At 38.1% G+C, this 115,343-nt stretch carries 122 protein-coding genes, 1 other RNA gene, 1 pseudogene and 2 riboswitches (1 of these 126 running past the window's edge); of the genes and pseudogenes, 88 read left to right on the forward strand and 36 right to left on the reverse strand.

Annotation, left to right across the window (positions count from 1 at the left end):
• Positions 1-103: 103 nt before the first annotated feature.
• Both nth and MMB69_RS20870 read left to right on the forward strand, forming a co-directional pair.
• Positions 104-775, forward strand: a complete 672-nt coding sequence (gene nth, locus MMB69_RS20865) for an endonuclease III (protein ID WP_195780770.1) — start codon at positions 104-106, stop codon at positions 773-775.
• Positions 762-1,262 (forward strand): YpoC family protein, encoded by a 501-nt coding sequence (locus MMB69_RS20870; protein WP_221785639.1) that lies wholly within the window; start codon positions 762-764, stop codon positions 1,260-1,262. The genes nth and MMB69_RS20870 overlap by 14 nt, the downstream gene beginning before the upstream one ends.
• Positions 1,263-1,297: 35 nt before the next feature.
• Here MMB69_RS20870 and MMB69_RS20875 read toward each other — a convergent pair whose 3' ends face one another.
• Positions 1,298-4,120, reverse strand: coding sequence for a PBP1A family penicillin-binding protein (locus tag MMB69_RS20875; protein ID WP_221785638.1), 2,823 nt, complete (start codon positions 4,118-4,120; stop codon positions 1,298-1,300).
• 63 nt (positions 4,121-4,183) lie between these two features.
• Positions 4,184-4,783, reverse strand: a complete 600-nt coding sequence (gene recU, locus MMB69_RS20880; protein WP_014460963.1) for a Holliday junction resolvase RecU — start codon at positions 4,781-4,783, stop codon at positions 4,184-4,186.
• Positions 4,784-4,856: 73 nt separating this feature from the next.
• On the opposite strand from recU, the gene MMB69_RS20885 reads away from it, so the two are divergent.
• Positions 4,857-5,852: a DUF2515 family protein gene (locus tag MMB69_RS20885; RefSeq protein ID WP_221785637.1), complete on the forward strand. Its 996-nt coding sequence runs from the start codon at positions 4,857-4,859 to the stop codon at positions 5,850-5,852.
• 11 nt (positions 5,853-5,863) lie between these two features.
• Here MMB69_RS20885 and MMB69_RS27340 read toward each other — a convergent pair whose 3' ends face one another.
• Complete coding sequence (locus MMB69_RS27340; protein WP_016763465.1) at positions 5,864-5,965, reverse strand: hypothetical protein; 102 nt, start codon at positions 5,963-5,965, stop codon at positions 5,864-5,866.
• 227 nt (positions 5,966-6,192) lie between these two features.
• Between MMB69_RS27340 and MMB69_RS20890 the strand changes: the two genes are divergently transcribed.
• The 3 genes from MMB69_RS20890 (at position 6,193) to MMB69_RS20900 (ending at position 7,184) form a co-directional block, all read left to right on the forward strand.
• Entirely contained in the window at positions 6,193-6,447 is a 255-nt protein-coding gene (locus MMB69_RS20890) for a hypothetical protein (protein WP_013056112.1), read from the forward strand.
• Positions 6,448-6,492: 45 nt separating this feature from the next.
• Positions 6,493-6,843, forward strand: coding sequence for a YppE family protein (locus MMB69_RS20895; RefSeq protein WP_013056113.1), 351 nt, complete (start codon positions 6,493-6,495; stop codon positions 6,841-6,843).
• 167 nt (positions 6,844-7,010) lie between these two features.
• Positions 7,011-7,184, forward strand: coding sequence for a hypothetical protein (locus MMB69_RS20900; RefSeq protein WP_277448425.1), 174 nt, complete (start codon positions 7,011-7,013; stop codon positions 7,182-7,184).
• Positions 7,185-7,237: 53 nt separating this feature from the next.
• On the opposite strand, the gene MMB69_RS20905 is transcribed toward MMB69_RS20900, so the two are convergent.
• Complete coding sequence (locus MMB69_RS20905) at positions 7,238-7,408, reverse strand: hypothetical protein (RefSeq protein ID WP_013056114.1); 171 nt, start codon at positions 7,406-7,408, stop codon at positions 7,238-7,240.
• 125 nt (positions 7,409-7,533) lie between these two features.
• Complete coding sequence (locus MMB69_RS20910) at positions 7,534-7,728, reverse strand: YppF family protein (RefSeq protein ID WP_013056115.1); 195 nt, start codon at positions 7,726-7,728, stop codon at positions 7,534-7,536.
• Positions 7,729-7,958: 230 nt separating this feature from the next.
• On the opposite strand from MMB69_RS20910, the gene MMB69_RS20915 reads away from it, so the two are divergent.
• Positions 7,959-8,372: a YppG family protein gene (locus MMB69_RS20915; RefSeq protein WP_013056116.1), complete on the forward strand. Its 414-nt coding sequence runs from the start codon at positions 7,959-7,961 to the stop codon at positions 8,370-8,372.
• 31 nt (positions 8,373-8,403) lie between these two features.
• Here the strand turns inward: MMB69_RS20915 and MMB69_RS20920 are convergent, their stop codons facing one another.
• The gene (locus MMB69_RS20920) at positions 8,404-8,550 is read right to left on the reverse strand and encodes a hypothetical protein (RefSeq protein WP_221785636.1); all 147 of its coding nucleotides are present in this window, start codon (positions 8,548-8,550) and stop codon (positions 8,404-8,406) included.
• Positions 8,551-8,695: 145 nt separating this feature from the next.
• A complete protein-coding gene (locus MMB69_RS20925) occupies positions 8,696-9,100 on the reverse strand; it encodes a CotG/ExsB N-terminal domain-containing protein (RefSeq protein WP_277448383.1) in 405 nt (134 codons plus the stop codon).
• Positions 9,101-9,268: 168 nt separating this feature from the next.
• Here MMB69_RS20925 and MMB69_RS20930 point away from each other — a divergent pair, with 168 nt between their 5' ends.
• The 5 genes from MMB69_RS20930 (at position 9,269) to MMB69_RS20950 (ending at position 15,038) form a co-directional block, all read left to right on the forward strand.
• The gene (locus tag MMB69_RS20930) at positions 9,269-10,357 is read left to right on the forward strand and encodes a CotH kinase family protein (protein WP_221785686.1); all 1,089 of its coding nucleotides are present in this window, start codon (positions 9,269-9,271) and stop codon (positions 10,355-10,357) included.
• 142 nt (positions 10,358-10,499) lie between these two features.
• Positions 10,500-11,639, forward strand: a complete 1,140-nt coding sequence (locus tag MMB69_RS20935) for a spore coat protein (protein WP_221785634.1) — start codon at positions 10,500-10,502, stop codon at positions 11,637-11,639.
• A 69-nt stretch (positions 11,640-11,708) separates the two neighbouring features.
• Complete coding sequence (locus MMB69_RS20940; RefSeq protein WP_221785633.1) at positions 11,709-12,371, forward strand: DUF2642 domain-containing protein; 663 nt, start codon at positions 11,709-11,711, stop codon at positions 12,369-12,371.
• Positions 12,372-12,538: 167 nt separating this feature from the next.
• Positions 12,539-12,656, forward strand: a riboswitch (SAM riboswitch).
• 71 nt (positions 12,657-12,727) lie between these two features.
• Positions 12,728-13,873 carry a trans-sulfuration enzyme family protein gene (locus MMB69_RS20945; RefSeq protein WP_034653411.1) on the forward strand — a complete coding sequence of 382 codons (1,146 nt, stop codon included), beginning with the start codon at positions 12,728-12,730 and terminating at the stop codon, positions 13,871-13,873.
• Positions 13,857-15,038 carry a trans-sulfuration enzyme family protein gene (locus tag MMB69_RS20950; protein ID WP_014460952.1) on the forward strand — a complete coding sequence of 394 codons (1,182 nt, stop codon included), beginning with the start codon at positions 13,857-13,859 and terminating at the stop codon, positions 15,036-15,038. Before MMB69_RS20945 ends, MMB69_RS20950 begins: the two co-directional genes overlap by 17 nt.
• A 324-nt stretch (positions 15,039-15,362) precedes the next feature.
• On the opposite strand, the gene MMB69_RS20955 is transcribed toward MMB69_RS20950, so the two are convergent.
• From MMB69_RS20955 to MMB69_RS20970, 4 genes are all read right to left on the reverse strand, one after another.
• A complete protein-coding gene (locus MMB69_RS20955) occupies positions 15,363-15,629 on the reverse strand; it encodes a hypothetical protein (protein ID WP_013082344.1) in 267 nt (88 codons plus the stop codon).
• A gap of 62 nt (positions 15,630-15,691) precedes the next feature.
• On the reverse strand, positions 15,692-16,351 hold the full coding sequence (locus tag MMB69_RS20960) for an SIMPL domain-containing protein (protein ID WP_264409022.1): 660 nt from the start codon (positions 16,349-16,351) through the stop codon (positions 15,692-15,694).
• Between the two features lie 231 nt (positions 16,352-16,582).
• The gene (gene putP / locus MMB69_RS20965; RefSeq protein ID WP_221785631.1) at positions 16,583-18,061 is read right to left on the reverse strand and encodes a sodium/proline symporter PutP; all 1,479 of its coding nucleotides are present in this window, start codon (positions 18,059-18,061) and stop codon (positions 16,583-16,585) included.
• 292 nt (positions 18,062-18,353) lie between these two features.
• Positions 18,354-18,899, reverse strand: a complete 546-nt coding sequence (locus MMB69_RS20970; RefSeq protein ID WP_014460948.1) for a YhcN/YlaJ family sporulation lipoprotein — start codon at positions 18,897-18,899, stop codon at positions 18,354-18,356.
• A 111-nt stretch (positions 18,900-19,010) separates the two neighbouring features.
• On the opposite strand from MMB69_RS20970, the gene MMB69_RS20975 reads away from it, so the two are divergent.
• From MMB69_RS20975 to MMB69_RS20985, 3 genes are all read left to right on the forward strand, one after another.
• A complete protein-coding gene (locus MMB69_RS20975; protein ID WP_013056129.1) occupies positions 19,011-19,178 on the forward strand; it encodes a hypothetical protein in 168 nt (55 codons plus the stop codon).
• A gap of 287 nt (positions 19,179-19,465) precedes the next feature.
• Positions 19,466-19,669, forward strand: a complete 204-nt coding sequence (locus tag MMB69_RS20980) for a cold-shock protein (RefSeq protein WP_013056130.1) — start codon at positions 19,466-19,468, stop codon at positions 19,667-19,669.
• A gap of 104 nt (positions 19,670-19,773) precedes the next feature.
• On the forward strand, positions 19,774-19,950 hold the full coding sequence (locus MMB69_RS20985; protein ID WP_162871410.1) for a hypothetical protein: 177 nt from the start codon (positions 19,774-19,776) through the stop codon (positions 19,948-19,950).
• 257 nt (positions 19,951-20,207) lie between these two features.
• Here MMB69_RS20985 and MMB69_RS20990 read toward each other — a convergent pair whose 3' ends face one another.
• The 3 genes from MMB69_RS20990 to MMB69_RS21000 all read right to left on the reverse strand — a co-directional run bounded on the left by MMB69_RS20990 (position 20,208) and on the right by MMB69_RS21000 (position 22,592).
• On the reverse strand, positions 20,208-20,519 hold the full coding sequence (locus MMB69_RS20990; protein ID WP_057242050.1) for a DUF6509 family protein: 312 nt from the start codon (positions 20,517-20,519) through the stop codon (positions 20,208-20,210).
• A gap of 160 nt (positions 20,520-20,679) precedes the next feature.
• Positions 20,680-22,191 (reverse strand): sensor domain-containing diguanylate cyclase, encoded by a 1,512-nt coding sequence (locus tag MMB69_RS20995; protein ID WP_277448385.1) that lies wholly within the window; start codon positions 22,189-22,191, stop codon positions 20,680-20,682.
• A gap of 149 nt (positions 22,192-22,340) precedes the next feature.
• The gene (locus MMB69_RS21000; protein ID WP_013056134.1) at positions 22,341-22,592 is read right to left on the reverse strand and encodes a hypothetical protein; all 252 of its coding nucleotides are present in this window, start codon (positions 22,590-22,592) and stop codon (positions 22,341-22,343) included.
• Positions 22,593-22,713: 121 nt separating this feature from the next.
• On the opposite strand from MMB69_RS21000, the gene MMB69_RS21005 reads away from it, so the two are divergent.
• The 13 genes from MMB69_RS21005 (at position 22,714) to MMB69_RS21065 (ending at position 35,549) form a co-directional block, all read left to right on the forward strand.
• Positions 22,714-24,984, forward strand: a complete 2,271-nt coding sequence (locus MMB69_RS21005) for a DEAD/DEAH box helicase (protein ID WP_269871674.1) — start codon at positions 22,714-22,716, stop codon at positions 24,982-24,984.
• A gap of 4 nt (positions 24,985-24,988) precedes the next feature.
• Complete coding sequence (locus MMB69_RS21010) at positions 24,989-26,239, forward strand: ribonuclease H-like domain-containing protein (RefSeq protein ID WP_221785628.1); 1,251 nt, start codon at positions 24,989-24,991, stop codon at positions 26,237-26,239.
• A gap of 346 nt (positions 26,240-26,585) precedes the next feature.
• Complete coding sequence (locus MMB69_RS21015; protein WP_162213878.1) at positions 26,586-27,110, forward strand: spore coat protein; 525 nt, start codon at positions 26,586-26,588, stop codon at positions 27,108-27,110.
• Between the two features lie 63 nt (positions 27,111-27,173).
• On the forward strand, positions 27,174-27,725 hold the full coding sequence (locus MMB69_RS21020) for an SLOG family protein (protein WP_028414057.1): 552 nt from the start codon (positions 27,174-27,176) through the stop codon (positions 27,723-27,725).
• A gap of 104 nt (positions 27,726-27,829) precedes the next feature.
• Positions 27,830-28,162, forward strand: coding sequence for a cell division regulator GpsB (gene gpsB / locus MMB69_RS21025; RefSeq protein ID WP_013056140.1), 333 nt, complete (start codon positions 27,830-27,832; stop codon positions 28,160-28,162).
• Positions 28,163-28,225: 63 nt separating this feature from the next.
• Positions 28,226-28,614: RNase P RNA component class B (gene rnpB, locus MMB69_RS21030), an RNA gene on the forward strand.
• 248 nt (positions 28,615-28,862) lie between these two features.
• A complete protein-coding gene (locus tag MMB69_RS21035) occupies positions 28,863-29,207 on the forward strand; it encodes a lmo0954 family membrane protein (RefSeq protein WP_277448386.1) in 345 nt (114 codons plus the stop codon).
• Positions 29,208-29,243: 36 nt separating this feature from the next.
• Complete coding sequence (locus tag MMB69_RS21040) at positions 29,244-29,870, forward strand: PspA/IM30 family protein (protein ID WP_057241820.1); 627 nt, start codon at positions 29,244-29,246, stop codon at positions 29,868-29,870.
• A gap of 133 nt (positions 29,871-30,003) precedes the next feature.
• Positions 30,004-30,732 (forward strand): cell wall-active antibiotics response protein LiaF, encoded by a 729-nt coding sequence (gene liaF / locus MMB69_RS21045; RefSeq protein ID WP_277448387.1) that lies wholly within the window; start codon positions 30,004-30,006, stop codon positions 30,730-30,732.
• Positions 30,729-31,775, forward strand: a complete 1,047-nt coding sequence (locus tag MMB69_RS21050) for a sensor histidine kinase (RefSeq protein WP_269871671.1) — start codon at positions 30,729-30,731, stop codon at positions 31,773-31,775. Before liaF ends, MMB69_RS21050 begins: the two co-directional genes overlap by 4 nt.
• Positions 31,768-32,394 (forward strand): response regulator, encoded by a 627-nt coding sequence (locus MMB69_RS21055; RefSeq protein ID WP_013082360.1) that lies wholly within the window; start codon positions 31,768-31,770, stop codon positions 32,392-32,394. The genes MMB69_RS21050 and MMB69_RS21055 overlap by 8 nt, the downstream gene beginning before the upstream one ends.
• Positions 32,395-32,526: 132 nt before the next feature.
• On the forward strand, positions 32,527-34,194 hold the full coding sequence (locus tag MMB69_RS21060; RefSeq protein ID WP_221785627.1) for a glycoside hydrolase family 13 protein: 1,668 nt from the start codon (positions 32,527-32,529) through the stop codon (positions 34,192-34,194).
• Between the two features lie 209 nt (positions 34,195-34,403).
• Positions 34,404-35,549, forward strand: coding sequence for a THUMP domain-containing class I SAM-dependent RNA methyltransferase (locus MMB69_RS21065; protein ID WP_025749346.1), 1,146 nt, complete (start codon positions 34,404-34,406; stop codon positions 35,547-35,549).
• 41 nt (positions 35,550-35,590) lie between these two features.
• Here MMB69_RS21065 and MMB69_RS21070 read toward each other — a convergent pair whose 3' ends face one another.
• Positions 35,591-35,719 carry a hypothetical protein gene (locus MMB69_RS21070; protein WP_013056148.1) on the reverse strand — a complete coding sequence of 43 codons (129 nt, stop codon included), beginning with the start codon at positions 35,717-35,719 and terminating at the stop codon, positions 35,591-35,593.
• A 173-nt stretch (positions 35,720-35,892) separates the two neighbouring features.
• Between MMB69_RS21070 and MMB69_RS21075 the strand changes: the two genes are divergently transcribed.
• On the forward strand, positions 35,893-36,387 hold the full coding sequence (locus MMB69_RS21075) for a hypothetical protein (RefSeq protein ID WP_098332304.1): 495 nt from the start codon (positions 35,893-35,895) through the stop codon (positions 36,385-36,387).
• A gap of 34 nt (positions 36,388-36,421) precedes the next feature.
• Here the strand turns inward: MMB69_RS21075 and MMB69_RS21080 are convergent, their stop codons facing one another.
• From MMB69_RS21080 to MMB69_RS21095, 4 genes are read right to left on the reverse strand one after another with little or no spacing between them, the layout of a single operon-like run.
• On the reverse strand, positions 36,422-37,234 hold the full coding sequence (locus tag MMB69_RS21080; protein WP_264409030.1) for a carbohydrate ABC transporter permease: 813 nt from the start codon (positions 37,232-37,234) through the stop codon (positions 36,422-36,424).
• A gap of 14 nt (positions 37,235-37,248) precedes the next feature.
• Positions 37,249-38,202: a carbohydrate ABC transporter permease gene (locus MMB69_RS21085; protein ID WP_264409031.1), complete on the reverse strand. Its 954-nt coding sequence runs from the start codon at positions 38,200-38,202 to the stop codon at positions 37,249-37,251.
• Positions 38,186-39,433: an ABC transporter substrate-binding protein gene (locus tag MMB69_RS21090; RefSeq protein ID WP_221785624.1), complete on the reverse strand. Its 1,248-nt coding sequence runs from the start codon at positions 39,431-39,433 to the stop codon at positions 38,186-38,188. Before MMB69_RS21090 ends, MMB69_RS21085 begins: the two co-directional genes overlap by 17 nt.
• A gap of 36 nt (positions 39,434-39,469) precedes the next feature.
• A complete protein-coding gene (locus MMB69_RS21095; RefSeq protein ID WP_221785623.1) occupies positions 39,470-40,561 on the reverse strand; it encodes an ABC transporter ATP-binding protein in 1,092 nt (363 codons plus the stop codon).
• Positions 40,562-40,893: 332 nt separating this feature from the next.
• Here MMB69_RS21095 and MMB69_RS21100 point away from each other — a divergent pair, with 332 nt between their 5' ends.
• From MMB69_RS21100 to MMB69_RS21120, 5 genes are all read left to right on the forward strand, one after another.
• On the forward strand, positions 40,894-41,073 hold the full coding sequence (locus tag MMB69_RS21100; protein WP_013056154.1) for a hypothetical protein: 180 nt from the start codon (positions 40,894-40,896) through the stop codon (positions 41,071-41,073).
• A 223-nt stretch (positions 41,074-41,296) separates the two neighbouring features.
• Positions 41,297-43,234, forward strand: a complete 1,938-nt coding sequence (locus tag MMB69_RS21105) for an ATP-dependent DNA helicase (RefSeq protein ID WP_025749341.1) — start codon at positions 41,297-41,299, stop codon at positions 43,232-43,234.
• Between the two features lie 124 nt (positions 43,235-43,358).
• Entirely contained in the window at positions 43,359-44,876 is a 1,518-nt protein-coding gene (locus MMB69_RS21110) for a carboxypeptidase M32 (protein ID WP_277448388.1), read from the forward strand.
• 97 nt (positions 44,877-44,973) lie between these two features.
• Positions 44,974-45,075, forward strand: a riboswitch (purine riboswitch).
• A gap of 103 nt (positions 45,076-45,178) precedes the next feature.
• Positions 45,179-45,772, forward strand: coding sequence for a xanthine phosphoribosyltransferase (locus MMB69_RS21115; RefSeq protein ID WP_277448389.1), 594 nt, complete (start codon positions 45,179-45,181; stop codon positions 45,770-45,772).
• A gap of 1 nt (position 45,773) precedes the next feature.
• Positions 45,774-47,084 (forward strand): nucleobase:cation symporter-2 family protein, encoded by a 1,311-nt coding sequence (locus MMB69_RS21120; RefSeq protein WP_013082372.1) that lies wholly within the window; start codon positions 45,774-45,776, stop codon positions 47,082-47,084.
• Between the two features lie 107 nt (positions 47,085-47,191).
• Here the strand turns inward: MMB69_RS21120 and MMB69_RS21125 are convergent, their stop codons facing one another.
• Positions 47,192-48,052 carry a LysR family transcriptional regulator gene (locus MMB69_RS21125; protein WP_269871667.1) on the reverse strand — a complete coding sequence of 287 codons (861 nt, stop codon included), beginning with the start codon at positions 48,050-48,052 and terminating at the stop codon, positions 47,192-47,194.
• A 130-nt stretch (positions 48,053-48,182) separates the two neighbouring features.
• Here MMB69_RS21125 and MMB69_RS21130 point away from each other — a divergent pair, with 130 nt between their 5' ends.
• From MMB69_RS21130 to MMB69_RS21175, 10 genes are all read left to right on the forward strand, one after another.
• Complete coding sequence (locus tag MMB69_RS21130) at positions 48,183-49,607, forward strand: NAD-dependent succinate-semialdehyde dehydrogenase (protein ID WP_221785685.1); 1,425 nt, start codon at positions 48,183-48,185, stop codon at positions 49,605-49,607.
• Positions 49,608-49,998: 391 nt separating this feature from the next.
• Positions 49,999-50,541, forward strand: a complete 543-nt coding sequence (locus tag MMB69_RS21135; protein WP_264409033.1) for a GNAT family N-acetyltransferase — start codon at positions 49,999-50,001, stop codon at positions 50,539-50,541.
• A gap of 224 nt (positions 50,542-50,765) precedes the next feature.
• The gene (locus MMB69_RS21140; protein WP_013056163.1) at positions 50,766-51,851 is read left to right on the forward strand and encodes a type III polyketide synthase; all 1,086 of its coding nucleotides are present in this window, start codon (positions 50,766-50,768) and stop codon (positions 51,849-51,851) included.
• Positions 51,852-51,856: 5 nt separating this feature from the next.
• Positions 51,857-52,414: an isoprenylcysteine carboxyl methyltransferase family protein gene (locus MMB69_RS21145; protein WP_221785620.1), complete on the forward strand. Its 558-nt coding sequence runs from the start codon at positions 51,857-51,859 to the stop codon at positions 52,412-52,414.
• 384 nt (positions 52,415-52,798) lie between these two features.
• Positions 52,799-56,416, forward strand: coding sequence for a dynamin family protein (locus MMB69_RS21150; RefSeq protein WP_264409034.1), 3,618 nt, complete (start codon positions 52,799-52,801; stop codon positions 56,414-56,416).
• A 5-nt stretch (positions 56,417-56,421) separates the two neighbouring features.
• Entirely contained in the window at positions 56,422-57,195 is a 774-nt protein-coding gene (locus MMB69_RS21155; RefSeq protein WP_264409035.1) for a nucleotidyltransferase domain-containing protein, read from the forward strand.
• Entirely contained in the window at positions 57,192-57,449 is a 258-nt protein-coding gene (locus MMB69_RS21160) for a DUF2533 family protein (protein WP_050690753.1), read from the forward strand. The genes MMB69_RS21155 and MMB69_RS21160 overlap by 4 nt, the downstream gene beginning before the upstream one ends.
• A 105-nt stretch (positions 57,450-57,554) precedes the next feature.
• A complete protein-coding gene (locus tag MMB69_RS21165) occupies positions 57,555-57,869 on the forward strand; it encodes a hypothetical protein (RefSeq protein ID WP_013056168.1) in 315 nt (104 codons plus the stop codon).
• A gap of 130 nt (positions 57,870-57,999) precedes the next feature.
• Entirely contained in the window at positions 58,000-58,461 is a 462-nt protein-coding gene (locus MMB69_RS21170; RefSeq protein WP_013056169.1) for a divergent PAP2 family protein, read from the forward strand.
• Between the two features lie 61 nt (positions 58,462-58,522).
• A complete protein-coding gene (locus MMB69_RS21175; RefSeq protein ID WP_013082383.1) occupies positions 58,523-58,798 on the forward strand; it encodes a DUF6123 family protein in 276 nt (91 codons plus the stop codon).
• A 6-nt stretch (positions 58,799-58,804) separates the two neighbouring features.
• Here MMB69_RS21175 and MMB69_RS21180 read toward each other — a convergent pair whose 3' ends face one another.
• Positions 58,805-59,203, reverse strand: coding sequence for a reverse transcriptase-like protein (locus MMB69_RS21180; RefSeq protein ID WP_221785684.1), 399 nt, complete (start codon positions 59,201-59,203; stop codon positions 58,805-58,807).
• A 219-nt stretch (positions 59,204-59,422) separates the two neighbouring features.
• Here MMB69_RS21180 and MMB69_RS21185 point away from each other — a divergent pair, with 219 nt between their 5' ends.
• Genes MMB69_RS21185 through MMB69_RS21195 form a run of 3 tightly spaced genes read left to right on the forward strand, consistent with a single transcriptional unit; the run spans position 59,423 to position 60,617 of the window.
• A complete protein-coding gene (locus MMB69_RS21185) occupies positions 59,423-60,076 on the forward strand; it encodes a ribonuclease H family protein (RefSeq protein WP_016763503.1) in 654 nt (217 codons plus the stop codon).
• Positions 60,077-60,105: 29 nt separating this feature from the next.
• Positions 60,106-60,288, forward strand: a complete 183-nt coding sequence (locus tag MMB69_RS21190; protein WP_013056173.1) for a zinc-finger domain-containing protein — start codon at positions 60,106-60,108, stop codon at positions 60,286-60,288.
• 56 nt (positions 60,289-60,344) lie between these two features.
• Positions 60,345-60,617, forward strand: a complete 273-nt coding sequence (locus MMB69_RS21195) for a DUF2564 family protein (RefSeq protein WP_075420590.1) — start codon at positions 60,345-60,347, stop codon at positions 60,615-60,617.
• Positions 60,618-60,675: 58 nt separating this feature from the next.
• On the opposite strand, the gene cspD is transcribed toward MMB69_RS21195, so the two are convergent.
• Positions 60,676-60,879: a cold-shock protein CspD gene (gene cspD, locus MMB69_RS21200; protein ID WP_013056175.1), complete on the reverse strand. Its 204-nt coding sequence runs from the start codon at positions 60,877-60,879 to the stop codon at positions 60,676-60,678.
• A 283-nt stretch (positions 60,880-61,162) separates the two neighbouring features.
• On the opposite strand from cspD, the gene MMB69_RS21205 reads away from it, so the two are divergent.
• From MMB69_RS21205 to MMB69_RS21215, 3 genes are all read left to right on the forward strand, one after another.
• Positions 61,163-61,450: a hypothetical protein gene (locus MMB69_RS21205; RefSeq protein WP_013056176.1), complete on the forward strand. Its 288-nt coding sequence runs from the start codon at positions 61,163-61,165 to the stop codon at positions 61,448-61,450.
• Positions 61,451-61,752: 302 nt separating this feature from the next.
• The gene (gene bcbE, locus MMB69_RS21210; protein ID WP_221785617.1) at positions 61,753-62,994 is read left to right on the forward strand and encodes a bacillibactin exporter BcbE; all 1,242 of its coding nucleotides are present in this window, start codon (positions 61,753-61,755) and stop codon (positions 62,992-62,994) included.
• 167 nt (positions 62,995-63,161) lie between these two features.
• Positions 63,162-67,367 (forward strand): tetratricopeptide repeat protein, encoded by a 4,206-nt coding sequence (locus MMB69_RS21215; protein WP_277448392.1) that lies wholly within the window; start codon positions 63,162-63,164, stop codon positions 67,365-67,367.
• A gap of 30 nt (positions 67,368-67,397) precedes the next feature.
• Here MMB69_RS21215 and MMB69_RS21220 read toward each other — a convergent pair whose 3' ends face one another.
• On the reverse strand, positions 67,398-68,693 hold the full coding sequence (locus MMB69_RS21220; RefSeq protein ID WP_221785615.1) for a purine/pyrimidine permease: 1,296 nt from the start codon (positions 68,691-68,693) through the stop codon (positions 67,398-67,400).
• 252 nt (positions 68,694-68,945) lie between these two features.
• Between MMB69_RS21220 and MMB69_RS21225 the strand changes: the two genes are divergently transcribed.
• From MMB69_RS21225 to MMB69_RS21280, 12 genes are all read left to right on the forward strand, one after another.
• Complete coding sequence (locus MMB69_RS21225; RefSeq protein ID WP_221785614.1) at positions 68,946-69,770, forward strand: M55 family metallopeptidase; 825 nt, start codon at positions 68,946-68,948, stop codon at positions 69,768-69,770.
• 14 nt (positions 69,771-69,784) lie between these two features.
• The gene (locus tag MMB69_RS21230) at positions 69,785-70,714 is read left to right on the forward strand and encodes an ABC transporter permease (RefSeq protein ID WP_013056182.1); all 930 of its coding nucleotides are present in this window, start codon (positions 69,785-69,787) and stop codon (positions 70,712-70,714) included.
• 1 nt (position 70,715) lies between these two features.
• Positions 70,716-71,654 carry an ABC transporter permease gene (locus tag MMB69_RS21235; RefSeq protein WP_277448393.1) on the forward strand — a complete coding sequence of 313 codons (939 nt, stop codon included), beginning with the start codon at positions 70,716-70,718 and terminating at the stop codon, positions 71,652-71,654.
• Between the two features lie 4 nt (positions 71,655-71,658).
• Complete coding sequence (locus MMB69_RS21240) at positions 71,659-72,657, forward strand: ABC transporter ATP-binding protein (RefSeq protein WP_277448394.1); 999 nt, start codon at positions 71,659-71,661, stop codon at positions 72,655-72,657.
• A 23-nt stretch (positions 72,658-72,680) separates the two neighbouring features.
• Positions 72,681-74,324, forward strand: a complete 1,644-nt coding sequence (locus MMB69_RS21245; protein ID WP_277448423.1) for a peptide ABC transporter substrate-binding protein — start codon at positions 72,681-72,683, stop codon at positions 74,322-74,324.
• Positions 74,325-74,412: 88 nt separating this feature from the next.
• A complete protein-coding gene (locus MMB69_RS21250; RefSeq protein WP_277448395.1) occupies positions 74,413-75,357 on the forward strand; it encodes a S66 peptidase family protein in 945 nt (314 codons plus the stop codon).
• Between the two features lie 31 nt (positions 75,358-75,388).
• Entirely contained in the window at positions 75,389-76,294 is a 906-nt protein-coding gene (locus tag MMB69_RS21255) for a C40 family peptidase (RefSeq protein ID WP_277448424.1), read from the forward strand.
• A gap of 12 nt (positions 76,295-76,306) precedes the next feature.
• Positions 76,307-77,314, forward strand: a complete 1,008-nt coding sequence (locus MMB69_RS21260) for an ABC transporter ATP-binding protein (protein WP_277448396.1) — start codon at positions 76,307-76,309, stop codon at positions 77,312-77,314.
• A gap of 14 nt (positions 77,315-77,328) precedes the next feature.
• Entirely contained in the window at positions 77,329-78,090 is a 762-nt protein-coding gene (locus tag MMB69_RS21265) for a serine hydrolase (protein WP_277448397.1), read from the forward strand.
• Positions 78,091-78,431: 341 nt separating this feature from the next.
• Complete coding sequence (locus MMB69_RS21270; RefSeq protein WP_013056190.1) at positions 78,432-78,983, forward strand: hypothetical protein; 552 nt, start codon at positions 78,432-78,434, stop codon at positions 78,981-78,983.
• Between the two features lie 109 nt (positions 78,984-79,092).
• Positions 79,093-79,620 carry a GNAT family N-acetyltransferase gene (locus MMB69_RS21275; protein WP_277448398.1) on the forward strand — a complete coding sequence of 176 codons (528 nt, stop codon included), beginning with the start codon at positions 79,093-79,095 and terminating at the stop codon, positions 79,618-79,620.
• 86 nt (positions 79,621-79,706) lie between these two features.
• A complete protein-coding gene (locus tag MMB69_RS21280) occupies positions 79,707-82,475 on the forward strand; it encodes a bifunctional diguanylate cyclase/phosphodiesterase (RefSeq protein WP_269871661.1) in 2,769 nt (922 codons plus the stop codon).
• A gap of 16 nt (positions 82,476-82,491) precedes the next feature.
• On the opposite strand, the gene MMB69_RS21285 is transcribed toward MMB69_RS21280, so the two are convergent.
• Together MMB69_RS21285 and MMB69_RS21290 are read right to left on the reverse strand one after the other, a co-directional pair.
• Positions 82,492-82,794 carry a transposase gene (locus MMB69_RS21285; RefSeq protein WP_153253493.1) on the reverse strand — a complete coding sequence of 101 codons (303 nt, stop codon included), beginning with the start codon at positions 82,792-82,794 and terminating at the stop codon, positions 82,492-82,494.
• Between the two features lie 103 nt (positions 82,795-82,897).
• Positions 82,898-83,434, reverse strand: a complete 537-nt coding sequence (locus MMB69_RS21290) for a TVP38/TMEM64 family protein (protein WP_277448399.1) — start codon at positions 83,432-83,434, stop codon at positions 82,898-82,900.
• A gap of 494 nt (positions 83,435-83,928) precedes the next feature.
• Between MMB69_RS21290 and MMB69_RS21295 the strand changes: the two genes are divergently transcribed.
• From MMB69_RS21295 to MMB69_RS21305, 3 genes are all read left to right on the forward strand, one after another.
• Positions 83,929-84,246, forward strand: a complete 318-nt coding sequence (locus tag MMB69_RS21295) for a hypothetical protein (protein WP_221785606.1) — start codon at positions 83,929-83,931, stop codon at positions 84,244-84,246.
• 29 nt (positions 84,247-84,275) lie between these two features.
• Positions 84,276-84,458 carry a hypothetical protein gene (locus MMB69_RS21300; RefSeq protein ID WP_221785605.1) on the forward strand — a complete coding sequence of 61 codons (183 nt, stop codon included), beginning with the start codon at positions 84,276-84,278 and terminating at the stop codon, positions 84,456-84,458.
• A 127-nt stretch (positions 84,459-84,585) separates the two neighbouring features.
• Positions 84,586-85,110: a cupin domain-containing protein gene (locus tag MMB69_RS21305; RefSeq protein WP_221785604.1), complete on the forward strand. Its 525-nt coding sequence runs from the start codon at positions 84,586-84,588 to the stop codon at positions 85,108-85,110.
• Positions 85,111-85,143: 33 nt separating this feature from the next.
• On the opposite strand, the gene MMB69_RS21310 is transcribed toward MMB69_RS21305, so the two are convergent.
• From MMB69_RS21310 to desA, 3 genes are all read right to left on the reverse strand, one after another.
• Complete coding sequence (locus MMB69_RS21310; RefSeq protein WP_221785603.1) at positions 85,144-85,746, reverse strand: response regulator transcription factor; 603 nt, start codon at positions 85,744-85,746, stop codon at positions 85,144-85,146.
• Entirely contained in the window at positions 85,743-86,885 is a 1,143-nt protein-coding gene (locus tag MMB69_RS21315; protein WP_221785602.1) for a sensor histidine kinase, read from the reverse strand. Before MMB69_RS21315 ends, MMB69_RS21310 begins: the two co-directional genes overlap by 4 nt.
• A 117-nt stretch (positions 86,886-87,002) precedes the next feature.
• The gene (gene desA / locus MMB69_RS21320) at positions 87,003-88,046 is read right to left on the reverse strand and encodes a Delta(5) desaturase DesA (protein ID WP_014460882.1); all 1,044 of its coding nucleotides are present in this window, start codon (positions 88,044-88,046) and stop codon (positions 87,003-87,005) included.
• Positions 88,047-88,268: 222 nt separating this feature from the next.
• Here desA and MMB69_RS21325 point away from each other — a divergent pair, with 222 nt between their 5' ends.
• From MMB69_RS21325 to MMB69_RS21370, 10 genes are all read left to right on the forward strand, one after another.
• On the forward strand, positions 88,269-88,664 hold the full coding sequence (locus MMB69_RS21325) for a ribosomal maturation YjgA family protein (protein ID WP_221785601.1): 396 nt from the start codon (positions 88,269-88,271) through the stop codon (positions 88,662-88,664).
• A gap of 158 nt (positions 88,665-88,822) precedes the next feature.
• Positions 88,823-89,377 (forward strand): hypothetical protein, encoded by a 555-nt coding sequence (locus MMB69_RS21330; RefSeq protein WP_221785600.1) that lies wholly within the window; start codon positions 88,823-88,825, stop codon positions 89,375-89,377.
• Positions 89,378-89,637: 260 nt separating this feature from the next.
• Positions 89,638-91,140, forward strand: coding sequence for a cardiolipin synthase (gene cls, locus MMB69_RS21335; RefSeq protein WP_221785599.1), 1,503 nt, complete (start codon positions 89,638-89,640; stop codon positions 91,138-91,140).
• 35 nt (positions 91,141-91,175) lie between these two features.
• Positions 91,176-92,030, forward strand: a complete 855-nt coding sequence (locus tag MMB69_RS21340) for a DUF1206 domain-containing protein (RefSeq protein ID WP_221785598.1) — start codon at positions 91,176-91,178, stop codon at positions 92,028-92,030.
• Between the two features lie 84 nt (positions 92,031-92,114).
• On the forward strand, positions 92,115-92,336 hold the full coding sequence (locus tag MMB69_RS21345) for a spore germination protein (RefSeq protein ID WP_045294391.1): 222 nt from the start codon (positions 92,115-92,117) through the stop codon (positions 92,334-92,336).
• 208 nt (positions 92,337-92,544) lie between these two features.
• Complete coding sequence (locus MMB69_RS21350) at positions 92,545-93,999, forward strand: LysM peptidoglycan-binding domain-containing protein (RefSeq protein WP_260506951.1); 1,455 nt, start codon at positions 92,545-92,547, stop codon at positions 93,997-93,999.
• A 289-nt stretch (positions 94,000-94,288) separates the two neighbouring features.
• Positions 94,289-95,491, forward strand: coding sequence for a macrolide family glycosyltransferase (locus MMB69_RS21355; protein WP_277448400.1), 1,203 nt, complete (start codon positions 94,289-94,291; stop codon positions 95,489-95,491).
• A 44-nt stretch (positions 95,492-95,535) separates the two neighbouring features.
• Positions 95,536-96,444 (forward strand): UTP--glucose-1-phosphate uridylyltransferase GalU, encoded by a 909-nt coding sequence (galU, locus tag MMB69_RS21360; protein WP_221785596.1) that lies wholly within the window; start codon positions 95,536-95,538, stop codon positions 96,442-96,444.
• Between the two features lie 103 nt (positions 96,445-96,547).
• Complete coding sequence (locus tag MMB69_RS21365) at positions 96,548-97,759, forward strand: sugar efflux transporter (protein WP_221785595.1); 1,212 nt, start codon at positions 96,548-96,550, stop codon at positions 97,757-97,759.
• Positions 97,760-97,880: 121 nt separating this feature from the next.
• Positions 97,881-98,108, forward strand: coding sequence for a hypothetical protein (locus MMB69_RS21370; protein WP_277448401.1), 228 nt, complete (start codon positions 97,881-97,883; stop codon positions 98,106-98,108).
• Here the strand turns inward: MMB69_RS21370 and MMB69_RS21375 are convergent.
• Positions 98,090-99,313 (reverse strand): MFS transporter, encoded by a 1,224-nt coding sequence (locus tag MMB69_RS21375; RefSeq protein WP_277448402.1) that lies wholly within the window; start codon positions 99,311-99,313, stop codon positions 98,090-98,092. The two genes, MMB69_RS21370 and MMB69_RS21375, sit on opposite strands and share 19 nt — an antisense overlap.
• Before the next feature lie 419 nt (positions 99,314-99,732).
• On the opposite strand from MMB69_RS21375, the gene MMB69_RS21380 reads away from it, so the two are divergent.
• Both MMB69_RS21380 and MMB69_RS21385 read left to right on the forward strand, forming a co-directional pair.
• On the forward strand, positions 99,733-100,104 hold the full coding sequence (locus tag MMB69_RS21380; protein WP_221785592.1) for a thiol-disulfide oxidoreductase DCC family protein: 372 nt from the start codon (positions 99,733-99,735) through the stop codon (positions 100,102-100,104).
• A gap of 148 nt (positions 100,105-100,252) precedes the next feature.
• The gene (locus MMB69_RS21385) at positions 100,253-101,173 is read left to right on the forward strand and encodes an oxidoreductase (protein ID WP_264409044.1); all 921 of its coding nucleotides are present in this window, start codon (positions 100,253-100,255) and stop codon (positions 101,171-101,173) included.
• Here the strand turns inward: MMB69_RS21385 and MMB69_RS21390 are convergent.
• Positions 101,151-101,387, reverse strand: a complete 237-nt coding sequence (locus tag MMB69_RS21390) for a hypothetical protein (protein ID WP_221785590.1) — start codon at positions 101,385-101,387, stop codon at positions 101,151-101,153. The genes MMB69_RS21385 and MMB69_RS21390 overlap by 23 nt on opposite strands.
• A 274-nt stretch (positions 101,388-101,661) precedes the next feature.
• Here MMB69_RS21390 and MMB69_RS21395 point away from each other — a divergent pair, with 274 nt between their 5' ends.
• The 5 genes and pseudogenes from MMB69_RS21395 to MMB69_RS21415 all read left to right on the forward strand — a co-directional run bounded on the left by MMB69_RS21395 (position 101,662) and on the right by MMB69_RS21415 (position 106,884).
• On the forward strand, positions 101,662-102,642 hold the full coding sequence (locus MMB69_RS21395; protein ID WP_221785589.1) for a DUF3231 family protein: 981 nt from the start codon (positions 101,662-101,664) through the stop codon (positions 102,640-102,642).
• Positions 102,643-102,782: 140 nt separating this feature from the next.
• A complete protein-coding gene (locus tag MMB69_RS21400; RefSeq protein ID WP_277448403.1) occupies positions 102,783-104,039 on the forward strand; it encodes an alkaline phosphatase in 1,257 nt (418 codons plus the stop codon).
• Positions 104,040-104,181: 142 nt separating this feature from the next.
• Positions 104,182-104,922 (forward strand): DsbA family oxidoreductase, encoded by a 741-nt coding sequence (locus MMB69_RS21405; RefSeq protein WP_277448404.1) that lies wholly within the window; start codon positions 104,182-104,184, stop codon positions 104,920-104,922.
• Between the two features lie 201 nt (positions 104,923-105,123).
• Positions 105,124-106,083 (forward strand): S8 family peptidase, encoded by a 960-nt coding sequence (locus MMB69_RS21410; protein WP_269871651.1) that lies wholly within the window; start codon positions 105,124-105,126, stop codon positions 106,081-106,083.
• Positions 106,080-106,884 (forward strand): annotated as a pseudogene (locus MMB69_RS21415) (endonuclease I family protein). Before MMB69_RS21410 ends, MMB69_RS21415 begins: the two are co-directional and overlap by 4 nt.
• A 49-nt stretch (positions 106,885-106,933) precedes the next feature.
• Here MMB69_RS21415 and MMB69_RS21420 read toward each other — a convergent pair.
• Positions 106,934-107,395 (reverse strand): MarR family winged helix-turn-helix transcriptional regulator, encoded by a 462-nt coding sequence (locus tag MMB69_RS21420; protein ID WP_045291506.1) that lies wholly within the window; start codon positions 107,393-107,395, stop codon positions 106,934-106,936.
• A 279-nt stretch (positions 107,396-107,674) separates the two neighbouring features.
• Here MMB69_RS21420 and MMB69_RS21425 point away from each other — a divergent pair, with 279 nt between their 5' ends.
• From MMB69_RS21425 to MMB69_RS21440, 4 genes are all read left to right on the forward strand, one after another.
• On the forward strand, positions 107,675-108,313 hold the full coding sequence (locus tag MMB69_RS21425) for a biotin/lipoyl-containing protein (protein ID WP_014460863.1): 639 nt from the start codon (positions 107,675-107,677) through the stop codon (positions 108,311-108,313).
• A gap of 33 nt (positions 108,314-108,346) precedes the next feature.
• A complete protein-coding gene (locus MMB69_RS21430; RefSeq protein ID WP_045291503.1) occupies positions 108,347-109,972 on the forward strand; it encodes a DHA2 family efflux MFS transporter permease subunit in 1,626 nt (541 codons plus the stop codon).
• Positions 109,973-110,035: 63 nt separating this feature from the next.
• Positions 110,036-110,464 carry a MarR family winged helix-turn-helix transcriptional regulator gene (locus MMB69_RS21435; protein WP_277448405.1) on the forward strand — a complete coding sequence of 143 codons (429 nt, stop codon included), beginning with the start codon at positions 110,036-110,038 and terminating at the stop codon, positions 110,462-110,464.
• 45 nt (positions 110,465-110,509) lie between these two features.
• Positions 110,510-110,707: a helix-turn-helix domain-containing protein gene (locus MMB69_RS21440; RefSeq protein WP_013082432.1), complete on the forward strand. Its 198-nt coding sequence runs from the start codon at positions 110,510-110,512 to the stop codon at positions 110,705-110,707.
• Between the two features lie 29 nt (positions 110,708-110,736).
• Here MMB69_RS21440 and ytzI read toward each other — a convergent pair whose 3' ends face one another.
• Positions 110,737-110,871 (reverse strand): YtzI protein, encoded by a 135-nt coding sequence (gene ytzI / locus MMB69_RS21445; RefSeq protein WP_082178527.1) that lies wholly within the window; start codon positions 110,869-110,871, stop codon positions 110,737-110,739.
• Positions 110,872-110,999: 128 nt separating this feature from the next.
• Here ytzI and MMB69_RS21450 point away from each other — a divergent pair, with 128 nt between their 5' ends.
• Positions 111,000-111,167: a YfhD family protein gene (locus tag MMB69_RS21450; RefSeq protein WP_277448407.1), complete on the forward strand. Its 168-nt coding sequence runs from the start codon at positions 111,000-111,002 to the stop codon at positions 111,165-111,167.
• A gap of 165 nt (positions 111,168-111,332) precedes the next feature.
• Here the strand turns inward: MMB69_RS21450 and MMB69_RS21455 are convergent, their stop codons facing one another.
• The 4 genes from MMB69_RS21455 to MMB69_RS21470 form a co-directional block, all read right to left on the reverse strand.
• Positions 111,333-112,340: a FecCD family ABC transporter permease gene (locus MMB69_RS21455; RefSeq protein ID WP_277448408.1), complete on the reverse strand. Its 1,008-nt coding sequence runs from the start codon at positions 112,338-112,340 to the stop codon at positions 111,333-111,335.
• Positions 112,337-113,347, reverse strand: coding sequence for a FecCD family ABC transporter permease (locus MMB69_RS21460; protein ID WP_269871648.1), 1,011 nt, complete (start codon positions 113,345-113,347; stop codon positions 112,337-112,339). Before MMB69_RS21460 ends, MMB69_RS21455 begins: the two co-directional genes overlap by 4 nt.
• A gap of 81 nt (positions 113,348-113,428) precedes the next feature.
• On the reverse strand, positions 113,429-114,352 hold the full coding sequence (locus tag MMB69_RS21465) for an iron-hydroxamate ABC transporter substrate-binding protein (protein ID WP_277448409.1): 924 nt from the start codon (positions 114,350-114,352) through the stop codon (positions 113,429-113,431).
• Complete coding sequence (locus tag MMB69_RS21470; RefSeq protein WP_277448410.1) at positions 114,353-115,147, reverse strand: ABC transporter ATP-binding protein; 795 nt, start codon at positions 115,145-115,147, stop codon at positions 114,353-114,355. It abuts the gene before it with no gap.
• A 189-nt stretch (positions 115,148-115,336) separates the two neighbouring features.
• Here MMB69_RS21470 and MMB69_RS21475 point away from each other — a divergent pair, with 189 nt between their 5' ends.
• Positions 115,337-115,343, forward strand: the 5' portion of a protein-coding gene (locus tag MMB69_RS21475; protein WP_277448411.1) for an NAD(P)/FAD-dependent oxidoreductase. It continues 1,043 nt past the right edge of the window; 7 of the gene's 1,050 nt are visible here — the first part of the coding sequence; its start codon is at positions 115,337-115,339; the stop codon falls past the right edge of the window.

Raw genomic sequence — 115,343 nt, forward strand, 5'->3', positions numbered from 1 at the left:
TCTTGAAGCAGCTTTTTTAAAAGAATATGGACAAGAGTAGCATTTGACAGGAACCCTATTGTAAAATAGGAGGGAACTACCTGTAAGAAGAAGGAGAACTAGTATGTTAACGTTAAAACAAATCAGACAGTGCCTAGATGCTATGGCGGAAATGTTTCCTGACGCTCACTGTGAGTTAAATCATCGGAATCCCTTTGATTTAGTCATTGCTGTAGCGCTATCTGCTCAGTGCACAGATGCTTTAGTCAACCGCGTAACAGCGGATTTATTCAAGAAATATCAAACGCCTGAAGACTATTTAGCCGTTTCGTTAGAAGAGCTGCAGCAAGATATTAGATCAATCGGCTTATATAGAAATAAAGCTAAAAATATTCAAAAGCTCTGCCGTATGCTCATTGATGAATACGGAGGAGAAGTTCCAAGAGATCGTGATGAGCTGACCAATCTTCCAGGAGTAGGGCGTAAGACGGCTAATGTTGTTGTATCCGTAGCTTTTGGAGTACCGTCCATAGCAGTAGATACGCATGTAGAACGTGTAAGTAAACGCCTTGGGATTTGCAGGTGGAAAGATTCCGTTTTGGAAGTAGAAAAAACGCTGATGAGAAAAATTCCGAAAGATGAATGGTCCGTTACGCATCATCGACTTATCTTTTTTGGACGCTATCACTGTAAAGCACAGTCTCCTCAATGTCATGTCTGCCCGCTTCTTGATCTTTGCCGAGAAGGAAAGAAACGAATGAAAGGAAAAGAGAAGAAGACAGATGTTACCGATTGAAGTACCGTCACATTTCATATGCGAACCATTCTATTCAAAAGAAGATCGAGTTCTTGAATTAGATGAAAAAAATGGAAGAAATTATTTTGCTTATGATATTTTATACGATGTACATAAAGAAACGAAAACACCTTGGAGGGATGTTCAAAAGAGCATACGGCCATTTTTTGAAAAGTGGGAAACTCAAAGGGAAGAACTGTATACGCTTTTTTCTCAGCGAAAAGCAAAAGAAGCAGCCCCTTGTATGAAACAAGCTGCTGCTATGTATATTAGTTTACTGTTTTGGATTAATGGACAGCCCGTTCGGCGTTTAAATCGGCTGCAAGCAGACATAGCGGACCTAACCTATAAGCCTATTAACTGTGCTGAGAGACTTATGTTTTTGCTGCAGCGAGTTTCTTCTTATCAAGCGTATATTCAGCTGACAGAATTATTTAATGAGCTGCGTAAGCAATATGCAAAAATGCTTATTCTTCACAAGAAATAAAGCCCCTACACGTGTAGGGGCTTTTTACTGCTACGTTAATTTTCAGTTGTTGGCTCTTGCTGCGGTGTAGCAGGTGTTGACGGCGTCGATGGTGTAGCAGGAGTTTGTGGTGTTTGACTTCCTGAGTCACTTCCACCGTTGTCTGCTGGAGGAGGAGTTGTGCCTCCGTTATTATTGTTGTTGCCGCTATTACCATCGTTAGCATTGCCGCTATCATTATTGTTATTATCGGTATTGCCGCTATTGTTACCGCCGCTATTGCTGCCGTTATTGCTGTTTTGGTTATCATCGGGCTGAGTAGATGAATCGTCACCTTGATCAGAGCCGTTGTTTTGATCAGTGTTGCTATTGTCTTCATTTTGATTATCGTCCGTTGTTCCGTCATCTTCAGGCTTAGTAGAATCATCTTCGGTAGCTTGATCTGATGAATCAGGGACTTTTACAGAAGAACTAGCGCTTTCGCCCGTATTTGTTGTTACGGTGAAACTATACGTTGCGCCTGGTGCTGGGTTGGAAATTGTTTTTCCACCGGCTCCTGCCCCAGATGCGAGTTGTTCAGAACCGTTAGGAGATGACATTGTGACTGTAAAGGTCGTATCACTGGCTGCGTTTGACGCTGACCAGTTAACTGAAATTGCTCCTCCGCTATACGAAGCAGTAATTTTTGGCTTCACATCTTTATTGTCTTTTTTCTCTTTTTTGTCCTCTTTTTTATCTTCTTTCTTTTCTTCTTTTTCTTTCTTCACAAACGTTTGAGATACTTTTGTCGGTGCAGTACCGCGCACAAAGTATTCTTTAGTAATTAAGCTCGAAGGAGTAGAGCCGCTTGGGCGTTTTAAGTCTTTGCCCGTTGGTTTTTCCACGGAACGTTCAACTACGCTGTCCGGCTGCTTGAAACTTCCTTTAGGTTTGCCTTCAGAAATATGAGTAATAACATGCTTAAAGATATTTTTTGCCATGCCTGTTTCATTAGCACTTAAAATATAGCCGTCTTTAGCAGTTTCATAGCCTGTCCATACGGAAATCGTATAGTTTGGCGTAAACCCATTAAACCAAACGTCTTTTTCACCAGCGTCTGGAATATTGTATCGTTGCTTTTCTGCAGCACTAAAGTTCGAAGTTCCTGTTTTACCCGCAATTTCTAATCCTGGTGTACGAACAGCACGAGCTGTACCATATGATTCGTTTACAACAGATTTCATCATGTCCGTCATCATAAATGCCGTGTAATCTTGCATTGCGCGTTTTGGTTTTGGCGTTAAATCAATTTCTGTTCCATCAGGGAATTTTACCTTTGTCACTGTATGCGGTGCATTGTACATACCTTCATTTGCAAAAGCACTATAGGCTCCAGCCATTTGTAGAGGTGTAACACCTGTACGGAAGCCTCCGATAGAATAAGATTCAGAATAAGCTTCGCCGTCTTCTTCATCTAATTTTAGCCCAAGCCCTGTAGCGAACTCTTTTGCTTTGTCCGCACCGGTTGCTTGAAACGCTTTTAAAGCAGGGATGTTCAGTGAACGTCCTAAAGCTTCACGCGCTGAAACCCACCCTTTATAGTTGCGTCCAAAATTTCGGATTGGCGTGCCGTTTGAATAATGATATTCTTCATCTTTTATCGGTTGTCCAGTAGACCACTTTAAGTTCTCAATCGCTGGACCGTAATCTAAGATCGGCTTAATTGTTGAGCCGGGCTGACGTCTCATATTTGTTGCAAAGTTTAAGCCGCCTGACACACGATTACGTCCGCCTCCAATTGCTTGAATACCGCCTGTTTCATTATCTACAACGACAAGACCTGCTTGGAATTTATCGTTCGGGAAGTTGACTACTTTGTTGTTCATCACATCATCCACATAGTCCTGAGCATTAGTGTCAAGCGTTGTATAAATTTCTAAGCCCGCAGAAAATGGATCTGCGTCTGTTTTCTTTTTTACTTCCTCGATTACTTGATCAATAAATACATCGTACTTAGATGTTGATTCAGTTTGTTTAGCTAAATGAGCCTGTACATCTACTTGTTTTGCTTTGTCGGCCTCGGCTTGTGTAATGAAGCCGTTTTTAGCCATTAAGTTTAATACTGTGTTACGGCGTTTAGTAGCATTCTCTGGGTTTGTAACTGGGTTATAAGTAGTTGGCGCTTTTGGTAAGCCTGCCAACATAGCAGCTTCATCAAGAGTTAAATCTTTTACGCTTTTAACTCCGTAAAATTTCTCAGCTGCTCGTTCAATACCGTATACTTCACCTGATGCGAAATATATTTTGTTTAAATACATTTCAAGAATTTGTTGCTTCGAATATTTACGCTCAAGCTGGTAAGCTAACCACATTTCTTGTACTTTACGTTTAACCGTCTTCTTTGGTGATAAGAACGAATTCTTTACCACTTGCTGAGTAATCGTACTACCGCCCTCAGCACCGAAACCGTTTTTAAAGTTCGCCATTAATGCTCCGCCAATTCGGTAAAAGTCGACGCCGTGATGTTTATAAAAACGAACGTCTTCCGTAGCGATAAATGCGTTTTTGACGACTTGAGGGATTTCATCGTATTGCACATATGTACGTTTTTGAGCTCCAATTTCTTTTACAACTGTCTTTCCATCGTTTGCATATACTTTAGATGAAAAAGAGTTTTTTAATACCGAGTCATCAACTTTTGGAGCATCGCTTATCATAGCAAAAAAAGTTCCCACTCCGGCAATGAGCCCGATGATTCCTATTAGTAAAACCGCGGCAACAATTTTACGAAATAGGCCTCCTTTTTTCTTCTTTTTCGGTTTTCCTTGAGATTTACCTTCTGGTTTGTTGTCATTCATAGCTCTTCGTCGTTCTTCACGAGAGCGATAATTATCTGACATAAAAACTCCTACCTTTCAACGCATTGTAAGAGAATGATTTCCGTAAACATATATATCATACTCTTAAAAGTATAATTTATCTATAGTTTTTATGTAATCGATTCTCGGATGGTAACCAAGTTCGATGAAATGTCCTTTTTTTTCAATATCTGCCTTAGGGATTGATTTTCGTCCATCTTTTTTCATGGCATCCCAATAAGGAAAAAGGAACTGTGCTTCGAACAAGTATATTTCTTGTAAAGTAGAGAACATTAATATAACGAAACAAATCCCGTTTTGTTTCACAATTTGCTTCATATGTTCAATTTGATGTTCATGAAAATTACGCAGCGGAAATGAGGTTTTATTTCTCGTTTCTTTTGCTTCAAAGTCAAGGTGTTTTCCTTTATAGACTCCATTATAGTCTGTAGTAGAAGCCTGTTTAAAATAAGCTTCTTTGATAACAGCGGCACTTCTCTTCGGATAGTCTACTTTTACAATTTGAACAGGGGTTGGTTTTTTGTGAACAATGGCTATTCCTTTTGAAACATAGTATTCGTTTGTTTCGTTTAAATCGTCCTCCAGCGTCATACCACGATTGCTATAGCTAGCTTCTAGCTTTTTAGGGGAAGGACTGCTGGTATTCAATGGCTTATAGGCCTTTCCGTTAGGATAGCGAATCATAACCATCACTCCTTTAATGTAAATCTATTAAACAAACAAATTCTATTATACCAAATCCTACAAATAAAAATAGATGAAAGAAGATGAAGAGATGTCACTCAATAGTTCGGAACAAGCGCTGTTGACGGCGATTAAAAAAACCACAGACAAGCTGAATATTGATAATATATCAAGAACCCAGGCTTATGCAACTTTTTATCATAGATATCCTGAAGTAAAGTGGGCATTTCTCGCAAGTATGGTATCACGAAACGCAGGATGGAATATGTGTGATTTGCAAGGGGAAAACATGAAAAAAGCGTTATCAAAGCAAACGCGTGATTTATTATTTTTGACGTATGAAAGAGCAAATTGGCTTATTTTTAAAGATGCCTTCCCGCAATTACTATTGTATGCTGTTTCGCGTAAAAAACATGTCTCTTACGTTCATTTACTTCCCTATTTAAACGTTTCATCTTTTATCGAAGAGAAGTGGAGACAATTTATGCAGAGACCTTGTGAACTGCAGCTTATTCATGCGTTAATTGTGAATGAGCAGCATGTTATTCAAAATCCCGTTATTGAACAGCCTTTTTATCAAGATAAGGTATTTAAAAGTATGCTGTTTTTTTTTCAAGATATATTCCACTTTAGTTCCGTCCTTTTTCCTACTACAAAAGGGGAATTATACGGTTGTTCTGTTCATGATTTTACAAAAGTAAATAATCGAATTGATTTAGGGAAGAAATTAGCGGCTTTATTATTTCATAAAAAGTATCATCCCTTGTTTTATGAATTTTCTTTGAAAACAAAGCACACGGGTTCAAGATACGATTATGAGCAGTATTTTATGAATGAAACTAGCTGCCGTACACCTGCTCTTCGAATGGTGTATCCGGCTATTAGACATCATGAAAAGAAGAGAGAAGAGTGGTTTTTAACGAAAAAAGAGGAACGAAAGCTCATGAAAAAGCCGCCTTTTCCAAAGAAAGTTCATTTTACAAAGTGGTATCTTCAAAAGCAAAAGCAGCTGTATATATTAATGAAAGTAGCGCAAGTGTTTAATGTAAATAAAAACGGTCACAAGTGACCGTTTTGTTCTTAAGTAGAAGGCTGGTTAGGACCGTTTAACTTTTTAGGATCACCGTAGGTTTTTGTTTCAGGCTTATTTTTAGGCTGTGATTTTTGCTGTTTGTTGGCCATATCTAGGCACCTCCTATCATGTTGTAATAAACGTTCAGCAGCGGAATGTATCTGCTTAGCTGAAATGTCTATACTAGTGTTTTCAATATGTTCACTTTCGATTCACCATAAATGAAAATGTCGAAAACATCTTTCTTTGACGAATAGAAACTAGTTTTGTCATGTGTGAAGGGACAATGAAGAAAAGAGAGAATACGTTATGCAAAGGAAAATTTGGAGGGATGGCGATGAAACAAAGTATGGTTAAAACAAGCGAAATGATGACTTTATTAGATAGCTTACTAGAGCAAGTAGATTTAGTGGATAAAACGATGTCTACATCTATAAATGAAGCATTTACACATTGTGAAGAAACATATATGGAACAAGTTCATCGCATTGACCAATCACTGCAAGAAATTGAAGTAGCTGTGTATGAAAGCATGCCTTCTGAAACAGAATGGAATAGAAGCCGAAGAGAAATGGTTCTTCATACAGTATAAAGACTGTTTATGTTACAATAGTCATCGTAGAGGTGACGAATAACGATGAATGAAGATGTGAAAAAAAGCACGGAGATCATGTTTCAATATAATGAAGTAGCTGTAGAACGATTAGCGTCTATTCAACAGGAAGAAAATTATGAAGTGAAATTTTTTGAAGAAGTAAAGCCTTATGGAGATATTTTCTTCAAAGAACTTGATGAATGGGCTAGTCTCGTAACGGAATGGCTGAAGAAAGAGCGACCAAAATATATTCATGTTAATCAAGTAGAGACGTTAAAAGAAAATTTACAAAACGTTGTACTACAGTCATTTTATCCCGAGACGCGAGAAAAGCGATTTAAAAAGATGTATCACTCAAATAAGTATGTGCTCGAGTCGATATTGAATAATTAATCCCGGCCTTCCGTTAAGATCTACAAGGTGGGGATTTTCTATGTGTGAGATTGTGACAAAAGTATTTTACACGAATTGAAAAACGAACTATCGATCAAAATTTTTGATTCGTAGTTCGTTTTTTTGATGGGAGGCATAGGTTTCATTTGTTTTGTTCCTTCTAGCAGTTGATTGGAGGGCAAGGCGAAGACTCCTGCGGGAAAAGCGGAACAGGTGAGACCCCGCAGAGCGAAAGCGGCGAGGAGGCTCAGCGGCCGCCCGCAGAAAGCGAAGCCTTGCACCGAGGTCAACTGCGGTGTCATAAGCGGTTCAGCTCATGTATCCCATTTGTTCGTCTCTAGATTGGAATCATTTTGTTACGTCCCAGCCTCTTTTTATCATATCAATCAAAAAGTTAATCAAAATCTTTTTGAGATTGGATAGAAACAGCTGGGTGATCTTGTGAAGCGACTGTATCGATATGATAATCAACTTTTTCAGTATGTTTAGAAGCAACGGCGTTATTTGTTTTAGTTACTGCGCTTTGTCCTTGCTTTTTATGATCAAAATGTTTTCCGCGACTCATGAGATAGACCTCCTTTATTGAATACTACGTTAAAGCTTTTATAGTATAAACAAGTCAAAAAAGAAGTATGTGTCCACTTTACAGGAAATAAAGAAACCACCGATTTCTCGGTGGTAGTAAAAAAATTAATCGTCTTGTGCACTAAAATCGGGCTTAGTAGCTCCAATTTGTTCGAGTTCACGTACAGCGGCTTTGTAATTCATAGGAGTTAAAAAACCTTTTAAATACTGCTGCTGAGCAAAATCGAGTAATTCATTACTTGACTGCGGCTCATACTGTTTCACCGCAATAAAAGCTTCTTGAAGTTCGTTCACATACATGTAAATTCCCTCCTAATCCCCATTTGTGCCACTACGTATACGTAGTATCACTTGTTCTTATCGTACCATATATTTAAATAATCTCGTTTTTTTGAAAAATTTAAACTTTCGACAGAAACCTACATATTTTTGAATGTGTTCTCCAAAAGTACAAGTAGACGAACGTCACCTCTTATTTCTGCATACATACTATATATTATGTAATATTAAAAAGGAGGTATTGATTTTGCATGTATACAAGTAAGCATTATCCGTATTATGAGCAACATCAACCAGAACGTTTTGATTTAAGTCAGGTACATCCTTTTCCGCAGTATCATCAGCAGCCATGGACGGAAGCTTATATGCCGCAACATCCGTACGCTCAGCAACAAATGCCTTTTGGTCCTCAGCAAATTCCCTATATGAACGGAATGTACCAGCAGCCCATGTACAATAATGCAGGTGCGCCTTTTAATCCATACCCTAAAGCTCAGCAACAAAAGCCTCAGCCTTCTCAATTTCAGTCATTAATGTCTCAGTTTAAATCGAGTGATGGCAATTACGATATGAACAAGATGATGAATACTGCGGGGCAGATGATGGGAGCCATGAACCAATTAACATCCCTCGTAAAAGGGTTTTCCGGGATTTTCAAAGTATAAGGACTAGAAGGTGTTTTCTAGTCCCTGCTTATTATTTTTTCTTTTGATTTTTCAAATAGGTCTCTCCAAGAAGTGTAAAGACTTCATTGTAAGTTAATCCAGACTTAGCATTTAAACGTTTGACTTCTTCGACATCTGTTGTTGATGAAGTTGAAATTTGATGCTTGCTTTTTTTCATAAAACCTCTCCTTCTCTATGTAAAATGAATAACATCCCATCTTAGTATATTTCCAAATGTGCTCCTTCTATAAGTGGAAAAAAACGCCGAAGACACTCATGGTTCTTCGGCGTTTTTTTGCAATAAAGATGGGTGTTTAGAGAAATTAAGAGCGACGTGAACGGCGAGTAGAACGACGTGAACGGCGAGTAGAACGGCGAGAACGGCGAGTAGAACGGCGAGAGCGGCGAGTAGAACGGCGAGAGCGGCGAGTAGAACGACGAGAGCGGCGAGTAGAACGACGAGAGCGGCGAGTAGAACGACGAGAGCGGCGAGTAGAACGGCGAGAACGGTGAGTAGAACGGCGAGTGCCGCGAGAAGAGCGACGAGTGCCGCGAGAAGAGCGACGAGTACCGCGAGTAGAACGGCGGCTACTGCGGCCAGTGCTACGAGAAGAGCGACGCTTTCTTGTTAGTGGACCAGCAGTTGGCTCTTGAAACATAAAAGATTTTAATTCTGTACATTCTAGAGCTTCAGCAGCCTCTTTAATTTTTTCAGGTGTAATATGCAATATAAAAACCTCCTTGGCAATTGGACTAGGTCTTGCATTAATAGAATACGCGCTGATGCTTGTCCTTGATATGAGTCAAAAGTGGAGTTTGCGCAAATAGTTGATGCAGTGGGGTATCATGGAGAATTTACCCTTCATATACTTTAATAATTGAAGAAAGGTGGTCGAATAATGAATCAAAAAGAAATCCCTCAATACGCTCTGTTTGTGAATGTAAAAGATTTAAAGGAAATGCAAAGAGATATTTGGTCAGAAGAGGCGGTTCAGGCAACGATGAAGTTTAACAAAAAACGCTACGATATTGATTTGCTGCTAAGAGGCTCCCACATTCGGAAGATGAAGAAAAAGTCATATTATATTGAATTTTATTCTCCAAAAATATTTCAGCGTGCCAAAGAAATACACCTGAACGCTGAATACAAAGATCCATCGCTTATGCGCAATAAATTGTCCCTCGATTTTTTCTCCTCTTTAGACGTTTTATCTCCTCACTCTCAGTTTGTCACTCTTAAGATTAATGGGAAAAATGAAGGAATATATCTTCAGCTCGAATCGGTAGATGAACTATTTTTGAAAAAAAGAAATTTAGCGGATGGATCCATATTTTATGCAGTGGACGGAGATGCTAATTTTTCTTTGATGAGCGATTTGGATAAAAGGCCGAAAACAACTTTGTTATCTGGATATGAAGATAAAGCAGTAAGAGAAGGGGATGAGGAAAAATTAGAAAAGTTTATATTTAATCTTAATACGTGGACAAATACAGAATTCGAACAGAATATTGAGAAGTACTTGAACGTCGACCGCTATTTATCTTGGCTAGTCGGTATTATTTGTATGCAGAATTACGACGGTTTTGTCCATAACTATGCCCTCTATCTAAATCATGAAAGCGGACGCTTCGAACTGATTCCATGGGATTATGATGCAACTTGGGGAAGAGATGTAAATGGAAAAGTAATGGAAGGAGACTATGTCCGCGCACAAGGATTTAATACGCTTACAGCTCGCTTACTGGCGGTGAACAGCATTAAAAAGCGATATATTCAAAAAATGAACAATGTTCTAAATAATCAATTCACAATAGAATACATGAAACCAATCATTTATCAACTGCATGAGTATATTGCTCCTTATGTATTAAAAGATCCTTACGTAAAAGATAACTTGGAGCAATTTTATAAAGAACCCGAATTTATGCTGTCTTTTATAAAAGAACGAACAGCGTATATTGAAAATAACCTTTTGACTCTTTAAAAAGAGATAGATTTATAGGCAATTTATAGGCAACAGTGGATTTTGCTAATAATAGGCAAATGCAGGAAATCAATAGCTGTACATGATACGTATATATACAGTATGAATGACCAATAAGGATAACTAATAAGGAGGAAAAACAATGAGTAACTATTACTATGGCCAAGAACAAGGGCAAAATCAAAATCCACGCCAAAAATCAAGCCAAAAACGCAGCCAAAATGTACAAATGCCTGATAAAGGCTATTCTTCTCACTTCAAACCCCTAACAGGAAGAGTGGTGACCGTTTATCGTGGAGGACCTGAATCTAAAACAGGTTATTTGGTTGACGTGCAGTCAGATTATTTAATTTTAGCGGTAGAAAGCAATAATAACAATAATGGTGAAAATAACAACCAAAACAACCAAAAAAACCAAAACAATCAAAACAATCAAAACAATAATCAACAAGAATATACCCTTGTATATTATAACTTAGCGCATGTAAAGAGTATTACTGAAGATACTATGTCAAATTCAGCGCAAACCTTTACAGGGTTTAACGAAGAACTAGAATTATATCGAGGAAAAACTTTTGCTACAACTTTATCATTAATGAAAACTAAATATGTGCAGGTTAATCAAGGTGGACCTGAGAAAAAAGCAGGTCAGCTTCTTGATGTCTTAGGTTCATTTGAATCTGCTTATATAGTATTACTCACAGAGGACGACGGTGTCATTTATATTAATACTGAACACGTTAAGAGTGTGAGTGAATATCAAAACAACAATGGAGATCAAGCTAATCAATCTGCAAATGAACTCTTAGTGAGCCAAGAACCAGAATATATGAAATCCAAAAGCTTTAACGATCTTTTTGCCCACCTTTCTCATAAATGGGTATCAATCAATAATGGAGGACCTGAAGCTGTAGAGGGCGTGTTAGTACAAAGCCGAAATGGTACATTTACACTTGTGCAGAATAATCAAGTATTACGCTTACAGCCAAGACACGTTAAAACCATTTGTGTAGGAGCAAAAGGGGCTTTTAAGCAAAACGATAACAATCAAAATAATAATGAAGAAACAGAAGAAAATGGAGAGACTGAAGCTGCGAAGTCTACAGAAGAACGTACAGGAGAACGTACGGGAAGCCGCACAGGTGGACGTACAGGACGCCGCACGGGTGGACGCACAGGTGATCGTTCTCGAGGACGCCGCACGGGTGGACGTACAGGTTCACGCTCTTCAACACCGGCTGAGAAAGTTATTAAAACGAAAAATTATCGTTGGAAAGCATGATGAAATGGAACATAAAAGGTGCTTATAAAGCACCTTTTCTATCATATAGGAAAAAGGAGGAGAATCAGAATGAGTATGAATCATTATATCAATAAAATTGTGGAGTTAGATATTTCAGGAAAAACGACATTTGTTGGCAGACTTATTGATCTTGGATTAGATATTATGGTTTTGTATAATGGACATGATTATTTGTATATTCCTCTTTTACACATGCATCGTTTGCGGGAAGTATCGGAAGAAGACTATACGGTTTTACGTGAAATAGAAGAGAATTTAATAGAAGAAAGTCAGCGGATTTCTTATCGGAATATTTTACAGCAGGCAAAAGGGAAATTTATTGAAATTTATGTAACGGGAGGGAAATCATTGCATGGCTATATCACAAGCGTGCTGAATGATTATCTTGTGTTTTATTCTCCAGTGTATAAAAATGTCTTTGTTTCTCTGCATCATTTGAAATGGCTTACCCCTTACAGTAATGAGTTAACCCCTTATTCTTTAAGTGACAAAGAGCTCCCAGTAAGGCCCGCCTCTGCACCTTTTGTCAGAAACTTTGAAGAGCAGCTTAAAAAATATGAAAATCAACTGGTCGTATTAGATTTAGGGGATCAATCAGAAAAGATTGGTGTACTTAAAGAAGTTTCTAATAATATTGTTGAACTAATTACGGCAAATGGAGAAAGTATGTATTGGAAGTTAGCTCACGTAAAAGCTGTACACTTGCCTTAGAAAAAGAGACCTCCCTGTCGTCTCTTTTTTTTATGTGTTTAGCAAGACAAGTATATTGAATAAACAAATGAGATGATTTAAATTTTTTAGAAAATTATGTTGACAATAAAGAAAATCTTTATTAAAGTTAGTAACAACAAACGTTAACCACCAACAATTATATAGAACTCTTATCAAGAGTGGCGGAGGGACTGGCCCTGCGATGCCCGGCAACCATCAAATGAAACATTCATTTGAACGGTGCTAATTCCTGTGGAACATCAGTATTGTTCTAACAGATGAGAGAAATCGTGTATAAACGAACACTCTTCCATCTGTGAAGAGTGTTTTTTATTTTGAGTGAAGGAGAGAAATAGATGAAAATTGAAACTTTATTAGTTCGTTCAGGAGTAGGTCGTGATCCTTCAACAGGTTCTATTACAACACCCATTTACCAAGCATCAACATTTGCTCATCCTGCTTTAGGGCAAAGTACAGGATTTGACTATGCACGTACGGCAAATCCTACTCGTACAGCATTGGAAGAAGCAATTGCTGCTTTAGAAAAAGGAGAAGTAGGAGTAGCATTCGCTTCAGGAATGGCGGGTGTAATGGCAGTTTTAGCACTATTTAAAAACGGAGATCATTTAATTGTATCAGAGGATTTATACGGAGGAACGTACCGAGTACTAAATGAAATCTTTTCAGAGCAAGGAATTACTGTTTCGTACGTCAACACAGCACATCTCGAGCAAGTAAAAGATGCGCTTCGTCCCAACACGAAAGCTTTATTTATTGAAACACCTACGAATCCAATGATGCACGTGACTGATTTGCCAGAAGCAATTGCGTTAGCTAAACAGCATGATTTGCTTACCATCGTTGACAATACCTTCATGTCCCCTTATTATCAGCGTCCTTTAGAGCTTGGAGCAGATATTGTAATACATAGTGCAAGCAAATACATTGGGGGTCATAATGATGTAGTTGCTGGTCTTGTAGTGGCTCGATGTAGTAGCTTAGGAGAGAAAATTCGTTTTTATCAAAATGCAGCTGGGGCAATCTTAGGGCCACAGGACAGCTGGTTGTTATTACGCGGTGTTAAAACGCTAGCGCTTCGTATGGAAAAGCATAATGAAAACGCGCTGAAAATTGCAAATTGGCTTACTGCTCATGATCTCGTGGAAAAAGTGTATTACCCTGGTCTTGAAACACATCCAGGCTATGAAATCATGAAGAAACAAGCAACTGGATTTGGAGGCATGATTTCTTTTGCTGTCTCACACCCTGACATCGTGTCAGTACTTTTAGAAAATGTCAAAGTTATTACATTTGCAGAAAGCTTAGGAGGCGTAGAAAGTTTAATGACATTCCCAGCTCGTCAAACACACGCTGATATTCCGGAGGAAATTCGAAATCGTGTCGGAGTAACAAACTGTTTACTGCGGCTATCAGTTGGAATTGAGCACGCAGATGATTTAATTAAAGATTTGAAGGAGGCATTTGATGCATACCAACAATAATAAACATAGATTTGGTACGAACTTAATTCATGCAAATACAGGAATTGACGGTCATTTTGGAGCGGTTAACGTACCTATTTATCAGGTATCTACATTTAACCAAGAAGATGAGACGAACAACGGCCGTTATGACTATTCTCGTTCAGGAAATCCAACTCGTGAGGCTTTAGAAAACACCATTGCTCAGCTAGAAAATGGATACGCTGGTTTTGCTTTTTCATCAGGTATGGCTGCTATCTCATCGGTGTTATCTATTTTTGAATCAGGGGATGAAATTTTAGTTTCACACGATACGTACGGCGGGACATATCGTGTATTAACACGATTATTTTCAAAGTTTGGTATCAAAACAACTTTTGTTGATACAACGAAGGTTGAGAAAGTAGAAGAAGCTATCACAAAAGATACGAAGGCTATTTATATCGAAAGCCCTTCAAATCCATTTTTACAGGTAACAGATATTAAAGCAGTAGCAAGTTTGGCGAAGGAGCGCAATCTTCTTACAATTGTGGATAACACGTTTTTAACGCCTTATCTACAGCAGCCAATTGACCTTGGTGTAAACATTGTGATTCATAGTGCTACAAAATATATCAGCGGCCACAGTGACGTCATTGGCGGTTTAGTTGTAGTAAGCGATGAAAAGTTAGCAGAAGAAGTAAAGTTTGTGCAAAATGCTTTTGGTGCTATCTTGGGACCACAGGATTGTTTTTTACTGCTTCGGGGAATTAAGACATTAAAAGTTCGTTTAGATCAGCAGTTAAAAACAGCGCTGCAGTTTGCAAAATGGCTTGAAGAACAATCTCTAGTGAGCCGTGTATACTACCCGGGCTTAAAAAGTCATCCAGACCACAAACTGATTTCAGAACAAGCAAATGGATACGGAGCTATGATTTCTTTCCAAGTACAGGATGAAAAAGTAGCACGACATATTTTACAAGGAGTCAAATTAGCTTCAATTGGCGTTAGTCTAGGTGCAGTTGAATCCATTCTAACGCATCCTGCAACAATGTCTCATGCAAGTATCCCAAAAGAAGTACGTGAAGAAAAAGGAATTACTGATTCACTTCTTCGTCTTTCAGTAGGGTTAGAGGAATTCGAGGATTTAAAGCAAGACTTTAATGCTGTTTTTCAAAGCTTAGAAGAAAAGGCGTTAATTAAATAAAGAAAAGAGACTGGGACAAAAGTATTCTAGTTAAAGTTAAACAAGAACTATTAATCAAAATTACTGATTAATAGTTCTTGTTTTTTGTTGTCATGGTGAACGTAGGTTTCATCTATTTCGTTGCTTCTAGCGGTTGATTGGAGGGCCAGGCGAAGACTCCTGCGGGAAAAGCGGAAGGGATGAGACCCCGCAGAAGCACAAGCGGCGAGGAGGCTCATCGGCCGCCCGCGGAAAGCGAAGCCTTGCACGGAAATCAACCGCGGTGTCACAAGCGGTTCAGCTCCTTTATCCCATTTGTTCGTCTTTACACTGGATTGATATCCGTTATATACAGCTATCTAAAAGGTTTGTGTATAGGGACGTAAGCGCAACTTTTTCATCAGAGGAAAGACTGCTGTTTAGAATTCTTTTTATGCCAAGATGATATTTTACATACGGTGTTTGCCGGACGCGTGGATGAGTCATTTCATCTTTTAAATCTTTCATAATGGCTTCGTGAAGCTGATCTTCACTTGTCATGGCTTGTTTAGAAGCAAACGAACGGTTTAACCATAGGGTTTGATAAGCTGCTAGTAAATGTTCAGAAGTCATTGTTCAAAGAGCTCCTTTAGATTAGTTTCTTCATTAGAATAGTCTATAGTTTACCACAAGTATTAATACGTGTACGTAACTTTTACAGAAGCAGATACAGTCAAGGACTGAGCTTGAATAGGGGGAGAGGCCGCTAATAACTTAGGCGAGGAGCCAGATGACTGATAGACGGGGCCTTCTTCGATTAGAATGGGGGTTTGGTTAATAGGGAGCTGAAGCGTGTTGGCAATGGTAAAGGCCTTTTCTTTGGCATTCAATAAAGCTTTACTAATTGCTTCTTGTTCATATTTATCATCATTTGTAACGTGAAATTGAAGGTCTTGCGCTACGTTTGCTCCGCTTGAAAACGTAGCGTTATAGACATCGCCCGCTTGTTTTACATCTTGTACTCTTACTCTAAATAAGTGCTGTACTTCGTATCCTGTAAGAGTCGATTTTCCATCGCTGTAATCATATTTAGGATTTATGGTGAATGAAGCTGTTTCAATTTGCTGGTCGTTGATTCCAAGATTTTTCATCTCTTGCAGCAAAGTGTTTGAAACAGCTGAATTTTCTTTTAAGGCTTCTTGAACGTCTCGGTTTTCCGTACGAGTTCCAATCGTCATGGAAATTTCATTTGGAATGGCTGAAGCAGTTCCTTCACCAATTACTTTAATTTCTCTATTTTGTGTATCTACGCGCAGTTGTTGTGTAGGTTCATAAGGCAAATAAGAATGTTGCATACAAAAACCTCCTTTATTGATCTTTAATATATATATGATAAGCAAAGGAGATTAAAAACAAAAAGAGGTTGAGACATAACTAAATCAACCGCTAGACGCAACTATATACATGAAACCTATATTCACCATACCAATAAAAAAATCCGAACGAATTTGATTCTCCATCAAGAATCTCGATTCACCGTTCGGATCTTCCTTCAATTAGCATACTTTTTTTCAGCTTCTCTTTGTTTATTTCGATTCTTTTATTAAGATTTCTTTCATTTCAATGAATTGATTTTGAACATCGTTTGACGGTTTCTTTGTTAGTAAACTTACAATAATAACAGCTAATAAGCTTAAAAAGAAACCAGGAATCATTTCGTAAAGAGCATCCTTAAACGGAGTATTTACCCAAATTAATACCGTAACAGCACCTACAATCATCCCTGCAAGTGCTCCCCATCGAGTCATACGCTTCCAGTAAAGACTTAGTAAAATAGCAGGACCAAATGCAGAACCAAATCCAGCCCAAGCGTATCCAACCAGCCCTAAAATCGTATCACTAGGTTTTAAAGAAAGCAAAATAGCGATAATTGCAACACCTAAAACCGCAGATCTTCCGACCGTTACAAGCTCTTTGTCAGAGGCTTTGCGTCGGAAAAATGTTTTATAAAAATCTTCTGTAACAGAGCTTGCCGTTACAAGCAGCTGAGAAGAAATCGTACTCATAATTGCTGCTAGTAAAGCTGCATATAAAAATCCAGTAATTAACGGATTGAAGAGTATATCCGCAAATTTAATAAAAATAGTTTCAGGGTCTGCTAGTTTCATACCCGTTTTTTCTACATATGCAATTCCAACGAGCCCTGTCAGCATAGCACCAATAATAGAAATAATCATCCAGCTCATTCCAATACGGCGTGCGGGTTTTAATTCCTTAACAGAAGAGATAGCCATAAAACGGACGATAATATGAGGCTGGCCGAAATAGCCAAGTCCCCAGGCTAAGAAGGATATAATACCTAAAACGGTCGTACCTTTAAAAATGTCCAGATATGCTGGGTTAATGTCCTGTACAATATCCATTGTTGTGTTAACGCCTCCAACATCAGTGAAAGCAACAATGGGTACTAAAACTAAAGCAAGAAACATAATAACGCCTTGAACAAAATCTGTTAAACTAACGGCTAAAAATCCACCGAAAAGAGTGTAGGCAATAACAACAGATGCTGTTACAAATAAGCCAATTTGGTAATGTAAATCAAATGCTGACTCAAATAACCGTCCGCCTGATACCATACCAGCTGAAGTGTAAAGAGTGAAGAAAATAAAGATGACGATTGCTGATACTGTTCGAAGAATCTTGGCGTGGTCGCCAAAACGATTTTCAAAAAAGTCTGGGATTGTAATCGAGTCATTCGCTACTTCCGTATAAGTGCGAAGACGCGGAGCGAGGATTAAATAGTTTAAATAAGCACCTATAGACAATCCCACCGCTAGCCAGACGCTAGAAAGGCCAGTCACATACATGGAGCCAGGAAGCCCCATTAACATCCATCCACTCATATCGGAAGCGCCAGCTGAAAGGGCGGTAACGGCTGGACCTAGTCCGCGTCCTCCTAACATATAGCCAGCTACATCTTCAGTGGTTTTTCTATAGGCATACCATCCTATTCCAAGCATTCCCACAAAATAAATGCCGAGTGAAATATAAACTCCAATATCCACCAAATCTCCCCTTTATGCATTTTTTATGCATGAAACGAGCGCTGCTCGTCACGCAAACATCTTATGGTTTCTAAAACTAACAAACTTTTCCTATACTATCAACCCACAAAAACGTAAATTACCTAAGTCTAAAATCCCCTAAACCTTTATATTATAGAAATGAAAACGTTTTCAAAATAAAGTAAAATAAAAATATTCAGAAATTTATAAGAGCGCTTTTTATGCAATATTTTATGCAAAAAATAAAATAAAAAGAGCATTTTGTAAAATGCTCTTTTGACATTCATGTATATTAGCGTGAGTTCGGGAATACGCGGCGAACAACTTCTGAAAACTCGTCAAATAGTCCAGAAACTGGTTTACCCGTTTGAAGCTTGTCTACATATCCGTTCATACGATTCACAAAATCAGGGTTTGTTGATACAAACACTCGATGAACACTGCCATCAGCTTTTCTTACTTCATGTGCAATCTTATGCTCCATATCTTTTGTGAGATTGCCTTCTTTGTTATCGTCTAATACGGCTGCTACATAAGCTGTATGGTCGGTTACGATTACGTTAGCATCTTTTACGTTTTTTAACGCTACGATACGATCAGCTGCCACATCGGCTACTCTCATTCCGCCGGACTGATTGTACTGTTCTTTTTCATTACGCTGTACGTCTTGCGTATCGTTTACATCATTCATTTTCGTTTTATTGTTTCCATTTTCATATGTGACGTTGCGGACTGTATTATCGTCAATGACGCCATCTTTACCTTGATCTGCTGTGCTGCAGCCGAATAAAGAAAGGGTCGTCATGCAGCCTACAACAAACAAAAACGATTTCTTCATGATAGTATCACTCCTTATAAGTTTTAACCTTTCTTATAATTTGTTAAAAACGTGTGAAGCATACATGAAAAATATAAAAAAGCCTATACTATCGAAAAAGGAGGAATATGTATGAGTGGAATTCAACAAAGCATATTTGTGCTTCATACAAAAGAAGAAAACCATGAAGAAACAACAACGTTTGCACTGACTTCAGAAGAAGCTAAGTTATTATTTGAGACCCTGCAAAATAAACGAAAAGAAATTATCGACGCCCACATTGATAACATGTTGACGTAAGGAAGATAAATATTTTGCAAAACGGATGAGCCATATGTTAAGAATGGCTCAATATTTGCATTCTACATATAGGTATAGTATAATGTAAACGCAACCAAATTTAATAAATGTAATGAATACTACGTTTGAGCATACACTCGAATTAGATTTAGTGAAAATTCACTTGTTATAAAGGAGATCTACTTCGCGTAGGTCTCTTTTATAATATGTGAATTTTTTATTTACGGTATAAATGTAAATATAGAGTAACATATTAAAATTTTTACATTTTTTGGAGGTTTTTTTACATGGCTACTACAGGTACAGTAAAATGGTTTAACAGTGAAAAGGGCTTCGGTTTTATCGAAGTACCAGGCGAAAATGACGTATTCGTTCATTTTTCAGCTATCCAATCTGAAGGCTTCAAAACATTAGAAGAAGGCCAAAAAGTTGAATTTGAAATCGTTGAAGGTCAACGTGGACCTCAAGCGGAGAATGTTGTAAAATTATAATTCAACGCTACATATGAAAGCTGCCGATAGGCAGCTTTTTTTATACAAATTTGTTTTATTTGTATGATTAAGAAAATAGATTAAAGTAGGGGAGAAGGGAAGGCATGAGTTCATTTCATTGCTGTGCCACATGTCAACATTTTCAAAGCATTAAATTGGATAAGGGAATGAAGTATCGATGCAAAAGACTAGGCTATGAAACCCGTCCTTCTTATCGGTTTACATGCTGGGAGCCAAAAGAAGTAGTTAAAAAGCTAATGGAAAAACGAAATCAAAAATGAGGCTGGGACATAACAAAATCAATTCAATCTACAGATGAACAAATGAGATAAACGAGCTAGTAGGGGGAATCGCTTATTACTTCCGTGCAAGACTTCGCTTTCCGCGAGCGGCCGGTGAGATTCCTCGTCGCTTTTCCCCACAGGAGTCTTCGCCTTGCCATCCAATCACCAGCTAGAAGCAGCTGCATACATAAAACCTACGTTCACTCGTTCAGATTTTCCTTCAACTAAAATACTTTGGTCCCAGCCTCTTTTAATTATTCCTCGTTATTTGTACCTTCCTCTGAAGGCAAATGCTTCCCGCAAAACTCTTTTACAGCTTCTTCTTCCTCTTCTTCAAGGTCGAAGTCTAATACTTTATTTGTTGAAACTTCGTAGAAATGAGTTTGGGCAATAGAAGTGTTATCGTCGCCTTTAATATATACTACGCGTAGTGCTAGGTCGTTGCCCGTATATAATTCATCATCTTCTTCTACCTCAATGTATAAATGAAATTCATAGCGTTCACCTAGAAGGAGACCAAATGGATCCTGCAATTGTTCAGCTGTATATTCTTTAATTGTAAACATATGTACGTCCTTTCCATATATCAGTAAAATACTTGCATCATCTATTATAGTTTTTCTTTGCAAAGAAAGAAAGTGCACGCGTAATTCATGCACGGATTTATTCCTTGATCATTCTATTTAGCGAATCTACCTGATGCGATGGCGCAAGGACTTCGATGATTTACTTAAAGGCGGAAGAAACGCGCGTATGTTTTTGCTTATACATGGCAGCATCTGCTTTTTGAATTAATGTATCTAGGTTGGTATCGTCTGAAGGCGCACATATAATAAATCCGTAACTCGCAGACAGTGCATACGGCTTGTTAAATTCTTTCTTTTTATCTTCTAGCTGTTTATTAATATTTTGCCACAGCTCTTGTACGTATTCTTCCGTTTGTTCAGGAGCAATTAATAAAAACTCATCGCCTCCGTAGCGAAAGAGCGTATCATCTTTGCCAATATAACCACTAATTGATTCTGCTATTGTTTTAATAAGCCAGTCGCCTTCTCTATGACCGTATTGATCATTTACTAGTTTTAAAGAATTAATATCGATAAAACATAATAGAAAAGATGCATGATTGGTTTTAGCTCTCAGCAGTTCCAACTGCAGCTTTTCCATTCCGCTTCTTCGATTTAAAATTCCGGTTAGCATATCAGTTGAAGCGTGCAAGCTCAATTCATGCTCAACCGCTTTTAAATCGGTTATATCGGTAATACCTGCGAGTATGCAGCTTTCGCTTTGATACTCTAGTAATTCATAATTGATCATAACCCACTTAGAATCTCCATGTTCACGTGCTTCTAGGATGTAGTTTTTTACATATTTCTCTTGTTGAAGACGTTTTAAAATCTCCTCTCGATCTTCATCGGTAGGATAGATTATAAATCCGTCTATTTGATCAAGATCTTGAGAAGCAAGATTGTAAAAATGAATAGCTTTATTATTAATGAGCAGCACTTTGTGGTCGGATAATCTCGTTAATAGTAAAGGATAGGGGTTAATTTTGAACAGCGTAAAAAAATTACGTTCGCTTTCTTTTAGCTGTAGATGATTCATATATTCTTTGTGACGGTATGTATAAAGAATGTATGAAATAAGTAAAGCGATAGCAACTGCTGCAGTTGTATTGATCTGCTTTGAAATAAGGGAAAAAGAATCTGGTACATATCGTGATAAGCCGTATAGTAAAAAAAGATGGTTAGGAATAAAAATGATGCACAGATGTTTTAATTTCATAGGACATAAAACAGCTGTGGAAATCAAAAGCATCATATACACGTCTACGCGACCTGTGAAAAGCTGACTGTTAATAGTAGAAAGTGCTGCAGCAAATACGTAATAAAATATATAGCCATATACAATGGTGCTTAAGTAGTTAGCAAACCGTTCTTTTCTCTTACTAAAATAATAGAACAATAAATAAAGAGAGGAGAGAGCAAAACTAGTGAAATGAATACCAATTAGTGTATGTCTAAACTGAGATGTCCCCGCATGTTGAAGTAAAGAAAAACCTATATAAATATAAATAGGATAGGAAACTACAAGAGCAAGTGAAACTAGCTTGACTCTCTGTTGAAGCATTTCTACATTCGTTTTATCGGACATTGTATCTTCATTAACTTCTCTCCCTGAAGGAAAACGAAATTTCTTCAAAAAGGAGAAAGGTAAAAGCGAAAGAAGAAATGACATGACCATCATCTCCATATCTTTTTTAGGTATTTTAGCATGTTTGTATAAGAAAAGACATGAATTTTTTAGATGAAAATGTATGCTTTTCCATCAAGAAAAAGCATAAAGATTTATATGATTAAAGGTGAGGACAAAGAGCCTCACCTTTTTTATTGAAGTTTATTCGATTCAGCATGCCGTACAAACATGGTCTCATCTTCTACTAAGCCGCAAGCTCCGCACTGAATGCGTTTTTGCGGTCCGTTATAAGCAGCGTGAAAGGCATCGAGCGTATCGTTTGTGTATTCTTCTACGACGTCTCCGCTTCTTGGATCCATTTTTACAGGTTTTGCATTTTGTTCAATGATATTAAAACGCGTTCGATTTGTTTTGCAGCTAGGGCAAAGATAAGGGCTTCCCATTTTTAACATCTCCTTGAAAAATTTACTGTATTAATACCATGTCCGAATCCACCAAAAACATGCAAAAACTTATGGTTTTCTATCGAACGTTCATTCGTTAAAATAGAAGCAGGTGATGAAAATGAGAATACGAAAAAACTTACAAGAAGTAATGGATATTTTGCAAACGAATCCGTCATATCAGCAAAATATCGTTCATTGGCATACAATCGAAGAGAAAGAAGCTAAAACTGCGCCATTTCCAGCTTCTTTGCATACGAAACTGCGGGAAGCACTTGAGAAAAGAGGAATTGGTTCACTTTATACGCATCAAAAAACAGCATTTGATTTAGCAGCAGATAAGAAAAATGTTGTGGCCGTGACGCCGACAGCGTCGGGGAAAACATTGTGCTACAACTTGCCGGTACTACAAAGCATTATGGAGAATGATCAGGCTAGAGCTCTTTATTTGTTTCCAACAAAAGCGCTTGCCCAAGATCAAAAAAGTGAATTAAATGAACTCATTGAAGAAATGGAAGTGCCAATCAATAGCTATACGTATGATGGAGATACTCCGGCAAATATCCGCCAAAAGGTAAGAAAAGCAGGTCATATTGTTATTACGAATCCAGATATGCTTCATTCAGCTATTTTGCCTCATCATACGAAATGGGTATCACTGTTTGAAAATCTAAAGTACATTGTGATTGATGAACTTCATACGTACCGCGGTGTTTTTGGCAGCCACGTAGCCAACGTTATACGCCGGTTAAAGCGAATTTGCCGCTACTATGGAAGCAATCCTATCTTTATTTGTACATCAGCGACCATCGCTAACCCAAAAGAACTTGCTGAACATTTAACGGGAGCTCATGTTATTTTAGTAGATAACAATGGAGCGCCTAGCGGCCGCAAACATTTTATTTTTTATAACCCGCCTATTGTTAATAAACCTTTAAACATTAGAAGAAGTGCTACGCTTGAAGTGCGAAATATTGCAGGAGAGTTTTTGAAAAATAAAATTCAAACGATTGTATTTGCACGAAGCCGAGTACGAGTGGAAATTATTTTAACGTATCTGCAGGAGCTCGTGAAAAACCAGCTTCAACATAAGTCTATTCAAGGGTACCGCGGAGGATATTTGCCGAAGCAGCGACGCGAAATAGAAAGAGGACTTCGAGAGGGAAGTATTTACGGGGTAGTCAGTACGAATGCTTTAGAGCTAGGAGTGGATATCGGGCAGCTGCAGGTGTGTGTGATGACAGGCTATCCAGGCACGGTTGCAAGCGCTTGGCAGCAAGCAGGACGAGCAGGGAGACGTCACGGAGAAGCCGTCATTGTGATGGTCGCAAGTTCAAGCCCGCTTGACCAGTATATGATTCAGCATCCGGATTATTTTTTTAGCAGAAATCCAGAAACAGCTCGAATTAATCCTGATAATCTTGTTATTTTAGTCGATCATTTAAAATGTGCGTCCTATGAGCTGCCGTTTAAGCAGGGAGAAACATTTGATGGAGTAGAAATTGAAGACGTGCTGGAGTTTTTGCAAGAAGAGCGAGTGATTCATTTTAGCGGAGACAAATGGTACTGGATGAATGATTCGTTCCCAGCTCATAATATCAGTCTGCGCTCTGCATCCCAAGAAAATGTTGTCATCATTGATCAATCGGACGTTGCAAATGTGAAAGTAATTGGAGAAATGGATCGCTTTAGTGCCATGACGCTTCTTCATGATGAGGCGATTTACTTGCATCAAGGCATTCAGTATCAAGTAGAATACTTGGACTGGGATGAGAAAAAAGCGTATGTTCGTGAAGTCGATGTAGACTATTTCACCGATGCAAACTTAGCGGTTAACTTAAAGGTTCTAGAAGCTGATAAAGAACGACTGGAAGGGACATATTCAATCGGTTATGGCGATGTAATGGTCAGCGCCATGGCTACGATATTTAAAAAAATAAAGTTTGAGACGCATGAAAACATAGGGTCAGGCCCCATTTCACTTCCGGAAGAAGAGCTTCATACAAATGCTGTGTGGCTAAGCTTTGAAAAAGAACAGTTTTACGAATCTGAAGAACGATTGGAACAAGCGCTCATTTCTGTGGCAAATGCCCTTCAGTCAATTGCACCGCTTATGGTGATGTGCGATCCGTCTGATTTACATGTAGTGCCTCAGATAAAAGCGGTGCACAACGAACAGCCGACTATCTTCTTATATGATCGATACCCGGGAGGCATTGGGTTAAGTGATAAAGTATACGAACAAATGAATGATGTGCTAAATCAAACCAATCAATTAATTATAAATTGTTCTTGCGAAAGCGGCTGTCCGTCTTGTATCGGTATGGAAGCACAGGGAGAGCACGCAAAAAGCGATGCGCTCGTGCTGCTACAACAACTGCAAAGTAGGTGAACTCTTGTCTTTTAAAAATAAATTAAACCGTATGAAAAAGCATCTTCATGTTACAGAAGCAAAGCCGCCGGTTGAAAGTAACCCGCAGCGACCTAAGAGCGCATCTATTCCCTATGAACAGGAATGGAAGGGAAATCATTCTGTGCCTTACTTTGCGGAAGACAGCTACTGTATGATTAGAGAAGTGGTTTACCCGCTCGACTACAAGCATGGACATTATGAATTTAATGAGCTGAAAAAAGTAGTGGAAGTATGGAATCGGTCTACAGTTGCTCATCCGCTTTCATCAAAAGGCCACACTTATTCAGATTTATTTTTCTTTGATACGGAAACGACAGGGCTTAGTACAGGTACGGGAACGACTATCTTTTTGCTAGGATATGCAAGGGTGCTAAAAGATTCCGTCGTTTTTCGTCAGCATATATTAACGGAGCCAAGTGGAGAAGTAGCATTTTACGAAAGTTTTTTAAAAGAAGTAGACTATACGACGCTTGTGACTTATAATGGGAAATCTTTCGATTGGCCTCACGTGAAGACTCGCCATACGCTATTGAGAGATCATTTGCCCAAGCTGCCTAAGTTCGGTCACTTTGATTTGCTGCATGCGTCAAGAAGGCTGTGGAAACACAAAATGAGTTCGGTTAAGCTTGCGAATGTCGAAAAAGAAATACTTGGAATTGAACGAGTTGATGACATTCCAGGTTTTTTAGCTCCCATGATTTATTTTGATTTTATTGAAACGAAAAATCCAAGAGGCTTATTCGATATTATGAAACATAATGAACATGATATTTTATCGCTTATTACCTTATACATTCATTTATCAAAGCATCTCCTTACTAGTGAGGAGTTTACAGAAAAAGAAACATACGAAGTAGCAAGGTGGTACGAGCAGTTAGGGGAGAACAAGCACGCTTTCTCTCTTTATCAGGGCGTAGCAGAAAAAGAAAAAGAAGAGCATAAAAAAGCTCAGCTAGCGATGGCTTATCATTATAAAAAAGAGAAGAGTTGGAAAGAGGCAGTGGACATGTTTGAACCCTTGGTTCAAACATGTGAAGGTGACGTCGCTATAGAAGCATTGGTTGAGCTAGCTAAAATTTATGAGCATCGTCTCAAAGATGTTCATCAAGCACTTCTATATACTGAGCTAGCCTCGGAGAAGTGGAATCAACTCAGAGGAATGACTAAAAAAACGTCGAAGGAAGCGCTTGAAAAAAGACTTCTTAGACTAAAAAATAAATCAGCTAAAGCTTAGACTTCAGCTGGTTTATTTTAAAAAATTCAGAATTATTATTCTTTTGTTTTTGTGGATGTTTTATATTGTTCTATTTTTCAGTCATTGATAAAATTAGTCAATGTAAGACTTATTCTTACAGCTTAAAAACAGAACTTTGGTGAGATGGAGAGAGGCCCCATGAAAAATGTGATTTTAGTATCATTTTTCGCATTAATTTGTTTAACAGTAATTGTCTTAAGCAGTTTGAAAAATTCGTATAACTCCTTTATGTAGGTCAAAAATAGGTGTTTGTCTTAGTACATGTACACTGCCCTTCACATATTGTAATAGTGTAATAACTAAACAGTGAAAGGGGAAAAAGGATATGTATCCAAGACCAACAAAATGTATGCCACCAATTGTGCATCCAACAAAATGCTGCACGCAGTTTACTTCTCAGGAGGTAGTAGTACCTCACATTCATCCAAGTCATAATACATTGGTGAATCATACAAATGTGAAGCACGTACATTACTTCCCGCAAACGCAATCTGTTGTAAATGAAACTTCAAACCAACAGTTTTTTGGCGGCGCGCAGCAATATCCAACTCAAGTAGGAGGAGCAGGCTATCCAGGTCAAATGGGAGGCTATCCAAGTCAAGTAGCAGGTGCTGGTTACCCAGGTCAAATGGGAGGCTATCCAGGCCAAGTAGCAGGTGCTGGTTATCCAGGTCAAATGGGAGGCTATCCAGGTCAAGTGGCAGGAGCGGGCTACCCAGGTCAAGTAGCAGGAGCGGGCTACCCAGGTCAAGTAGCAGGTGCTAGTTATCCGGGACACAAAGGCTGCGGCCAAGGAAGCTGTCATACAAAAGGCGCGCATCAAGGACCAAATTCAGGGTATTTTAGATAATGTACGCTAATAGGAGCTGATTTCATCAGTTCCTATTCTATTTTGTTATAAAGGAGTTATATAATGAAGGTGCTAACAGTTACCGGTTATAAGCCATTCGAACTTGGCATTTTTAATGAAAAACATCAAGGTATTACATATATAAAAAAAGCGCTCTATAAAAAATTACAGGAATTAGTAGAAGATGGATTAGAATGGGTATTGATTAGCGGCCAGCTAGGAGTAGAAATTTGGGCAGCAGAAGTGGTATTTGACCTTCAGCTCGATTATCCCGAGCTTCAGTTAGCTGTTTTAACACCGTTTTTGGAGCAAGAAGAAAAATGGAATGACGTCAATAAAGAATTGTATGAATTCGTCTTAAGTCAAGCAGATTATGTAGATAGCATCACAAAAAAGAAATATGAAAGTCCAGCACAGTTTCGGTTGAAAAATCAATTTTTAGTAGAAAAAAGTGAAGGTATTTGTTTAGTTTACGACGAAGAGCACGAAGGAAGTCCTAAATATATGTTAGAAACGGCTAAAAAACGTGCTGAACGAGAAGAATACCCTATTATAATGGTGACGTCTCACGACTTACAGGATATCGTGGATGAAGAAAAATTTTCGTCTTTTTAATGCCACTTGGCGAAACATTTTAAAAGATAAATTGACATTTGAAGCTATTTTTGAAAAAATGAATTATAATAAAGATAAGGTTTATCGTATTCGAGGTGATAGAGATGTTAGCTGATAAAATCCGTTTAACGGCCAAAGAAATTTTAGAAAAAGAATTTAAAACAGGCATGAGAGGCTATAATCAAGAAGAAGTAGATAAGTATCTAGATTCTGTTATTAAAGATTATGAAGCATTTCATGAAGAAATTGAAGCATTACAAACCGAAAATTTACGCTTAAAAAAGCAAGTAGAAGAGTTATCTAAAAAGCCGCAACAACCTTCGTTTACCCCGCCGCCGGCTCAACAGCAGCAGCAAGCGGGTACGACAAACTTTGATATTTTAAAACGTTTGTCGAACTTAGAAAAACATGTGTTTGGAAGTAAATTATACGAATAACCTAAAAATAGGAGTTGCATTCAACTCCTATTTTTATTATACTAAGGAAAGTCGTTATCAATAACGTTCGGGTAATTGCTGCATCACATATGAGGATGTAGAGGAAAGTCCATGCTCGCACAGACTGCGATGTCTGTAGTGTTCGTGCCTAGCGAAGTCATAAGCTAGGGTAGCTGTTAAAAGCTAACGGCGGGGAAAAAGCCTAAGTCTTTTTAAGATATGGCTTGACTACTCTGAAAGTGCCACAGTGACGAAGTCTTATCAGAAATGGTAAGAGTGGAACGAGGTAAACCCCTCGAGCGAGAAACCCAAATAATGGTAGGGGAACTTTCTGGAAGGAACTGAACGGAAGGAAGGACAAAATGGTTACATTTTGTAGATAGATAATTGCCACCGGAGTACGAGGTAGCTAGCCGCTTGCAGTACAATGGTACAAAACATGGCTTACAGAACGTTATTGAAAAGCAATCGACATTTGTTGTTATACACTATATTTTAATCCAACCCAGCTCTTCGTATAACGGAAGAGCTTTTTTTATGTCAAAATGACAGCTTATCATAAGCTGTCATTTTTTTTGTACAATCAGACTGAGCTTGTTGTAAGCCTCAGGTCTTAGGAGAAAATAAAGCTCTAGCTCGTTTTGAAAAAACGTCATAATCCTTAAACTAAGTATATAGATAAGCGAAAGGAGGAGACAAAATGAAAAAAGTTGGTTTGTTTTTGATTGGAGCGGTAGCTGCTATCGTTCTTCTTGCAAATGCCGGTCCGATGGTAGGACTTGCACTTGGCTTAGTTATTTTGTACGTAGCATTTAAAGGGTTTGTTAAAGCAGAGACCCCCTTTAAAAAATGGCTCTGGGGGTTTATAGGTGTTGTCGTACTCTTAACAACCGTTTCAAACCTCCCGGCCCTTGCTGGTATCATCGCAGCAGTCGTACTTTACATTGTATATAAAAAGTGGAACAGCAGCAGCCTTATAAAAACGGAAAAAGAAGATCCGTTTAAGCATTTTGAACGTCAGTGGGCTGACTTAAATCAAAAATAACAAAAGTTTACTTTATTATCTAAGGAGATGAACAAAATGAGAAACTTATTTACTCGAATGAAAGAAACGATTTCTGCAGACCTTCATCAATTACTTGATCACAAAGAACAAAAAAATCCAATTGCTGCACTAAACCACTATTTGCGTCAATGCGAGCAGGAGACTGAAAAGGTAAGGCAGCTTGTTGAGCGACAGCACACGTTAAAAGAACAGTTTAATCGCGAATACCATCTGGCCCTTGACATGATGAAAAAACGTCATGAGCAAGCACAAGTAGCACAAGCAGCTGAAGAAACGGAATTACATGAATTTATTTTAAAAGAACATGCTCACTACGAAGAGAGAGCGAAGCGTGTAAAAGAATCTTATGAAGATGCATCCAAGCAGTTAGAAGAGCTTGAACAAAAGTATGAAGAAATGAAGCATAAGGTAAAAGATATGCATATTCGCCGTATGGAACTAATGGGGCGCGAAAATATTGCTCGTGCACATCATCGTATGAATTCAGTAATGAAAACAGAAGCATCTTATACGTCCTACAGCCAGTTTGACGAAATGGAAACCTATATTGACCAGCTTGAAAATCAAATTAATACAAACTACTATAGACAAACCGTAGACAGCAAGATTGCTGAATTAGAAAAAAGAGTAAAATCGTCGTAAAAAATCAGTGTTTCTGCATAAAACATGGTATTCTAAAAAAGGCGTAGGTTTCTGCGTCTTTTTAAGGTGAGAGAAGATACCTGCAGCATCCAAAGAACGCTATGTCATCTACGAGGAGAAAGGAGAGAGAGCTGTGCAAAGCGTAAACAAAACAGAATCTCTTATGTTCATTTTTATTTGCAGTTTATTTGTCCTGTTTATTGAAATTATGTTTTTTCACAGCGGCTTGATCTTTTCTGTATTAATTGCCGGTGCGTTCATGTATATTGGGCGAAAAAAAATGAGAAGAAAACTAGGGCGCATTTTATTTTGGATTGGCGTTATTGGGCTGGTGTTGAATATATTTAATACGGTTGCCTTTAAGTTTTTAGTTATTGCTCTTTTTCTGTATTTTTTACTTAGATTTATTCAATCAAGAAAGCATCCGGTTGAATTCAGACCAACTGACGAATTTACCCACCAGCCAAACCAAAGTTTGGTGCAGGTCCGCCCGGTTTTGACGAATAAACTTCTTGGTAGTCAAAGAACCGAAGATTCCGTATACGAATGGGATGATATTAATATTCAAAGCGTATGGGGAGACATTGTGGTTGATCTAAGCAATACCGTTCTGCCAAAAGGCGATGCGGTTATTTTTATTCGTCAAGTGTTTGGAAATATTAAAGTGCTCATTCCTTACGAAACGGAAGTATCTGTGAATCATTCTAAACTGGCAGGAAACGTAACGGTTTTTGGAAATCAGCGCGGCTTTTCGTTCAATGAAAATTTGTCTATCAAAACAAAGGAATTTGATCAATCTGCTCATAGGGTGAAGATTGTTACAACTGTTGTGATTGGAGATTTAGAGGTGCAAAGGATATGAGTATTCTTCAACGGCAGTTATTATGGGGGATTTTCTTAAGTTTTTTTGTATTTGTATCCGTCCTCCTTACCGTGTTTTTTGCATATCCTGTTTTTCAACTTAGCGACTTATGGAAAATAAGCGTATTTGGCATGCCTTTTGTGCTGTTTTCCTTCAGCTTAAGCCTGACGATTGGAAGCGTGATTGGAGGAATCATGGGGTTTATGTGGAGACAGCAGTGGACATATGTTGAAAACCGATTATATGAAATAGAAAATGGCCACCGGCATATGTCGGCAAATAAACCGCTTATTCAAGAAACGTCTCGAATTATAAGCCGTTTAAACAAAGTAGATCATAAAATGATTCTTCAAGCACAGCAATCCCAAAAGATGGCAACGGAAAAAGTGGAAAATCAGCAAAAGCAAGTGCAAGAAATTGTTTCTCAGGAACGAAATCGGCTTGCTAGAGAACTGCATGACTCCGTTAGTCAGCAGCTATTTGCCGCTTCGATGCTTATGTCTGCTATTACGGAATCCAATCTTACGCTACAAGATTCTGAAGCTAAGCAATTAAAGATGGTTGAAAAAATGATTAATCAATCACAGCTTGAAATGAGGGCTTTGCTTCTTCATCTTCGTCCTGCAGCATTAAAAGGAAAATCGCTGCAGGCTGGAATGAAAGAACTGATGAATGAGCTTGCTCAAAAAGTACCGCTTGAATTAAATTGGAAAATAGAAGGTTTTGAACTTGATAAAGGCATTGAAGACCACTTGTTTAGGATTTTGCAAGAATCCGTATCAAATACGCTGCGTCATGCCAATGCAACAGCTTTAGATGTGCTGCTGATTAAACGTGACTTTTCCATTATTTTACGTATCGTTGATAATGGAGTTGGTTTTGATGTAGAAAAGGAAAAAGTTGGATCGTACGGCCTGCAAAATATGTACGAACGCGCAGTTGAAATTGGAGGCCTATTAAAAATTATTAGTTTGCCCGACAAAGGAACAAAGCTAGAAGTGAAAGTACCGTTAGTAGAAAGAGAGGAGAAGCAAAATGATTAATGTACTGTTAGTAGATGATCATGAAATGGTTCGTATTGGCGTAGGAGCGTATTTGTCTGCTCAAGCAGACATTCATGTGATAGCTGAAGCAGCAAATGGCCAACAGGCCGTTGAATTAGGGCTTCAGCTGCGCCCGGATATTATTTTAATGGATTTAGTCATGGAAGAAATGGACGGGATTGAAGCAACAAAACAACTGATTAAACAGTGGCCAGAAGCGAAAGTGATCATTGTCACTAGCTTTCTAGATGACGAAAAAGTATATCCCGCTCTAGAGGCAGGGGCAACAAGCTACTTATTAAAAACGTCTAAAGCAGGAGAAATTGCAGCTGCTATTCGTCGTACATATGAGGGGCAATCTGTATTAGAGCCCGAAGTAACCGGTAAAATGATGTCTAAAATGAGAAAACCGTCGTTACCTCATGAAGAACTGACAGCTCGTGAAATGGAAATTCTACTGCTAATGACACAAGGCAAAACAAATCAAGAAATTGCAGACGAATTATTTATTGCGCTAAAGACGGTAAAAACACATGTGAGCAATTTATTAAGTAAGCTGGATGTACAGGACCGGACTCAAGCCGTGATCTATGCCTTTAAACACAAATTAGCGCAGTGAGAATCGTTATTCAAAAGAGAATAACGATTTTTTTTGTGAAAAACCTATTTTTTTGCATGTATTCATTATAAAATAGCGATATGCGTAAAGGCGAACGCTTACGTAAAAGCACTATTTTGAGGGGTTGAGCACATGGAAAAGAAATGGTGGAAAGAAGCTGTTGCGTATCAAATCTACCCGCGAAGCTTCATGGATTCAAACGGCGATGGAATTGGTGACATTCAAGGGGTTATTTCAAAATTAGACTATTTATCTGATCTTGGAATTGATGTCATTTGGATTTGCCCGATTTATCAGTCTCCTAACGACGATAATGGCTACGATATCAGTGATTATAAAGATATTATGAAAGATTTCGGAACAATGGAAGACTTTGATGAGCTGCTAGATGAAGTTCACCATCGCGGAATGAAGCTGATTATGGATTTAGTTATTAATCATACTTCAGATGAACACCCTTGGTTTTTAGAATCCAGGTCTTCTAAAGAGAATCCATATCGTGATTATTATATTTGGCACGAAGGTAAAGATGGCAAAGAGCCAAACAACTGGGAATCTATTTTTAGCGGATCAGCTTGGGAGTTCGACGAAAACACAAAAGAATATTACATGCACGTATTTTCTAAAAAACAGCCCGATTTAAACTGGGAAAACGAAAAAGTACGTCATGAGCTTTATGAAATGGTTAACTGGTGGTTAGATAAAGGAATTGACGGCTTTCGTGTAGATGCTATTTCGCATATTAAGAAAGTGGCCGGCTTCCCAGATCTACCGAACCCTGAAAAGCTAGATTATGTCCCATCGTTTGAAGGACATATGAATCGACCGGGAATTCAAGAACATTTAAAAGAGTTAAAAGAAAATACGTTTGCCAAATACGATATTATGACGGTTGGAGAGGCAAATGGTGTAACATCGAACAGCGCAGATGAGTGGGTAGCTGAAGATGGCGGAAACTTCAATATGATTTTTCAGTTCGAGCATATGGGACTGTGGGATAAAGGAGAAGAAAAACCGCTTGATTTAATCGAGTTAAAAACGATTTTAACTAATTGGCAAAATGGTTTAGAAAAAATCAACGGCTGGAACGCTTTATATTTAGAAAATCATGACCAAATTCGTTCTGTAAATAAATTCGGCAGCACAGCTTACCGAGTGGAAAGTGCAAAGTGCTTAGCTGCACTATACTTTTTAATGAAAGGAACACCGTTTATTTATCAAGGACAAGAACTTGGAATGACCAATGTTAAGTTTGATTCTATTGACGATTATGATGATGTTGGTATGATTAACTACTACCGTATTCAGCGTGAAAAAGGCGATTCACATGACGAGATTATGAAAGTGATTTGGGAAACAGGCCGCGATAATTCAAGAACGCCAATGCAGTGGAATACAGAAAGAAATGCAGGATTTTCTACTGGTACCCCTTGGATGAAGGTGAATCCAAATTACGTAGATATTAACGTAGAAGAGCAGAAAAGTGATAAGAATTCGGTACTGAATTTTTACAAACAGCTCATTAAAATCAGAAAACAGCATGATGTGCTGGTGTATGGAACTTATAAGCTGTTGGCAGAAGAAGATACCGCTATTTACGCGTATACGCGAACATTAGAAGGTAAAACAGCTGTTGTTATTTGTAATATGTCACCGAAAAATCAAACGTTCGAGTTTCCTTCAGAGAGCTCATTTGCAAACAGAGAAGTGCTGATTCATAATTATCCGTTGGATAAAAACGAAACGCTTGAAAAATGTACGCTGCATCCATATGAAACACGTGTATACTTACTTTCATAAACAAGTTGAGCAACCGATTGCGCAACTTTAAAGTGAAAAGCTTTTAAAAACGAATTTATATGCGACATAGGTGAAGAAACTGCTGGCTCTGTCAAGAGCGAGCAGTTTTTGCATTTTAATAAAAAGACGGAGAAAGCTTTGACTAAGGCGCATGTATATGGTACTTTTACACTTAGTGTAGATAATTAGAAACAAAATGAGGTTGAAAAATGGCGAAATATAAAATTATTGCAACAGCAGCAATGGGAATTGAAGCACTGGTCGCTAAAGAAGTGCGTGCTTTAGGATATGACTGTGAAGTAGATAATGGCAAGGTTATCTTTGAAGGAGACGAGCTCGCAATTGCTCGCTGCAATTTATGGCTTCGTACAGCAGATCGAATTAAAGTGCAGGTTGGACAGTTCAAAGCTCGTACGTTTGATGAGCTTTTTGAACAAACAAAAGCATTAAATTGGGGAGATTATTTGCCCGTAGATGCACAGTTTCCTGTATCAGGAAAATCAGTTAAATCTAAACTTTTCAGCGTATCAGATTGTCAAAGTATTGTGAAAAAAGCAATTGTTGACAGCATGAAAAAACATTATAACAAAACAACAGGCTGGCTCGAAGAAACAGGGTCAACGTTTAAAATTGAAGTAGCGCTATTAAAAGATGTTGCTACATTAACAATTGATGCAAGCGGTGCAGGACTTCATAAGCGCGGTTACCGCGTAGGACAAGGGGAAGCTCCTTTAAAAGAAACGCTGGCAGCGGCTTTAATTATGCTAACGCCGTGGAATGCGGATCGTCCGTTTGTCGATGTTTTTTGCGGTTCTGGTACAATTGCTATCGAAGCAGCGCTTATCGGTCAAAATATCGCACCAGGGTTTAACCGTGACTTTTTATCAGAAGAGTGGCCGTGGATGTCAGCAAGTATTTGGGACAAAGCGCGCGAAGAAGCAGAAGACTTAGCGAACTACGACCAAGTGCTAGATATTGCTGGTCATGATATTGACCATCGTATGGTAAAAGTAGCGGAGCAAAATGCATTTGAAGCTGGACTTGGAGATTTAATTCAATTTAAACAAATGCAAGTGCGCGATTTTACGACGCCGAAAGAATATGGAATCATTATTGGTAACCCTCCGTACGGCGAACGTTTAAGCGATCGTCCTTCTGTTGAAAAAATGTACGCTGAAATGGGCGAAGCGTTTTCTAAGCTTGATACTTGGTCGATTTATATGCTTACATCTCATGAACAGTTTGAACAGTACTACGGTAAAAAAGCGACGAAAAAACGCAAATTATTTAACGGATTTATCAAAACAGACTACTATCAGTACTGGGGACCTCGTCCTCCACGCAACGACCAATAATAAAAAGCCAAGCGGTGTAGAAACCGCTTGGCTTTTTTACGTTATTTCTTTTTTAAACCGCGATAAGCTAGCATTCCAAACATGCCTATCCCGAGCACGACAATTAATAAAATAAACCAGAACGTGGCATTAAGCAGGTATTTGTATAGTCCGTCATAATAATCATGCATGTACTCACCCCATTATGTTTTTTTATAGTATGGGCGAGTAGCAGGGCAATATATGTATTCATTTCTTTTCAATAGCAGGCTTAAAACGAGAAATGATTAGCTTATTTCTAACATATTTACGAAAGGAAAATCTCATACTAAAACCTAAGAGGTGATAACTAAGAGGTGATAAAATGAGAAAAAATCGATCAGCACGGGTTTTTGGCGGGATGATGCTTCTTTCATGGTTAACCATCCCTTTTATAGGACGACAGCATATTAAGCGTTATTTATCATCTACTATGTTTATTTCCTTTTTGATTATGGTTGAAAGCTATATTGCTGAAAAAAAGAAGTGGTGGATATTCCCTAATCCTCCTCATCCATATCTAACAGGTGAAGCTGCTTTACTTTTAGGTCCATTTTTAGCAGGTTCTTTATGGATTAAAAAGTTCACATACGGCCATTTTGGAAGGTATATGTTATTAAATGCAATCGTAGATACATTTTTTGTTTATCCTTTTCAACGAGCTATGAGCCGTGCAAAGCTTTTTAGGGTAGGCACATTTAAAGAGTACCATTTGCTAGGTATCTTTCTGTTGAAAGCTGCTTTAATGTACGTTTACCAACATCTAGTAGTAGAGAAACCAAAACCTCAGCGTGCTTTAAAAAATAATCCTATAGAATAAAGGAGCAGGCAGGGAAGCGTGATTTTCTTGCCTGCTATTTTAATGCCCCAGATGTCATTCCTGAAATGAAATGCTTTTGTAAAAACACGTACGCAATCAATAATGGAATAGAAGAAAGAACGACTGCTGAAAACAACATAGGGTAATTAGTCAGAAATTCCCCTTGAAAGTCCAATAGTGCAATAGGCAGCGTTTTTACTTCTTTAGATTTTAACAATAGCAAAGGGAATAACAAATCATTCCACACAATCACAAACGAAAAAATTCCTACTGTAGCCATTGATGGTATTGAGAGTCGAAGAGCGATTTTTGAATATATTTTCCACTCTGACGCTCCGTCCATCCGAGCAGCTTCGAATAGTTCCTTTGGCAAAGTTTTCATAAACCCCGTTATAATAAAGACACCGACTGGAAGCAAAAAACTTATGGAGACGATAATGACGCCTGTTAGTGTATTGACGAGCCCAAGCTTATTCATCAGCAAAAAGACAGGAATCATATTGACTTGAGTAGGGACAATCATTCCGCAAACAAAAAAGCCGTATACAATCCATCCAAGCTTTTGAGGCAGCTGAATAATAGCGTAAGCAATCATGCTTGAAAACCATAGAATAAAAAACGTGCTAAAGACGGTAACAATCACGCTGTTTTTAATATAGCCAAAGATGGGTTCATTGACGAGCAGCTGTTTATAATTTTCAATATTCCAGCCTGCTGGTAATCCGATTGGGTTGCTGTAAAGCTCGGGCGTTGTTTTAAAGGTTGTTAATACAACCAAGCTTAAGGGCAACAGAATGATTAAACCGTATATCCCTAAAATCAGTTGTCTGAATGGGTTTTGTTTCATAAAAGAATCTCCTTTTACATTTTGGTCAAGCGAAGTACGCGAAATTGAAGAAACGTTAAAAGAGCAATCACAATCATAAATACAACTGAAATGGCAGAGGCATAGCCGAAACGAAAATTAATAAAAGCTTCGTGATAAAGCAGTGTCGAAAGAATTTCAGTTGAGTTGGAGGGACCTCCATTTGTCATTGCAATGATTAAATCAAATGCTTTAAAACTTTGTATGGTCGTATAAGCTACAACCATTGTTGTAGCTGGAGCTAAAAGAGGCCATGTAATGCGCTTGAATTTTTGCCATCTTGTTGCTCCATCAATACTAGCAGCTTCATATAACTCACTGGGAATAGCTTGAATTCCAGCTACAAAAATAATAAGCATTTGACCAGTATGTGCCCAAAATTGTACAAAAGCCAAGCTGTAAATGGCGATATGTCCATTTCCAATCCAAGACTGGGTCCAATGTTCAAGGCCTATTTTACTTAAAAATAGGTTAACTCCTCCAATGTTGGGGTCATACATAAAGTTCCACGTGAAGGCAATCGACACGGACGAAATAATCGTCGGTACAAAAAAGAGTGAACGATAAAATGTATTCCATGCAGAATTTTTATAAAGTAAAAGTGCAAAGCCTAAGCTCAATAATGTTTGAAAGATCAGCACGCCAATTGTGAACTTTAAGTTGTTTGTAAGAGACTGTGTAAAAATAGCATCGTTTGTTAAAATTTCTTTGAAGTTTTGAAAGCCTACAAATGAGAACTGAGAAGACAATCCATCCCAATCAGTTGCGCTTAAAAATAAAGCAGAAAGAGTTGGCAATGCAAAGAAAACAGTATATATGATAAAACCGGGAAGTAAAAACAACCATAGATGCCTGCTTTTAGAGATACTTTTAAATGAAAAGAGAGGAAAAGAGAACGAAGGGGTTCTCTTTTCTTCTTCTTGAATAGACGTATTAGTTTTTAGCGACACGTTCTACCTCTCCTTGTGCTTTTTCAGCAGCTTTTTTCGCTGACATACCGGATAGTACGTCCTGTACAGATGTTTCAACAGCTTTTGATACGCGCTCATTTAAAATTGTAAATCGAGGTTGGAAGACCGTTTTTTTGTCTCTCCATTTTGCGCTTTCTTTGAGTTCAGGTGAATCATATTTTACGTCTTTGACCGTTAATAACTGGCCAGTAGCATTCGCATACTCAGAAGAAATCTTTGGATCTGCAAGGAAAGTTAAAAATTTCTTAGCAGCTTCTTTGTGTTTTGATTTTTCAGCAACACCTAATAAGAATGTCGTGGTATGAACACCTTCGTATTTTGCTTTATCTTGATCCACTGTAATCGGTGCAAGCAAACCTTGATCAATCTTCGGATTTTGCTGTTTGACTGTAGCCATCATATAAGAACCTTGAGCAAGCATTGCACCTTTTTCCTGAGCAAAAAGTGCTGCAGCACTTTCTTTTTTCGTACCAAGAGCATCTTTTTGGAAGTAACCCTTGTCATTTAATTCTTTAATTTGAGATAGGGTTTTGATAAACCATTCATCCGTTAGCTTGCGCTTGCCCGTTTCTACTTCGTGAAGGGCGTTGTTCGTAGGTTCATTATTCATAATCATTGGATTAATAAATTGAGAAGGACTTACGTCTCCAGAAAATAAAATCGGCGTGTATCCATTTTTCTTTAATGTTTCAGATGTTTTTAAAAAGCTATTCCAATCTTTAGGAACATCTAAATTTAGTTTTTCAAAAATGCCTTTGTTATAGACAGGGATGTTATAGACTAGCTGATAAGGAAGAGCATATTGCGTATTATCCGCTTTCCCCGCTTGGATTAGCTTTTCGTCAAATTTGCTGAGTAAATTTTGGTCGTCCAGCTTTGCAAAACCGTTTGCTTTGCGAATCGTTTCAAATTGACTTCCTGGAAAACTAGCAAATACATCGATACCTTCTCCAGATAATAGAGATCCTTGAATTTGTGATTGATAGGAATCAGAAGGAAAGACGGTCATTTCTACATGGATATTTGGATTTTTCTTTTCAAATTGTTCAATGATAGAATCAAAAGCTTTCGAATCTTCTCCTCGCCAATGCGTAAAGTTAATGGTTACTTTTTTAGAAGAGTCGCTGCTGTCGCCGCTTGTTGAACTGTTTTTGCTGCAGCCGGCGATGATCACGGTGAGCATTGCTAACAAAATTAATAATTTTTTCATCTTAGTTCCCCCATTTATAGAATTCTCTTTAGATAGTTATTGGTCAATTTTGATACGGTTGGTAGATGCTTGGTCAAAGAAATGAGCATGATTCATTTGAAAATGAAATGGAAAGTGCTGATGAACTTGAATATGTTCATCCCCAGGGATTTTAGCCACAAAGAGCTGGTCTCCTAAACTACTGTATAGTATGTACTCTGCTCCTAATAACTCAGACACATCTACCGGTAATGAAATATGAGGAGCATCAGAAGAGGCCCGCGTAATATGCTCAGGTCGAATTCCTATAGTAATGAACTGATTATTGTAGCCTTTTTCATGTAACGAATGCATTTGATTTTCTGTCAGTTGAAACTCATGTTCACTGATGTGCAGTTTGCTGTTCACCACTTTTCCTGTGAAAAAGTTCATTCCCGGTGATCCTATAAAACTGGCTACAAACGTATTCTCTGGAGCATTATATACTTGCATAGGTGAACCTATTTGCTGAATTTTTCCGTCTTTCATAACTACAATTCTGCTTGCCATCGTCATCGCTTCTGTTTGATCGTGGGTTACATAAATAATGGTCGTCTGCAGCCTTTGATGAAGCTTACTGATTTCAGCACGCATTTGTACGCGAAGCTTCGCATCAAGATTAGATAAAGGCTCATCCATTAAAAAAATTTGGGCATTCCGTACAATGGCTCTTCCTAAAGCCACCCGCTGACGCTGCCCTCCTGATAACGCTTTTGGCTTGCGTTTTAAATAGGGTTCTAAGTCCAAGATACGAGCCGCTTCACGAACGCGCTCATCAATTTCTTGTTTTGGGACTTTGCGGAGCTGCAAGCCAAATGCCATGTTGTCGTAAACTGTTAAATGAGGGTAAAGCGCGTAGTTTTGAAACACCATTGCAATATCCCGGTCCTTAGAAGGTAAATCGTTTGCACGATCTCCATTAATAAACAATTCTCCTTCTGTTATCGATTCAAGGCCGGCGATCATTCGGAGGGTAGTGGATTTGCCGCACCCTGAAGGTCCTACAAATACAATAAATTCTTTGTCTTGAATACGAAGATTGAAATTATCAACTGCAAGACTATCTTTTCCGTATTTTTTATACACATGCTGTAACTGCAGTTCTGCCATTTTTCCTCCTTTCAGCAGGCTTTTAAAATAATAAAAGCCTCTAATTGCACAGACGGATTGTACGTGTATCTGGCAATTAGAGGCTATCGGTTGACCGGTAAGCCTGTATTATGTAGTTTTGAGTGATTGAATCTGTAAGTAATTTTAAAATATATTATTCCTATAAGTCAAGTGAGAATTGAAATATTTTAATAAGTTCGATTATTTTCTTAAATGAAAGAATCCATTTATTAAGCCAGAGATGCTGGTTTTGAGAATAAAATAAACAGCTGGTGTATAGAATGATAGTATTCACTTTTATAGTAAGCACTACAGAGAGAGGATGTTTATAAATGGATAGAAACACGCAGTTCACTATGATTCGGCAAGCGTTGGAAAACAGCTATCATTTAATGCAGCAGGGAATAGAAGTGAGCGGAGAGACGCTTACTCAGTTGGAACAAGCAAAAGCCGAGTATGAAGCGGCCTTTTTATTGTCTCAGTCCACGGACTCAAAATTCCGCTGTAATTAATTTTTAATAGCACTTATTCCGTTTGCGTTCTATACACTCAGCTTTTATACAAAAAGGTTCTGTCCTTACAGGCAGAACTTTTTTATGTTCAGCTCTTTTTATTGACATTTTAGATAAAGTAGTCAATAATTAAGTTTTGCTTACATGAGAAATTTACTAGATAAAAAGAAGTGAAGCTAATTTTTATTGATAGATATTTACATAAATAAAGGAGTCAGTATCGATGATGAGAGAGCGGTTGCCTTTTACAATTGAGCGGGATGAAAACTTTTTTGACAAATTAAATGAATGGATAGGTGATGTTTTTTATGATCATCTTCCAGACGCAGGGTTAGAACTTCGGGATGAACAAATTTTTATGGCTTTTCAAATCGAACGAGCTTTTAAAGAAAAAAATGTAATCTTTGCAGAAGCAGGTGTAGGAACAGGGAAAACCATTGTGTATTTACTGTACGCTATTTGTTATGCAAGGTATATTGGCAAGCCAGCTATTATTGCCTGTGCGGATGAAACATTAATTGAACAGTTAGTAAAAGCCGAAGGAGACATTGCCAAGCTCTCTGGTATTTTAGATATTAACATGGATGTTCGCCTAGCAAAATCTCAAGATCAGTATCTGTGTTTAAAGAAATTAGATGCTGTGACAGCACGAACCGATAATGAAAACATTGAAGAAATTTACGATACGCTTCCTGATTTTGTTCATGATCATAGCGGTATGCAGTCGTTCTATCACTACGGAGACCGTAAAGAATATCCTCATTTAACGGATGAGGAATGGAATCAAATTAACTGGGATACGTTTCAAGACTGCTCTTCCTGTGAGCAGCGTCATAGATGCGGCTTAACGCTTTCACGTGAGCACTATAGAAAAGCACATGATTTAATTATTTGCTCTCACGATTTTTACATGGAGCACATTTGGACATATGAAGCCCGCAAGCGTGAAGGACAGCTTCCCCTTCTTCCTGAAAGCAGCTGTGTTGTATTTGATGAAGGTCACCTGCTGGAATTTGCTGCACAAAAGGCTTTAACATATCGCATTCAAGAAGATACGTTAGAAAACTTGTTAACGCGTCTATTAGAAAATGACGTGCGAGAAGAATTTGCTGTGAAGATCGAGCATGCTATCGATGTGTATGCAATGTTCTTTGACCGTTTAAGTGAAGCAAGCACAGAAATCGTTGGTTCTAGCCGTAAAGAAGTAGCCCGTACAAACGGATTACAAAGTGTAGGAAAAGAACTTTTATCGCTGCTTGAGCATATCGGAAACGAGCTTGTGTTTGAGAGTGAGACCTATACAGTAGACGAATATACGCTGCGAATTGTAGATGAGTATCTAGATCAAATTGATTATTCGCTGCGCTTATTTATGGACAACGAAAATGCCATCTACTGGGTAGAAGAAAATAACTGGCAGCTGACGTTGGTTATTATGCCGCAAGCAGTAAAAGACGTCTTAAAAGAACGAGTATTTGCGAAGAAAATACCTTATATTTTCACTTCTGCGACTCTTTCAGATAACCAATCGTTCGATTATTTAGCATATAGCTTAGGAATTGCAAAGCCGCTTTCTTTTTCCGTTGAATCGCCATTTGATTATGATGAGCAAATGAAAATTGCGGTAAAAAATGTTTCGGATGATCAAGAAGAAGCGTTTGCTGAAAAATTTGCCTTTGCTGTTGCACAGCTCGAAAAAACGAACGGACGAGCACTTTTACTGTTTAACAGCAAAGAAGAACTAGAGATGTTCAAAGAAGTTTCCAAAGAGTTAAATCAGTACACATTTTTATTTGAAGGCGATCAAGAAATCAGTAAATTAGTATCTCAGTTCCAAAGGGAAGAAGAAACGATTTTATGCGCTGTTCATTTGTGGGAAGGATTGGATATTCCTGGACCTTCGCTATCTAATGTAATTATTTGGTCTCTGCCGTATCCGCCAAATGATCCGGTCTTTGAAGCAAAGCGCAATCAAGTAGTCGATCCATTCTGGGATGCAGATATGCCGTATATGCTTCTTCGCTTAAAGCAAGGAGTTGGAAGACTGATTCGCTCTCATAACGATAAGGGTCTAATCACGATCTTTATGCCAAAAAGCACAGATTCAAAAGTGCGTTCAATCATTGAACAAAATGTCCCAACGAAAATAGAAAACATATAAAAAAGCGCGGTTGTAGCCGCGCTTTTTTATATGCATAATAGATTGAATATTCAGTTATATACATGCCGTTACTATTATGATAAAATAATTTATGGTGAAATAAGGAAAGTAAGGAGGAAAAACAATGAGAGAAGACATACAGAAAATTGAGAAACAGTTTTATGAATTCATGAATAAAATCAAAAGTTATCACGAGGCAATTGGATTGATGTACTGGGATTTGAGGACGGGTGCTCCAAAAAAAGGGGCGGATCAGCGTTCTGAAGTTATTGGTATGATGTCATCAGAAGCGTTCAATCTTTCGGTTTCTGATGACATGGCAGGTTTTATTGAGAAATTAACGAACCCTGAGTCACAGTCTTACATAAACGATATTACGAAAAAAGCAGTGGAAGAATGTAAAAAAGAATATGACTTAAATAAAAAAATTCCTCCGCATGAATATAAAGAATACGTTACATTAACTTCAAAAGCTGAGTCGGTTTGGGAAGACGCAAAAGAAAAAGCAGATTTTGCTTTATTTCAACCGTACCTCGAAAAAATTGTAGCGTTCAATCAGAAGTTTGTGGAGTATTGGGGGTATGAAGGAAACAAATATAACCGTTTATTAGACCTTTTTGAACCGGGGATGACGGTTGAAATTTTAGACGAGGTGTTTGGAAAGCTACGGGAGCATATTGTGCCTCTTGTTCAGCGAATCGCCGGGTCAAATACAAAGCCAAATACGGAATTTTTATTCCGTACTTTCCCAAAAGAGGCGCAAAAGCAATTTAGTCTAGACGTGTTAAAAACACTTGGCTATGATTTCGAAGCGGGGCGCCTTGATGAAACAGTCCATCCTTTTGCTACTGGCTTAAACCCGGGAGATGTGCGCATCACGACTAAATATGCTGAAAACGATTTTCGAACGGCTATTTTTGGAACAATTCACGAATGCGGCCATGCTTTATATGAGCAGAATATTTCAAAGGATCTTGTCGGTACAGTTCTATGTGAAGGTACTTCAATGGGAATTCACGAATCACAGTCGCTGTTTTTTGAACAGTTTGTCGGTAAAAATAAGGCATTTTGGCAGCATCATTACGATGTACTAAAAAAGCATGCGCCGGGACAATTTGACGATGTAGATTTAGAAGATTTTTACCGAGGAGTAAATGAGGCGAAACCGTCTCTTATTCGTATTGAAGCAGATGAGTTAACGTATCCTCTTCATATTATGATTCGCTATGAGATTGAAAAAGGGTTAATAAACGGAGAATATAAAGTTGCAGATTTACCGGAAATTTGGAATGAGAAATACGAAGAATATTTAGGAGTTCGTCCAAGTCACGATGGAGAAGGCGTGCTTCAGGATGTACACTGGGCCGGAGGAAGCTTTGGGTATTTCCCTTCCTACGCTCTTGGCTATATGTACGCAGCGCAGTTTAAGCATACCATGTTAAAAGACTTGCCCAATTATGATGAACTCCTCGAAAAAGGAGAAATTTCGCCGATTACAAATTGGCTAACAGAACATATTCATCAGTACGGAAAAATGAAAAAGCCTCTTGAAATTTTAAACGATGCAACGGGAGAAGGCTTAAATGTAGACTATTTAATTCAGTATCTAGAAAAGAAATATGGAGAAATTTATCACGTATAAAAAGCGCTATAACCGAATATTATGTTTTGTATCACAAGTAAATGTTCGAAAATATCGTTTTTAGATATTTTCAAATAAAAGATTTGCTGATATAATACAATTAACTCAATAACGCACTCATATAATGACGAGAATAAGGCTCGTAAGTATCTACCAAACTACCGTAAATAGTTTGACTATGGGTGAGCGATGAAGTTTGTTTTTCACTTTTGTGCGTAAAAGCTCAAAGACATTGCTCTACTCATATACGAGTGCAGCTATGTTTTTGAGCTTTTTTAATACAAACGTTGGAGGAACGAACTATGAAAGCTTTGCAAAACAAAATTTTAACAGATGGTATCGTATTATCAGACACGGTTTTAAAAGTAGACACATTTTTAAACCACCAAATGGATCCTGTATTAATGAAAGAAATTGGAGAAGAATTTGCTTCGCGTTTTGAAGATGCAGGAATTACGAAGATTTTAACGATTGAATCATCAGGAATTGCTCCAGCGATTATGACCGCATTGAAGCTAAACGTTGAGATGGTGTTTGCTAGAAAAAGAAAATCTTTAACACTTCAAGACGGACTCATTACATCAAAAGTATATTCATTTACAAAAAAAGAAGAAAATGAAATTTCAGTTGCTGATAAATTTATTCAAGAAGATGACGTGATTTTAATTATTGATGACTTTTTAGCAAACGGCCAAGCTGCATTCGGCTTGATGGATATCGTGCAAAAAGCAGGTGCTAAAGTAGGCGGCATTGGTATTGTTATTGAAAAAGCGTTCCAAGATGGAGGAAAACAAATTCGTAAATCAGGCGTTAAAGTAGAATCATTAGCACGCATTCAGTCTTTATCAAATGGTAAAGTGATATTTGTTGAAGATAAACCAACAGTGGAGGTTTAATATGAATAAAGGAAAAGTCTTTTCACTTGGTTTACAGCATGTTTTAGCTATGTACGGAGGTGCGATTGTTGTTCCGCTTATTGTTGGAGGAGCCATTGGCTTGACTCAGCAGCAGCTTACGTATTTAGTGGCGATTGACTTATTTATGTGCGGTGTGGCAACGCTGCTGCAAGTGTGGAAAAATCGTTTTTTTGGAATTGGTCTTCCAGTTGTATTAGGGTGTACGTTTACTGCCGTAGGACCTATGATTTCAATTGGAGGTTCTTACGGCGTTTCCTCCATATATGGTTCTATTATCGTCGCTGGTTTACTCATTGTCCTTCTTTCTGCTTTTTTAGGTAAATTGGTTAAGTTTTTCCCTCCTTTAGTTACGGGTTCGGTTGTAACGATTATTGGAATTACGTTAATTCCTGTAGCGATTAAAGATTTAGCCGGAGGAGAAGGAAGTAAAGATTTTGGCAGCTTGAGCAATTTAGGTTTAGGTTTTGGCGTTTTGCTATTAATTATTGTTCTGTATCGATTTACAAAAGGATTTATGCGCTCCGTCTCTGTGTTATTAGGATTAGTTGTTGGAACAATCGCAGCTTCTTTTATGGGAAAAGTCGATTTTTCCGGCGTAAAAGAAGAAGCGTGGGTTCATATGCCACATGTGCTGTACTTTGGGATGCCAACTTTTAATATTATGGCCATTCTGACAATGTTCCTTGTTTTACTTGTTGGTATTGTCGAGTCAACAGGCGTTTATTTTGCTGTTAGTGATATTTGTAAAAAAGAAGTGGATGAAAAAGATTTATCTAAAGGCTATCGTGCAGAAGGACTGGCGATTTTATTAGGCGGATTTTTTAACGCATTTCCTTATACAGCGTATTCTCAAAATGTAGGACTTTTACAATTGTCAGGTGTTCGCACAAGAAATGTTGTATTTGCAGCGAGTGGAATTTTAATCGTTTTGGGTTTTCTACCTAAAATCGCAGCGGTGACGACGGTTATCCCGAGCTCTGTCCTTGGTGGAGCAATGGTAGCTATGTTTGGAATGGTAATCTCTTCAGGTATTAAAATCCTTAGTCAAGTTGATTTAGCAAAACAAGAAAACCTTCTTGTGATTGCATGTTCGGTTGGCATGGGTCTAGGGGTGACGGTTGTACCTGAACTCTTCAAAAACTTACCAGAGAGTCTTCAAGTTCTTACTGGAAGCGGTATTGTAATGGGGAGTTTTACAGCAATCTTTTTAAATATTGTCTTTAATATGATGAAATCACCACGTACGCAAGTTGCAGAAACAAAGTTAACAAATGAAGTAGTATCGAAATAAAAAGAGGCTAGGACAAAAATATTTTAGTTGAAAAGATCCGAACGATTAATCGTTCGGATCTTTTCATTGTTATGGAGAACATAGGCCTAATTTGGTCGTCTTTTCTATTAAGACCGTGTTTTAAAAAACAGTGTATAAAGCATTTTCCCCACATCAGGGTTTTTTGCCACTAATGAAATTTCTCTTTTGAATTTGAAGTCTGTAATAGGTAACGCTTTAATGTTTGAGCTTTGTAAATGGCGCATAAAAATTTCAGGGAGAATTGAAATACCTAAATTAGCTGAAATAAATCCCATAATACTTTGAGCAAATTCAATTTCATTGGCAATGGAAATTTTTAAGTTATGACGATTGTACGCTTTTTCTACTAGTGTCCGAACATCGCACCCTGGGGGGAGAACTACAATGGGTTCTTCTTTGAAATCTTCAAATGATACGCTTTCTTTTTCGGCTACCGGGTGCTGATCATTCACAAATAAATAAAAGTCTTCTTTGAACAATAGTTTTGACCAGTAAGTATGTTGAATCTCTCGATCATCAAATAAAGCCCCGTCAATTTGATTGCTTTCTAACTGCTCTAACAAATCATAATAGTGATGCGAGGTTTTTATATCAATATGGCGATTGTGGTCTTTAGCAGAAGCCAGTTGATAAGGTAAGTAAAAAGCAGCCATACTCTGCCACGTTCCGATAGTTAAATCACAAGCTTCTTGCGTAGACACTAATTTTTTTTGAAGAGCATGAACGCTTGAAAGTATGGATTCACCTTCTTGTAAAAGAATTTCACCTGCTGAGGTTAATTCTACTCCTGTAGCGGAGCGAATAAATAATGTTACTCCTAAATCTTCTTCTAGTTTTCTCATTTGCTTACTGAGCGCGGGCTGTGTCATATGCAGCTGTTCGCTTGCTTTGCTTAAGCTTTTTGTTTTGGCTGTTTCAATAAAAGACTCAAGCCATTCTGTTTTCATATTTATCACCTATAACCTTTTGTTATACCCATAGTATAGAAGGGAAGTTCTCATAAATCAACGAAGATGCTAGTGTATATAGTGTAGTTAACACAGCACAAAGAAATTCACACAACTAGGAGGATGAATGATGTATCCAAACAAACTATATATTAACGGTGAATGGACAACAACGGAAGAGAAAATTGATGTGATTAATCCAGCAACAAAAGAAGTTATAGGGAAAATTCCAAAGGCAGGCGCAAAGGAAGCAGCACTTGCGGCTGATGCAGCGGCAGCGGCTTTTAAAACATGGTCGAAAAAAACCGCTCAAGAGCGCAGTGCTATTTTAATGAGATGGCATCAACTAATTGAAAATCATAAAGATGAACTAGCAGAAATTATGACAACGGAACAAGGCAAACCATTTGCAGAAGCAAAAGGTGAAGTGCAGTATGGCAATGATTATATTGCTTGGTTTGCTGAAGAAGGAAAGCGTGTATACGGTGAAACGATTCCAGCTCATCATACGCATAAACGTATTACGGTTAAAAAACAGCCTGTTGGCGTTGTAGCAGCTATTACACCATGGAACTTCCCTGCAGCAATGATTACGCGTAAAGTGGCCCCGGCTCTTGCAGCAGGATGTACAATTGTTTTAAAACCATCTGAAGAAACACCATTTACAGCATTTCGGTTAGTAGAGCTCGCAGAAGAAGCGGGAGTTCCAAAAGGTGTGATCAATGTTGTTACTGGAGATGCAGCAGCTATTGGCGACACATGGCAAAAAGACGGACGTATCCGAAAATTAACATTTACTGGTTCAACAGCGGTTGGTAAACATTTAATGCGCGGTGCCGCGGATACTGTGAAAAAATTATCGCTGGAATTAGGTGGTCACGCACCGTTTATCGTAACAGAAAATGCAGATTTAGACGCTGCTGTAAACGGCGTAATTGCTTCTAAGTTTGTTAACGCAGGTCAAACGTGCATCTGCACAAACCGCGTATATGTACAAGAATCCATTGCAGATGCTTTTGTTGAAAAATTTGCAGCAAAAGCGGCGGAATTAACAGTAGGAAATGGATTAGAAGAAGGTACACAGGTTGGACCGTTAATTAACGACAAAGCGGTTGAGAAAGTAAAAGCACAAATTGCGGATGCAAAAAGTAAAGGAGCTAAAGTTGTGGTTGGCGGACAAGCTATAACAACTAAAAACGGTTTCTTTATGGAGCCGACAATTATTACAAATGTAACTGATGACATGAATTGCATGTTTGAAGAAACGTTTGGGCCATTGGCACCTGTAGCAACATTCAAAACAATAGAAGAAGCCGTAGAACGAGCAAACAATAGCCCTTATGGTTTAGCCGCTTACGTATTTACAGAAAACATTAAAGAAGCAACGTTTGTATCTGAAGAGTTAGAATACGGCATTGTAGGAGTAAATGACGGCTCTCCATCTGCAGCTCAAGCTCCATTCGGCGGCTTTAAAGAAAGTGGTCTTGGACGCGAAGGAAGTCATTACGGCATTGAAGATTATTTAGAAGTAAAATATATCTCAATGGGACTTTAATCAAAAGTAGAGGGACAAAAATATTTTAGTCGAAGTGAAACACGAACTAGCAACTAATAATCAAAATTATTGGTTGTTAGTTCGTATTTTTTTGTTGTGAAGACGGACGTAGCTTTCAGGTGTTTCGTTGTGTCTCAGCTTTTTTATGCACTTTTGTAAAGAAAATTTGGAATAATAGTTCTTTCACGCAATTAATTGCATTTCTAGGATGTCTGTGCAAGAATAAATATTTCAAAAATGGTTTAGCTTTGTTTAAAGCGTGGGTAATACAACAAATGCACATGATTGCTTGTTAGATGAAATGAAAAGCAGAACTTTACCACTGATAAATTACGCAAGCTAGAACCAAAATAGTAGTACTGAATGGTGAAAAATATAGGAGTTGATATAGATGATTACAGCAGAGAAAGACATAGTGAAATTTAAAGCAAAAGACGGACGTGAAGTCACTATTCGCCCTGCACAGGCAAGTGATGCAGAGCATATTACAACAGCGGTAAAAGAAATTATTGAGGCTGGGGAATTTATTCAAAAAGATGAGCCGCGCACAGTTCAAGAAGAGCAAGATTTTATTGCATCAGTAGAAAAGAACAATCACATGTACGTTGTAGCTGAAGTCGAAGGTGAAGTGCTTGGAATTGCACGTGTTCTTAGAGGCGAAATTAAAATGAAGCGCCACACGGGGCTCTTCCGTACATGGCTTATTTCAAAAGCACAGGGAATGGGAATAGGAAAACAATTTATGAATTATACGCTAAACTGGTGCAAAGAAAATAATCTTCATAAACTTTCTTTAACTGTGTTTGCTTCGAATAAAGTGGCATACGAATTGTATAAAAAGGTAGGATTTGAACAAGAAGGCGTTATGAAAGAACAAGCTTATTTCAACAATGAATATGTAGATGAAATCTATATGTCCATTTTCTTTTCATAAAAAATAAGCACTTATTTTCATCAATCCATAAATTGTATCTGTACATTCAGATTATTTGCGCTATAATAAAAGTGCACAACAAACATACACTTCTTCAAAACGTAGACTTTCCTGAGTTACAGGAAAGTTTTTTTATGTTTCGCCTCCATTCCACTAAAAAAGAATTGAATAAATCCCCAGCTATTACAAATGTTAAATGTAACGCAATCAAAGAGGTGAAGTGTATGCCAAAGATTATCTCAGTTGGATTTGGAGTTCCTCCTTATGAATTAACTCAGCAAGACACGCTGCTATTTGCAAAAGAACTTTTTTCCGAATCGTTTAAAGATATTAATCGTCTGCTAACCGTTTTTCAAAATGGTCAAATTGAGAAACGTAATTTTGCCAAAGATTTATCTTGGTTTCAAGAAGACCATACATTTGAAGAAAAAAATGATGCTTTTATAGAATCTGCTGTTGAATTAGGTACAAAAGCAATTGAAGACTGCTTAACAAATAAGAACTATGTAAGTACTCCTTTGCCATGTGGAGAAATTGAGGCTATTTTTTATGTTTCAACAAGTGGTTTAGCTACGCCTAGCATTGAAGCACGAATTATGAATAAGCTTGCGTTCTCAGATCATACAAAAAGAATTCCTATTTGGGGATTAGGGTGTGCTGGAGGAGCGTCTGGGCTTTCAAGAGCTTATGAGTATTGCAAAGCCTTTCCGCGCGCTAAAGTCCTTGTTTTATCTATTGAGCTTTGCAGTTTAACTTTTCAGCGAAATGATCGTTCAAAAAGCAACTTAATCGGTACATCTTTATTTGCAGATGGAGTAGCGGCTGCTTTAGTCGCAGGTGACGAAGCTGATACCACTTTTGCCCTTGCAAAAAGCTATCCTTACATTTTACATACACAATCGACGCTCATGCCTAATTCAGAAGATGTAATGGGATGGGAGATTAAAAATGATGGACTATTTGTGGTCTTTTCAAAAGATATTCCCACGATTATCGATTCGTGGTTAGGCGGAGAAGTTGAGTCATTTTTACAAACTCAGCATTTGACCAGTCGGGATTTAAAGCATTTTGTTGCTCATCCTGGAGGGAAAAAAGTGCTTGAAGCATATGTATCAACGCTGTCGCTAAACGAAAATATGATTGCTGATTCTCTAGATGTACTTAAAAACCATGGAAACATGTCTTCCGCAACCGTTTTGTATGTATTAGACCGCTTTATGAAGAAAGAAATTTCGAGTAAAGAATACGGTTTATTAACAGCTCTTGGCCCTGGATTTAGTTCTGAAATGCTTCTATTAGAGTGGAGGTAAAGCGATTGTTTTTTTATAGCTTTTTTGTATTTATTATCTTACAGCGTCTATGTGAATTGGTTATCGCCAAAAGAAATGAAGCTTGGATGAAGAAGCAGGGAGCATACGAAGCTGGTCAAAGTCACTACAAATGGATGGTAAGCATGCATGCCGCTTTTTTTGCTGCTCTTTTTACGGAAGTGTATGTATTAAAAGATGGAATGTATCACTTTTCTTTTTTGTTGTTTAGCTTTTTTGTGCTTGTGCAACTTGCAAGAATATGGGCTATTTCTTCGTTAGGAAAGTATTGGAATACAAAAATTATCGTTTTGCCTAATGCAAAGGTTGTGCTAAGAGGTCCTTATCGTTTTATGAAGCACCCTAACTATACAGTAGTAGCGGCAGAATTGGTGTTAGTTCCGCTTATGTTTCAGGCATACTGGACGTTAGCTGTTTTTTCTGTTTTCAATTTGTGTATATTAGCCGTCAGAATTCCCTTAGAAGAACAAGCATTAACGAATGAAACAAATTACGGCGAAGTGATGCAAAACAGGGGACGTTTCTTTCCTATAAAAAAATCTTAAAACTAATTGAAAATGATTATCTTTCATGATAAGATGAAACAAATGATAAAGATTATCAATTTCATCAAGTAGAAACGGTGGTGGACGTAATGGTTAGTCTTTTTGTGATTGGAGCACTTGCTACATATGTTGGCGTCACAACGTATGTAATGAAAAATATTGAAAAAGCCCAAAAGGCGTAACATACATGCGATGAATAAAAAGTACGATGCAAAGCTGTCAAATTATTGACAGCTTTTTTTATTGTTTTTGTAACTAAAAATTCAGTTTTTTATGGGAAAATGCATGCGAATCAAGTAAAATAGAGAAAGAATAAGCAGAAGTGAAGCTGGATAGAGAACATTTAAATACAGTCTTGAATGAGGCAAAAGGGGTAGAGTAATAATGGGTAAAGTGAGTGTGAAACATCAAGAAAATCTCCGATTGGAAGCATCTCTTTTTCATTTACATAAGCAATTTCAAGCAGCTGGAGATGAACAGCAGGCAGCAAAAGCAATACAGCTGTTAAAAAAGTGGGTGAACGGTGAATTTGTTGTAGCATTTTGCGGACATTTTTCGGCTGGAAAATCGAGCATGATTAACGAATTGATGGGGCAAGCAATTTTGCCTGCAAGTCCTATTCCAACAAGCGCAAACTTAGTATCAGTAAAAGCTGGGGATGAGCATGCAACCGTTTATTACCGCAAACAGCCGCCGGTGCGTTATGAAGCGCCTTATGAGTATGAGCAAATTAAGCAGTTTGCTGTCGATGGAGATGAAGTAGAGTCCATTCATTTATCGATAGATACAGAGGCTATTCCTAAAAATGTTGTGGTGATGGACACACCGGGAATTGATTCAACAGATGATGCGCATCGTGTATCGACCGAGTCAGCTCTTCACTTAGCGGACGTTATTTTCTACGTGATGGATTATAATCATGTGCAGGCAGAATTAAATCTTCAATTTGCAAAACAGCTGCAAGAAGCTAATAAAACGCTTTATTTAATTGTAAATCAAATCGATAAACACCAAGAAGATCAGCTAACATTTCAAGCATTTAAAGAATCTGTAGAAACGTCATTTTTAAAGTGGAATGTGAGACCAGAAGGAATCTTCTATACGTCGTTAAAAGAGCCAACCAACCGTCATAACGACCTTTCGTACGTAAAATCTCTATTACTTGCTATGATGACGGAAAAAGAAAACCGACATCAGCATATTCAACATGCGATGCAAATGTTAATTGACGATCACCTTGCCTTTATTGAAGACCAAGAAGAAGAAAAGTTAACGATTCATGACGATCTGCGCCATAAGCTTACGCTTGAGAACCATGAAATGAATAAGCAGCAAAAAGAGCAGCTTCTCGAAAAAGAAGCTGAAATGAGGCATGCTGAAAAGCAGCTAGCAGAAACGTACCAACAAGAAACAGGTAAGATACTAAGCAACGCCAATTTAACACCATATGAAATGAGAGAAAAAGCTAGGCTGTTTTTAGAAACGACAAAGCCTGATTTTAAAGTGGGTCTTTTATTTGCTAAGAAAAAGACCGAGGAAGTAAAAAAAGAGCGGCTGACGTTATTTTTTGATGATATGAAAGAACGAGCAGCTTCTCAGCTGCAGTGGCACTTGCAGCAATATGTGCAAGAGCTGGTGAAAAATCAAAATCTTACCGATCCGGATCTTATACGCCAGGTTCAGCAGTTTGAAATTCCGTTAGAGCCGCATGATTTAATTGAAACGGTAAAAGCAGGAGCTACGATTAATGGTGATTATGTTTTAACGTACGCAAAAGATGTAGCCGATCATATTAAGAAAAAAGCGACGCGATTATTATATGAGCTTTATGCGCAAATCGAACAGAGCAAAATCGAGCAAGATGAAGTAAAGCGTGAAAAAATTTATCAGCACTTGCAGGAATGTGAGGCATTTGAAGAAGCGTATACATCCCTTCAAGAAATGAAAGCAAAATTGGCACGTACAAAAGCTTTGCTTCAATTTTTACAGCACACTGATGACGACCTAACGGCAGAAGATACGAACGAGTTGTCATATATGTTACAAGAAGAATATGAAACGGGCATCATGAAAGCTGAAGAAAAGCAAGAAGCTGTGAGTGAGCAGCAGTTAGTTTCACAGCCTGAGGAAGCTGTGCATGAAACAGGAACAGAAAAGGTTCTTCAAGATGTATCAGCTGTTCTCGAACAGCTCCGTTCATTTGGAAAGTTAGACCGCTTTATTAACAGGCTTCAAGAAAAGCGGAAAAAGCTATCAAATCAAACGTTTACCGTAGCTTTGTTCGGAGCATTCAGTGCCGGTAAGTCATCTTTTGCTAATGCGTTGATTGGAGAAAGATTACTTCCAGTATCTCCGAACCCAACAACAGCAACCATTAATAAAATTATGCCTCCAACAGAAAAACGGCCGCATAAAACAGCTGTTGTGCAAATGAAAACAAACGAGCAGATGATCCAAGATTTAAATGGTGCACTTAAGCTGTTTCATCATGAAGTAGAATCAATTGACGAAGCGCTAACAATTATTCCAACCCTGCAGGCAACAGAAGAGCTGCAGCTGCATTTGTCGTTTTTACAGGCAGTAGAAAAAGGCTACGGCGAAGTCAAGCAGCATATCGGTTCAGAAGTAGTAGTGGATACAGAAGGATTTCATGATTATGTAGCCAAAGAAGAAAAAGCGTGTTTTGTTCAATTTATTAACCTGTATTATGACTGTGAATTTACTCGCTTAGGCATTACGCTCGTTGATACACCCGGAGCTGATTCAATCAATGCGAGGCACACTGGAGTAGCGTTTGAGTATATCAAAAATGCAGATGCCATTTTATTTGTAACGTATTATAATCATGCGTTTTCAAAAGCTGACCGCGAATTTCTTATTCAGCTTGGCCGTGTAAAAGATGTATTTGCGCTTGATAAAATGTTTTTCTTAGTAAATGCAGCGGACCTAGCCAGCTCGGATACAGAGCTGCAGTTAGTTCAGACGTACGTAAAAGAGCAGCTTGAACAGTATGGTATACGCTTTCCGCGCTTATACCCGGTATCAAGCTTGCAGGCTTTGCAAAACCACGAGGATAAAATGTTTCTGCCATTCAAAAATGCGTTTTACCGCTTCATAAATTATGAATTACCAGAGCTTGCTATCCAAAGTGTCTATGCAGATTTCGAACAAATTTTAGCAGTTGCCAATGAAATGAAACAGGTGCAAACAAAATCAGAAGTAGATAAAAAGCGATACATTCAATCTCTTCACATAAAGAATGAGCAGGTAGCAGCAAAACTGCATGAAATTCATTTTGAATATGAACAACAGCAGTTTGACCGAGAATTAGAAGAGCTTTTATTTTATGTGAAAAAACGTCTGTTTGTGAGGTATGATGACTTCTTTAAAGAAGCATTCAGTCCGGCAAACCTAAGGGATGATCGAGGTGAAAAGCAAAAGCAGCTGCGCCTGTGTTTGCAGGAGTTGTTAACGTCTATTTCCTTCGACGCAACGCAAGAAGTGCGTGCGACCACTTTGCGAATCGAAAAATACATCGTAAAATTAATCGAAGACTGGCATCGAATGATCATTACAAAGCTACAGCGCTATGAACCGACGTTTACTCCAACGTTGAACTCGTTAGAGCCTCCAAATGGCAGTGAAGTTGTGACAAGTCATCAATTTGATGAGAATGAATCGTATCAAAAAGAGCTTTCACTGTATAAAAACAATAAAAGCTTTTTTGAAAAAAATGAGAAAGTAAAGCTTCACGCTGCTTTACTAGAACGTATTAAGCCCGATGTTAATCACTACATTGCGAAAGAAGAAGCCGCTCTTCATTCACACTATACCCATTTAGTGAATCAGTACGTCTTAGCGCATAAACAGTCTGTATCTGAAGAATGGTATGATTATTACAAACAGCTGCAAGCAGCGGTGTCTGAAGAATTTCCAATTCAAGAATTGGTAAGTACAATGACGGTGCTAGAACATGTATTGGAGGAAAGAAAGGGTCATTAATTTTTATGTCTACACACATAAATAAACGTTTACAGGAAATTGAAAAAGAATATAATGTAGAAATTTTGTTTGCATGTGAATCAGGCAGCCGTGCTTACGGACTCGACACGTCAGCGAGTGATTTTGACGTTCGCTTTATATACAAATATAAAGCATCACGCTATCTTCATCTCAATAGACCTCAGGAGGTCATTAATGTAGCAGAAGGCAATTATGATATGCAAGGGTGGGATTTGTACAAAACCATTTATTTGTTTACAAAATCAAACCCTTCGCTTTATGAGTGGCTATGGTCTCCTCTTGTTTATTACCAGAAGCCATCGTTTGCTGAGCCACTGCGGCAAATGATGGCTCAATCATATTCCTTAAAAGCATTGGGATATCATTATTTTAAAATTTTAACGATAAATAGTAAAAGAAATCTGACATCTTCTGTTACAATAGAGGATATAAAAGTGATGCTTCAACTGATTCGTGCATTTTTATCACTGAAAGTAGTAGTAAAGCAGCGCAGTTTCCCTGTCATTTTATTTGCCGATTTATGTAAGCAGGCAAATCTCGACGATAGGCAGCAATCCATCATTGAGCAATTTGTACAGTGCAAGATAAGCGGGAAAGTTGCTTTTAATGAAAAGATGAAAAACTTTTTGGACAGTATTAAGAAAGAAGCTGCAGCGATAGAAAAAAGCTTAAAAGAATTACCGGAAAAGCAAATCAGTTATGAGGACATTAACTTATTTTTACTAACTCAGCATAATATAATGGAGGAACGAACATGAGTGTACATAAAGAAATTTCAGCCCATTCTAAAAAACAGCACGAACTAGTACGTGCTTTTGCCAGCTTAGAAGCTCGACGCGAGCAAGCTATTGAGGCAGCTGTGCTTCTTTGCAAAGAAGGGAAACCCTTTTCTGTAGACGGCATTAATGCTGCAACAGCAGAAATTAATGAGCTGTCTCAAAAATATACCATCATTCCAGGCCGTAAAGTAGTGACAGAAGAAATGGTTAAAGAGTACGTAGCAAGAATATAAACGTGCTAAGCTCTGGTGTTTTTACCTTAATTTGAACAGGATATGACGTGCCGCTTGATCCATACTAATAGTGTACCAACGAGGTACAAATAGGAGGAGATAGCGATGGGTCGTCAAAAATTGGGTAATAAAAATGCGCAAGCGAATAACAATGCAAAGCATAATTATAACCAAGAGTTCTCTTCTGAGTTTAAAGCAAATCAGGCTCAAAAAGCAAAGCGTGCAAAAAGTGCAAATGACACTTATGCTGGGGAGTTTGCTTCTGAGTTCAACGTGCAACAAAACCAAAACAATTCTGTTAACAAGAAGTTAGAAGCTAATAAAAGTGCAAATAATCAATATGGCCAAGAATTCGGCTCTTATGCTGAAGTTGAATCTGCCAAAATGAATAATGCTGCACAAAAAAAGCGTAAAAAATAACAGAACTGTTTCCAAAAGCGCCGGGATTAGCCTGCTCTGTCAGCAGATTAGCCCGGCGTTTTTTGTTGGGCAATATTTGCTTGGGTACGAGATGTCAATCCATCGCAAACTATAGATGAGGTGAAGCAATATGAATAAAGGAATTGTCATTGCTCTTTCATCAATCGGTTTAGCCCAAGCGTTAAAAATCCCAATTAAAAAGTATCAAACAGGAAAGTGGGATATGCGGATGATTGCTGCGTCGGGTGGAATGCCAAGCTCTCATTCAGCAGGCGTATCTTCTTTGGCTACCTATGTAGCATTAAAAAGAGGTGTTTCTACGATTGACTTTGCGTTAGCATCTGTTTTTGGAATTATTGTGATGTACGATGCACAAGGAATTCGAAGGCAGACTGGCGAAATTACTATTAAAGTGAATACGTTAGATGAAGAAATTGAAAAGCTTGCGGGTCTTCCAGACGGAGGCTTTCACGATTTGACGGAACAGCGCTTGAAAGAAATGCTTGGGCACCAGCCCGAAGAAGTGATTGGCGGAGCCATTTTAGGAGTAGCACTTGGAGCAATTGGCTATTTTTTAGAAGGGAAATCATAGTCAAATAGCCAAAAGTAAGCTAAGATAAAGAAGAACCTTCACAAAAGGATGGGACGAAAAAGTGACAAAAACAGCTCAAACCGTTGAAGAGTATCTTCTTTATCTTGAAGAAAAAGGCTTTCATTTAGCAGAAGATGCACGTGGATTTATTTCATTTGGTCAGCAGTATACGCGTGCAGCTGACGAGATGGTCATATTTACAATTGAATGGACACTAAAAGTACAAAAAGAATTTGACGGCAGTTTTTTTGTATCGCTCCTCGAGAATTTGACATCAAATCGTATTAGCAATCAAAAACAAGCCATTCAATATTTAAAGTCATCAGGTATGATTTAAGCAGGATTACATTCCTGCTTCTTTTTGATTAATGGCTTGTCTGGCCAGCTGATCAGCACCTGCATTTTGAGAGCTAGGGATCCACTTTATAAAAAATAACTCAAATTGACTGGACAATTTGAGGGCTTCTTCCAGTAAAGGAGCGAACGCTTTATTTTTAACGTATTCTTGGTTCATTGCGCGGTCTACTAGCTGAGAGTCCGTTCGAAAAGATACGCTCGTATACTTGTTTTCTAAACAAATTTTTAATGCATGAAGAAGTGCATGGTACTCTGCTTCATGATTCGTCATTGTCCCAAGAGCAATAGCGTAACGATGATGTTCACCATCTCCTTTAATTAAAATACCAGCTCCAGAAGGACCAGGGTTGCCAGCAGTGGCTCCGTCTATATAAACTTCAATCATCATACAGCCTCCTTGTTAAAACAATATAAGCTTAAACCATGTTTTTTCATCAATAGTATTGTATCATAAGTACTTCAGCTATTTTATATTAGCACGTATAAACGCTAAAATCCGCTTATTAGGTAAGAAAACTGTCATGAAAAGACATAATAGAAGATAAAATACAAAAAAGCAGAAAAAGTGTTGAATTCAAAATTGCTGATGAAAGGAATGCTCGTTATGAATTTCCAAATTGAATGGCATTATAAATCCTCGAAACATAAACAGTTAATTTTCACATCCGATTTTACAGATGCGAATGAGGCGCTAATGATTGTGGGTGATTTAGAAAAAACAGGTCGAACGAAGGAAATTTTTCTACTTGATGAGCAGCAGCAAAAATGGACTGTAAAAGAAGCGAAAAAGCTCTTACAGGAAGTACAGACAGAGCCTCACGATATTGTGGCATATTTTGACGGAGGCTATGAGCATGATACGCTCTTAGCGGGGCTTGGGGTTGTGATTTATTTTAAACAGAACAACAACTCTTACCGAATACGACGCAACTCAAGGCTGCAAGAGATTGAATCAAATAATGAGGCAGAGTATGCTGCTTTTTATTATTTAATACAAGAGCTTGAGGAACTTGGTGTTCATCATATACCGGTAACGTTTAGAGGTGACTCTCAGGTTGTATTAAATCAGCTGGCTGGGGAGTGGCCTTGTTTCGAAGAAGAGTTTAATCGGTACTTAGATCGAATAGAAGATAAAATGCAGGAACTTGGTATCCGACCCGTATATGAGCCTATTTCAAGGAAGGAAAATGAAGAGGCTGACCAGCTTGCTACTCAAGCTCTTCAAGGGATACCAATTGCTAGCAGGAAGCAAGTGTAACACACAGAACGAAATGGAGATGAACGAGAGTGGAACGTAAACAATTATTAGAAGAAGTAACGGAGTTATTGGATTACTACTGTAGTGATTGTTTTGTAAAAAAAACGTTTAATAAAGAAAAGGGCAAAACATACGCTCAGACGTTTTGTATTAAAGAGTGTACCGTAGGAGAAAAAATTAAGCAGTATGGAGATTTGCTGACTAAAAAGTAAGCGTGTATAATTTGCCGGCAGCAGCTTCATTCTATCCATATGGAGGTGTTTTTTCAATGGATAAGTTTTCAAATGAAGAAGTAACAACAGGATATAATGATTTAAAACAAGTAGAAGTGTCTATTCAATCTGCTCAAAAGATGATTGGGACGGCTACGATGAGTATGAGTCCTCAGCAGCTTGAAGAGGCAACGAATGCGCTTAATGATGCAAAAGTACAGCTTCAATCTGCCAAAGCTCATGGCACAGGAGTAGACGAGCAATTTCTTCAGCAGTGCATGCAGTCTATTCAAACATGTGAACAGCAGCTTACTGAGGCCAAACGCTAGTATAACAAAAAAGAGACTCGGAAAAGAGTCTCTTTTACTATAAAATAAAAAGATCTATTTATGATAGCTTAGTGACATTAGCGGCTTGCGGGCCTCTATTGCCTTCTACAATTTCAAAAGATACCTCTTGTCCTTCTTCCAAGGATTTATAACCTTCGCTTTGGATGGCAGAAAAATGTACAAATACGTCGCTGCCGCCTTCAACTTCAATAAAGCCATAGCCTTTTTCATTGTTGAACCATTTTACTTTACCATTTTGCATAACTTGAATCCCCCTAGTACTGTGCAGCCTCATGCTGCTGAAACTCGAATTATCATTTCCAATAGAGGTAAATGATTGTTTATATTATATAATAAGAAGAAATAAAATTTCAACATAAAAATTTAACTTTTCTGAAAATTAAATTTTTATTTAACGTAGACTTAGACGTAGCACAATTATAACTAAAAAAATTTCTTATAAGATGAAAAATAACTGAAAATTTAGTTTATAATAAAAGTATAGTCAGCATAATTTTAACGCGGTGATAAGGAGTGGGTCGTGTATGTATCGTACACAAGTAAATGGAAAAGAAATCATTTTGTTATTTTCAACGCTCGAAGCAGCAAAGAGCCGCAGCAACCTAGAGAAAGAGCAAATTTATAAGCGCGTATTGCATTTAAATGAGCAGCTGCTAATGTTTCAAAATGGAACAAGCTTCACCATTGGCGATCCGTTAGGATTAATTGTAGCTCAAGTGAAAAAAAGTGATTTGACAACCATATATATCGAACATATCATTGATAAACAGTTTATGTATGATGGAGATGGTCATCGAGGTGAAGTAGTGTAACAAGATGACACCTATATATGAAGAAGCGTACGTAGATACTCGTACGCTTCTTCATATATAGGATTAAAAATATGTGATTTTACAAGTATTAACAGGGATAAAGAACAAAGTTCAATAAATTAAAGAAGAACAGTGAAACCATGAATAGCAATCACCTTTTTAGCTAAAAAATATAGATACACATCATCTTATGTAATGAGATAGTTAAGCTTTAAAATCAATGAACACGAGAAGTTTTATAAAGCTTAAATTGAAAAACGTGTGATTGTGACGTTAATTAGAAGTAAGGTTTGGAGGACGCTATGGAAAGTAGAAAAAAATTGGATTTACTTGCTCTTGCTTCTGTGCCACTTATCATGACCCTCGGAAATTCAATGTTAATTCCGGTGTTGCCGGTGATTGAAAAACGTCTACAGATAAGCTCGCTGCAGGTATCCATGATTATCACGGTCTACTCAATTTTCGCTATTTTTTTAATCCCGATTGCTGGTTATTTATCAGATCGATTTGGCCGCAAGAAAATTATTATTCCTAGTTTGCTTCTTGCTGCAGTAGGAGGGGCTTTAACAGGCTGGGCTTCATGGCAAATGGCCAATCCATTCTGGGTTATTTTAATTGGCCGTGCGATTCAAGGAATAGGTTCAGCAGGAGCTATGCCTGTTGTGATGCCTTGTGTAGGAGATATGTTCAAAGACGAGCAAGAAATTACAAAAGGACTAGGTTTAATTGAAACAGCTAATACGTTTGGGAAAGTACTAAGCCCAATACTGGGAGCTTTTTTAGCGGCTATGATTTGGTTTCTTCCTTTTTGGTTCATTCCTATTCTTTGCCTTATTTCGATTCTTTTAGTTATCTTTTTAGTAAAAGTTCCGAAAAATGATAGTTCTTCTGAATCTGAACAAAAAAAGAAAAGTATTACGCGATTTTTGAAGGATTTGAAGAAGACGCTCAAAGAGAATATTGGATGGCTTATGGCTATTTTTATTTTAGGCGCCATTATTATGCTTGTATTATTCGGGGTTTTATTTTACCTATCGACCATACTAGAAGAGCGTTATCATATTGTGAATACGAAAAAAGGTTTAGTAATGGCTATTCCCTTGCTCGCTTTATCTATTTCTTCTTTTGTGGCGGGGAAAAAAGTTGGCAACAATAAAATCGTTATGAAGTGGTCTGCTTTTTTTGGCTTTTTATTGTTAACATGTTCTTTCATCATTTTATTTTTTAATACGTCTCTTTTTAGTATTTTACTCACTTTAGTGCTTGGTGGAATTGGAATTGGAGCAGCTCTTCCCAGTCTTGATGCGCTTATTACAGAAGGAATTGAAAAGGAAGAGAGAGGAACCATTACGTCTCTTTATAGTTCGATGCGCTTTGTCGGAGTAGCAGCTGGGCCTCCTCTTTATACATTGCTTATGAAGTGGTCGGACATGGCTGTGTTCCAAACGTCTCTAGGGGTTAGTGCAGTAGGTGCCATTTTAGTTTTAAAAGCTATCAAACCAAAACCTGAAGGCGGCGTAAAACTGAAGAAAGCTGAAGTGTGATTTTATGGAGCTGTCTTATGATAAAAGACAGCTCTTTGCTATTTAAAGACCCGTCAATATGCTTAAATTTATATTGTGTCTAGAAAAAATCCTTGAAATTTCTTATACTTCAATTTATAGACAGCAGATGCAATAGTTCTTATTTTATTGAATAAGGTGGTTTTGAATTGAGTATAAATTATCAGAAATTAAAAAGCATGGTGGATCATTATCAAATATTTGATCTTGTAGCGTATATAACAGAAGAAGTACAAAGCCTTCAACCAAAGAGCCTCGCGGGGATTGTGAAAGAATGGTTAACAAACTTACAAACGGAAGAAGAGCTGTACGAGCTTATACGCTTTTGTGATGAAGCTTTATTAAATCGTTTAAGTCGAATGTTAACGACATATGGCTATCGTCGATTTGGCTCGATTCGAATGGTGACTCTTTATTGTGATGATCTCCTGCGAGAAGGCAAGATACTCGACGCTGATGATAGACTTTCTTTATTAATTTCTCAGCTGGATACGGAATCAGTTAAACAGGAACAGCTTGAGAAAATCTATTTTTTAAAGGTAAGAATTCTTTTAGAAATGAAACAAGTGGATGAAGCTTCTAAGTGGATGAAACAAGTAACGTCATATAATCAAAAGGGTATGGCTGACAGATGGGGCTATTTTTATTTGCAGCTCAACGACAGAATGAAAGCTGAAGCCTGCTTAAAAGAAGGGACAGCATATAAGGAAAATGGAGATTTTTGCTATGCAATGCTCGCAGACTTATATGCGTATGAAGGGAAGCATGAACAATCGCTTGAAACAATTAACGAGGCTATTGTCCGCTATCCACAGCTTCCGTCTTTATATATGGATAAAGTGATGCGATTAAAAGATTTAAAAGAGTATTCTCTCTTGCTTGAAACGATTGAATTTATCGACTCAAAGTTACCCTATCACGATTATCAAGATTTTTTTACGCTGCTGCGCGCGGACATTTATTTTGAACAGCAGCAGCAATCTCAGCTTACGCATCTGCTCTCGACCAAGCGATGTTTAAAAGATTCACCTTATCAAAAATTAATCGGAAAGCATACAGACGATAAATGCAGTACAATCAAGCTTCCTATTGTACCAATTGTTCAAAAAGATAATTATTGCGTGCCAGCCAGTATGAGTATGATGTTAAGGCTTTTACATACCGAAAAAACACAGGATGAGATTGGAACTCGTATTTACGGAGGGTTAGGCTCCAAATTATCAACAGCGGTGAGCTACTTTGAATCTCTTGGCTTTGCAGCGATGTTTTTTACCGGCACAGTTGAACAGTTTAAAGAACTATTAGACAAAGGGCTGCCTATTTTGGTCAGTCTGGAATTTGAACAAGCTTCCCACGTTCAAGTTGTATTTGGCTATGATGATGAACTTGAACTTTTTCATGTACAAGATGCTAATTTTCTAAGTCCAACTTATGTAGAATATAAAAATTTTGATCAGCATTACGCTAATTCGGGGTTTTTATCAATTGTTGCTTCTAAAACGGCAGCGGATCTCTCTTCACTTTCTAAAGAGCAAGATGTGTTTATTCGTCAGCTGTATGACTTAATCGAACTAGTTGAAGCGGATGAAGAGGCACACATTAACCATCTCGTTTCTTTATTAAAAGCAAACGAGCATGTTCCATTTGCCGCTATTTACAGTATGAAGCATTTGTACAGAAAAGAGCATGAAGCCTATATTCGTACGTGTATTAATCATGTGTTAGAGAAATATAGCAATCATGTTTATCTTAAGCTTCACGCCGCATATGCCTTTTTTAAACTTGACGACAGTAAGGGAGCATCTTCCTTGTTACACCACATAGATAACAAAAAGCATAGCTCTTTTTATCACTATCTTAAAGGGAGAATTGCGCTGGATGAAGAGAAATATGATGAGGCTGTTGAAGCACTGCGCAGCTCGCTGCAATTAGACGTAGAGCAGCATTTGAACTGGAGCTATTTAGCACTTGTATATATGTACAAAGGAAACCTCGAAAAGGCTTTTGAATGCTCGGCTATTTCCTTAAATATGTATGGCGATGAATCTTATACACAAATCAATCACGGACTTATTTTAATGGAGAAAGAAAGATACGCGGAAGCCAGAAATCTTTTCGACGCGTTATTAAAAGAAAACCCAAAAGATGCGCACAGCTGGTTTGAAAGAGCCCGTTGTGATGAACATTTAAAAAAATTTCGTAAAGCTTACCGGGGATTTCAAGTAGCTAAACAGCTTTTGCCGACTGTTCCTTATCCATACCTTTCGATAGCTGATTTGCTACAATATCAACTAGAAAAAACGGACGAAGCTGAAAGTTATCTTAAAGAAGGCATGAAGCATCTTCCGAGCGACATGACAATTCGAGGAAGACTAGGCGATTTATACGTCGCGAATCAAAGGTACGAAGAAGCTATTGCTCTGTATAAAGAAGGCTTAAAAATAGAAGAAGATGCTCTTATGTATTTGGGCTTATCTTATGCGTATCTAGAAACAGGTGAACATTTAACGGCCGTTGATACGCTCACGCTTATTGCGCAGAAGTTTTCATCGAACAGCGACGTCCTGTTGGATGCAGGCAGCATGCTTTTAGATGCAGCAAAACAACAGGAGCTAGACAACCAAACGATAGAGTTTGGATTTGCTCTTTATGAAGAAGGAATTCATTTTGCTCAAACAGCGTTAGGTGAAGTGTTAGAGGCATATACGAGTTATTTAGAAGACACAGCTTTACTGACTCGTGGAATTAAGTTTTTAACTGCAGAACATCAAGAGCACCCTAATGAGATTTTGTACATGTGCTATTTAGGCATATTATACGAACAAGCCAAGCAGCTAACAAAAAGTGAGAAACTTTATCAACAAGCGCTTCATATCAAGCAAGATGCTTTGCCATATTATCGGTTAGGTGAAATATATCAATCAATGAATCGCACTGCTGAAGCAAAAGAGGCCTTCAAAAAATGCTTAACTCTTGATAAAACATTTGAAGCCGCTTGTATGAAGCTTGCCGAAATGGCTTGTGAAGAACAAAATCGTACGGCTGAAAGAAATTGGCTGCTTCAATGGATACAGCTGAATCCTATGGAAGTAAACATTGAGCACGTAGCTTCACTTTGTGAAACAGAGAAAGAGTATGGAGAGCTGTTAGAGGTATTAAAGAGCGTAGAGGAAGTCGTGCTGCCCCAATGGCTCGCTGACAGCCATGCTCATGTGTATCGCCTAAAAGGAGACATTTCACAGGCTGAAACGTATCTAGAGAAGGCCCTTGAACTAGATCCACAGAATTCTGCTATTCGCCATCATCAGGCAAAATGGCTCATCATGGAGCAGAGATATGAAGAAGCTAGAAAAATTCTTACAGAGTTATTAAGTGAGGATCCGGAAGATTACGCTCTATTTCAAACGTTCATGTCTAGCTTTCCAAATGGAAAAAAACTGTCCGGGCTTACGGCAGATTTAAAAAAGATGAAAATGGAAAAACAAAGCAAAAGCTTGTTATTTAAAAACGCAGCCGAGGCTTTAAATGAGTATGCCGATTCGATCGTAGAAGAGCAGCAAGGATCTATCTTCAAACGAAGCTTAGCAAAGTTCAAAGCAAAAGCAAAAACGGTTACGCTGCTTGGCTTAACGATTGAACTGTATGAACTTGCTATAAAAACGGATCGGAATAATAAAGAGGCTGTGCATGCATTTGCGGCTTTTTATGAAGAGAAAGGATTAATTGAAGATAGCATCACCGTGCTGAAAAAATCTCTGCATCAGAGCTGGGATTTTGATGTTGCCTATCATTTAGCCAATATACTCGTTAACATCCATGAAAATGAACAGGCTGCACATGAAGCGCTAAACTTAGTTCAAAAACTTCTTGAACAGCAGCCATATCATATAGATTTGCAGATATACCGAGCATTTATTTTGAGTAGCCTTGAAGAGGTAGAAAAATCGGAGGCAGCTTTTCAAGAATTACTTCAGCAGGAGATTTATCAGCCTGACATATATGCAGGACTAGCAAAACTGTATAATAAAACGGAACGCTATCATAAAACTGTTCAGCTTCTTCAAAAAGCAATTGAACAGCGTCAAGAGTATGAAGGGATGTATACCGATTTAGGTATCGCATATCATTTAGAAGGTGAAACGGAAGCAGCAGCTTCGCTTATGATAACCAGAGTAGAAAGTGGAGACGAAGATCTTTTTATTCGCTATAACTTGGCATGCTATCTAGCTGTTCTTGGAAAAACTGCTTCTGCTCAGGAAGAGTTGGATTATGTTTTAGCGCACGATGAAACGGGAGAATTTTATGAAATCGCTATGGAAGACGATGAACTAAAAGGATTAACGGTAAGAAGGTAAAAAAAAGAAGCTGAGTTTCAGCTTCTTTTTTTATCCCTCTTTTGCACCTTGTCTTTTCAAAGAAAGTGATTCGGAAATTTCCAGTGCAAGAATGATAATGGTGCCAAGAACTAATCCGTTGCTTAAAAACGTAGTAACTAAAGGTGGCAGTGTTGAAAAAGCTTGAGAAGGCAAAAACATAACCCCTATCCCCGACAGCAACGCAATACCGGCTTTTTTCATTGCTTTTTCGGGCTGTTTGGCATGCTTGAATTCTCCAATTCCAAGAGCCATCATCCCTGTAAAAACAGGAAAGATTGCCGCGTATCCGACTGCAGGAGGAAGAGCGGACATAATGGACGTTAAAGGAGTAAAGATACTCAGAAAAAGCAAAAGACACGATGCTACAATAAAAGGAACTCGGCTATAAAGATTTGTAGCTGAAATAAATCCACCGGAACCGGAAATAGGAACGGCACCGACACCTGAAAACAATCCTCCAAGCAGCTGACTTATACCCGAAACCATCCCGGAACGCTTAATATTGTCTTTTTCAACTTTTTCTCCTTTGTGTTTATAAACAGACTCAACAACACGAATAGAAGCGAGCATGTTTGTAATTAAAATGAGCGTCACAAAAAAAGCAGTAACAACCATATTCCATTCAACGCGAGGAGCTCCAAATACGAACACTTTAGGTATGTAAAATAACTGCGCCTGAAACTCGATAGGTTTAGCTAACCCTAGCATTGCAAATACTCCCCAGCCTACACCAATACTAATAATAATGCTGAGCTTATTTAACGTCCGGTGCGATAATAAATAAAAAGTCAGCAGCAAAATTGCAGCTGAAGCCAGCGCAATTGGAAGTTTAATAGCTGAATTCGTTTCTGTAATACCAAACATTCCTTTTAAAAAGGAACCGCTTAGCTGCGTCACTAATAAAATTAAATATGTACCGGTAACTGTCGGTGTAAAGTATTTTGCTAGTTTATCAATGAGACCAAGCAGGCTCATCAAAATAGCAATTATCCCGCTTATAAGGAGGGTGAACTGCAGCACGCGGAGCGTTTCAGAGTGAGAACCAAACAGAACGGTTCCAAGGCTCGCATACAGAGAAAAGACGCCCCACCAAACGCCAGCTGGTCCTTCCATGATTGGGTATTTATGCCCTATAAATACCTGCAAGAGCCCGGATAAAGCTAAAATAAATAACGTTCGCTGTAAAAATTGAATAGAATCCGCTGCGTTTAAATGAAACTGAGAAGCAATTACAATAGGAACAATCATACTATTAGAAATCATAAATAAAAACCATTGTAGTGAAGCAATGGAAACTCGAAACATTCTTAACACCTCAATTAATGCCGACGAGCGGCTGAATGAACCAACAGGCTACTCTATTATTTTACCATGGGATTTCCAATTTGTAAGCGATATCTTGTTAAAAGGAAGATGAGTAAAGTGTCAAAAAATTCAATATATTGTTGTAAAAAGAAGAAAGATAATTTATAATTTTCTTACAATTATAAATTATAAACATAAGAATAATTTATAATGAACTGACTAACAGTCAAGGAAGGAGGAGGAATAAGACAAATGAAACTATACCTGTCGGTTGATATGGAAGGAATTACGGGACTCGTCGATCACACAAATGTTCTGCGACAGAAAGAAAATTATGAAAGAAGCCGCAAAATAATGACGGATGAAGCAAATGCAGTAATTTATGCAGGATTTAGAGAAAAGTGCTCAGAAGTTGTGGTAAATGACAGTCATTCGAGTATGAATAATCTCCTTGTTGAACGGCTTCATCCAGAAACTCAGCTTATTTCAGGGAGCGTAAAACCATATTCAATGGTACAGGGATTAGATCAGACTTTTGATGGTGCTATGTTTCTAGGGTATCATGCTAAAGCATCCATGCCTGGTGTCATGTCTCATTCGATGATATTTGGTGCTCGCAATATGTACATAGACGATACGAATATTGGAGAGTTAGGCTTCAACGCATACGTCGCAGGCTATTACGGCGTGCCAGTTTTAATGGTAGCCGGTGATGACCAAACGGCGCTGGAAGCACAGCAGCTTATTCCAAACGTGACGACCGCTATCGTCAAACAAGCCATTTCACGTTCTGCAGCCAAAACATTAACCCCTAAGAAAGCAGAACAATTACTTCAAGAAAAAACAGCCGCAGCTATTCAACACAAACACCTTATTAAACCTTTAATTCCACCTAAACATCCAACCTTACGAATAGAATTTGCAAATTATGGTCAAGCAGAGTGGGCGCATTTAATGCCGGGAACAGAAATTGAGCCTGGAACGACGACCGTTCGGTTTCAAGCAAAAGATATTTTAGAAGCTTATCAGGCCATGCTTGTTATGACTGAATTAGCTACGCGCACAACATTCTGTTAGAAGGTGGGATAAAGGTGAAAAGTTATATTCTGAAACGATTTTTATCCATGCTTGTTACGCTGTGGGTAATTGTGACCTTAACCTTCTTTTTAATGCATTCGATTCCTGGATCTCCATTTAATGAAGAACGAGCGACAAGCGATGCAGTTCAAAAAAACCTGGAATCATTTTATCACTTAGATGAGCCGCTAGCTGTGCAATATATTCTTTATTTAAAATCCATTGTTACCTTTGACTTTGGCCCTTCCATTAAACAGCCGTCTCAAACGGTTAACGACCTTTTAGGAAGAGGGTTTCCCGTATCATTTGAACTTGGAATGGTGACGTTAATTCTTGCGGTGATTTCCGGTATTACACTAGGCATTATCGCTGCTCTTAGAAGGAATGGAATAATTGATTACATGGCGATGAGCATAGCAGTTATCGGATTATCGGTTCCAAATTTTGTTATGGCCACGTTGTTAATTCAACAGCTTTCAGTTAATTTGAAAATTTTACCTGCCGCTACGTGGACGAGCCCTTTACATATGATTCTTCCGACTTTAGCTCTTGCCACAGGTCCTATGGCTATTATTGCACGTTTGACTCGCTCAAGCATGATAGAAGTACTAACTCAAGATTATATTCGAACAGCGCGTGCAAAAGGGCTTTCGCCAGTAAAAATTGTATTTAAGCATGCGCTTAGAAATGCTTTAATGCCCGTTATAACAGTTCTTGGAACGATTGCAGCCAGCGTATTAACCGGCACATTTGTTATTGAACAAATCTTTGCTATTCCTGGCATGGGAAAATATTTTGTGGACAGTATTAATACGAGAGACTACCCGGTAATTATGGGCACGACGGTCTTTTACAGTTCGATTCTCATCATTATGCTTTTTTTAGTAGACATTGCTTACGGAATACTTGATCCACGAATCAAACTGTATAAGAAGGAGGGATAACGTGCTGGAAAAACAGGATTATAAGCAAATTCCTGATGAGTGGTTTGTGCCAAAGAAAAAACAGAAATCTGAAGCTGAAGCAGTTGTAAGGCCGAGTCTTTCTTATTGGCATGATGCTTGGCGCAGGCTTGTAAAAAACAAGTTAGCCATGCTGGGTCTCTTTTTTTTAATCATCCTAGTTGTGATGGCTATATTCGGCCCTATGTTTTCACCCTACAGTGTAACGAAAGCTTCTTTTACAGAGCAAAACCTTCCTCCTTCATCTAGTCATTGGTTTGGAACGGATGACTTAGGCAGAGATATGTACACTCGGACATGGTACGGTGCTAGAATCTCTTTATTTGTAGGGCTGATGGCAGCGCTTATTGATTTTATCATCGGTGTCATTTACGGGGGCTTCTCAGGCTATAAAGGAGGAAAAACAGATAATGTCATGATGCGCGTAATTGAAATTTTATACGGTCTTCCTTATTTATTAGTGGTGATTTTACTAATGGTAGTCATGGGCCCCGGGCTTTCTACGATTATCGTGGCACTTTCCGTTACAGGTTGGATCGGGATGGCGAGAATTGTACGGGGGCAAGTATTGCAAATAAAAAACTATGAATACGTGCTTGCATCTAAAACGTTTGGAACAAAAACTAGTCGTATCATTAAGCGAAATCTGCTTCCAAATACGATGGGACCGATTATCGTTCAAATGACACTAACCGTACCAACTGCCATTTTTGCTGAAGCTTTTTTAAGCTTTTTAGGGCTGGGTGTACAGGCTCCTTATGCCAGTTGGGGAGTAATGGCAAACGATGGTTTATCAACGATTCTATCAGGCTATTGGTGGCGTTTGTTTTTTCCCGCATTTTTTATTTCTCTTACCATGTTTGCTTTTAATGTCCTTGGAGACGGACTGCAAGATGCACTTGATCCGAAATTAAGGAGGTAAGCAAATGGAAAAAATGATCCAAATCAAAGACTTACACGTACAGTTTTCCACTTACGGAGGGCGAGTTCAAGCTGTAAGAGGCGTTAGTTTTGATTTACATAAAGGAGAAACACTAGCGATTGTCGGAGAGTCAGGGTGTGGAAAAAGCGTAACATCTCAAAGTATTATGAGGTTAATTCCGACACCTCCGGGCAGGATCACAAGCGGATCTATTTTATTTAAAGGCCAGGATTTAACAAAACTATCAGAAAAGAAAATGCGAGACATTCGAGGCGCTGATATTTCGATGATTTTTCAAGATCCTATGACTGCGCTTAATCCAACTCTTCGCGTAGGTGAGCAAATTGCAGAAAATATTATGCAGCATGAAAACATTTCAAAAGAAAAAGCCAAAGAAAAAGCATTTGAAATGCTGGAGCTAGTCGGAATTCCAAATCCTAAAGAACGCCTAAAACAATATCCTCATGAATTTAGCGGGGGAATGAGACAGCGTATTGTCATTGCAATGGCCCTTGTGTGCAATCCCGAAGTGCTAATTGCTGATGAACCTACCACAGCCCTTGACGTCACGATACAAGCGCAGATTTTAGAGTTGTTTAAGGATATTCAGCAGAAAAAGGATGTCTCCATTGTTTTAATTACCCATGATTTAGGAGTAGTTGCTCAGGTAGCTGACCGTGTTGCCGTAATGTATGCAGGGAAAATTGTAGAAATTGGAACAAGAAGAGACATCTTTTATACGCCGCAGCATCCGTATACAAAAGGATTGCTGCGTTCAGTTCCTCGGTTAGATTTATACGAAAGTGAGCTTGTGCCTATTGCAGGATCACCTCCCGATTTATTTGCACCTCCATCCGGATGTTCGTTCGCACCTCGCTGTCCTTACGTAATGGAAGTGTGTGATCGGATGTATCCTGCGTCGACAAAGCTGAAAGAAAGTCACCAAGTGCACTGCTGGCTTCAAGATGAGAGAGCCCAAAAATTTGTAACAACTATAAGCTAGATTTATAGATGAATAGAAAACTTATGAAAGAGGGGGAAATGATGAAAAAAATAGGGTCTTTACTAATGATGTGTGTACTTATATTTGCACTTGCTGCCTGTACGGCCACAAAAGACTCCGGCGCGGAGCCGGAAAAGAAGAGCAGTACAGCAAAAGAAGACGGTAAGGTCCTTTATATGAATAATGGCGCAGAACCTACGTCTTTTGATCCACCTATTGGATTTGATTCATATTCATGGAATATGCTTAATAACTTAATGGAAGGGCTGACTCGTTTAGGAAAAAGCGATGAGCCTGAAGGAGCAATGGCCGAGAAATGGGATATCTCTGAGGACAAAAAGGTCTATACGTTTCATTTACGAAAAAATGCTAAATGGTCAAATGGAGATGACGTGAAAGCAAGTGATTTTGTATTTGCTTGGAAGAGGCTGTTAGATCCTAAGACTGGTTCTCCAGCGGCATTTTTAGGCTATTTCATTCAAGGTGGAGAAGAATTTAATACGGGTAAAGGCAGTGCTGATCAAGTAGGGGTAAAAGCGCTAGATGACAAAACCTTTGAAGTTACGCTTAAAAGTCCGCAAGCCTATTTCTTAAGCGTAGTCTCCAATCCAGCGTTCTTCCCAATTAATGAAAAAGTAGCAACAAAAAATCCGAAATGGTTTGCAGAAGCAGATTCGTTTGTTGCTAATGGTCCCTTCAAATTAACTCAATGGAAGCATAACAGTAATCTAGTCATGGAAAGAAACGATCAGTATTGGGATGCTGAAAATGTAAAGCTCGACAAGGTAAAATGGGCAATTGTTGAAAATACAAACACAGAATATCAAATGTATCAAAATGGAGAACTAGATGTTTCTGAGATTCCATCGGATTTAAGTGAAAAGCTGTTGAAAGATGGAGATGTTCATATCGAAGACCAAGCGGGAACTTACTTCTACCGCTTTAACTTAGATAAAGAGCCCTTTCAAAACAAAAATATCCGTAAAGCATTTGCAATGGCTGTAGATCAAGATCAAATTGTTAATTTTGTTACAAAGAATAAAGAAAAACCAGCTCGCGGGTTCGTATCTTACGGATTTAAAGATGCAGATGGAAAGGATTTCCGTAAAACGGGCGGCGACTTATTAAAAACAGACGGCAAAGAAGCAAAAGCACTTCTGAAAAAAGGAATGAAAGAAGAAGGATATAAAAAGCTGCCAGCTATTACGCTAACATACAGTACAGACGATACGCATAAAAAAATAGCAGAAGCACTGCAGCAAATGTTCAAAGAAAATCTAGGCGTAGATGTGAAGCTTGCCAATATGGAATGGAATGTTTTCCAAGAAGAACAAAAAGCGTTAAAGTTTCAGCTGTCACGAAGTTCATTTTTAGCTGATTATGCAGATCCAATTAACTTTTTAGAGAGCTTCCAGACGGGTCATTCAATGAACCGTACAGCTTGGAGCAATAAAGAATATGATGAGTTAATTAAACAAGCTATGAACGAAACGGATAATAAAAAACGTTTTGAGCTTATGTACAAAGCAGAAGGTATTTTATTTGATGAGATGCCGATCATTCCTATCCATTTCTACAACTATGTGTTTTTAATCAAAGATAACGTATCTGGAATTGTTCGTCATCCTGTTGGCTATTTAGATTTGAAGTGGGCAGATAAACAGTAAAGTGGAACTTTTCGTCAGAGGGGATTTCAATTCCCTTCTGACCCAAGTTTCACTTTCTTCATTTCTTTACACAAAAGGAGTGTCACAAATGATAAAACCAAAACCATTACAAAAAGGTGATACAGTAGCTGTTATTGCACCTGCTAGTCCGCCTAATCAGCACAATCTAAAAAAAGGAATAGAATATTTAAAGGAAATAGGATTAAACGTAGTAACAGGCGAGCATTTATATAAAAAAAACGGGTACTTGGCAGGGACTGATGAACAGCGAGCAGCCGATATACATGCGATGTTTGCCAATAAGCAAGTAAAGGCAATTATCTGTGCATGCGGCGGGTACGGGACTGCTAGGCTTGCATCGCAATTAAACTACGATTTAATTAAACGAAACCCAAAGGTTTTTTGGGGGTATAGCGATATTACGTTTTTACATACGGCTATTCATCAGCGCACAGGTTTGGTTACCTTTCACGGGCCAATGCTTTCGTCGGATCTCGGAAAAGAAGATGTTCATATAGAGACGAAGCAAGCTTTTTATCAATTATTTTCTCACGGTTCTTTGTGCTATACGGATCAAATTAGTCCGCTCGACACTATTTGTGAAGGAGAAGCAACTGGTCAGCTGATAGGAGGAAATCTTACTTTGCTGGTAAGCACGCTTGGCACACCATTTGAACTAGATACAAAAAATCGAATTTTATTTATTGAAGATATTGATGAAGAGCCGTATGAAATTGACCGCATGATGACACAGCTGTATATGGCCAATAAACTGCAGGATGCAGCGGGAATTATTATTGGAGATTTTCATAACTGCTATCCTAAAAAACGTACGGAGTCGCTTTCATTAGAAATGGCATTAACAAGTTACCTGACTTCTTTAAAAAAGCCTGTTATGAGAGGGTTTCGCATCGGGCATTGCTCTCCTCAAACAGCTGTGGCGATTGGAAGTTATGCCACGATGTCGACTTATGAACGAATGGTAGAATTCGAATCCGGTATTACATTACCAAAAGATAAAGTCGAACGCTGAAGGTTAAACCTGCAGGGAGGATAAATAAGTGGTGGATAAAAAAACGTATTACGTTTGTGTAGCTGTGGCGACTGTTTGGACTTCCTATGACTCTAGCAGAGAAATAGACGACAATGCAATAAGTTTCCCAGTAAAACTGGATAAATGGCTAGAACAATTAACGTATACACGTCGGTTGGAGCTTTGTGAGAAAAATTTAGTTCAAACGCAGCTGTTACTAGGAGAAGAAGTGTATGTAACAGAAATGAAAGGTAAATGGGCAAAAATCGTTATTCCTTCTCAGTTTTCTTCTAAAGATGAAAGAGGATATCCCGGGTGGGTTCCTTTCCACCAACTGATTTCTCAAGCTGAATATTTTCCATTGAATAAACCAACGGCAGTGGTATCAGCAGCGATTGCGACACTGCATCTAGCGGAAGAAGCCTTGCAAATTAGTTATCAAACGCACCTGCCTCTTTTAAAAGAAGATAAAGAATGGCTAGAAGTTCAAACGCCGGTTGGCAGTGGGAGAATAAAACGTCAAGATGCTGTTGTAATAGAGGATAGAAACCGTAAAGTAAAAGGAACTGGGGATATGATTATTGCAGCAGGAGAACAGTTTTTGAATCTTCCATATTTATGGGGTGGCATGAGTGCTTGGGGATATGATTGTTCCGGGTTTGCCTATGCTACTCATAAAGCAAACGGATATCTTATTCCGAGAGACGCTACCGATCAAGCAAGGCAAGGAAAAGAAGTAGGATTAGCCTCTATTCAACCTGGAGATTTGCTGTTTTTTGCTCATGAAAAAGGTGAAGGGTCTATCCACCATGTTGGTATTTATTATGGTAAAGGAAAAATGCTTCATTCACCTAAAACAGGTAAAACCGTTGAACTGATTGAATTAAAAGGAACGCTTTATGAAGAAGAGCTGTGCGCAGCCCGGCGCTATTATTAGGAGGTGGCAGTTATGACAACAAAGCATTTGTTAGAAGTAAAGCAGCTGAGCAAATATTTTCCGATTACGAATAAGCAGGTTTTGAAAGCAGTAGACGGCGTGTCTTTTCATATTTCAAAAGGAGAAACCTTTGGACTTGTTGGTGAATCCGGCTGCGGAAAATCAACTGCCGGGCGAACAATCATTGGGTTGTATAACCGTACATCAGGAGAGGTGCTTTATAAAGGGAAAAACGTGCATGAGCTATCAGAGAAAGAAAAATTTGCTTTTCATCGTAATATGCAAATGATTTTTCAAGATCCGTATGCTTCACTAAACCCTCGTTCTACCGTGAAGGAGATTATCTCAGAACCAATGGAGGTTCACGGACTTTATTCGAATAAAAAAGAGATGCTGAACCGCGTGTATGAGCTGCTAGAAGATGTCGGGCTCAACCGTGATCATGCCAATCGCTATCCTCATGAATTCAGCGGCGGGCAGCGCCAGCGTATAGGGATTGCGAGAGCTTTAGCACTAAATCCAGAATGCATTATTGCAGACGAACCTATTTCTGCTTTAGATGTGTCTGTACAGGCTCAAGTAGTTAATTTATTAAAAAAACTCCAAAAAGAAAAAGGGTTAACTTATTTATTTATTGCACATGACTTGTCGATGGTAAAGCATATAAGCAATCGTATTGGAGTTATGTATTTAGGGCATTTAGTAGAATTAACAACAAGTTCGGAGCTGTATCAAAAACCGCTTCACCCTTACACTCAAGCTCTACTTTCAGCTATTCCTATCCCTGATCCTGACGTTGAGGATAATCGGAAGCGGATTGTTCTTAAAGGAGAATTACCGAGTCCAATTAACCCGCCTTCTGGCTGCGTGTTTAATACGCGCTGTCCTCTTGCAGTAGCAGCCTGCAAGACTCAAAAGCCAGAGTGGCAGGAAGTTGAAGACAGTCACTTTGTAGCCTGTCACTTATACAATCAAAAGATAATGAGTAACAACTATATGGAAACAGCTGCGACAAAATGATGGAAAGAGCGAGAATGAAAATCGAAGATGCAGTTACTACATGGAAGCGGAGTAATAATGGACTTATACGTATTCATATTGAAGGAAAAGAATCCATACAGATTAATTCTTTTATCCAACAACGAGCAGCAAGTACAATCAAGCTGCTGCTTGCAATAGAAGCGTTTCGTCAAATTGATGCGGGCATATTGGCTTTAACATCTGTCATTCAAAGAACCGAAAAACACACGGTTGGCGGAGCAGGCGTACTTAGAGCTCTTCCGCGGTTAACATATATTAAAGTGGAAGAGCTGCTTACCCTTATGATAATTGTTTCTGACAACACAGCTACAAATGAGCTCATTTCTTTAGTAGGATTTGAAAAAATTAATGAATGTGCTAAAGATCTAGGATTAAAGAAAACCGTTTTAAACCGCTATATGATGGACGAAATCGCTGTTGAAAAAGGGATTGATAATTATACGTGTGCCTCTGACGTAGTAAAGTGTCTAAGGGAAATATACGAAGGAAACCTTTTGCAAAAATCTAGCCGCGAAAAAATAATGAGAATGTTAAAAATGCAGCAGCTTCAGCATAAGCTTCCAGCACGTATAGGATCAGCTTTTCAAGCTGTGAATAAGACTGGAGAACTACAGGGAGCAGAACATGATAGTGCTATTCTCATGCGAGGTAACGAAACGTATTATGCCGTTGTTTTGATAGATGGACTAAGTGACAATGAACAGGGAAGGAGATTAATTGCTGATATTGGATACCTTCTGTCATCTAATATCTAAAAATCTTTTGACCATATACTTCAATAAGCGGAATTGGTTTGGTCGCTTTTATTTAATGTCTTCTATCAAAGAAAAACTCACATTTACTAATAATAAATGCTTGTCTTCTCAGATTTTAGCGAGACCCTTGTTTGCTGTGCTGGATTTGTGCTAGTAATAGATAAACATGTTCTTTTTCATAAAATTTTATGAAAAAATAATGATAAATCATTCATCCTATACCAACTTATTCATATTTTTTATATAATAGAATAATAGTATATATTTTAAACGAATAGTGAATGTCTATGCAAAGCAGCAAGGAGCATGAAATTATTCGATTCATAAATGGTGGTGTATGTATGGCAAACGAACATGTAATGATAGATATTATAAAAGCATTTAAACGTAATTCAACTGAATCCATTGCCATGGATTTAATTAAGGAAGTGCGAGGGACATTTAGTCCATTACCTAAATATATAGCGGATTTAATTGATGAGCTGAGAAAATTAAATTTAAAAGACGAAGTGATCAGTGTAATCTTGTATCAATCTGTATATGTGGCAGATCATCAATTTAATATTAAAGATACCATTACCAATCGTCAGTTTGTAAAAGATACGATTGAAATGGGCAGAAGATGGGTGCATCAGTACGGTCGAATTGAAACAGTAGAAGAAGCAATTCATATTGCAGAGCAAGTGTCTACAAAAGAGGACTTGCCTCATCATTTGCAAACAGCAACAATTGACGAAAAAATTACGCTTGAGGTGCAGCTTGATCATCAAACGTATGAAATGTTAAAAAATATAGCAGTTTATTATGATCATCATTCCTATGAACAGTCAATGACTGTAGCAATTAATCGTTTATATACGCAGCTGCGCGATGCACAATCAAAAAATAGTTAAATGTCAAATCTCACATGTTCCGTGCACCATGTGAGATTTTTTAAGAGGTGAAAGAGGCGCAGATGAAATTGTCTTGCTCCATCATTCACCAAAAGGAGGGAGAACATGGATGAGGGTATATTTATCTCCTCTTCAAAAAAAAGATGCTTCTAAAGTTTTTGCATATTGGTCGGATGAAGAGGTTACTAGATATATGAATATTGAGCCCTTTACGACGCTTTATCAGGCGGAAAGCATGATTGCACTTCTCCAAAGTTTGACGAAAGAAGGGAAAGCAACACGCTATGCTATTCGATTAAAGACTTCCGATGAGATCATTGGAACCTGCGGTCTAAACCGTATTGATTATGTTAAAAAGCAAGCAGAGATTGGGTATGATTTAGGCAGAGCTTTTTGGAAAAAAGGCCTCATGACAGAAGCGCTCTGCCTTTTGCTAGAAAAAGCTTTTGAAGAGTTTCATATACAAGAAATTGAAGCAAAAGTTGATCCTAATAATAAAGATTCAATTACTCTTTTAAAAAAATTTTCGTTTCAACTAGAAGAGGGGTATGAGTCAGATGATTGTACTTGTTTATACACCGTCAACAAGGAAAAAGTGAGCGCGATATTGTCAGGACGTTCAAAAGGTAAGAAGTAAATCAAGCATAAGTTCTTTTGAAATAGTAAATATTTTTAGGCCTTAACCGATAACAAAGAAAAGAACGAATTGAAGGAAGGTCATGAATGAATCATCATACACATTTACTAGAAGGGACGTACAATGAGTTACTCGTTACACTCTCTTTCCTTATCGCCATTACTGCGGCGTACGCTTCTTTTGGGTTAGCTAATCGTGTGAAAATTTCCCGGGCAAAATTTATTCAGTTTTGGTTAATCAGCGGGGCATTTACATTGGGAATAGGCATTTGGTCAATGCATTTTATCGCCATGCTTGCTTTTCACTTGCCCGTAGATGTTTCATATAATTTATGGTTTGTTCTTCTCTCAATCTTGGGAGCGATAACGGGATGTTATATAGGCCTCTACCTCATTCACAAACAAAAGAAAAGTATAAAAGCACTTATCATTGCAGGGAGCTTTATGGGAGCTGGAATTGTTTTTATGCACTATTTGGGCATGATGGCTATGGAGCCAATTATGATTTCATATGATCCATTTATCGTTTTTCTCTCTATTCTTATTGCTGTTGCTGCTTCTAATACAGCTTTGTGGCTTGGTTTTTACTCAAAGCTAAATGAAGGGAATCTTACCGTTTTTGCTAAGGTTATTTGTTCTACTATTATGGGCATTGCTATTGCTGGTATGCACTATACGGGCATGCAGGCAGCTTCTTTTTCAGGAATATCAATGTCTGAACACTCAAACGGTTTTGCCTTAAATCCAATATATTTATCCGTCGTTATTGTTTTTTTTATTGTCTGCCTATTTACGGCTGTGTTTTTAACCATCTTTATGGATCGACGCGTACAAAAACAAGAAGTTTTAAAATGGGCTTTTTTTGAATCCGCCCTGGATGCTATTTTGGTGATCGATGAAAAAAGACATGTTTTATCGCTCAACTATGCAGCGGAAACGCTTTTCTCTCTTAAAGCATCAGATGTAATTGGGAGTAATGTTGTTAAGCTGCTGCCCTTCTATAAATTTTCTTCTCTACAAGATGGACGAACTGAGCACTCCCTTTTGATAAGTAATAGAGAAGTTACGGTTGAAATAACGGTGATGGCGGTAGGAATTGAAGAGACGGTTGAGTATATGCTGTATATCCGCAATATGACGCAAGAGCGCGAAGCGGAAAAAACGTTGATTGAAGCAAAAAATCGCTATGAAAACTTGTTTTACTCCTCTCCATTGGCCATTATGGTTCATCGAGAAGAAGAGGTCGTGTCTGTGAATGATGCTATGATTCAGCTTTTAGGAGTAACGGAAGAGCAGCTCGTTGGTAAATCGTTATATGATTTCTTTTCATCTGAACAAGTTCCTGATATTAAAAAAGGATTGAAGGCAGTAAAGGATAGAAAAGATGAGCCAAGACCTCCATTAGCTCAGTTGAAAATGTTTAATGCGTTAGGTAAGGAACTCTTTTTAGAAGTAAAATCTACGCTCATTCAAATTAATGGAGAAACGCTATTTCAGACAGTAACTAGAGATGTAACGGAACAGAAAAAAGCTCAAGAATCGCTTCAATATATGGCTTTTCACGATATGCTAACAGATTTACCAAATCGAAGTATGTTTTCAAACATTGTAGAGAAATCCATTGATTCAGCAGCAGCTTCAGGAAAAAAGCTTCATTTCTTATTTTTAGACCTAGATCGTTTCAAACAGGTAAATGACACGCTTGGTCATCATGCTGGAGATCAGCTTATGCTTCAGGTTGTCGATCGAATGAAGAGCTGCCTAAGAAACCAAGATGTGCTTTCGCGTTTTGGAGGAGATGAGTTTTTAGTTTTACTGCATGATAGGACGGATGAAGAAGTGAAAAAAATCTGTCAATCATTAAATGACTGCTTATCCACTCCTTTTGTAGTGCTATCGAGAGATGTTTATTTAGGGGTAAGCATCGGAGTTAGTTTATTTCCTAAAGATGGAAAGTCGCTTGAAGTGCTAGTTCGCCATGCTGATTTAGCGATGTATGAAGTCAAAAAACAAGGGCGTAATCATTATCTGTTTTATCAAAAAGAAATGCAGGTTCATACTACGCGACGAATGAGAATTGAAGATGGGTTACGCAAGGCTTTTGAGCTGGGCGAAATGGAGCTTCACTATCAGCCGAAAGTCAATATTCAAAGTGGCCATATTGTTGGAGTGGAGGCTTTAATCCGGTGGACTCATGCCGAGATGGGCGTCATTTCTCCCGCAGAATTTATTCCGATTGCTGAAGAAACAGGCGTTATTGTTACACTGACGAAATGGGTATTAAAAAAAGCGTGCCATCAAAATAAGTATTGGCAGCTTCAAGGACTTCCTCCCTTAAAAATGAGTGTGAACATATCAAGCGTGGATTTTGGTACAACTGATTTTGTTGATTATGTGTTAGGTGTCTTGCGTGAAGTAGAGTTAGAATCACGATATTTAGAACTTGAAATTACAGAAAGTGTTACGATGAAGCATGTTGAGCAAACAATCGAAAAGCTACAAATCTTAAAAGATGCAGGAGTATTTATTTCGATTGATGATTTTGGCTCAGGATACTCCTCGTTCAGCTATATTCAGAAGCTGCCTATTCATACGCTGAAAATTGACCGGTCTTTTATTAAAGATTTAGATCCTAATACAACGGAAGTATCGATTGTCAGAGCCATTATTACACTAGCAAAAAGTTTGCAGCTATCCGTCGTAGCAGAAGGTGTAGAAGAAGTTGAACAAGTAGAACTTCTTCATAAAGAAAAATGTGATGAAGTGCAAGGATACTATTTCTCCAAACCGATTTCAGCGGAGGAATTTTATGAGAAATTTCATAAAATCGAAGAGAAAATAGAATTTGTTCATTAAATGTAAAAAGCCGTTCTTATTTAAAAGAACGGCTTTTTACATTTAAGGTCAGAGCTAACAGTCTATACAATACATAGATTCCAAGGTATGCACCGGTTAATAAAAAAGCTGAATTTAAAAAGATTGCATGAATGCTCGTCATAAAAACAGTATGGTTTTTTAAGATACGATAGATAGAAGCAGCAGCTATATTTCCAAATACTAGCGCTGAAAGAAGGGCTAGTGTATTAAAAACTAGCTCTGCTCCTTTCCATTTGAGTGAGAAAAAGAGCATGATAATAGGAACAATAATACTTCCAGAAACCAGTAGGAAAATCAATGGACCATCTCCAATACTTTATCTTATTACAGTTACATAAGATAATGTTTTTGCTTATTTTTAGATAGTCTTCCCTTTTTATAGTCTGTTAAGCTTTTTTCTTCTATTTTTTACTTATATAAAAAAGCGAAAAAATGGATAAAACTACTAAAATGATTTTGCCTTGCATAGATCCTTGTGAAATATGATAAACCGAATAAACTTCAATAAAAAGCGCTGGAATTTTTCCAAGTGCGCTAGCAGAAATGAATACCGCAAAGGAGCCTTTTCCTACAGCGCTGAAGAATGTAACGAGGCCTGACGGAACAAAGGGAAGTAATCGCAAAGAAAGAATCAATATAAAACTCTCTTTCCCTTGTACGCGCAGCAGCTTTAGCCACTTGGATTGAGAAGGTGTTTTTGTATGAACAAGTGTACGGAAACCTTTTCGATACAGCCAAAAAGAGAGAGCTGCACCTAAAACTTCTCCAATAAAAGAAAGTAAAAATCCGTTCCAAAAACCAAATAACTTTACGTTTACGAACGTAAGGGGTGCGCTTGGAAATACGCCCGTAATGCTAATAAGAATGTTCAAGGCAATGCTAATAAGCTCTGCTGCTTCTAAATGTTCAAGCAGAAATGTTTGAAGATAGTCAGTCATGGTTATACTCCCATTTATGTTTTACCTGTAGGGCTATTTTAGTTGTTTTTCTACTATTATATAATTTTTGGCATGAAATAAGTAGGTAAGCAGTTTATAAAAAACGAAACAGGGTAACTACTTACTAATGAAAGATGATTTACTGATTTGAAGGGATGGACAACTCATGTTGAAATTTTTGCTTATTATTGTAGTCGTATTATTAATTATTATGATTTTTAAACGCTTTATCCGAAAATAAAAATGCTAACTAAGCAGCTCGTGAGATCTTTCTCACGAGCTCTTTTGCGGAGCTATTCAGTAGCTCAACAATACACTTTTTACCTGTGATGAATATCACTGCAGCTAGAGAAATGAAGGGGTAAGATAGAAATGGGAGGGAGGTATATGGAATTATTATTCTATCTCAGCGCTTATTTATCAGGGGGAGCTATCGCACTATGGCTAATTAATGCAGCATTTAATGGATTATTAAAATAACAGAGGGAGAGAAAATGAACGATTCTAAAGGTATATTTAACGATAAAGAAAGAAAGCTTGCTCGCTATTTGGAGATGTACACAACTGAGCAGATTTTAACTGAAGCAGGCATGTCTTCGTCTGCTGCGCTATATGAGTTGAAAAAAATAAGATTACCGCGGGCAGTTGCTAATACGATTGTTTATTACGTACTGGCAACAAATAATCAAAAGCTGGTTATGTACAAACTGCTCATGTTAGCTGGCGTTTGTAAAAAGCTTGGCATTCAAGATGCACAGGCAGCCCTCACTTTTATCAAAAAATATTACGTTTGTCATCAGCATTTACACTAAAAAGTACATCTGTCTGAGGGGGAAAAGAGATGAATATTGTCCCGTTTAAGCAGCGTTCGTCTGCAAAAAATGATCAAGGCAGAGAACAGCCGTTTCAATGTTTCATTGAGGGAGATCGATTTCAGTTAGATTTGTATATGACATATTTATTTCATCGCTGCCATTCTAGCAGGTATAGATATAGCCGTGCTAACAGAAAGGGTAGGATGTAATGATAAGATACCAGTGGTAAGCGGCTTCATTTTTCCTGATGGAATAATGAAGCCGTTTGTTGTGTTAGAAAGAATGATTTACTATGATGTAGTTAATGATAAAAGAAAAAGGAAGGGAAGGAATGTAATGAATTTACATAAGTGGGAATATTGGATTTCAAAGCTCGAGCTTCAGCCTCATCCAGAAGGAGGGTTTTATAAACAAACCTATCGCTCCAATGATGAAATTTCTGATAAAGAAGTGTCATCGCAGTTTGATGATAAACGATTTCTATACACGAGTATTTACTTTTTATTAAGGTCTCAAGATGTATCGCATTTCCACCGGCTGCAATCAGATGAACTATGGTACTATCATGGGGGAAGCCCTTTAACCATTCATATTATTTACCGCGATGGAACCTATCAAGAAGTAAAACTAGGTACAAACTTAGAAAATGGAGAAGTTCCTCAATTTTTAGTTCCAAGAGATACGATTTTTGGTTCCTCTGTGGCAAATGAGAATACGTTTTCTCTCGTTGGATGCATGGTCGCACCAGGTTTTGATTTCCGTGACTTTGAATTATTCACAAAACAGCAGCTGCTTGATGAATTCCCCGAGCATGTTGTGATCATCGACAAATTAGGGTACGATAAATTGCCAAATGATTAAAAAGCATGCATCTCGGTTTGATGCATGCTTTTTTCATTTGAACCAGCCTTTTTCCTTAAAGCGAGTAATGGCTTCAATGCGGTTCTTTACTTCGAGTTTGTCCAGAATGGTAGAAATATAATTGCGCACCGTTCCAGTCTTAATAGATAGTTCGTCAGCAATTTCTTTTGTGTTTTTTCCATCAGCTACTAGAGCTAATACTTCTTTCTCTCTAGCTGTAAGAGGACTGGTAGATCCACTATATAAGTCATCCACTAATTCTGGAGCATAGAGGCGTCTGCCTGCCATCACGCTTCGAATGGAATTTGCGAGTTCTTCACTTGGGCTATCTTTTAGCAAGTATCCGCTTACGCCTGCTTTCAAAGCTCTTTGAAAATAGCCAGAGCGAGCGAACGTTGTCAAAATGATGACTTTGCAGTTTAAATCTTTCAGCTCCTCTGCAGCTTCAAGCCCAGTTTTAAGAGGCATCTCGATATCCATTACGCATATATCTGGCTGGTGCTGCTTAGCAAGTGATACCGCTTGTTCCCCATTTGAAGCTTTTCCGACAACTTCCATGTCATCTTCTAAATTTAACAAAGAGCCCAACGCCCCTAACATCATTTGCTGATCTTCGGCAATGACAATTCGAATCATAATTGTTCCTCCTTAATATGTTTAACGATGTTTGGAACTGTAATATGAATAATCGTCCCCCCTTGACTGGAGATATCAAGATGGCCGTTTACAAACTCCAGCCGTTCTTTCATTCCTAAAAGACCGTTTCCTTTCCAGCAGGTTTTCTTCGTATTAATACCAACTCCATTGTCTTCTACCGTTATGCCAACTTCTTTTGCAGACTGATGTAAAGTAATCGTGCAAACGGTGGCTTGACTATGTTTGACCACATTGGTTACTGCTTCTTTTAAGCACATGCTAAGAATATTTTCAATTAGCAACGATACATTCTCTAATGAAATGGCCTCTTCTCCTACAAACTTAATTTCGGCAACTTCTAAAAGCTCTTGAACGCGTTTTAGTTCTTCACTAAGGCGAATTCCACGCATTTGAGAAACCATGTTTCTCACTTCATTAAGAGCCGTGCGCGCTGTTTGCTGGACATCTTTTAATTCTGATTTTGCTTTTTCAGGATCTTTTGTAATAAGTTTTCTTGCTAAATCACTTTTTAGACCGATAAGAGACAGCTTTTGTCCTAACGTATCGTGCAGATCGCGAGCTATCCGCTGGCGTTCTTCCTGTTTTACAAGCTCAGAAATACGTTTATTTGCATCTTCAAGCTGTTCTTCCAGCCGGTCTCGCTTCTTCCGATTATAAATGCTAAATGGCAGTACAATCACACTGATGGAAATTACAAAAATGAAAGGCAGCTGTTTTAAAAAGATCTCTTCTTGCATAACAACGTTAAAGTTTACCGAAATAACGGTGCTAATTAAATGAACAGCATACAAAGTGAAGAAAGCGAGCCGTTTTTGGATATTTCCAATAAAATAAGCGATAAAAAAAGCAAAGTAAAAGGCAAAGTAAATATAATTAAAAATAGTTGTTAGGGCTAAGGAAATAACGATTAACAAAGCCGTCCATACGTAAACGGACTTGTCCGTTGAAACAAATGCAAAACGATAGAAAATAAAAAATAAGATGGTGAGTAACGAACCAACAATAATGTGATTCATGGATGAAGACTGTAAGATAAAATAAAATGGTAAAATGGCAAATACCGTCCATATGTAAGGAGATAGCCCAGTGATTTTTTGGAAAAACGTATATTTTTTCATAAAGAACCTCGTTTACTTGTTAAAATACACTATTAGTTTACCACAAAGTAGAATGAAATAAGTTTAGACGGATAGATAAAACAGTCAAGCTTTTGAAAGCTTGACTGTTTTGTTTTATTAAAGTTCTGCTTTTGTTCGAGATGAAATTCTGCTTGCTTTTGGTGCAGCTGAGCGTGTTTTTATTTCTTTAAAGCTCACAAACATTTTGTTTTCTTCATCCCATAGACGGAATCGAAGAGAGCGAAGGCTTGTTGCGAGTGTAATGGTTGGTACATTTTGAAGAGGCTGTGTGTGTTGATGAACAGCTTCAAGCTTATAGTTGGGCACTCTTGGGCTTAAATGATGTACATGGTGAAACCCGATATTGCCTGTCAGCCATTGCAATAGTTTTGGCAGCTTGTAAAATGAACTTCCTTCAACGGCTGCTTTTACATAATCCCAGTGCTCATCTTCTTCAAAATAAGAGTCTTCAAACTGATGCTGTACATAAAACAGCCAAATTCCAATTGAACCTGAAATGAAGAAAATCGGTCCTTGAATTAATAGGAACGCCTGCCAACCTACCAACCAGCAGGTCGCTGCTGCTAATGCAACGATCAATACATTTGTAAGGTACGTATTCATTCTTTCTTTTTTCTTCGCATTTTTTCGATTGAATCGGTTTGTAATCAAAAATACATATATAGGTCCCACGCCGAACATAACGAACGGGTTGCGATAGATACGGTAAGCGATTTTTTTCCAAATAGAAGCTTCTTTATATTCTGTTACGGTTAACACCCAAATGTCACCCGTACCTCTTTTATCTAAGTTGCTGCTTGTTGCATGGTGAATTGCATGGCTATGTCCCCATTGACTGTAAGGAAACATCGTTAAGACACCGGTAATTGTTCCGAGAATTTTATTGTGTTGTCTACTCTTAAAGAAAGAGTAGTGACAACAGTCATGAAAAATAATGAATATTCTTACTAAAAACCCTGCTGCGATAACAGTTAGCGGAAATGCTAAAAAATAAGAAATTGAAAGGCTCTCATAAGCGAGAAACCACAGTGTGAAAAAAGGTAAAAAAGTATTAATCAATTGTCTTATGCTGTCTTTCATTACTGCTTTTTCAAAAGGTGCAACTTGTTTTCGTAAATTCTTTTGTTTTTGTATAGTCATATGAAATTCCTTTCATCACCGTATATTATCCTCAGTATAAAGGGATTTTTCTGACTATTTAAGACATACGTGTCATATAGAAACTATGACACTTGTCATATATACGTAGGGGGAAGCTGTAAAAAATGAAAAAAAGCGGTATTTAACAGTCTGCGGTTCTGATAAAATTATACAGTGAAGGCTTATTGTTACGGAGCATTTAAGAAGAAAAAGGAGTTTGAAATGAATAAAAGAAATAGATGGGTATATCTGCTTCTAGCTATTGTTATCATGGGAGCAGGTCTTTTATCAAGAAAATTTACTCCGTATCTTCCTCACATCGTAAATATATATGCGGGAGATTCGTTATGGGCCTTAATGATTTTTGTCAGTGCGGGTTTTTTGTTTCCTGCATGGAAGACAAAAATGATTGGTATGTTTGCTATAGTGTTTTGTTACTTCATTGAATTTACACAGCTGTATCACGCTCCGTGGATTGATGACATAAGAAAGACTGCGCTAGGAGGGCTCATTCTGGGGTATGGCTTCTTATGGAGCGATATACTAGCCTATTCGATTGGAGTCGCGGTAGGAATGAGCTGGGAGTATTATAGATATCGATTTAAAAGAGCCGCCTAGCAAATAAGGTTCAATGAATCTTAGAACTCAGCTGAGGATGGAATAAGCCGTAGGGTTATGAAGCAGGATGTATGTACATAAAAATAAACTTGTGCATAAAAAATTTTCATTTAAAACCTATTGTCTATTTGTTGAACGAGAGGAAGAGAGGGGATTACTTGAATTTAATAGCCTGGATGATTATTGCATGTGAAATCGTTTTTTGGATAGTCATCATTTTAGGATTAGCAACAAGGTATATGTTTAAAAAACAAAAGCTAAGTTTTTTTATTTTAGCTCTAACACCTGTTGTTGATTTTGTTCTTCTGATTGTGACGAGCGTAGACCTTTACCAAGGTGCTACAGCGACCTATGCTCACGCTATTGCAGCCGTGTATATTGGAATTTCCATCGCTTTTGGAAAAAGTATGATTCAATGGGCAGACGAACGCTTTCAATATTATGTGATGAAAAACGGAGAGAAACCTCGTAGGCGCTATGGAAAAGAATATGCAAAGCATTATTTTAAGTCATGGATACAGCATCTCGTTGCTTACGCTATTGGGGCAGCTCTTTTAGCGGCGATGATGTATATAGTACCAAATGGAAAAACTAACGTGCTGCAAAATGTAGTGGAATTTTGGACAGTTATTGTAGGAATTGATTTCTTATTATCTCTTTCTAATTTCGTTTGGCCTAAAAAAGAAAAAGAGTCTGGTTATACCAACTCATAAAAAGGCATCGATGCTTGAAAAGCCAGTGAAAAAACCTCCCTGTAAGGAGGTTTTTTGTTTTACCATCCAGGGTATAGGTATATGAATGATGCTTGTCTGAGGTAGTTCAGTTTAGTTGCTTAAGCGGCTAAACTGCTTTTTGTGCAAATATATGTACATTTTATGTGGCATGCATGATAAGAATTCTGTGTATTCCATATACTACCTCATATGAAAGATAGGCAAGTGATACAATACAGTTTGTTTTTAGGAGAGCTTTTATGAAAAAACGCCGGTTGGACTTTATTTTTTTATTTATTATTTTACTTTCAATTTATGCTTTCTTTTTTACCTCTATTGATATTCATTGGAAGTATGCCTTAGTTGGATTATATGGTGTCATCATTTTCATTTGTATGTATTCACTTATGCTTGAAAATCGAACGCCTGAAAGTACGTTGGTTTGGATGTATGTCCTCTTTTTCTTCCCTGTTGCAGGCTTTTTCTTTTATTTGTATTCAGGACAGCTCTATTTAAAGGGGCATATGTTCAAAAAAAAGCGTATGCATAACCGAGAGATGCTTAGAAAGATGGCAGATAAAGAAACGACGCCTGATCTATCGACGCTTCAATCTCATCAGCGTTACTTTGCTCAGTATCTTCAATGTGTATCTTTGACAAAGATGAATGTTCATACAAAAACCTACGTCCTTAAGAACGGGCAAGAAACGTTTAATGAAATCAAAAAGCATTTGCAATCAGCCAAACATTTTATTCATATGGAATACTATATGTTTCACTCAGATTCTCTAGGAAAAGAAATCATTGATATTTTAATTAAAAAAGCAAGCGAAGGTGTAGAAGTACGCTTTACGTTTGATACAATGGGAAGCTTTACATTATCGGGTTCAGATATTAAGCGAATGAAGAAAGCGAATGTTAAAGTGCATCCTTTCTTACCTATTAAGTATGGATTTTTTAATCAAAAATTCAACTTTCGAAACCACCGTAAAATAGTTGTGATTGACGGGGAAGTAGGTTTTGTAGGAGGACTAAATGTAGGCGATGAGTATTTAGGGAAAAATAAAAAAATCGGTTTTTGGCGAGATACCCACCTGATGTTAAGAGGTGAATCTGTTCAAACGCTGCACTCAATTTTTATGTTTGACTGGGAATACGTTTCTGGAGAATGCTTAATTAATAATGAAGCGTATACAAAACCTCATCGTGTTGAAGGGGAAGGGTTCGTTCAGGTAGTGGCGACGGGGCCAGATACGCAGGAAAATATGAGCGACTATTACTATACAATGATTACAAGCGCGACGAAGTCAATTTGGATTTCTACCCCATATTTTGTTCCAAACGAAGCTATAAGAACTGCTCTTCGTATTGCGGCTAGAAAAGGTGTAGAAGTACGAATTATGGTGCCGGAAATTAATGATGGCTTTCTGACTCAATATGGAACGAGATCATATTTTGCTGAACTTCTTCGATGTGGAATTGAAGTATATTCGTATCGAAAAGGGTTTTTGCATCAAAAAATTGTGATTATCGACGGAGATATGGCTTCGGTCGGTACTGCAAATATGGATATGAGAAGTTTTCATCTGAACTTTGAAGTGAATGCATTTTTAATTGAGGGAGAGACGATTCAAACGCTCATGAAAAATTACGAAGAAGATATGGAAGACAGTCATTTGATCAAGCCGGTAGCATTTTACAAGCGAAGCTTAGTAGAACGTTCGAAAGAGTCATTTGCTCGCTTATTTTCAGGTGTTTTATAAAATAAAGTTTGTTTTCAAAAAGCAGGAGGAAACGTATGGGTGAATCTCCATTTGTTAAAAAAGATACGTTTGGTCGAAAGTTACATCGCTTAAAAGAACGTACTAAACCATTTGTCGTGCGTTTTTCACGGTTTGGTCATGTAGCTCAAGGTGTGGTCTATTTTGTCATCGGTATATTAGCGATTCAGACGGCTTTCGGATTAAAAGGCGATTTAGTTACTTCTCAAGGAGCCCTACACACAATTGCAAAGCAGCCGTTTGGATTTTTAATTTTAATCGTTTTGGCAGTAGGTTTAAGTGGATATGCGTTTTGGCAAATCATTTCTGCTATTTTTGATCCTCACCACGTTGGGCATGGTGTAAAAGGCATTTTTACTCGTTTAGGCTATTTAGTTGTAGCTACGTTTTATATTAGCCTTTGTGTGAGTTCGGTAAAAATTTTGCTTCATGCTCATGTTCATACGTCAGGTAAGCATTATCAAACAGTATCAGCCAAGCTGTTATCTTATCCCTTTGGGCAAACCATCATTGCGCTTACAGGTATCGGCGTTATTATCTTTGGGATTGGACAAGTATATTGGGCTCTTTCAGGACGCTTCCTAAAAAAACTAAAGAAAAACGAAATGTCAAAAGAAGAGTGGCGATGGAGCGGGCATATTGGAAAAGCGGGTATTATTGCTCGAAGTATCGTCTTTGGCATTATTGGCTTCTTTCTTATTCGCACGGCTCTTCAAGCGGATCCAGACGAAACGAAAGGGTTAGATGGAGCCCTTGCTGAAGTAGCGCAGCGTCCTTTTGGGTCTGTACTGCTGGCTATCGTATCAATCGGACTTATGGCATACGGAGTATATATGTTTGCAGAATCAAGGTATAAACGAATTGATCCTTAATAAAATTAAAAAGATGAAAAAGCTACTTTTTGGCCTTCTGCTCATATCCTATAGCAGATAGATAGTGAACAGGAGGAGAGGCAGATGCCATCGGTAGTAGGAGCCGTAAATATCTCGAATGTATTGGTTTCATCTTCAGTGGAGTTTGGTGATTGTCTGGCTATTAAGCCAAAAAGCACAGCTTTTACAACAGTCGGTTCTGGTAGCGGGAACACGGGGAATTTTATGAATATTACAAGCAGTGCTAGTACGGCTAATACAATTGATATGGATATTAAGGATCAAAATGTAGTGGGAAATGCATAAGAAACGAAAGCTTATCGTCATCGGACGGTAAGCTTTTTTATTTGAGTTTGACGTATACCCAGACGTTTCTTTACCACAATGTACCTCTAGGATTCTATCTTATAGGAGTAGTAAACTAGACAGGTGATGTCAAAAAGTGGGGAGGCGAGATTATAAAATGAAGAAAATATGTATGAGCCTACTTATTCTCTGTCTTTTCAGTGGAGGATTGGCCCCAATAAGTAAAGGAGACGCTGCTTCTTCAGTAGGCACTGTCAAAGGTGATAATGTAAACGTGTATCGTTCTCCATCTTTACATTCTTCGGTTGTTCAGACAGTGAAAAAAGGAGAAGAATTTCCTGCTATTTCATCTGACGCGGGAGATGCAGCTCAAGTTATCACCCATAAAGTAGTGCCAGGAAATACACTATGGTTACTAGCTAAACAATATGGTGTAACAGTCAGCGAGCTAATAAAACAAAATCAGCTAAAAACAACGGAGCTAACTCCGGGGCAAACGCTGAAAATACCACCAAAAGGCTTGTTACATAAAGTAGTTTCAGGAGATACGCTTTGGAAAATCTCTGTAAAGTACGGTGTAAAAGCGACTGAATTAACAAAGTTAAATCAGCTATCATCAACAAATATTAAGCCTGGACAAATGCTTATTATTCCTGATTACTATGTACAAGTACAGCTTTTGGAAGGGAAAAAGGGCTGGATCAAAAAATCTGATTTAGCACAAAAGAAGCATCAGCCCGTAGTTATGGGCTGGAGCTTTAATGAAAAAACAGCAGGCTATGCAGAATCGATGAAACAAAAGAACTTAGACGTTGTTTCACCACGCTGGTTTACGCTAACGCGGAGTGACAAAGTTGTTTCATCTTCTATAAATCCATCGTATGTTCAAACGGCTCACAAAAACGGCAAAAAAGTCTGGCCGCTCATCGGTAACAATTTCGATGATGTGCTGACAAGTGACGTCCTAGGCAATAAAGCAAAGCGGCAAAAGCTTGTATCGTCAGTCGAAAGTTCGCTTGTGAAAACAAACAGTGACGGTATTAACGTTGACTTTGAAAATATTAATATCAAAAACAAACAAGATTTTGTTTTATTTATTAAAGAATTAAAAGCAGCGTTAAAGCCTCATGGTATGACCGTTTCAGTAGACGTAACACGAGAGAATAATGATCCGTTTTGGTCAGGAAGCTTTGATCGAAAACAGATTGGTCAAGTGGCAGATTACGTCATTATGATGGGTTATGAAGAACACTGGGGAGGAAGTCAGGTTCCAGGGTCTGTGGCTTCGCTGCCTTGGGTGAAAGAAGGAACAGAACTTCTTATGAAAGATGTACCTGCACATAAAATCCTGCTGGGAGTTCCTTTTTATACGCGAGAATGGAAAACGAATCTATCGACCAAAAAAGTTGTCACAAAAGACTTAACGATGAAAGAAGCTGAATCTGTTATCTCTTCTAAAAAGCTGACCAAGAAATGGGATAGCCAAGCCTCTCAGTACTATGTAGAATACACCGAAAATGGTACGAAGCATCAAATATGGCTCGAAGACAAAGCATCTATGCAGCGCCGAGTTAATTTGATTAAGGACTATCATTTAGGCGGAGCGGCAGCTTGGTATATTGGTTCAGAAACATCAGATATATGGGAGTTATACAACTTCTAAATAAAAAACACACCTCATGCTTAATGTAGCTGGGTGTGTTTTTTTGTTCGAATCATGTGTAAAGCGTATACATCTATTTACAAACAAGATAAATTTTACAATATTTGTTTTTCTTGAGTTAATTTATAACTATATTCCAAAATGAGCCTATTTAACCTTTTTTTAGTTGAAAACGCTTAATGACTTTACGGTAAAGATAATTTATAGTAAATTCAGTTTCTATACAATAAATTTACTAAATGAATAATTAAGTCATTTAACAATTAACTAAGTGAAAGGAATGAATGTTATGGGAAATGTATTAGTAATAGGCTTTCCAGGTGAAGGGCATGTGAACCCTTCTTTAGGAATTGTAAAGGAATTAATTGCTCAAGGGGAAAAGGTCGTCTATTACGGCATTGAAGACTACGCTGAAAAAATTCAAAAATCAGGCGCGGAATTTCGTGAATACGAAGATTTTCGTCCAAGTCTTGATATGAGCAATCGAATGACTAAAGAAGAGTCTTATGATCGCTATGAAGTAATGAATTTGTTTTTAAATGAATCTGAGAATATTATTACTAAAATCATGAGTGAAACAAAGCATGAAACATATGATTATGTACTTTACGATTATCACCTTTTAGCAGGTTCCGCTGTGGCCGACCTTCTTCAGCTTCCGAAGGTTTCTCTTTGTACGACGTTTGCGTTAAATAAGGAGTTAGCAACTTGTATGATGCCAAGTGGTCAAACAGAGCCTGACCAATCTTCCTTTTATCCTCAATTCGAAAAATCATTAAATAAGTTCAACAACCAATATAATACTGAGTTAAAAGATTCCATGGACATTATGTCGAATCCAGGGGATATCACGTTAGTATTTACGTCAGAATTCTTTCAGCCACACGTATCTGAATTTACGAGTGAGTACAAGTTTATTGGTCCTTCAATTGTTAAAAGATTAGACATTGAAGATCCTTCTTACTTACAAAATGAAAATGAAAAGATTATTTTTGTTTCTATGGGAACTATTTTTAATCAGCAGCTAGAAATCTATAACTTATGTGTAGAAGCATTAAAAGATTTTGAGGGTAAAGTTATTTTATCTATTGGTAAAAATACAAAACCTGAAGAATTAGCACACATTCCAGAAAACTTCGTTGTGAAACAATATGTGCCGCAGCTGGAAATTTTAAAACGTGCGGATTTATTTATTACTCACGGCGGAATGAACAGCAGCAGTGAAGGTTTATACTACGATACGCCGCTTGTCGTTATTCCAATGGCAGTGGATCAATTTATGGTAGGCGATCGCGTACAGGAGTTAGGAGCAGGCGTGAAATTAGATAAAAATAATGTATCTGCTGAGCTCATCAAAAATACAGTTAACGACGTTTTAACTACTCACACATATAAAAAGCATGCACAACAAATCGGAGAATCACTTCGCTCAGCGGGGGGATACAAGCAAGGTGTGAAAGAAATTTTCAAGATGGTGCCTGTTAAAGCGTAATAGATGTAAGACAGCTAGATAACTAAAAGAGAGGAGTAAATCATATGCAGACTATAAAAAAAGCAGTTATACCAGCAGCAGGGTTAGGTACTCGTTTTTTACCTGTTACAAAATCTATCCCAAAAGAAATGCTTCCAATTGTAAATAAGCCCGTCATTCAATTTATTGTAGAAGAAGCCTTAAAATCAGGAATCGAAGATATTTTAATTGTTACAGGAAACGGGAAACAAGCAATTGAAAATCATTTTGATCATAATATTCAACTAGAACACTTGCTTCATCAAAAAGGAAAGACCGAACTATTAGAGGAAATGGAACATATCTCTGAACTAGCGAATATTCATTACGTTCGTCAAAAAGAAATGAAGGGCCTTGGCCATGCGATTGGCTGTGCTCGACAGTTTATTGGAAACGAACCGTTTGCAGTTTTACTTGGAGATGACTTAACAGACCCAGATCAGCCTTGTTTAAAACAGCTGATTGACCAGTATACCCAAACGGGATCGTCGGTTATCGGCGTGCAGCGCGTAGAGGAAGAATCCGTTCAACGTTACGGGATTATAGATCCAAAAGCAAATAAAAACCGATTATACGAAGTGAATGGTTTTGTAGAAAAACCATCAGTCGAAGAAGCTCCGTCTAATTTAGGAATTATTGGACGCTATGTATTTACACCTGACATTTTTGATTATCTTGAAACGCAGGAAGCTGGAAAAGGCGGGGAAATTCAGCTAACGGATGCTATTCAGCGTATGAATATAGACCGTTCTATTTATGCTTACGAATTCGAGGGCGAACGTTATGATGCAGGGGAAAAATTAGATTTTATTTTTACGACCCTTGCTTTTGCATTAAAAGATGAAAAATTAAAAGCACCTCTTTTGAGCAAATTCAAAGAACTTATCAGCAAAGAAGAACAAAAAGAAAAAATCGCTGTGCAAATTGGAAAATAAGCTTTATTTACACACCTTTCTTCTACTTTTTCTTGAAGAAAGGTGCATTTTTTTGCGAAAATGGAACGTTTGACAGCTGGATAGAAAGGGTTGAAATGAGTTTATGTCGAAAGCAGAAAATTCGTTTGTATCAGGCATAAAGATTGTATTTACAGACCGGGATTTTCGAACGATTTTTATTTCATTATTTATTATTGGGTTGTCTGTTGGGAGCTTTATGCCTTATTTAACGGTTTGGGCAACAAATACATTGCACGCCACTTCGTTTCAAGCAGGATTTTTATTTGTCCCAATGAGCATTCTTGGTTTAATCGTCTCGTTTTATTTGGCTTCTTTATCAGACAAATGGGGAAAACGAAAGCCATTTATTATTTGGGCCTTACTGATTGGAACCATTTCAAGAGTTCCCTTAGCGTTTACGCATTCTTATACAATAGCACTCATTTTACTTGCTATAGGAGGGTTTAATGCGTTTTCTTTTTTCTTTGCTCTGCTGAATGATTTTATTGTTAAAAAGGAAGAAAGTAAATCGCAGGCAGGTACGATTACCGGTACTGTGCGAATGGCATTTTCACAAGGCTATATTTTTGGACCGATGCTCGGAGCTTTAATCATTGACCACGGAGGGTATACTCTTTTATTTTTACTATCAGGATTGTTATCGCTGGCAACTTTAGTGTGGGTTCTTTTTGCGCTTAAAGAAGACAGTATGCCTCAACCTTCAGCACATGCATCTTCAAAAGCGCCAGCTGGTATACCTTCTGTATTAATAGCTATATTCGTAGCAGCTCTCTTCATTTTTGCGGGTGATTCCGGGCGTTCTATGTATTTGCCGCTCTACATAACGGATACGTTAAAACAATCCGTTTCGATTGTAGGGATTCTCTTTACCGTTACATCTGTTTTTGAGCTAGTATTTATGCCGTTAGGGGGCTATTTTTCTGATAAGATCGGAGTTAAAAGATTCTTTATCATTGGAATTGCTTGCCAAGTGCTTTATTTTGCTTTAACGAGCCTTCATTTACCGCTTAGTGGATTAATTGCGCTTCAAGTATTTTATGCCTTTATTCTATCCGCTACGATGGGAGTTGGAATGGTGTATGCTCAGTCACTGGCCCCACGTCAAATTGGACTAGCCACAACGGCATATATGACTGCTATACAAACTTCAGCAGTTGTCAGCAGCTTAGCTATGGGGTCACTAGTCAGCGTGATTCCGTTGCCTTCTACTTTTTACATTTTAGCTGTTTTTGCAGTTATTTCAGGTGTGATGTTTCTATTTATGAAGCAAAAATCAGCTGAGGAAATGAGTTGAAAAGTTAAGAAGAGGGTGAAAAAAAGTAGTTTCATTAAATAAAAACACGAACTATCTATCAAAAATGGATAAATAGTTCGTGTTTTTTTATAATCATGATGAACGCAGGTGCTTTTAGCTGTTGGTTGGAGGGCAAGGCGAAGACTCCTGCGGAAACAGCGGAACAGATGAGACCCCGCAGGAGCGCGAGCGACGAGGAGGCTCATCGGCCGCCCGCGGAAAGCGAAGCCTTGCACGGAAATCAACGGAGGTCGAGCAAGCAGTCCAGATCATGTATCCAGATTGTTCGTCTTTTGGTTGGATTTATTTCGGTATGTCCCAGCCTCTTTTTTATGAGGCTGTTTCTTGAATTTGTTCGCTGGGCTTTTTATTTAAAATTTTGCGGTAGCGGTAATTAACAAAAGCCGCCGCCGCCATACCTACTACTGAAAGCATCGCATCAAAGATAAAGATAATTGAAATATGTCCCGTTTTAGACATGAGCCCTGTTGCTAAAGGCAATAAAATTGCAGCTAATCCAGCAGCGGTCGCTACAATTCCCGTAACCGTTCCTTTTTTGTTCCAGAAAAGCTCGGTCATAACGGTAATCGCTAATTGAAAGACCCCAGCTGTAGAAAATCCCATGAAGAAAGCAGCTGCAATTGCGATAGCAGGTACTTTAACAAATAGAAGCGTAAGTACAGCGATAAGGGTAATCATCGGGTAAACGAGAATAACTGTTACAGGACGAAGCACTTTGCTTAATAATACGGCTAATACTAAAACAGAGATTAACGCTCCGATGCTGTAGTAGCTTAAAAGGCGAACCGAGCTGCTTTCAGCCATACCTAATACTTGTTGACCATAAGTAGGAAGCCAAATTTGAGACACTGTAAACAGAGCTGTAGAAGTAAATCCAATCACAACAAGAGCGATCCCTTCTTGTTTCATGTTAGGGGGAGAGATAAATTTATTCTCTTCTTTACTTTGCTGTTGAACTGTATTCTGTTCGCGTTTATGATTGGGAAAAGGCAGTTTGAACATAAAAATCATATTTAGTAAATAAATAAGAGCGGGAAGGAAAAAAGCATACCCATAAAACAAATCACGATCCGCAAAAAAGGCAATCATAAACGGCAGAAGTGCTGCTCCAGCTGATATAAATGCTTTTACAAGAACACTGGCTGAACCTGAAGATTTAGGAAAAACTTCAATCAAAGCAGGGTATGTTCCAGCGTCCATAGCAGAGTTTGCAATACCAGCAATAATGGCAAAGATAAAGGCTGTTTGATAATTTGGCGATAATGGAATGCCAATTAAGAAAATAGCCATTGTCAGAGACGAAACAATAATCAAAGGTTTTCGTCCGACTTTATCAGACAAGATGCCTGATAGAGAATACGAAAGTAATTTTCCAATTCCGATAGCAGAAATGATATAGCTGATTCCAGCACCGTCGGTATTTAATTGTTTTGTCAAAAATGACATATTTGATGCAAGCATGATATTGACCATGCCAAGTAGAAAATAGTTAATATACATACCTGAAGCTGACAGCATGTACTTATTCTTCATCGTTTACACATCCTTACGTAAAAAAGCTTATATGAAAGGGATAAAAGTAATCACCCAGCCCTCCTTTTTTCATCGTTATTTATAAACCTACTTTCATGATAAGTTTATGAAGACATTACCTTTACCTTTTATCATTGGATTTATTCAGTTCTTTTTAGTATGCGACTAAATGCGTGCATCTAGTGCTTCAAATCAATATGAAATCTATTCTAACATGTTTTTAGCGCTTTAAACCAAAAAAGTGATATTTTATAAAAAAATCCTGTCTTCTTTCGCGGCTTCACAAAAGAACCCCCACAAAAAATGTTCGCTTTAAAGCCAGGCTGCACAAGAAGTGCCTCCCAATGGTGGTTATTAAAAATGAGAAAAGGGTATTTATAAACTAAGGAAAAAGAAATAAGGGAAGAAAGGTGGAAACAATGAAGCACAAAGTATTTTTTGATGCGGAATGTCCTTTATGTTACAACGTAAAAAAAATAATTAAAGCGCTGGACTGGACGAACCAAATCCAGTGGATTCCAGTTCAATACATTGAACGAACGGAGTATAGCTACTTAAAAGAAGAAGGAAGAGACTTATATGATCAAATTCATATGGTCACCAAAAAAGGGGAAGTTCTAGCAGGATTTGAAACGGTCAGACGGCTTTTAACTGTTTTGCCTCTTACATGTCCAATCGGTGTGCTTCTGCATTTACCATTAATGAAAAAAGCGTTTAGTCCGCTATATAAATGGATCTCCACAAACAGGTACGACTGGTTTGGACGCTACGATTCACCGCGGACCACATGAACATACAAAAGGGACAAGCTTTGAAAAAGCTTGTCCCTTTTGTTTTGAAGACATTATAATTTATACATACTTTAATTTTTAAAAAACGTATGTGACTGAGACGCGTAAATTCTAGAAAAAAAGCTATAGCTGAAAGGGAGAACTTTATATGACACCAAAATGGACAGCTGAACAAATGTCCGATATGACGGGAAAAACAGCCCTTATAACGGGAGGAAACAGCGGTATTGGCTTTGAAGCTGCAAAGGCTCTAGCAGCTCGCGGAGCAGAAATCATTCTTGCTGTGCGTAATGAGGAAAAAGGGAAAGAAGCTGAGAAAAGAATTAAAGCGGATAACGGAAATGCTAAAGTGACTATTATGTCATTAAATCTTAGTGACTTGAGCTCTATTCGGCATTTTACCAATCAATTTCTTCAACAATACTCGTCTTTGGATCTTCTCATTAATAATGCAGGCGTGATGGTTCCGCCTCACAGCAAAACGAAAGACGGATTTGAACTGCAGTTTGGCTGTAATCATTTAGGGCATTTTGCACTTACCGGTTTGCTGCTTCCTTTACTAATGGCCACTCCACATTCAAGAGTCGTAACGGTAAGCAGTATAGCTGCTAATTCTGGAGAAATCTATTTTGATAATCTAGACGGGGAAAAAGGCTACAGTCCAATGAAGTTCTATAGGCAAAGTAAACTCGCCAACCTATTGTTTGCTAAAGAACTGCAAAATCGCTTAGAAGCAGCCGGATCAACGACAATTAGTGCCGCTGTACATCCGGGTATTTCAAATACAAACCTATTATCACGCGGTTCAGGTAAAGAGCCAAACGGCTTGCTGAAATTTTTAGTCAAGCTATTTAGTCAATCTGCAGAAATGGGCGCGCTGCCTACTCTTTATGCAGCCACTGAATCAATAGAAGGGGGTACATATATTGGGCCAGACGGAAAAAATGCTAAAAAAGGATATCCTGTAAAAGATAGGATGGGAGATGTTTTATTTAAACCGGACGTAGCGGAAAAACTATGGAGCGTATCTGAGAAATTGACAGGTGTTATGTATTCGTTCCGTGCGTAAGGTAACAAAGAGGTTGAGACATAACGAAATAAATCCAATTGAAAGACGAACAAATAGAATACATAAGCTGAACCGCTTGTGACACCGCCGTTGATTTCTGTGCAAGACTTCGCTGTCCGCGGGCGGGCGCTGAGCCTCCTCGTCGCATACGCTCCTGCGGGGTCTCACCTGTTCCGCTTTTCCCGCAGGAGCCTTCGTCTTTCCCTCCAATCAACTGCTAGAAAGACTTACACACATTAAACCTACGTTTACCATAACCAACAAAACGAACCACGAATCAAACATCTTGATTAATGGTTCGTTTTTTATTTCGTCTAAAATTCTTTTGTCCTAGCCTCTTTTTTGTTGTCCAAAAGCTGTTTGTCAAAGTCTTAAATAAAAAAAAGAATGTTGGATAGCATAATGATAGGTAAATGTACAATGAGTATGCTCTCTTTTCAAAGAAGCAGACGTACTCAACAAAGCTGAAGAAGTGGAGGGAAGTAACAGTGCCTGACAAACCTAGTATTACCTCAAGCGAAATTGGGACGCTGTGGATGACATATCAGCAGAAAACGTTAATTATTTGCTTGTTAGATTATATGATTGAACATGCGGATGATGAAGATGCTAAAACAATTATGACGGACTTGCGTGAGCAGCTTATTATATACATACGAAAAATAAAGACAATATTTGAAAAAGAAGGAGCGGTAGTGCCAACGGGGCTTTCATCTCAAGACGTAAATGTACAGGCTCCAAAACTATTTACTAACGGATTTGATATTATGTTTCTTCGTGTCATCAAAGAAATTAGTATGGGGATGTATACATTAAGTTTAGGCAAGGCCTACAGAGAAGATGTGGTGAAATTTTATCAAGATTTAACAAAAATTACGCAAGAGTGCTACGATTCCTGTACGCAGTACTTATTGAGAAAAGGAATTTTATCACGCCCACCCTATATTCCAATGCCAACTACCGTTGAGTTTGTTTCGGATAGAAAATATCTGAGCGGCTTAAATGTATTTGCGGACAAAAGAGTACTAAATACGATGGAGCTAGCGCAGATTTATCATGGAGTCGAAACAAACATTGTCGGGATGAAGTTAATGAAGGCTTTTTCTCAAACGGCCAAAGATACCGAAGTGAAAAAGCATTTTTTGAAAGGAAAAGAGATCAGTAAAAAAATTATTACGCGACTTGAAGAAATAATTATACAAGACGATATTTCACCTTCTGTTGCCTCAACAGGAAGCATAACGACTTGTGAAACGCCTGCTTTTTCGGATCGTTTGATGCTGACATGCGATATTTTACTAAGTAACTTCAGTATCGGAAGTCAGGCATTCGGAGCAGCATTTAGTTTTCGAAGAGATATTGTGGCTAAAATGATGCTGATAGGAGAAGATGCGTTTCAATATGCAAGCGAAGCAACAGAAATTATGATCAAAAAAGGGTGGCTTGAAGTTCCGCCAAGTATTAATTAGCTAAGAGGAAAGCCTCTTTCATGCATTGTAAATGGAAGTTTATATATCTTTACACACCTTTAACCTTTTATTTAAGTTGATTTAACAGACTGCGTGTACAGTTAAGTTATGTCAATAATAAACAGTAAAGGGTGTAAAAAATGAAAAAACGTGCAATTGGAGCGGCAGTATTATCAGCGGTAACTGTAGCAGCGCTGGCATTTGGAACAAATTCACCAACAGATGCTAAAGCAGCTAAAGGCGTAAATAACCAAAAAGCTAAAAATGTTATTCTTTTTGTTGGAGACGGTATGGGTACTGATCACCGTGACGCGATTCGATTAGCATCTGTAGGAGCAAACGGGAAATTAGCAATGGATGATATGCCGGCAGTAGGGAGAGTCCATACATCTTCAGGAAATTCATTTGTTACGGATTCCGCTGCAGCGGCTACAGCTATGGCTTCAGGAGTTAAAAGCTATAACGGTGCGATCAGCGTAAATATGAAAGGAAAGCCTGTCCAAACAGTTTTAGAAAAAGCAAAATTAGCAGGGAAGACGACGGGGCTTGTGACAACAAGTCAAGTAACAGACGCAACTCCAGCTGCTTTTGGCGCACATGTTAAAGATCGAAGTGCTCAAAGTGACATCGCGAAGCAGTATCTTGAAAATAGTAAAGTAGATGTGATTCTAGGTGGCGGAGAAGATTATTGGTACCCAAAAGGAAACGAAGGTGCACACTCAGATGCCCCGCCAGAAGATAAAACTGAAGGAAGCAAAGGAACCCAAGGGAACTTAGTAAACAAAGCACAAAAACTTGGGTATACGTACGTTAATAACGAAAATGAATTAAAATATGCTAAAGGGACAAAATTGCTTGGTCTGTTTGCTAATGAAGAAATGTTTCAACAAGCTCCTGAAGGCCAAGGTGATGTGTACAACCCTCGAGTATCTCTAAAAAACATGACAAAAAAAGCAATCGATACGCTATCACAAAATAAAAAAGGGTTCTTTCTTGTAGTAGAAGAGGAAGGCATTGATGAAATGGCTCATAATAATAATGCTGAACTTATGATTAAAGCGGGTAAGCAGTTTGATGGTACAGTGAAGATGGCAAAAGCGTATGCTAAAACACACCCAGACACTCTCGTATTAGTAACAGCTGACCATGCAACCGGAGGTTTAGCACTTGAAAAAGTAGACAATAAAGATAACGGTGGAGATGAAGCATCAAAAGAAGACGGGCCATTTGCAATCGCTCATTCAAAAGAGCAGTTCGTTGCGGATTGGACAACTGAAGAGCATACGTCATCAGACGTTCCTTTAAATGCAATGGGTGCCGGCTCAGAAAGATTTACCGGAGTATATGAAAATACGTATTTACATGATGCTCTTCTAAAAGCAATGAATTTAAAATAAGTGAGATAAAAACACGGTGTTGATTTAATGCACTTAGTATGTAAATCAACACCGTGTTTTTGCTTTGTTTGAGCAAGTTATGATGGAAATTCTTCAAAGGTATGCTACGATAAGAATTATCTTGAATTGAAGAGGTGTCACGATGAAAATAGAAGTTTGGTCAGATTTTGTCTGTCCTTTTTGTTATATTGGAAAGCGTCGATTAGAGCAAGCGCTTCAGCAATTTGCACACAAAGATGATGTGCAGGTTGAATTTAAAAGCTTCGAGCTAGATCCGAATGCCCCAGTTAATACTGGTAAAACGATTAATGAAGCTCTTGCTGCTAAATATGGAATGACCATTGAACAAGCAAAACAAGCAAATGAAGGTATCGGACAGCAGGCAGCTAGTGTGGGCTTATCCTTTAATTTTGACGATATGAAGCCAACTAATACATTTGATGCTCACCGCTTAGCTAAATTTGCAAAAGCTCAAGGGAAAGAAGCAGCCATGACAGAAAAGCTTCTTTATGCATACTTTACTGAATCAAAACATTTAGGTGAAGAAGAGACGCTGGTTGCTGTTGCAGAAGATGCAGGTCTTGACCGAGAAGAAGCACGTCAAATTCTCGCGGATAAAAACGCATATGCAAATGAAGTGCGCAGTGATGAAGCAACGGCTCAGCAATATGGCATTAGCGGTGTTCCATATTTTGTTGTTAATCAAAAATATGCGATTTCAGGTGCACAGCCAGTCGAGACATTTGTAGGGGCTCTCCAACAAGTATGGGAAGAAGAAAATCCGACTCCCGCTTTGAAGAGTCTTTCTCCAGAAGGCGCAGATGATGCCTTTTGTGCAGATGGTCAATGTGCCGTTCCTGATTCCTCTAAAAACCAACAATAAATAAAAAGCAGAGGCGGAAATTTCGCTTCTGCTTTTTGTTTATTTGCAAAAAAAATTTACAAAAACACAAACACGTGTTCTGTTTTTATGTTATAATAATTTTAGAAGCAACAAACCTCGATGAGTAAGCTCCAAAAATAAGCGATTAAAAGTGATCCCACCATGAACTAGCTTCCATTTAATCCTGCAGGAGGAATCTGAATGAAGAGCAAAGTGCGCATTATTCCATTTCAAGTAGTTGAACAATTGAATCAATTTAATGAAGTCCCAGAAGGAGTCGCTCTAATTGGAGCAGAGCAAGCATGGAAGCAAACAAAGGGACGGGGAATAACCATAGCGGTTTTGGATACTGGCTGTGATGTTACACATCCAGATTTGCAGGAGCGAATTATTGGAGGAAGAAATTTCACGCACGATGATCAACAAAATCCTGATGTTTATCAAGACTATAATGGTCATGGTACTCACGTAGCAGGCACAATTGCAGCAGCTCATAATGGAACGGGTGTTGTAGGAGTGGCGCCGGAGGTAAATTTACTTATCCTGAAAGTACTTGATGGTAATGGTTCAGGTCAATATGAGTGGATTATTCAAGGTATTACCTACGCCATTCAGCAAAAAGTAGATATTATTTCAATGTCACTTGGAGGTCCGGCAGACGTGCCTGAGCTACATGAAGCGATTCAGGATGCTGTTGATCAGAATATTTTAGTTGTCTGCGCAGCGGGAAATGAAGGAGATGGAGAAAGCTCCACAGATGAGTTTGCGTACCCAGGCTCATATAATGAAGTGATTAGCGTAGGAGCGGTTGATTTAGAGAAACGTTCTTCGATATTTTCCAACTCGAACAACGAAGTAGACGTAGTGGCTCCGGGAGAGAGGATCGTATCAACTTACTTGAATGGAAAGTATGCCGCACTGAGCGGAACCTCTATGGCAACGCCTCACGTAGCGGGAGCTTTGGCATTGATAAAAGTTCTTTCAAATGAAATGTTTGGAAGAGAACTTACGGAACCAGAGCTTTACGCACAGTTAATCAGAAGAACACTTCCATTAAATGAATCACCAAGAGAAGTAGGAAACGGGTTTGTGCACTTGACCATTGTTGAAAAGCTATTGCGTGAAGTTCAACGTCAAAGGACTTCAGAGGTGATGGGATGAGAAGCAGTTTAGATATATTAATGGTGGAAAAACAGCAGGCAAAAGCCCTTTATCACGAATACGTAAACAACCGAAGCTATTATGATGAAAAGACGGATGAAGAGAGTAAAAATCTTTATTATCGAGGTACTCCCTTTGAAAGAGAAGCCATGCAAGCTTTGTTAACGGAAACGCATCAGCATTTGCTGAGTTATTCCCCCCCATAAATATGTATATCCATGGGTGGATTTACAGGAGAATGGAGAGCTGAAGAGTCTGTATTCAGGAAAAGGAATGGATCCTTTAGAAACGATACAAAAAGATATTGATGCACTTCAGTCGCTTACTAACTCATCTGTTTCAAGCAATGATATACTGCTAAACTGTGAGCACGTTGTCCCGCAATCTTGGTTTGGAAAACAAGAGCCTATGAGAGGTGACCTGCATCATTTATTTGCGTGTGAACCTTCTTGTAACAGTCGACGAGGTAATTCTTCTTATATTGACTTCCCGGATTATACACCGGAAGTTAAGCAATCAGATGTGAAAGAAGGGTGCGGCAAAGCAGAAAAAGGTAAGTTTGAACCCGAATATGGAAAAGGAATTGTCGCTCGAGCTACGCTTTATTTTTTAATTCGCTATCATAATAAAATTGACTCTTCACGAGTAGATCTTCCTCTTTTACTAAAATGGCATGAAGAATTTACCGTTTCACTTTATGAAAAACATCGCAATGCAGCAATTTTTGAATTGCAAGGCAACCGAAATCCTTTTATCGATTTTCCTGACAAAGCAGCTACATTAATGAATCCGGCTTTCTAAAATAAAAAAGAGCTCCGTTTCCATTCGAAACGGAGCTCCTTTAGGTATCCTAATATGAAAATCCATATTTATCGCTCAAAAGGGCATCCATTTTATTTAATAAGCGAAAATATTCTTCTTGTTCTTCTACAGTTAGAGCTGCTAGCATATCTTTTAAAAATACATTTCGCTTCTCTGTAATCATTGAAACAAGTTTCTTTGATTCATCGGTCAATGAAACCCACACGACTCTCCGGTCTTTTTCGTCTCGCACGCGCTGAATGAGAGATTCTTCTTCCAATTGATTTAATAAGCTAGTTGTAGCGCCCGAGGTTAAGTGAAGTTTATTTGAAATATCTGCTACCATATACTTTGTGCCGCTGGCAATGTAGTTTAAGATATAAAATTTAGTAGGTGTTAAGTGATAAGGCTGTGTTTTTAATGTTTCTTCGACTAAATGTCGTATATATTGAAAAAAAGATGTGTTAATTTGGTAAAGGTGCTCAATTTTTGACTCTAAATTGTTATCCATGCTAGCTTCCATCTCCTTGTACACTACGGACATATATAAACTAACTCTAAAATAAAATGAAACAATTGTAAAGGATGGCAATGATTATCTTTAATCATCGTTATTATTTTTAAATTAATATCTTTACGAAAAAATATCTTTATGATAAAGTTATTTAGGTGGTTAACCAAATAGATGATTATAAAGAAACATATCTCCTAATAGATGGAGATAATATCTTTATGGAAAAGCTATATAAAAAAGTAATTTTATTAGTGAAGCATTAAGGAGGAGTAATGAATGTCTAGAAGTCGCTTAATGGTAACAAATTTTATTGGAATCATCGTTATTTTAGCTTTATTAATTGGAGGAGGATATTATTACGTTCAAAAATCGAACTATATTACAACGGATAACGCTAAAGTATCTGGAGATGTATACAATGTAGTTGCACCTGCAGCAGGTAAAGTAGCAAGCTGGACAGTAGAAGAAGGAAATGATGTATCAAAAGATGCTGAAATTGCTAAGATTCAAGCTGAAAAAGGCTCTGTAGCTGCTACAGTACCAGCAGATGGCAAGCTTATTCAAACAAATGTAAAAGAAAATCAAATGGTTCAAGCTGGACAGCAAATTGCAACCGAAGTAGATATGAAAGACCTATTTATCGTAGCAAATATTAAAGAAGATCAGCTTAAGGATATTAAAGAAGGCGACGATGTAGATGTAACGGTAGACGGAGATAGCAGTGCAAAAATCGACGGCAAAGTCGAAGAAATTGGATATGCAACCAATTCACTTTCATCTTTAACATCGAACTCAAGCTCAGATGGAAACTACACAAAAGTGTCTCAAACGGTTCCTGTAAAAATTTCTATTTCTAATTATTCAGAGCATGTACTGCCAGGTATGAACGCCGAAGTGAAAATTTCGAAAGACTAATTCTTACTACAACAGTTCAAGAAGGGAGGAAATATGATGACAGCCAGTATAGAAAACACAAGTGATGGATCCATCAAAAAGCATATTCCGCTATTGATTGTGTTAATGCTTGGTTTGTTTCTTGCGATATTAAACCAAACGTTACTAAACGTAGCTATCCCGCATTTGATTACTGAGTTTGGCGTAACGGCAAATACAGCTCAGTGGTTGTTAACTGGATATATGCTTGTGAACGGGGCATTAATTCCGCTTTCAGCTTTTTTAATTGAACGATTTGGTGTGCGTCGCTTGTTCTTATTTGCAATGTTTTGTTTTACAGTAGGATCATTGATTTGCGGAATTGCACCTACATTTTCGATTATGCTTACCGGCCGTTTAATTCAAGCTATTGGCGGAGGTGTCTTATCGCCTCTTGTTATGACCATTATTGTGTTTATTTTCCCTCCCCACATGCGAGGAAAAGGGATGGGGATTTTTGGTTTAGCGATGATGTTCGCACCGGCTATCGGACCAACGTTATCTGGATGGGTTATTCAAAACTATGATTGGCACATCCTTTTTAACGGCATGGTGCCATTAGGTGCCATCGTATTAATTATTGCTTTCTTTCAATTAAAAGACATTCAGCCTCCAAAGGATGTAAAAGTTCACATGCCTTCTGTTGTGACATCACTTGCAGGTATGGGATTATTGCTTTATGGATTCAGTGAAGCTGGAAATGACGGCTGGACGGATTCAGTTGTTCTTTCTACAATCATTGGCGGGGCAGTTCTTTTAATTATATTTGTTCTTCAACAAATTAAATCTGAAAAGCCGCTATTGGATATGCGTGTATTCAAATATAATATTTTTTCACTATCAAATATTATTAGTATTGCGATTACAATCAGTATGTACGCAGGCATGTTCTTGCTTCCAATTTACTTGCAAAATATCCGCGGATATTCTGCTTTTGATTCAGGACTGCTGTTGCTTCCTGGCGCACTTGTTATGCTGGTTATGTCGCCGATTTCAGGTACATTGTTTGATAAAGTGGGACCTCGTCCGCTAGCAATCGTTGGTATGCTCATTACATCTATTTCAACGTTTGAATTTACGAAGCTGACGATGGATACACCATTTAATCATATTTTAGCGATTTATATTATCCGTTCGTTCGGTATGTCACTGTTAATGATGCCAATTATGACAGCGGGTTTAAATCAGCTTCCGCAGCGACTAAGCAGTCACGGAACGTCAATGTCTAATACGCTTCGTCAAGTAAGTGGTTCAATTGGTATTAGTTTAATGACGACCATTTTTACGAACCGTACAACGTATCACGTAAATGAAATCAGCAGTTCCATGAATACGTCTGATCCATTCTTTATGAATAGCTTTCATTTATTTGTACAAAAAGTAGCTGCTACTTTGCATTTATCACAAGATCAGGCTCAGCAGCAAGCGCTGACAATTTTATCTGGAAAAATGACGCAGCAAGGTACGATTCAAGGTATTAACGATGCCTTTTACTGGGCAACAGCGATTTCTGTTATCGGTTTAATTTTAAGTTTCTTCCTTCGTGATGTACGTAAAGATAAAGTAGTCGAAGAAAAGAAATCAGAAGCTCAAGAGGAAGATATTCGTATGCTTCCAGCTCCGAAAAGTATAAATTCATAAGGAGCTATAGAAATCTAAAGTTCATCATAAAACATGTTGGAGAGAAAGGGGGCAGTGAGGTGGATGGATTCATTGACATTTGGTGAAGAGATTCAAAGAATTTCAGTATCTTTAAACAAAAAAGTAATGACAAATGTAAAAAGCCTTTTACAGCATTACGGAATTACCCCTTTTCAATATCATATTTTACTGATTGTTGAACGTGCAGATACAATGCCTGTCACCAAAGTGGCAGACGAGATAAAGGCGAGACCAAGTGTTATTACAGCATCGATTACACGTTTGTATGAACTGAATCTTGTGGAGCGCTACCATTCAAAAAGAGATCGGCGTAAAGTTATGGTCGAGCTTACAAACAAAGGGAAACAAGTGATTCAAGCTGCTGAAAAAGACATGCAGCAAGGGGTTGAAAAACTGTTTGCTTGCTATAAAGAAGAAGAACAGCAGCAATTTCTCACGCTCTGTCGGCAGCTAGATGAACATGTGACTTGAACTTGAGTAGAAAAAAGTATATTGAGTTAAGCGGAGTGAGTGTAAATGAATAAAGAAACGGTAAAAAACATTCGGAAAAACTACAATATGAATCAGCGAAACTTCGCTCAAGCAGTGAACTGCAGTTTTTCTTTAATTGCACTGGTTGAAGTGGGTAAGCGAAGAGTAACAAAAAACTTGGAAGACAAAATTAAGCAAGCATTTCAATTGAACGATCATGATTTAAAAACACTGCAAGGGTAATATAAAAAGTAGGTGTGAAACGAGCGCACCTACTTTTTTTCGTCTTGTTTTTTTGTAAGTGGATCTACCGTATGTTTGTAATCATAAGCTTTCGAAGTGGTAACCACGCACAGCAGTAAAATAACAAATACAATGATAATAGAGAGCGTAATAATGATGATCATATAAAACGTCCTTTCTTTTTCTTATTACGTATGCCTTCGGTCTTATTGGTAAAATTCCTTCTTTCTCCACATAGTGCAGAAACGACAAACGCATACTATTAACAGTCTAGAATAAAGGAGTGTTCATAATGAATGAAAAAGAGTTGAAAAAACAATTAAAAAAGGTAGCGGATTATCCTGCATCTAAAGCAGATGGAGTAGATGAAGAGTTTTCTCGTGAATTAGCAGACCAAGACGATTTAGAAGCACAGGCTAGAGGGAACGCTGCAGATGAAAGACAAAAAAAGCAAAACTAAAGCTGAGATAAAAGTATTTTAGCCCAAGTGAAAAACGAACCACTAATCAAAATGTTTGATTAGTGGTTCGTTATTTTTATTATGGTGTAACGAGCGGTTCAGCTCATACATTCAATTGGTTTGTCTTTAGATTGGATTGACGTTGTTATTTCTCAGCCTCGTTTATTATTTTTTCAAAAGTAAATAAACAAAGTAAGGAGCACCGATTACGGCGGCAATAATTCCTGCTGGTACACCGTTAGGATCGGCAATGTTATGTCCTATTGTATCTGCAATCAGCAAGAGCCAGCCGCCAAGTAAAATGGCAACGGGAATAAAAAGCTGGTTTCTCGGTCCGACTAAGCCTTTGGCAATATGAGGAGCAAGAAGCCCAATAAAGGCCACGCCGCCTGTAACTGAAACTGCGGCTGCCGCTAATGCAACCGCGCCTAGAAGCAATGTGATACGCTCTTTCTCCATAGCGATACCGACTCCAATAGCTGCAGCTTCATTTAAGTTAAAAATGTTTAATGAATTTGCTTTGTACAATATAAAAGGAATCAAGACAAGAAGCCAAGGTAGAAGTGCCCATATAAAAGGCCAGTCTGTCCCCCAAATGTTTCCTGCAATCCATTTAGCAATAAAATCAACTTTAGCATGATCAGCTGATGACATAATCACCACCATCATTCCAGAAAGAACCATCGAAAAACCTACGCCTGTTAAAATAAGCTTTACAGGCTGCAGCCCTTGGCTTTTACTATATGCACAAAGGTAGATAAGGCCAGCTGTAAACAAGGCGCCGATGAACCCTACTAACGGAAGAGCATACACGAAAGAGCCAGCTTCAATTGGAAAAAATAAAAAGAATACGGCAATTGCGACGCCTGCTCCCGAATTAATTCCTATAATTCCAGGTTCCGCTAAATCATTGCGCGTAACACCTTGTAAGATAGCGCCTGATAAAGCTAGAGCCATTCCTGCTAAAAGAGTAATGATAATTCGCGGAAGTCGAATTGAAAAAAGAACAAACTCATCCGCAAAATTCCCTTTGCCAAAAAGAGTAGGAAACACTTTATTATAAGGAAGGGAAGCATCACCAAGCCCCACTCCTATCACAATCGTTCCAAGAATCAAAACAGTGAGCAGCATCATAATTATTCGTTGTTTTCTGATAAGCGCTGGGTGGATCATGAGAATGCTTTTCCTCCTTTACGAACAATGACTAAAAAGAAAGGTAAACCAATCATGGATACAACTGCTGCTATCGGTGTTTCATAAGGCGCACTTACGGTTCGGCCCAACGTATCAGCGAGCAGCATAAACGCTGCCCCAGTGATAGCGGACATAGGGATAATATAACGATAGTCGGTTCCTACAATTCCTCGTACAATATGAGGAATCATCAAGCCGATAAACACCATGTTTCCGACTAGGGCAACAGAAGCACCTGCAAGAAGAACCATGACAACAAATAAAATGGTTTTGACCTTTGTTGTTTGCTGACCTAACCCCACAGCGACTTCTTCATTTAAGCTTAAAATAGTAAGCTGCCGAGAAAGCAAAAGGGCAATGAATATACCGCCGAGGATAAAAGGAACAATGATTTGAAGCTGTTCCCAAGAAGTGCCTACCATTCCGCCAGCAGTCCACATCGATACATCTTTTGAAATTTTAAAATAAATACCGACGCCTTCTCCAATCGCATAAAGAAACGCTGAAATGGCAGCCCCGGCTAGTACAATTCGAAGCGGAGAAAAACCGCCTCTTTTTAGAGCAGCAATTCCAAACACCAAAATTGCGCCAACCGCAGCGCCGATAAAGCAAGCAATCGTAATACCTAAATAATTTACAGAAGGGATAAAGGCAATGGTTACAGCTAAAGCTGCATTTGCGCCAGAAGTTAAGCCTAAAAGTCCTGGATCTGCAAGAGGATTTCTTGTCATGCCTTGCATAATCGCCCCTGAGACTGATAAAGCAGCGCCAACAAAAACAGCGGCGATTTCACGAGGTAAACGAATATCTCGGATAATCGAAATCTGTTCGTTTACACTGCTTGATGAAAGTGCTAGCCACACATCTTTTATCGATATGTCAGCAGCGCCAAAAACCATGGAAGAACCAAACATTACGATGAATACGAGCAGCATACCTATTAATTTATATAAAAAAGGAATGAAACGCTGATTGTCTATTTTCATAAAACACCCATCTTTTCATGTAAGAATAAATGTAGTAAAACAAAGCAAGAGGAATTCTAAAAAGAATTCCTCTTGAATGAATTACTTGCCAAGAAATTTTTGAGTAAAGAAATTCAGTTGATAATCTAATGTGATTGGGTCATTAAAATAAAATTCTTTTGCATTTGCTTCAAATACGTGATGGTTCTTTACAGCAGGAATATTTTTGTACGTATCTGTTTTCTCAAATGATGTATCTCCATCTTGGTTTTTGCTAAAGATTAAATAATCTCCGGCATATTCAGGAAGAACTTCTGGTGAAATCGCATAGTACCCGTCTTTCAAAGCCATTTTCTTTACTTTCTCCGGCATTTTTAATTTCATTTCTTGATAAAGAATTTCCGTGCCGCGTCCCCAGTTATCGCCAAACACATACAACTGCTTGTCAAAGTTTTCAATAACTGAAACCGTGGTATCTTCGCCAATTTTAGCTTTGATGTCAGAACCAGCTTTTGCCGCACGCTTTTTAAAGTCGTCTACCCATGATTGTGCTTCTTTTTCTTTATTTAATAGCTTTCCAATTTCTACATGCTGAGTAAGGTAATCTACTTTATCGTATGTATACGTGACGGTAGGGGCAATTTTTTTCAATTTATCAACGTTTTTTGTAGTAGATAAGCCAATAATTAGGTCAGGCTTTAATTCAATGATCTTTTCTAAATTTTCATCTGATACTTCTTCAACGCCTTTTAATTTCTTTTCAAAGCGGGGATTCATTTTAGACCATGAATCCACTCCGACAATATTGACACCTAATGACATGACGTTACCTGCGTAGGAGCCTAACACTACAACACGTTTCGGGTTAGCCGGAACTTTTACAGGACCGTCTTCCGATTGATATGTGATTGTCTCGGATCCGCTGTTTCCTTTATTAGAAGCGTTTTTGCTTTCAGTTGAACCGCTGCTGCAGGCACTAATAAGTAGTACGAATATGAGCATGAATGGAAGCAGTAATTTTTTCATTTAGTTATCTCCTCTTAATAAGTTATACGTGATGCACATTGGTTTATTGGTTCTCGGGTCTCGTCCGATTTCAGCGTCGATATGAAACACTTTTTTTAGAACGTCATGCGTAATGACTTCGTCACACGTTCCGGCTTTAACAATTTCTCCATCTTTTAAAGCGATAATATAATCTGCAAAGCGAGCGGCTTGATTTAAATCGTGAAGCACCATTACGACGGTACGTTCTTGCTCTTTGTTTAGCTTTTGAAGCAGCTCAAGCACTTCTAACTGATGAGCCATATCTAAGTAGGTAGTCGGCTCATCGAGGAATATAATATCGGTTTCTTGAGCTAAAGCCATTGCAATCCACACTCGCTGGCGCTGACCGCCTGAAAGAGAATCTACAGGACGAAACGTATAATCTTTTGTTCCGGTTACTTCAAGCGCCCAGTCAATCGTTTGATAATCTTCTTTTGATAGACGCCCAAACCCCTTTTGATAGGGAAATCGCCCATAAGATACAAGTTCTCCCACCGTTAAGCCTTTAGCACTTTCAGGGGTTTGAGGGAGAATAGCCATTTTTTTAGCGAGTGCTTTTGTATGTTCTGTTGAAATGTTTTCACCATCTAAAATAACGGAACCGGATTGATGAGAAATAATGCGGGTAATGGCTTTTAAAAGCGTTGATTTGCCGCATCCGTTTGAACCAATAATTGTGGTAATCTTTTGGTCTGGAATGTTAACGCTTAAATTCTTTACTATTAGACGTTCACCATAACTAATATGTAATTTCTCTGTATATAGGCGAACCATATCTGACCCTCCGTTTACATTTAATACAACAAATACTTGATAATGATTATCAGTATCGTTTACTTTACATACTATAATTCGAACGTTTCCGGATGTCAATAGTTATTTTTATTGTCAAAACGTTGAAGAAGATGTATATTTAAATGAGAATGATAATCAATAACAATTGATTACGAGGAGTGAACGTGCATGATAC

The organism is Priestia sp. P5, assembly GCF_029522155.1.
Taxonomy (GTDB): domain Bacteria; phylum Bacillota; class Bacilli; order Bacillales; family Bacillaceae_H; genus Priestia; species Priestia megaterium_E.

Coding starts and splice junctions, on each gene's coding strand:
- nth (WP_195780770.1), top strand. CDS start 104: ATGTTAACGTTAAAACAAATCAGACAGTGCCTAGATGCTATGGCGGAA.
- MMB69_RS20870 (WP_221785639.1), top strand. CDS start 762: ATGTTACCGATTGAAGTACCGTCACATTTCATATGCGAACCATTCTAT.
- MMB69_RS20875 (WP_221785638.1), bottom strand. CDS start 4,120: ATGTCAGATAATTATCGCTCTCGTGAAGAACGACGAAGAGCTATGAAT.
- recU (WP_014460963.1), bottom strand. CDS start 4,783: ATGATTCGCTATCCTAACGGAAAGGCCTATAAGCCATTGAATACCAGC.
- MMB69_RS20885 (WP_221785637.1), top strand. CDS start 4,857: ATGAAAGAAGATGAAGAGATGTCACTCAATAGTTCGGAACAAGCGCTG.
- MMB69_RS27340 (WP_016763465.1), bottom strand. CDS start 5,965: ATGGCCAACAAACAGCAAAAATCACAGCCTAAAAATAAGCCTGAAACA.
- MMB69_RS20890 (WP_013056112.1), top strand. CDS start 6,193: ATGAAACAAAGTATGGTTAAAACAAGCGAAATGATGACTTTATTAGAT.
- MMB69_RS20895 (WP_013056113.1), top strand. CDS start 6,493: ATGAATGAAGATGTGAAAAAAAGCACGGAGATCATGTTTCAATATAAT.
- MMB69_RS20905 (WP_013056114.1), bottom strand. CDS start 7,408: ATGAGTCGCGGAAAACATTTTGATCATAAAAAGCAAGGACAAAGCGCA.
- MMB69_RS20910 (WP_013056115.1), bottom strand. CDS start 7,728: ATGTATGTGAACGAACTTCAAGAAGCTTTTATTGCGGTGAAACAGTAT.
- MMB69_RS20915 (WP_013056116.1), top strand. CDS start 7,959: ATGTATACAAGTAAGCATTATCCGTATTATGAGCAACATCAACCAGAA.
- MMB69_RS20920 (WP_221785636.1), bottom strand. CDS start 8,550: ATGAAAAAAAGCAAGCATCAAATTTCAACTTCATCAACAACAGATGTC.
- MMB69_RS20935 (WP_221785634.1), top strand. CDS start 10,500: ATGAGTAACTATTACTATGGCCAAGAACAAGGGCAAAATCAAAATCCA.
- MMB69_RS20940 (WP_221785633.1), top strand. CDS start 11,709: ATGAGTATGAATCATTATATCAATAAAATTGTGGAGTTAGATATTTCA.
- MMB69_RS20945 (WP_034653411.1), top strand. CDS start 12,728: ATGAAAATTGAAACTTTATTAGTTCGTTCAGGAGTAGGTCGTGATCCT.
- MMB69_RS20950 (WP_014460952.1), top strand. CDS start 13,857: ATGCATACCAACAATAATAAACATAGATTTGGTACGAACTTAATTCAT.
- MMB69_RS20955 (WP_013082344.1), bottom strand. CDS start 15,629: ATGACTTCTGAACATTTACTAGCAGCTTATCAAACCCTATGGTTAAAC.
- MMB69_RS20960 (WP_264409022.1), bottom strand. CDS start 16,351: ATGCAACATTCTTATTTGCCTTATGAACCTACACAACAACTGCGCGTA.
- MMB69_RS20970 (WP_014460948.1), bottom strand. CDS start 18,899: ATGAAGAAATCGTTTTTGTTTGTTGTAGGCTGCATGACGACCCTTTCT.
- MMB69_RS20975 (WP_013056129.1), top strand. CDS start 19,011: ATGAGTGGAATTCAACAAAGCATATTTGTGCTTCATACAAAAGAAGAA.
- MMB69_RS20980 (WP_013056130.1), top strand. CDS start 19,466: ATGGCTACTACAGGTACAGTAAAATGGTTTAACAGTGAAAAGGGCTTC.
- MMB69_RS20985 (WP_162871410.1), top strand. CDS start 19,774: ATGAGTTCATTTCATTGCTGTGCCACATGTCAACATTTTCAAAGCATT.
- MMB69_RS20990 (WP_057242050.1), bottom strand. CDS start 20,519: ATGTTTACAATTAAAGAATATACAGCTGAACAATTGCAGGATCCATTT.
- MMB69_RS20995 (WP_277448385.1), bottom strand. CDS start 22,191: ATGTCATTTCTTCTTTCGCTTTTACCTTTCTCCTTTTTGAAGAAATTT.
- MMB69_RS21000 (WP_013056134.1), bottom strand. CDS start 22,592: ATGGGAAGCCCTTATCTTTGCCCTAGCTGCAAAACAAATCGAACGCGT.
- MMB69_RS21005 (WP_269871674.1), top strand. CDS start 22,714: ATGAGAATACGAAAAAACTTACAAGAAGTAATGGATATTTTGCAAACG.
- MMB69_RS21015 (WP_162213878.1), top strand. CDS start 26,586: ATGTATCCAAGACCAACAAAATGTATGCCACCAATTGTGCATCCAACA.
- MMB69_RS21020 (WP_028414057.1), top strand. CDS start 27,174: ATGAAGGTGCTAACAGTTACCGGTTATAAGCCATTCGAACTTGGCATT.
- gpsB (WP_013056140.1), top strand. CDS start 27,830: ATGTTAGCTGATAAAATCCGTTTAACGGCCAAAGAAATTTTAGAAAAA.
- MMB69_RS21035 (WP_277448386.1), top strand. CDS start 28,863: ATGAAAAAAGTTGGTTTGTTTTTGATTGGAGCGGTAGCTGCTATCGTT.
- MMB69_RS21040 (WP_057241820.1), top strand. CDS start 29,244: ATGAGAAACTTATTTACTCGAATGAAAGAAACGATTTCTGCAGACCTT.
- MMB69_RS21050 (WP_269871671.1), top strand. CDS start 30,729: ATGAGTATTCTTCAACGGCAGTTATTATGGGGGATTTTCTTAAGTTTT.
- MMB69_RS21055 (WP_013082360.1), top strand. CDS start 31,768: ATGATTAATGTACTGTTAGTAGATGATCATGAAATGGTTCGTATTGGC.
- MMB69_RS21060 (WP_221785627.1), top strand. CDS start 32,527: ATGGAAAAGAAATGGTGGAAAGAAGCTGTTGCGTATCAAATCTACCCG.
- MMB69_RS21065 (WP_025749346.1), top strand. CDS start 34,404: ATGGCGAAATATAAAATTATTGCAACAGCAGCAATGGGAATTGAAGCA.
- MMB69_RS21070 (WP_013056148.1), bottom strand. CDS start 35,719: ATGCATGATTATTATGACGGACTATACAAATACCTGCTTAATGCCACG.
- MMB69_RS21075 (WP_098332304.1), top strand. CDS start 35,893: ATGAGAAAAAATCGATCAGCACGGGTTTTTGGCGGGATGATGCTTCTT.
- MMB69_RS21080 (WP_264409030.1), bottom strand. CDS start 37,234: ATGAAACAAAACCCATTCAGACAACTGATTTTAGGGATATACGGTTTA.
- MMB69_RS21090 (WP_221785624.1), bottom strand. CDS start 39,433: ATGAAAAAATTATTAATTTTGTTAGCAATGCTCACCGTGATCATCGCC.
- MMB69_RS21095 (WP_221785623.1), bottom strand. CDS start 40,561: ATGGCAGAACTGCAGTTACAGCATGTGTATAAAAAATACGGAAAAGAT.
- MMB69_RS21100 (WP_013056154.1), top strand. CDS start 40,894: ATGGATAGAAACACGCAGTTCACTATGATTCGGCAAGCGTTGGAAAAC.
- MMB69_RS21105 (WP_025749341.1), top strand. CDS start 41,297: ATGATGAGAGAGCGGTTGCCTTTTACAATTGAGCGGGATGAAAACTTT.
- MMB69_RS21110 (WP_277448388.1), top strand. CDS start 43,359: ATGAGAGAAGACATACAGAAAATTGAGAAACAGTTTTATGAATTCATG.
- MMB69_RS21115 (WP_277448389.1), top strand. CDS start 45,179: ATGAAAGCTTTGCAAAACAAAATTTTAACAGATGGTATCGTATTATCA.
- MMB69_RS21120 (WP_013082372.1), top strand. CDS start 45,774: ATGAATAAAGGAAAAGTCTTTTCACTTGGTTTACAGCATGTTTTAGCT.
- MMB69_RS21125 (WP_269871667.1), bottom strand. CDS start 48,052: ATGAAAACAGAATGGCTTGAGTCTTTTATTGAAACAGCCAAAACAAAA.
- MMB69_RS21130 (WP_221785685.1), top strand. CDS start 48,183: ATGTATCCAAACAAACTATATATTAACGGTGAATGGACAACAACGGAA.
- MMB69_RS21135 (WP_264409033.1), top strand. CDS start 49,999: ATGATTACAGCAGAGAAAGACATAGTGAAATTTAAAGCAAAAGACGGA.
- MMB69_RS21140 (WP_013056163.1), top strand. CDS start 50,766: ATGCCAAAGATTATCTCAGTTGGATTTGGAGTTCCTCCTTATGAATTA.
- MMB69_RS21150 (WP_264409034.1), top strand. CDS start 52,799: ATGGGTAAAGTGAGTGTGAAACATCAAGAAAATCTCCGATTGGAAGCA.
- MMB69_RS21155 (WP_264409035.1), top strand. CDS start 56,422: ATGTCTACACACATAAATAAACGTTTACAGGAAATTGAAAAAGAATAT.
- MMB69_RS21160 (WP_050690753.1), top strand. CDS start 57,192: ATGAGTGTACATAAAGAAATTTCAGCCCATTCTAAAAAACAGCACGAA.
- MMB69_RS21165 (WP_013056168.1), top strand. CDS start 57,555: ATGGGTCGTCAAAAATTGGGTAATAAAAATGCGCAAGCGAATAACAAT.
- MMB69_RS21170 (WP_013056169.1), top strand. CDS start 58,000: ATGAATAAAGGAATTGTCATTGCTCTTTCATCAATCGGTTTAGCCCAA.
- MMB69_RS21180 (WP_221785684.1), bottom strand. CDS start 59,203: ATGATTGAAGTTTATATAGACGGAGCCACTGCTGGCAACCCTGGTCCT.
- MMB69_RS21185 (WP_016763503.1), top strand. CDS start 59,423: ATGAATTTCCAAATTGAATGGCATTATAAATCCTCGAAACATAAACAG.
- MMB69_RS21195 (WP_075420590.1), top strand. CDS start 60,345: ATGGATAAGTTTTCAAATGAAGAAGTAACAACAGGATATAATGATTTA.
- cspD (WP_013056175.1), bottom strand. CDS start 60,879: ATGCAAAATGGTAAAGTAAAATGGTTCAACAATGAAAAAGGCTATGGC.
- MMB69_RS21205 (WP_013056176.1), top strand. CDS start 61,163: ATGTATCGTACACAAGTAAATGGAAAAGAAATCATTTTGTTATTTTCA.
- bcbE (WP_221785617.1), top strand. CDS start 61,753: ATGGAAAGTAGAAAAAAATTGGATTTACTTGCTCTTGCTTCTGTGCCA.
- MMB69_RS21220 (WP_221785615.1), bottom strand. CDS start 68,693: ATGTTTCGAGTTTCCATTGCTTCACTACAATGGTTTTTATTTATGATT.
- MMB69_RS21225 (WP_221785614.1), top strand. CDS start 68,946: ATGAAACTATACCTGTCGGTTGATATGGAAGGAATTACGGGACTCGTC.
- MMB69_RS21240 (WP_277448394.1), top strand. CDS start 71,659: ATGGAAAAAATGATCCAAATCAAAGACTTACACGTACAGTTTTCCACT.
- MMB69_RS21245 (WP_277448423.1), top strand. CDS start 72,681: ATGAAAGAGGGGGAAATGATGAAAAAAATAGGGTCTTTACTAATGATG.
- MMB69_RS21250 (WP_277448395.1), top strand. CDS start 74,413: ATGATAAAACCAAAACCATTACAAAAAGGTGATACAGTAGCTGTTATT.
- MMB69_RS21260 (WP_277448396.1), top strand. CDS start 76,307: ATGACAACAAAGCATTTGTTAGAAGTAAAGCAGCTGAGCAAATATTTT.
- MMB69_RS21265 (WP_277448397.1), top strand. CDS start 77,329: ATGAAAATCGAAGATGCAGTTACTACATGGAAGCGGAGTAATAATGGA.
- MMB69_RS21270 (WP_013056190.1), top strand. CDS start 78,432: ATGGCAAACGAACATGTAATGATAGATATTATAAAAGCATTTAAACGT.
- MMB69_RS21275 (WP_277448398.1), top strand. CDS start 79,093: ATGAGGGTATATTTATCTCCTCTTCAAAAAAAAGATGCTTCTAAAGTT.
- MMB69_RS21280 (WP_269871661.1), top strand. CDS start 79,707: ATGAATCATCATACACATTTACTAGAAGGGACGTACAATGAGTTACTC.
- MMB69_RS21290 (WP_277448399.1), bottom strand. CDS start 83,434: ATGACTGACTATCTTCAAACATTTCTGCTTGAACATTTAGAAGCAGCA.
- MMB69_RS21295 (WP_221785606.1), top strand. CDS start 83,929: ATGAACGATTCTAAAGGTATATTTAACGATAAAGAAAGAAAGCTTGCT.
- MMB69_RS21300 (WP_221785605.1), top strand. CDS start 84,276: ATGAATATTGTCCCGTTTAAGCAGCGTTCGTCTGCAAAAAATGATCAA.
- MMB69_RS21305 (WP_221785604.1), top strand. CDS start 84,586: ATGAATTTACATAAGTGGGAATATTGGATTTCAAAGCTCGAGCTTCAG.
- MMB69_RS21310 (WP_221785603.1), bottom strand. CDS start 85,746: ATGATTCGAATTGTCATTGCCGAAGATCAGCAAATGATGTTAGGGGCG.
- MMB69_RS21315 (WP_221785602.1), bottom strand. CDS start 86,885: ATGAAAAAATATACGTTTTTCCAAAAAATCACTGGGCTATCTCCTTAC.
- desA (WP_014460882.1), bottom strand. CDS start 88,046: ATGACTATACAAAAACAAAAGAATTTACGAAAACAAGTTGCACCTTTT.
- MMB69_RS21325 (WP_221785601.1), top strand. CDS start 88,269: ATGAATAAAAGAAATAGATGGGTATATCTGCTTCTAGCTATTGTTATC.
- cls (WP_221785599.1), top strand. CDS start 89,638: ATGAAAAAACGCCGGTTGGACTTTATTTTTTTATTTATTATTTTACTT.
- MMB69_RS21340 (WP_221785598.1), top strand. CDS start 91,176: ATGGGTGAATCTCCATTTGTTAAAAAAGATACGTTTGGTCGAAAGTTA.
- MMB69_RS21345 (WP_045294391.1), top strand. CDS start 92,115: ATGCCATCGGTAGTAGGAGCCGTAAATATCTCGAATGTATTGGTTTCA.
- MMB69_RS21355 (WP_277448400.1), top strand. CDS start 94,289: ATGGGAAATGTATTAGTAATAGGCTTTCCAGGTGAAGGGCATGTGAAC.
- galU (WP_221785596.1), top strand. CDS start 95,536: ATGCAGACTATAAAAAAAGCAGTTATACCAGCAGCAGGGTTAGGTACT.
- MMB69_RS21365 (WP_221785595.1), top strand. CDS start 96,548: ATGTCGAAAGCAGAAAATTCGTTTGTATCAGGCATAAAGATTGTATTT.
- MMB69_RS21375 (WP_277448402.1), bottom strand. CDS start 99,313: ATGAAGAATAAGTACATGCTGTCAGCTTCAGGTATGTATATTAACTAT.
- MMB69_RS21380 (WP_221785592.1), top strand. CDS start 99,733: ATGAAGCACAAAGTATTTTTTGATGCGGAATGTCCTTTATGTTACAAC.
- MMB69_RS21385 (WP_264409044.1), top strand. CDS start 100,253: ATGACACCAAAATGGACAGCTGAACAAATGTCCGATATGACGGGAAAA.
- MMB69_RS21400 (WP_277448403.1), top strand. CDS start 102,783: ATGAAAAAACGTGCAATTGGAGCGGCAGTATTATCAGCGGTAACTGTA.
- MMB69_RS21405 (WP_277448404.1), top strand. CDS start 104,182: ATGAAAATAGAAGTTTGGTCAGATTTTGTCTGTCCTTTTTGTTATATT.
- MMB69_RS21410 (WP_269871651.1), top strand. CDS start 105,124: ATGAAGAGCAAAGTGCGCATTATTCCATTTCAAGTAGTTGAACAATTG.
- MMB69_RS21420 (WP_045291506.1), bottom strand. CDS start 107,395: ATGGATAACAATTTAGAGTCAAAAATTGAGCACCTTTACCAAATTAAC.
- MMB69_RS21425 (WP_014460863.1), top strand. CDS start 107,675: ATGTCTAGAAGTCGCTTAATGGTAACAAATTTTATTGGAATCATCGTT.
- MMB69_RS21430 (WP_045291503.1), top strand. CDS start 108,347: ATGATGACAGCCAGTATAGAAAACACAAGTGATGGATCCATCAAAAAG.
- MMB69_RS21435 (WP_277448405.1), top strand. CDS start 110,036: ATGGATTCATTGACATTTGGTGAAGAGATTCAAAGAATTTCAGTATCT.
- MMB69_RS21440 (WP_013082432.1), top strand. CDS start 110,510: ATGAATAAAGAAACGGTAAAAAACATTCGGAAAAACTACAATATGAAT.
- ytzI (WP_082178527.1), bottom strand. CDS start 110,871: ATGATCATCATTATTACGCTCTCTATTATCATTGTATTTGTTATTTTA.
- MMB69_RS21450 (WP_277448407.1), top strand. CDS start 111,000: ATGAATGAAAAAGAGTTGAAAAAACAATTAAAAAAGGTAGCGGATTAT.
- MMB69_RS21455 (WP_277448408.1), bottom strand. CDS start 112,340: ATGATCCACCCAGCGCTTATCAGAAAACAACGAATAATTATGATGCTG.
- MMB69_RS21460 (WP_269871648.1), bottom strand. CDS start 113,347: ATGAAAATAGACAATCAGCGTTTCATTCCTTTTTTATATAAATTAATA.
- MMB69_RS21465 (WP_277448409.1), bottom strand. CDS start 114,352: ATGAAAAAATTACTGCTTCCATTCATGCTCATATTCGTACTACTTATT.
- MMB69_RS21470 (WP_277448410.1), bottom strand. CDS start 115,147: ATGGTTCGCCTATATACAGAGAAATTACATATTAGTTATGGTGAACGT.